This is a genomic window from Janthinobacterium sp. LPB2021202312-11-4, assembly GCF_037049705.1.
In the GTDB taxonomy this organism is placed as follows: domain Bacteria; phylum Pseudomonadota; class Gammaproteobacteria; order Pseudomonadales; family Pseudomonadaceae; genus Aquipseudomonas.
Window position 1 is genome coordinate 1 of the sequence record NZ_JBAGKV010000003.1, and the last position, 111,535, is coordinate 111,535.

Below are 111,535 nucleotides of genomic sequence, written 5' to 3' on the forward strand. Positions count from 1 at the left end.
AGGGGAAGATTTGAAGGCGTTTTTTGTGGTTGTGGTGCCAGGTGAAGAGGCCGATGAGTAGCGTTAAAAAGCCACCTAATAAGCCTACCCCGTAGGCCTCATTGAAAACGCCTGCTATCGCATGAGAAATATCGTCCCAGCCCATCCCGAATAAAAAGAACATGAAGCCGGTAAAGAGAGGTATCAGGAGTACAACCATAAAGGTACCGCTGAAAGACAAGCCTAATATGACCTGCCACGAAAAGATCTGCGGCCATCCAAGCCCGAAGTCCATGAAAACATCATTTAATTCCCCTATGTGAGGACCATGTGCAGGCATGCTCGTCGGCAACGGCAAAGGCGCCAGGTAAGTGATCCTCCCACTAGGGAACGGCTCGACATCGCCTGCCTTTCGGGATTGCTCAGGGTGCGGGCGAGGCACGGGGTTATCAGTCTTGGTGGGCATGATCAGCCAGCTCCAGCAGATGGGTTTCAACCAGCAACATAGGAGGACGCTCGCTGATAGGTTGAGCAGGCAGCGCCGGGAAATGGCCCTCATTTCGGGGGGTGACGTGAAGAACGCGATTGCGAGATATCCACTCGCCGTTGGCGTTTAGGGTCTGTAGGCAAACCGTCAACTCCAGTGTTTCGGATGCGGGGGTAAATTCGGCATCAATATCCACTGGATATTGCAGACAGAGCACCAACCGATCGGGTCCTGTTTCTACTATGCGCAAGCTGTTCGCCACCTCGTCGCTAATGACGTCCTTGCGTTCTCGCGGTGTGCCACGACTGTGAAGCGGAAGAGAAATGCGGTGAGCTCCGATTCCTAAGCGTCGGGTTGGTTGACCGGCTAATGGCGGTTGAAAATCATCGAGTTTAAGCCCAGGTAGCACCAGATGAATGTCCTTGGGTTTGGCCTTTAACAGCAGATTTTTTAGCCACGAATCATGCTCGTTTGGACCCAGTTGGGCATACGGTGCATACAGCAAATACGTCAGATAATTTTTATATTCATCCAGCGTATGGTCGCCACGTTCATCGGCGTCCAAGCTCCATGGTGTGGTTTTAAGCCATTTGTCGTGGGCGTTGATGTTGTAGCGGTTGTAAAGCCAAGCGCCGCCCAGTTCCAGTATGGTGAACAACGCTCCAGCCAAATTGAACCGGAAGAACACCGTCGACAGACGTGTCCCCGCAGCGGCCCACGCAGCTATACGTGTTTCAGTGTTCCGCGCAGTCAAAACTTTGATCCCCGCGTGGACGGTATTGCTTAGGCCATAGGCATTAACGGTTGTCATGCCGCCCGCGCCCAGTCCGGCAAGGGCCGCACTCCTCTGTGACGAGCTATTTCCGCTGCGTGTTGCCTGCTGCCAATTCTGGATGTGGTTATTCGAGCTGAGTAACGATGCAATAAACCCAAAAAAATAGGTAAAACCACCCAGTCCAACATGCATTTTCCCCATCTGCACATGAACACTTTGCAAAGCGTGGCGCTGAAGTCCCGCAACCAGTTCCGTGCTCCGCGCCTTCAAAGCGGTATCAGCCAGGCTCTGTGCTGCTGTAAACCCTGCCGCTCCGGTAGCCACGGCTGCGTTAAAAACAGGAGCCCAAATTCGTTTGTTTTTGGATTGCTTCTTGAGCTCGTTTATAACCCCTACCAAATTCACCCCCTGCACCAAAAACACCAACAACCCCATCCCTTCACTCTTAATCAAACTCCCATTCGGCACTCCCTCCACCCCAAACCGAATATTCTTCAGCAAACTCCGTACCTCCATCTGCTGCGCCGGCGGAAACACCAGCGTCACCCCCGCCCGAGCCGGCGTCGCGCCATACAACCGCATCGACTGATCCGGCAATTCCGCAATCGGGCTCAGCGCCCCGGCCAGTCGGCCCTCCAGTTGCGTCAACTCCGCACGCACCCGCACGATCTCACCCTGCAACTCCACCGCCCGTGGTGTCCTGTGCCCCTGGCGGTTTTTGTTGTGGGTGATCTGGTTGCGCTCCCGGGTCAAGGTCTTGAGGTAGTCGCGCTCGCGGAGTATTTCCTTGAGGTTGGTTTGCAGCGCCGTGTGTTCCGCCGGGGTGGCGACGGTGAAGGTGACGCCGGTGGTTTTCGCCGCATCAAGCAGGCGCATGTGCAGCGCTTTGGGCAGGCGCCGGAACAGTTCGTCGAGGTCGGGGATTTTTTCTGCCGTCAGGTCGAAGCCTTCCAGCGCCCGGCTCAGGCCCAGGTTCAGCGCCGGGCTGAGGCTGTGCTGGGCCGCGTCAGCGACGGCGCGGGTGTGTTCGGGCAAGTCGTCGAGGGCCGGCAGGTGCGGTTGCTCGATTTTCTTCAGTTCGGCCAGCCAGTGCGGCAGGTTGTTGAACACGCCCATGCCGGCGTTGAGCAACGTGGTGTACTGCGCGGCCTGCTCAGGCTGAAGGCGCAGCGGCAAGGTGTAGAACAGTGGCCGGGTCAGTTCCGGGTGTTTTTCCAGGTAGCCGAGCATTTCCTGGCTCGCGTGATCGCTGCGGCAGATGTCTTTGACGCAGGCGTATTCGGCGCTGAAGGCCTGACCCAGTTGCGTCGGTTCGTGCCCGTCGTAGTACCACGCCGAGCGGTGGTAGCGTCCGGCACACAACAGTTGCGTGCGGTCGGCGGTGATGCGTTCGAGCAAGCCGTTCCACCGGCCAAGGTCGGCGCGGTACTGAAGCAGTTCGTTGTCCATGGCCTCACGGTCGATGAAATCGTTGACCCCGCGTTTGCCGCTGAGTACCGGGCCGTCGAGCAGGTCGCGGATGCGTCGATTGTTGTCCTTGCCGAGGCTGACCAGGGTCTGCAAATGACGTTCGACGAAGTCGGCGGGGGCGACCGCGAAATGCTCACGGGTGTAGTAACGAAGGTCCGCTTCATCACTGGCGCGGCGGTAGGCCGTGGCATCCGGCGCGAGGCCGTCGAAGCGGTTCATTTCATAGGCCTTGTCCACGGCCTCCCGACGCATTTGCGTCAGTTCGGGCGACACCGGGGCGTCCGGCGGCACGACGTTGCCGCCCCGGTTCAGGTAGTCGAGCAAGGCTTTTCGGGTCTGTTCCCCGTCCGGTTCGGGCAACTGCTCCAGATCGCTGAATAGGGCCTGGGTCCGAGGGTCGTCGCTGACCTCTGCCAGTTTTTCAACATCCGCCGGGCTGAGCTGGCTCAAGGATTCGATGTAGCACGCCAGCAAGTAATTGCGTTCGTTGTGCTCGGCATTGCTCCAGGCATCGACCCAGCCGACCACGGTGTCTTGATAATCGGCCAGATCACGCAGCACGCCGAGGTCGTCCTGCACCACCAGGAACAACGTGTCGTCCTGATACGCCGCGCGCACCCGCCCGAGAAACTCGCCGATGTGAGCTTCGCGAAAGCGTCGCGGGGTTTCCCACAGATACGGTTCGCGCTCATGTTCGGGAACGTCGCTGACCTGCACCGTGGACAACAAAACGGCGTCCGGCGGCGAGCCCTTTTCATGCTCGGCACGGTCCTTTTCCGCTTGGGCCTGCTGGGCCGGGACCGTCGCAATCTCCGCCAGCCACTGCTTGGTTTGCCCAACCGTCAGTAAATGCTCGCCGCCGGTTTCACAGTTCACCGGGCCGAGGTCAACAGCTTGCATAAAGTGCTCGCGCTCCTCGCGGCTGTCAGTCACTTGCGCGCATTTGGCGGCGGTCCACTGCACTTCGGCGAAGCACACATGCAAGGTGCTGCGCCGTGAAAAGATCAGCGCCGGGCGTTCTTCGATGGCCGTGCGTTGATCACCATCGACCTTGGCGCCCTTGTGCAGCAAGGCGCTGACCACACCGTTGAGCACGCGGTATTCGTGCAAGTGACCGGTGACGCTGTCGATCACATACAGCCAGCCGTCACGCAGCATGCGAATGCCCAGCGGTCGGGTTTGCAGGGCATAGGGCAATTTCAGTTTGGCGCTGGGGTCAACGATCTTCTCCACCAGGCCATAACGCACAGGCAGAAGCTGCACGTGGGTTTGCCGCAAAGGGCAGGCGCCGGGGGAGCCGAAGGCGGTTTTGGAGGCCGCTGCGGCGGCGAGGTTCGCAGGATGGGTCATGGCTGCGACCCTTCGAGCTCAAGCAGATTAACGGCGCTGAACATTCCCTTAGCCCTATGCCTTGATCAAGGCATGGGACTTTGCGTGGATCAAGAGAGGGGCGCAGTCAGGCGATTCGATATTTGATGTAGGACGCGTCCGTTAAGTCGGATCGTTGTCGAAAGCGCTGACCCCGCGAGTAGAACGCTGTAGGAAGCAAAGCGGTGTACGTTTCCTTACCACCGCCAAGTCGCCCGGCGCCTGGCTGTGAATACCCGACCAAAACCATCCGGCTTTCTTGATCGCCATCAAGCGGGTTTCAACCCTTAGCTTCCTATCATGGTCGGGCCAAGCAACGAGGAAGCGACCATGTCAGAGACCTTCACAAAAGGCATGGCCAGGAATATCTATTTCGGGGGAAGCATCTTCTTCTTCCTGATATTCCTGGCCTTGACCTACCACACGGAACAAACCTTTCCCAAGCGCAGCAATGAAGCGCAATTAACTGAATCAGTGATTCGCGGCAAAACGGTCTGGGAGCAAAACAACTGCATCGGCTGCCACACCTTGCTGGGCGAGGGCGCCTACTTTGCGCCTGAGCTGGGCAACGTGTTCCAGCGCCGGGGTGGAGAGGACGGCTTCAAACCCTTCCTGCATGCCTGGATGAAAATGCAGCCGTTGGGCGTACCGGGCCGCCGAGCGATGCCTCAGTTCAAGTTGACGGACCAGGAGGTGGATGACATCGCCGAGTTCCTCAAATGGAGCTCGAAAATCAACACCAATGGCTGGCCGCCAAACAAGGAGGGCTGAGAGATGAGCATGGCTAATCCGCATCTGAAATTCGCCTCGCAAGCCGTGGCCAAACCGTACTTCGTGTTCGCCCTGATGCTGTTTCTCGGTCAGGTGTTGTTCGGTTTGATCATGGGCCTGCAATACGTAATCGGGGATTTTCTGTTCCCGATCATTCCCTTCAACGTGGCGCGAATGGTCCACACCAACCTGCTGATCGTCTGGTTGCTGTTCGGCTTCATGGGCGCTGCCTACTACCTGATCCCGGAAGAGGCCGATCGTGAACTGCACAGTCCCAAACTGGCGATCATCCTGTTCTGGGTCTTCGCCGCTGCGGGTGTGGCGACCATCCTCGGTTACTTGCTGGTGCCGTATGCCGGCCTGGCGAGGCTGACCCACAACGAGTTACTGCCGACCATGGGCCGGGAGTTTCTGGAGCAACCGACCATCACCAAAATGGGCATTGTGCTGGTGTGCCTGGGCTTTCTGTACAACATCGGCATGACCCTGCTCAAAGGTCGCAAGACCACCGTCAGCATGGTCATGATGACCGGGCTGATCGGGTTGGCGGTGTTCTTCCTGTTCTCCTTCTACAACCCCAGCAACCTGGCCCGCGACAAGTTCTATTGGTGGTGGGTGGTGCATCTTTGGGTGGAAGGCGTGTGGGAGCTGATCATGGGGGCAATGCTGGCCTTCGTGCTGATCAAGATCACCGGCGTAGACCGGGAAGTCGTGGAGAAATGGCTCTATGTGATTATCGCCATGGCGCTGATTACCGGGATCATCGGCACGGGTCACCACTTCTTCTGGATTGGCGCACCCGAGGTCTGGTTGTGGGTTGGTTCAATCTTCTCCGCGATGGAGCCGTTGCCCTTCCTGGCGATGGTGATATTCGCCTTCACCACCGTGAAGAACCGGCGTCGACAACACCCGAACCGCGCCGCGACGTTGTGGGCCAAGGGCACCACGGTAACGGCTTTCTTCGGTGCGGGCGTCTGGGGTTTTCTGCACACCCTGGCCCCGGTCAACTTCTACACCCACGGTTCGCAACTGACGGCGGCTCACGGTCACCTGGCCTTCTATGGGGCCTACGCGATGATCGTCATGACGTTGATCAGCTACGCCATGCCGCGCTTGCGCGGGCTGGGTGAAGCCGGCGACGAACGCTCGCAGACCCTGGAGATCTGGGGCTTCTGGATGATGACCTTGTCGATGGTGATGATCACGCTGTTCTTGACCGCTGCCGGTGTCGTGCAGGTCTACCTGCAACGCTGGCAGCCCGACGGAATCGCGTTGCCGTTCATGGCCACGGTCGAACATTTGCAGGTGCTGTTCTGGGCGCGTCTGGCGGCCGGGGTCGGTTTCCTCGCGGGGCTGCTCTGCTATTTGTTCAGCTTCAAGCAGCGGGGGCGCGCAGCCTTGCGTGCTCCGGCGGCGGTGGTGCCTTCATGAGTCGGGATAACCGTTAGAAAAGGTCGGCCCGGCTGATACAGCGGGCCGTTTTTTTGCTTTCCAAGCAGGGCAAACAACATGGCCTTTACCGTCGAACTGGAAGAGTGGGTAGGCAGTGTCTGGCATCGCTTCATCACCCGGCGCGCCAGCCCGGATTTCCCCGAAGCACGGGTTGAACTGATCAGCCAGCAACGCCCGCTGGCGCTGTTGTTCCGCGCCATGGGCGGCGCCAGTGGCATGGGCGTGGAAGCGGCCAGCGACCGCGCGCTGTTGCTGCGGCGCAACGTACTGCAGCAGATCGCCGGCACTTGCAAACAAGTGCCCTTGGCCTGGTGTGACGAGAACACCCTGCGGCTGCCGTCGAGCCTGGCGGTATTCCCTGAAGTTGCGCTGAATGAGGAACTCTATCGCTGGCTCGCGTTGCTGGCGGCGCAAGCCGGTCCGATGCGCCATTGGGGCCGGGACAACCAGCGCTGGACCCAGCGGCTGTTGCGGCGCTATCCAGCGTTGCTTCCACGCTACCAGCGCCTGGTCGACGCCCACCTGCAGTTGCGCCCGGACCCGGCCTCGTTGAGCCGTAGCGAAGCGGCACTGGAGCGCGCCTTATGCCAGGCGTTGCGCGAGCCGGGCAGTGTCGAGGCGTTTCCGCGCAGCGAACGGGCGGCGTGGCCGTTGCCGTTGTGGTTGTACCCGCCGCAACATCTGGCTAGCCCGCTGGCGGCCGATCTGGGGGATGAATCCGAAGAGTCATTGGCGACGCCGCCCGGCGAGCAGAAAGGCGGACGCAAACGTGCCAAACGCATCGATGACAGCCCCCGTGACGGCGGCTTGCTGGTGGTGCGCCTGGAGAACCTGTTCAGTTGGACCGAGCACGTGGACCTGGATCGCTGGTCGGATGACCGCGAAGACCCGGACGCCGCCAGGGTCGCCGACGACCTGGACGAATTGACCCTGTCGCGCACCCGGCTGCGCAAGGGCGGTGGCTTGAAGCTGCACCTGGATTTGCCACCGGCGGATGTCGACGATATTCCCTTGGGCGAGGGCATCAAGTTGCCGGAGTGGGACTATCGCAAACAGCAAATGCAGGACGCCTTCGTCAATCTGCAAATGCTGGTGCCCCGGGACTGTGAAGCGCAGCCGCTGCCGCCACGGCTGAAAGTGTCGGCGCAGCGTCTGCGGCGCCAATTCGAGCACTTGCGCAATGACCGGCAGTGGTTGCGCCAGCAAACCCAGGGCTCGGAACTGGACCTGCAGGCCTGGCTGGATTTTCACGTTGAACGCGAGCATGGCCAGTGTGCCGAGCGCGGTCTGTTCATGGAGCAACGCCAGACTCGCCGCGACCTGGCCTGCCTGTTGCTGGCCGATGTGTCGATGTCCACCGACGCGCACCTGAACGATGAGCATCGAGTGATTGATGTCATCCGCGACACGCTGTTGCTGTTTGGCGAAACCCTGTCGGGGTTGGGGGATGATTTCGCCCTGTACGGGTTTTCCTCGCTGCGCCGCCAGCAAGTGCGGATGCAGGAACTCAAGTCCTTCAGCCAGCGTTATGACGACAACACGCGGGGGCGTATCCAAGGGCTGAAACCGGGGTATTACACGCGCATGGGCGCCGCGATTCGCCAGGCCACGCAACTGCTGAGCCACAGCAAGCGGCGCAGCAAACTGTTGTTGCTGCTGACCGATGGCAAACCGAATGATCTGGATTTATACGAGGGCCGCTACGGTGTTGAAGACACCCGCGAGGCGGTGCTGGAGGCCCGGCGTCAAGGACTGACGCCGTTCTGCATCACCATTGACCGCGAGGCCGGGGATTATCTGCCGTACATGTTCGGCGCCAATGGCTACACCTTGATCCGTCAGCCCGAGCAACTACCGCTGCGTTTGCCGCAGCTGTATCGCCAACTGACTCAGCCTTGAGCCAAGCGGCATCAACTGATGCCGCGCGGCAAACCGAAAAACATCGCGATGCAAAAAATCGTCAGGCCGATGCAGAACCACCGGAACCGGCGCAGCCGGCGTGCCTGGGCCCGTTCCGCCATCGCCGGCAGGGGCATGCCGCATTGCAGGCATTCGGCTTGTTTGGAGGGGTTGGGTTTTTGGCAATACAGGCAGACGGGCAGGGTGTTCACTCGAATTGCTCCAGGCGCAGACGATCCAGAATGGCGATCTGGCGACCGTCCTGCGTGATGATTTTTTCATCGATCAGGCGGCGAATGATCCGTGAAAAGGTTTCCGGCTGGATCGACAGATGCCCGGCGATCAGTTGCTTGGCCATCGGCAGCTCGAATTGGCTGTCGACCGGTTGCAAGCGCACCAGTTGCGTCAGCAGGTAACGCACGACCCGGTGGGTGGCGTTTTTCAGGGACAAGGTTTCGATTTCATTGACCCGTTGGTGCAAGCGCACGCAGAGCTTGCCGAGCAACGCGAAGGTCAGCCGGCTGTTGCTTTGAAGCAAACGCATGTAAGTGCTGTTGGATAAGCGGTAGAGCTGAGTGGGGCAGACCGCCTCGGCCGAGGCCACGTAGTTGGGAGTGTCCATCAACATCATTGCCTCGGCGAAGGTTTGCCGATCGCCGATGACTTCAAACACTTTCTCCTGCCCATCGGGTGTCAGCCGGTAGATTTTCACCGCCCCGGCAATCACGAAATAGAACGAATCGGCCGGCTCGCCCTGACGAAACAGCGGCTCGCCTTTGTCGATGCTCAGCAAGTGGCTGGTGCTCATCAATTCATCCAGCTGTTCTTCGTTTAACGGTTCGAACAAATGATGACTGCGCAAAATCTGGTGGTGGACGCGATGAAGCACCATGGCAATTGATCCTGAAGGTTGAGAAAGGGCTGGCGATTGAGTCAGACCAGGCCCAGGGAAAGGCTGCTGGCCAGGGCCAGGACTGAGGTCAACACCACAAGCCAGGCCAGTGGCTGAATGACTTTTTTCATGACGACTCCAGGTACGCGAACGGGGTTGAGGGTTGCTAAAGCATGGGAAGGCTTGAGCAAGACGCGGGCCATGCCTGGAAGCCCTTGCCGGCGGGGCTGTGTTAGTTGAAAGGGTAAAAAAGACCCTGCTGTTTAGGGTTTTAATGACCCTATAAGGGTCATTTGTACCCTGATCGGATCTGCGTTGTGCTCGCCGGCGCCAGCCCTGGCGCTGATGGGCCCCGGGGCACGGCCCTTGCACTCTTGATCTGCGACAACGGCGTTTGAACGCCAATACCCGATGATCGGCCCCGGATCTACCTCGACGCTTGCGGGTGAGTGTCAGGTCTGCAACACGTTAGAGGAGTCGCGTTATGCAAGTGCTTGAGCGCCGTAAAGCGATGGCGATCCCGCCGCTGTTACGGCTGGCCTTCCGGCCATTTTTCCTCGCGGGCTGCCTGTTGGCGGTGTTGGTCATACCGCTCTGGCTGGCCGCTTTCAGCGGTTTGCTTGGCCACTGGACACCGGCCGGCGGCTGGCTGGGCTGGCATCGGCATGAACTGCTGTTCGGGTTCGGGCTGGCGATCATCGCGGGTTTTCTGCTGACCGCCGTGCAGACCTGGAGCGGTCGCCCCGGCCTTAGCGGCAAGCCGTTGGCCGCCCTGGCGCTGCTGTGGTTGTGCACGCGAGTGGCATGGCTGATCAACGTGCCGTGGCCGCTGCTCGCGGTGCTGGAATTGGCGTTCCCGCTGGCGGTGGCGTTGGTCATGGGCTTCACCTTGTGGAAGGTGCGGCAGAAACGTAACTACCCGATTGTGGCGGTGTTGCTGCTGTTGGCGGTGGCCGACGGGTTGTCCCTTTATGGCGTGGTCGAAGGTCATGAAGGCTGGCAGCGCCAAGGCGTACTGACCGGCATCTGGCTGGTGGCGGCAATGATGGGCTTGATCGGCGGGCGGGTCATTCCGTTCTTTACCCAGCGCGGCCTCGGCCGGGTCGAAGCCGTTGCGCCGTGGCCGTGGCTGGATTGGCTGCTGTTGCTCGGCTCGCCGCTGGTGGCGCTGCTGTATGCCGCAGGCCCGGCGCTTTCCCCGAATATCGGCGTGGGCCTGTTGTTTGCGCTGTTGGCGGCGGGGCATCTGATACGCCTGGTTCGCTGGCATGACCGGGCACTCTGGCATGTGCCGTTACTGTGGTCGTTGCACCTGGCGTATGGCTGGTTGGCGGTGGCGTGCCTGGGCATGGCGCTGTGGCATTTCGGCGTGCCGATCAACCCGAGCCTGGCGGTACATTGCCTGACGATCGGTGCGATGGGCGGCCTGGTGTTGGCGATGATCGCACGGGTCAGCCTGGGTCATACCGGCCGCCCCCTGGAACCGCCGTCGGGCATGACCCTGGCGTTTATTTTGCTCAATCTGGCGTGCCTCAGTCGGGTCGTGTTGATCCTGTTCTTGCCCCTGATGGCGTTGTGGCTGGCCGGTCTGTGCTGGGCGCTGGCATTTGCGTTGTACGCCTGGCGTTACGGGCCGATGCTGCTGCGAACTCGGGTTGACGGTCATCCGGGTTGAGCCGGCGAATGGAAGGAGGTGGTCAGTGCTGTATCCCTTTTTGCTGGTGACACACTTGCTCGCGGCGATCGCCTTCATCGGCACGCTGTTTTTCGAAGTGGTGATCTGGCATCACGCCCGCCAGCAGTTGCTGGATGCGCCCCAGTCGACAGCGGATCAGGCGATTGCCGTGCGTTCGCGCAAGGTGCTGCATGGCGTGGTGTTGCTGTTGTATGGCGCCGGCATCAGCTTGGCGTGGCAATACCGGGGCGCCTTGAGTCAGCCGCTGGCCAGCAGTTTTGGCACCTTGCTGAGCCTGAAGATCCTGTTGGCCCTGAGCATCATTGGCCATTATTTGCTGTTGGCGTATTGGCTGAAAAGCGCACGCCTGACCACCGCCCGGGCGAGCTGGATTCGCCGCAGCATCCTCGGGCACATGGTGTTGATCGTGATCCTCGCCAAGGCCATGTTCTATTGGCATGGCTGAGCAGCAAAAGGCCTACAGACAAAACCCGCGACAACCGGTGGGCTGGCGCGGGTTCGGTGTCAGCGGCAATCGATCAGTGACGAGGGTTCAGGGCATTAACGAACAGCACATTGTTCTCCAGATGAATGTGCTGCATCAGGTCATCGCGAAACTCCAGCAGCCCGCGATACAAGGCGCGCCAGGTGTTACAGGCGTCCGCTGGCGGGGTGATGTTGTTGGTCAGTGCCAGCAGTGCCTCCAACGCTTGGCCATGTTGATCATGTTCGAAACGCAGCACCTGGATCGGCGGCGCAGCCTGGGGGCCGATGCCCTGTTGCAGCATCGGGAAGAGCACTTGTTCTTCCTTGAGCATGTGGCCTTCGAGTTCTTGTTGAATGTCGGTCAGCAGGTCGGCCAAGCCATTGGGGCAACTGTTGCGTGCGCCGTGGACGTGCTCGACCCGGCGGGCCAGGCGAATCAGTTCCGGCAGTTGCTCGCGGTGGCGGGCGTGGTAGCGCGCCAGGAGGTGGGCGATCAACAGTTCCGACGGTTCGCTGCGCCAGTCGTGCTGGGTTTCGCCGGCGTCTTGCAGATTGTGCAGGGCATCGGCAATCAGCATCGGGTCGAGGTCTTTGGCCACGGCCGCTTCGCGCAGGCTTTTGTGCCCGCCGCAACAGAAGTCCAGTTTGAAGGTGTGAAAAATCCGGGTGGCGCCGGGAATGTCGCAGGCCAGTTGGCCGAGACTTTGTTCCACTAGGGTTTGGCTCATCGGGGTTCCTTGTTGGGATTTTCAACGGTTCCCCAGGCCTATTGCATCCGGCATGCCATATTTAACTGACTGATAAATATGGATTAATTTTTAGTTGTGGTGATAGCCACCCTGAGGCTTTAGGGTGAATCGAACCATAAAGGGTGATTACTACCATGCTGCGAGAAAGCCTGGCAGCCGACCTGATTGTCGAGTTGCCCAATGCCGTGCGGTTGCAACGACTGGTGCAGACCCTGCGCGAATATTTCAACAGCGGCGCCGTGGGATTGCTGCGTCTGGATGAAGACAGCCTCAGGCCTGTGGCGACGGTGGGGTTGGTCCATGAAGCGTTGGGCCGCCGGTTTGTCATCGCTCAGCATCCGCGACTGGCCGCGATCATGGCGTCACGGGAGCCGACCTGGTTCGAGCCTGACAGCCGCCTGCCGGACCCCTATGACGGCTTGCTCGACAACCATGTCGGCGAACCGCTGCCAGTGCATGACTGCATGGGTGTGAGCCTGTACGTGGAGGGCCGGATCTGGGGCGCCATCACCCTCGATGCGTTGCATGCCGGCACCTTCGACAGCCGGGCGCGGGAGGAGCTCAAGCGTTGCACCTTGCAGATCGAAGCCGCCGTGCGCGTCACCCGGCTCGAACAGGAAAACCGCAGCCTGCGCTTGTCCCGCAGCGATCTTCAAGACGTGCGCACGCCCGCCGACGAAGGCGAAATCCTCGGCCAGAGCGAGGTGTTGCACCAGTTGCTCAATGAACTGGATGTGCTGGCCGATTCCGATCTGCCGGTGTTGTTGCTGGGCGAGACCGGCGTGGGCAAAGAGTTGTTTGCCCGACGCCTGCATCGTTTGTCGCGGCGCAGCCACAAGCCGCTGATACAGGTCAACTGCGCGGCGCTGCCGGAATCGCTGGCCGAGAGTGAGTTGTTCGGGCATGTCAAAGGTGCGTTTTCCGGCGCCACCAGCGACCGCGCCGGACGTTTCGATGCGGCCAACGGTGGCACACTGTTTCTCGATGAAGTCGGTGAGTTGCCGTTAAGCGTTCAGGCGAAGCTGCTGCGCACCTTGCAGAACGGCGAGATCCAGCGGCTGGGGGCGGACAAACCGTTGCATGTGGACGTGCGGATCATCGCCGCGACCAACCGGCACCTGCCCGACAGCATCCGCGACGGCCTGTTTCGGGCTGACCTGTATCACCGGCTCTCGGTGTACCCGGTGCCGATTCCGCCCCTGCGCGAGCGCGGCAACGATGTGTTGATGCTCGCCGGGCATTTCCTGGAACTCAATCGGGCGCGGCTCGGCCTGCGGGGTTTGCGTTTGTCGCCCGCCGCCGAGCGGGCCTTGCTGGCGTACACCTGGCCGGGCAATGTGCGCGAACTGGAGCATGTGATCAGCCGCGCCGCGTTGAAGCAACTCAGTCGCGGCACCAGTCGCGCGCTGATCATGACGCTGGAGCCGCAAGTCCTCGATCTCGACAGCGCAATGGGTGCGTCGGGCAGTCTCGTCGAGCGGCCGCCAGAGGTGACGTCTGATGCGCCGTTCCAGGCCTTGGGCGACGCGGTTGATGACTGTCAGCGGCAAAAAATTCTCCAGGCCCTGAGGCTTTCCGGGGAGAACTGGGCCAGCGCCGCGCGACTGCTGGAAGTCGATCCCAGCAATCTGCACAAACTGGCCCGGCGTCTTCGTCTCAAGTAGGCCGCAGCGGTGCGGCATGTTGATGGTGATCAAGGTGGCTTGGCTCAGTGGCTCGCACACTGGGCCAAACCCTCCGGAGATCACCGTCATGCCACTTTCCCTGGCCCAGATGCGCCGCAACTACACCCTTAATGGCTTGCAGGATGAAGCGGCGCTGGACGATCCCCTGGCCATGTTCCGCCAGTGGATGCAGCAGGCACGGGACACCGAGTGCGCGCCGGTCGAGGCCAACAGCATGATGCTGTCGACGGTCGACAGTGAAGGGCGCCCCCACTGCCGGGTCCTGCTGCTCAAGGGCTTGAGCGACGAGGGTTTTACCTTTTTCGGCAATTACCAGAGCGACAAGGGCCTGCAACTGGCCGCCAACCCGAATGCCGCCATGACCTTCTTCTGGCCGGGGCTGGAGCGTCAGGTGCGGATTGAAGGCCAGGTGTCCAGGCTCGATCCGCAGCTTTCGGATGAGTACTTCGATTCACGCTCGGTGGCCAGTCGCCTGGGCGCCTGGGCGTCACCGCAGAGCCGGCCGCTGGCCAGTCGGGCGACACTTGATTCGCTGCTGGCCGACACCATCAAACGTTTCGTCGGCCAGACCGTGCCGAGACCGGAACACTGGGGCGGCTACTGCCTGCGGCCCGAGCGTCTGGAGTTCTGGCAGGGGCGCGCCGACCGCCTGCATGACCGCCTCGATTACCGTTTGCAGAACGGCGAATGGTGTCGCTCGCGCCTGGCGCCTTGAGCCTCAAGCCGCCCTGTGGAGGTACCTCGTTGGAGGAATAGGCCAGGCCACGATTCCGGTTCAGGCTTGGCCAAATCCTCATCGACGGGAAGGCTTGGATATGGCCCATTTGGCGCAACGCACCTTTGTTCCCCTGAACATTGCCGTGCTGACCATCAGTGATACACGCACCTTTGACACCGACACCTCGGGGCAGACCCTGACCGATTTGCTGCAAACCGCCGGGCATGTGTTGATCGACCGGGGGCTGGTCAAGGACGACATTTATCAGATCCGCGCCACCGTTTCCCGGTGGATCGCCGACCCCATGGTGCAAGTGGTACTGATGACCGGTGGCACCGGTTTCACCGCCCGGGATAACACGCCGCAAGCGGTCCTGCCGTTACTCGACAAACATGTTGAAGGTTTCGGCGAACTGTTCCGGCAGGTGTCCCTGGCGGAAATCGGCATGTCCAGTTTGCAGTCCCGGGCCCTGGCCGGGATGAGCAACGGCGTGCTGGTGTGTTGCGTCCCGGGTTCGCCGGGTGCCTGCCGAACTGCCTGGAACATGATCCTGCTGGAACAACTGGACAGTCGCACCGGCCCGTGCAATTTCGCCCCGCATTTGAAGCCGCAAGCGCAGCAGGGTATCGACGCCTGCGAGACACGCTCATGACTGCTCGGGTGTGCGACCTTGGCCACCTGATCCCGGTGGACGAGGCCATCCACCGTCTGCTGGATCAGGCACCGTCACCGCCGCTGGCGCAAATGATCGGCCTGGAGCAAGCGTTGGGCCGGGTGCTGGCGACGGACATCCATTCCCTGGTGAATCTGCCGGCCTGGGACAACAGCGCCATGGACGGTTACGCGCTGCGGGCGGCTGACCTGCCATCCCAGGGTGGTTACTTGCCGGTGGGTGGGCGAATAGCGGCGGGGGACCCGGCCGGCTCACCCTTGCTCGCGCAGCACGCAGTACAGATTTTTACCGGTGCGCCGCTGCCGGCGGGTGCCGATACGGTGGTGCCGCAAGAGCGCTGCCGGATCGAAGGCGAGCGAGTCTGGTTGCCGCCGGTCAACACCGGCGATCACGTGCGCCAGGAAGGTGAAGAGGTGCGCCGTGGGGATCTGTTGCTCAAGGCCGGCAAACGCCTGCGCGCCCAGGAACTGGGACTGCTGGCGGGTGCCGGCGTGGCGCGGGTTGCGGTGTATCGACCGTTGCAGGTCTGTTTGCTCAGCAGCGGCAATGAGCTGCGCGAACCGGGCGACGCCTTGGCACGCGGGCAGATTTACAACAGCAATCGCTATTGCCTGGCCGCGTTGTTGCGCGGCTGGGGCGTCGAGGTGCACGACTACGGCGTCATGGCAGATGAGTTGGCCGCCAGCCGCCACGCCTTGAGCCTGGCGTCGTCGGAGTGCGACTTGCTGCTGAGTTCCGGTGGCGTCTCGGTCGGCGAGGAAGACCATCTCAAACAGGCGATCGAGGAACTGGGCAGTCTGGATTTCTGGCGGCTGGCCATTCAACCGGGTAAACCCCTGGCCTTCGGCGACGTCGCCGGCAAACCCTGGATCGGCATGCCGGGCAATCCCTCGGCGGCGCTGATTACCGCGTTGGTGGTCGTGCGGCCGTTCCTGCTCCGGGCGCAGGGCGTCACTGATGTGATGCCGGTGCCATTGGCCGTGCCGGCCGGGTTCGACTGGTTGCAACGCAACAAACGCCGCCAGTACCTGCGGGCCCGATTGACCCCCGGCGCTGACGGCCAGTTGAGCGTGGAGCTGCACCCTCAGCAAAGCTCGGCGATGTTGACGGCCGCGTGCTGGGCCGATGGGCTGGCGGTGATCGAGTGCGAGCAGCAAGTGCTCAAGCACGACAACGTGATGTTCCTGTCCTTTGCCGACTTGATGCATTGAGTGCAATTGATTGCCGTCAAGGTCGTGCCTGCCGGTCTCGCTAGACTGGCAGCGCATTTTTCGATCCTGGCGAGGCGGGGCATCCCTGGCCTGCGAGGAGGGTCGAGACGCGTTTTCTCATGAGGATTACCCATGCAACTGGTCTGTCCGGCAGGGAATCTGCCTGCGCTTAAAGCGGCGGTGCGCCAAGGCGCGGATGCCGTCTATGTCGGTTTTCGCGATGACACCAACGCCCGGCATTTTGCGGGCCTGAACATGGACGACAAGCAGTTTGACGCTGCGGTCGCCCACATCCGCCAGCATCAACGCAAACTCTATGTCGCGGTCAACACCTACCCGCAACCCAAGGGCTGGGAACGCTGGCAACGGGCCGTGGATCGGGCCGCCGATTTCGGCGTGGATGCACTGATCGCCGCCGACCCCGGGGTGCTCAACTATGCCAGTCAACGCCATCCGCAATTGGCTTTGCACCTGTCGGTCCAGGGGTCGGCAACCCATGCTGCGGCGCTGGCGTTTTATGCTCAGCGCTACGGCATTCGCCGCGCCGTGTTGCCACGGGTGTTGTCGCTGGCGCAGGTGCGCCAGGTCGCCGCGAACAGCCCGGTGCCCATCGAAGTGTTTGGTTTTGGCAGCTTGTGCATCATGGCCGAAGGGCGTTGCCACTTGTCTTCCTACATCACCGGCGAGTCGCCGAACCTGTGCGGTGTCTGTTCGCCGGCGAAGGCGGTGCGCTGGAGCGAGGACGCCCAAGGCTTGAGCGCGCGACTCAGCGAAGTGCTGATCGACCGCTACACCCCGGACGAACCGGCCGGTTATCCGACCTTGTGCAAGGGCCGCTTCCTGGTGGACGGCAAACGCTTTCATGCGCTGGAGGAACCCACCAGCCTCGACACCCTCGACTTGCTCCCGGAATTGACCGCCATCGGCGTCGAAGCGGTCAAGATCGAAGGTCGTCAACGCAGCCCGGCCTATGTCGAGCAAGTCACCCGCGTCTGGCGGGCGGCGCTGGATGCCCATCGCGGTTCGCCGGGCAGTTTTCGGGTCAAGGAGGAATGGCGCCAGGTGCTGGCCGGCTTGTCCGAAGGCAGCCAGACCACCCTGGGTGCTTATCATCGATCATGGCAATGAGGGGCAGAACATGAAGCTCAGTCTTGGGCCGGTCCTGTTCTATTGGGACAAAGCGCAACTCAGTCACTTTTACGCCGAGATGTCGGCCTTGCCCCTGGATGTGATTTACCTGGGGGAAACCGTGTGTTCGAAACGCCGGTCTTTTTCACTGGATCAATGGCTGGGGCTGGGGCGCGAGTTGCAGAGCTGCAGCCAGGCCCAGTTGGTGATCTCCAGCCTGACCCTGATCGAAGCCGCGTCCGAACTCTCCAGCCTGCGCCGGCTCTGTGACAACGGCCAATTGCTGGTGGAAGCCAACGACATGGGCGCGGTGCAGTTTCTGGCCGAGCGCAAGTTGCCGTTCGTGGGCGGCCCGGCGCTCAACTTGTACAACGGGCATGCGCTGACGCAATTGCTGGACTGTGGAATGACCCGTTGGGTGCCGCCAGTGGAATGTTCGGCAGCGTTGATTGGCGATGTGATCGAGCAGGTCCGCGAACTCGGCCGCCCAGTACCGGAGGTGGAAATCTTCGCCTACGGGCATTTGCCGTTGGCCTATTCCGCCCGCTGCTTTACCGCCCGTGCGGAAAACCGGCCGAAGGATGACTGCCAGTTCTGCTGCATCAACTACCCGGATGGTCTGGCGCTGACCAGTCAGGAAGGGCAGCCGTTGTTCACCCTTAACGGCATCCAAACGATGTCGGCGGAAGTGACCAATCTGCTGGCCGATTATTCCGGGCTGGTGGCCTGCGGTGCCGATCTGCTGCGCCTGAGTCCGCGTGCGCAAGGTATGGCCGAGGTGATCGAGGCTTATCAACGGGTTCGTCTGGGCGAGACACCGCCGCTGTTTGTCGAAGGCTGCAACGGCTACTGGCATGGCCAGGCCGGCATGCTGCGCGTCGAGGAGGTTGGCCTGTGTTGAACCGGAAAAAGTGGCTGTTGAAAGGGGCCGACCGCTTGCTGCCGCTGGTGCGCCGCGTGCCCTTTGCCGTGCAGCGCCTGGCGCTGCAACAAGCGCTGAATCGCTGCCTCGCCGAGCCGTTGCGCGACGGTGAATTCGAAGTGCTGCGGGGGCGTTGGCTGTGCCTGCGCATTCCGGATCTGGGATTGTCCTGGTACCTGACCCTGGGCCGCGAAGGCTTGCAAATTGCCAGGCAGGCGCGCGCTCATGTGACCATCAGTGGCAATTGGCGAGAGTTTCTGCTGCTGGCCAGCCGTCAGGAAGATCCGGACACGCTGTTTTTTCGCCGGCGCCTGGTCATTGAGGGCGATACCGAACTGGGCCTGGCGCTGAAGAACCTGATCGACAGCCTTGACCCTGACGTCTTGCCAGTCTGGTTGTGGCGCAATCTGGAGCGGGCAGGGAAGGGGTTGGCCGCGCAGTAACCCCCCGTGAACACCCATTAACCTGTGGGAGCGGGCTTGCTCGCGAAGGCGGTGTATCAGTCGACATCAACATTGACTGTCACACCGCCTTCGCGAGCAAGCCCGCTCCCACATCAGGTTTTTTGTTGTGCTTCAGGCTGTCGTTTCTGGCCGGTTTTCGTACTGGCGGGCATCGCTGGCAATCAACTGCTTGATCCCCTCGAACAGCTCATCACTCTGCGCCTGCGTGCAGTCTTCACCGTAGCGTTTACGCAGCCCGTAATGGCTGAGAATCAGGTGCACATCGGCATGCAAGCCATGCTGTTTCAGGCAGTTTTCGACGCATTGCAGCGGGCAGCCGTCCAGCGCGAAGATCCGCCGTCCCGAGCGCGCCTTGTTGACCAGCGCGGTCACATGGCCGCCGACCCCGACAATGCAGGACATTTCCGCCACGCCGCTGCGATCCAGTCGCACGGCCAGGTTATTGGCCAGTTGGGCAACGTTGGAGCAGCCGGAGCAGGAGTAAACCAGAGGCAAGGTTGAAGGGGACATTGACGTTCTCCATGGTTGGGCTCCTCCAGTGTGCAAGGCCGGGGGTATTGCGCATTGATTGCAGTCAATTTTGCCTATTGGAAGTCGGCCAGGTCCTTTTCCGCGAGGATGTTGATATTGCGTCGCTCCATCTCGATCAGGCCGCACTCGACCAGGCGATGCAAAATCCGCGAAAAGGTTTCCGGTTGAATCCCCAGCTTCGACGCCACCAGGCGTTTGGACACCTGCAAGACAATCAGGCCGGTGACCGGGTTGCGTTCCTGGAACAGAAAATTGATCACCCGCCGGCTCGCGCTCGCCATGGTCAGGGTGTCGATATCCCGCAGGCGCAAGTGCAGATGAACGCTCATGCTCGCCAGGATCGCCAGGCAGACTTTCGGCTGGTCCTCCAGAGCGTTGCGGTAATGGTGGCCCTCGATACTGACCAGCACGCTGTCCTTGAGGGCGGTGCCGCTGACCGGGTAAGTCCGGGCCTGACTGAAGAGCAGGGCTTCGGCGAAGGTCTGGCCGGGCTGGATGATTTCCACCAGGTTTTCCTGGCCTTCGCCGGTGAGGCGGTACAGCTTGATCTGGCCGCTGACCAGCAGGAAAAAGCGCTTGGCCGGATCGCCCTGGTGCATCAGCGTGCTGTGGCACGGCAGGCGCTTGAGCATGGCCAGGCCACAGACTTCTTCGAAGACTTTCTCCGGCAATTGGCTGAACAGATGATGACGACGCAGCGTTAAAACGATGGAAGGGTGGGTCAGCATGGCGTACCTCCGCTGACGGTCATAGTAGAGAGCGCGGGGCGGTTGACCTATGCCTCTGCCGGCCTACCTCCAAGGAGGCATATCCCTCAGCCGGCACTGCGCAGATGCTCCATGGCCCACACCGCCGCTTCAACCCGCGAACGCAAACCCAGTTTGTGCAGCAGGTTCTTGACGTGAACCTTGACCGTTCCCTCGGTGATGCCCAGCTTGTGCCCGATAACCTTGTTGCTGAAGCCGCTGGCGATGGTTTTCAACACTTGGCGTTCGCGTTCGGTCAGCTCCACCACCGTTTGGCGCGGCGGTGAGCGCAACGCCTGGGCCATGACTTGCGTCAGGCCCGGGCTGATGACCAGCGCGCCATTCAGGGCATCGCGGATGTACTGGATCAGCAATTCGGGCTCCATGTCCTTGAGCAGATAACCGTCGGCATCCAGGCGCAAGGCATCGCGAATGTCGTCTTCGGCATCCGATACGGTAAACAGCAGCACTTTGCCGGTGTAATGCATGGCCCGTAATCGGCGCAGGGTTTCAATGCCATTCATCTGCGGCATGTTGTTGTCGAGCAAGACCAGGTCCGGCTGCAGCGGTTCGATCAGGCTGAGCGCTTCTTCGCCATGGTTGGCTTCGCCGACAATCAGGAAATCATCTTCGAGTTCGAGCATCTGGCGGATGCCGCGACGCATCATTGGATGATCGTCGACCAGCAGGATTTTATGTCGTGGGGACGGGTTCATGTGACGCTACCTTCTGTTTGCTGACCGAGAAACTCCGGGTGGAATTCCAGTTGGACGAGGGTGCCTTGCGGTTCCCTGGAAAAAATCTGTAGCTGGCCACGCAAGCTGCGAGCCCGCTCATCCATGATGTTCAGGCCGTGGTGTTCACGCTGATCGACGTTGCCGCTGAAGCCGCGCCCGTCGTCTTCGACCGAGAGCCTGACGGTTTCGCCGTCCTGGCGCAGTTCCAGCCAGGCGTTTTGCGCGTGGGCGTGGCGCAGGCAGTTGGAGAGTGCCTCGCGGGTGATCTGCAAAATATGGATTTGCTCGCTCGCCGAAAGCTGAAAGGCCAGGGCGTCGACGTGCAGGTGCACCTGGAATTCGCCGCGTCGGGAGAACTCCTCGGCGGTGTCCTTGAGTTCCTGCACCAGGCCCGCGTCGTGAATCTGCAAGCGGAAGGTCGTCAGCAATTCACGTAGCTGGCGGTAGGCATTGTTCAGCCCCTCGCGCAATTCGGCGGTCACGCCTTCCAGGGTTTCGACCGGCTCGCCACGGCGCATCAGGGTCTGCATGCGGCTGACTTGCAGCTTCATGTAGGACAGGGCCTGGGCCAGTGAATCGTGCAGCTCGCGGGCGATGATCGTGCGCTCTTCAAGTAGCAGCAGGCGATGATCCTGTTCCCGTTGGCGTTTGAGCGACAGCGAGGTGCCGATCAGGTTGGCCAAGGCCTGGATCAGTTGGGTTTCCCAGGCTTGCGCGGGATGCCCGTCGACAAAGTGGGCCTTGAGCTCACCCAGTTCATTGCCCTGGTTGCTGATGCTGAACGTTTGCGGGCTGGCCTTGTGGTGTTTCTGGCAAGTAGCGCAATCGCTGCTGGCGCAGACTTCCCGGCTGTTTGCGCCATGCAAGGCCAGCAACTGTTGGGCCGGTGCCTGCAATTGGCCTTGCAGGCACAGCGACAGGCGCAAGCCGGGCAGGCGTTGCTGGAAGCTCCGGATCAATTCATCCAGCCCCTCGGCATTGGCCAGCCGCGTGGCCAGGCTTCGACTGCTTTGATAGAGCAATTCCAGGGCCGCGTTGGCTTGTTGCAGGTTCAGGGTTTTTTGCTGGACCTGACTTTCAAGCGTGCGATGGGATTGTTCAATCGTCTCGGCCATGGCGTTGAAACTGGTGGCCAACTGGCCCAGTTCGTCCTGGGACTGATGGTTGACCCGCACCTGGAACTCACCGCGTCGAAAGCGCTGGGTGGCGGCGACCAACTCTTGCAGCGGCGTGACCACACCGTACTGCAACTCGTAGAGCCCCAGCAGCAGGACGATCATGGTGGTGAACAGGGCGAGGCCCTGAATCACCTGTTGCCAGCCTTGTTTCTGCTCGCTTTGGCGCTGCAACAGGCTGACGAACTGGTTCATTTGTTCAACGAACGGAAGGGCCATCGTCTGAAAAGTGGCCGCATCGCCACGTTCAAGTGCCGGGTGCAAATCCTCGTTCCAGCGTTGCTGGATTTGCCCATAGCTGATTTGCAGATCGGTGGTCGGGCCGTCTTCCAGCACCGCTTTGAGGGACTGGCTATTGAGACGGGTTTGCAGGCTGTCGGTGATGACGGCGATTTCTTCGGCGGGGGCGCCAGCGGCCAGTTTCCAGCTCAGGTGGTAAGTCTCCATGCGCACCGAACCGGCGGTGTTGATGGCGGCGGCATCGCCCTGGCTGAACCAGGCGATCAAACCGGCGCTCAACGAACTGGAGAGGGCGAGTATGGCGATGAGGATCACCGCCAGCCCGGCGCGAGCGGGCAGGGAGCTGCGCAACCAGCGCATCATCAGCGCTGATCCTGGGGAAAGACACGGAAACTGAGCATGGAGCGCCCCGGAATGCGGTTTTGCATCCAGTCCCGGGTGCGCTACCTCTAAAGAGTTGTCGACCGCTCCCTGTCAGCAATGGTGTCGCTGAAAAACCTTAAGAGGCTGATAAATAAAGGCTTTTCAGGTATCCATGAACTACCTCCTTAGAGGTAGACGGTGCAAGCATAGGCCCAAGCCCGCTTGGGCTTCGTTGACATGGATCAAGTTTTTGCGGGGTTGGCGTCCCTAGTCTGCAGCCATGGCTAACTGACTGGAGAACATTGTGACCCAACCCCGTGTACGACAAGGCTTGGTGCTGGGCATGAGCACGCTGGCCTTCACCGTGTGTTTTATGGTCTGGATGATGTTCGCCGTGCTCGGCGTGCCGATCAAGGAACTGCTCCAGCTCAACGAAACCCAATTTGGCCTGCTGGCCGCCACCCCGGTGCTGACCGGCTCGCTGGCGCGTTTGCCCCTGGGCCTGCTGACCGACCGCTTTGGCGGGCGCAGCGTGTTCTTCGTGCTGATGCTGGCCTGCGTCGCGCCGTTGTACCTGATCAGCCACGCCACTGCTTACTGGCAGTTTTTGGTCCTGGGCTTGTTCGTCGGCCTGGCCGGCGGCTCGTTTTCGGTGGGGATTGCCTACGTCGCCAAATGGTTCGACAAGGAGAACCAGGGTTTCGCGATGGGCATCTTCGGCGCCGGTAACGCGGGGGCGGCGGTGACCAAGTTCCTCGCCCCGGCCCTGATCGCCGCCGGTAGCTGGCAACTGGTGCCGAAAGTCTTTAGCGCCATCCTCTTTATCACCGCGTTGCTGTTCTGGTTTCTCAGTGCCGAAAACAAGGAGCACCGCAGTGCCACCGGCGCCAGTCTGCGCGAGCAATTGAGTTCCCTGAAAGACCCTGCGGTGTGGCGCTACTGCCAGTACTACTCGATCGTCTTCGGCGGCTATGTCGGCCTCGCGTTGTGGATGACCAAGTACTACGTGCAGGAATACGGTTTCAGCCTGCAAAGCGCCGCGTTGCTGGCGGCCTGCTTCTCCCTGCCCGGTGGCGTGCTGCGTGCCGTCGGCGGCTGGATGTCGGATCGCTGGGGCGCGCAAAGCGTGACCTGGTGGGTGTTGTGGGTCAGCTGGATCTGCCTGTTCCTGCTCTCGTACCCACAGACCCAACTGCAAGTGCAGTCCATCAACGGCCCGGTGAGTTTCCACATCGGCCTCAACCCTGCGTTGTTCACCGTGCTGCTGTTCGTCATGGGCATCGCCTTCGCGTTCGGCAAGGCCTCGGTCTTCAAATACATCGCCAATGACTACCCGCAAAACATGGGCGCGGTGTCCGGCATCGTCGGCCTCGCGGGCGGTCTGGGCGGCTTCGTGCTGCCGATCCTGTTCGGCGCCCTGGTGGACCTCACCGGCGTGCGCTCTTCCTGCTTCATGTTGATGTACGGCGTGGTCTGGGTCTCCCTCACCTGGATGTACTTCAGCGAAATACGCAAACGCCCGCTGCTGGGCAAACAGCCGCCAGCGACCTCGTCCCCGTTTTCCAGCATTGCCCAAGGAGAAGAACATGTCCGTTCTGCAAAAGCCTGACAAAGGCCCGGTCATCCACGACTGGCGCCCCGAGGACCCTGCGTTCTGGGGAAGTAGCGGCAAACAGACCGCCACCCGCAACCTGTGGATCTCCATTCCCGCACTGCTGTTGGCCTTTGCGGTGTGGATGGTCTGGAGCACGGTGATCGTGCGGTTGAACGCCATCGGCTTCAGCTTCACCACCGACCAGTTGTTCTGGCTGGCGGCGTTGCCGGGATTGTCCGGGGCGACCCTGCGCGTCTTCTATTCGTTCATGGTGCCGATCTTCGGTGGCCGGCGCTGGACCGCCGTGAGCACCGCGTCATTGTTATTGCCGTCGATCTGGATGGGCTTCGCGGTGCAAGACCCGAGCACCTCCTACAGCGTGTTCGTGCTGATCGCCTTGCTCTGCGGTTTTGGTGGCGGCAACTTCGCCTCGAGCATGTCCAACATCAGTTTCTTCTATCCCAAGTCCCAGCAGGGCACCGCCCTGGGCCTGAATGCCGGGCTGGGTAACCTGGGCGTTTCGGTGATGCAGTTCTGTGTGCCGCTGGTGATTACCTTCGGCGTGTTCGGCTTCATCGGCGGCAAGCCACAAGTGCTGGCCGACGGTGGTCAGTTGTGGCTGCAAAACGCCGGGTTCATCTGGGTGCCGTTCATTGTGCTGGTGACGGTGCTGGCGTGGTTCGGCATGAATGACTTGTCCAGCGCCCGCGCATCGTTCAGCGAGCAGGCGGTGATCTTCAAACGCAAGCACAACTGGCTGATGTGCTGGTTGTACCTGGCGACCTTCGGTTCGTTCATCGGCTTTTCCGCAGCGTTTCCGCTGCTGATCAAGACCTCCTTTCCGGACGTCATCGCCTTGAAATTCGCCTTCCTCGGCCCGTTGGTCGGTGCACTGGTGCGCCCATTGGGCGGCTGGCTGGCGGACAAACTCGGCGGCGCGAAAGTGACCTTATGGAACTTCGTACTGATGATCGTGATGGTCTTCGGTGTGCTGCACTTTTTGCCCCAGAACGGTTCGGGCGGCAACTTCTACGGCTTCCTCGGCATGTTCATGTTGCTGTTCATCACCACCGGCGTGGGCAACGGCTCCACCTTCCGCATGATCCCGGTGATCTTCCGCACCCTGCATGAAAAGGGTGCTGCCGGAAAACCACCCGCCGTGCGCGAACAGGCCCTCAAGGATGCCGGCAAGGAATCGGCCGCCGTCCTGGGCTTCAGTTCGGCCATGGGCGCCTTCGGTGCGTTCTTCATTCCCAAATCCTTCGGCACTTCGATGGCCCAGACCGGCGGCCCGGAGATGGCCTTCTACATGTTCGTCGGCTTTTACCTGAGCTGCATCGTGGTGACCTGGTGGTGGTACGCGCGCAAAGGCGCCGCGACACCCTGCTGAGTCGAGCCCGAATCCAACCATTGCGTGGGCGGGGCACAGAACCCCGCAGCAAGCCTGAGAGGTGTACACCGTGAGTCATTTACTGGACCAATTGCGGTTTTTCAATCGCAAGCAAAACGAGTTTTCCGACGGTCACGGAGAGACCCGCAAAGAGTCTCGCGACTGGGAGAACGTCTACCGTTCCCGCTGGCAGTACGACAAGATCGTGCGCTCCACCCACGGGGTGAACTGCACCGGGTCGTGCTCGTGGAAAATCTACGTCAAGAACGGCTTGATCACCTGGGAAACCCAGCAGACCGACTACCCGCGTACCCGCAACGATCTGCCCAACCATGAGCCTCGTGGCTGCCCGCGTGGCGCCAGTTACAGTTGGTACATCTACAGCGCCAACCGGCTCAAGTACCCGAAAATCCGCAAACCGTTGCTCAAACTGTGGCGCGATGCGCGGCAGACTATGGCGCCGGTCGAAGCCTGGGCGAGCATTGTCGAGGACAAGGCCAAGGCCGACTCCTATAAAAGCAAGCGCGGCATGGGTGGCTTCATTCGTTCCAACTGGGAAGAAGTCAACGAAATCATCGCGGCGGCCAACGTCTACACCATCAAGCAATACGGTCCCGACCGCATCGTCGGCTTCTCGCCGATCCCGGCCATGTCGATGGTCAGCTATGCCGCCGGCTCGCGTTACCTGTCGCTGATCGGTGGCGCGTGCCTGAGTTTCTACGACTGGTACTGCGACTTGCCGCCCGCTTCGCCGATGGTCTGGGGCGAACAGACCGACGTGCCGGAATCGGCCGACTGGTACAACTCCAACTACATCATTGCCTGGGGCTCCAACGTTCCGCAGACCCGGACTCCGGACGCGCACTTCTTCACCGAAGTCCGTTACAAGGGCACCAAAACGGTTGCGATAACCCCGGATTACTCGGAAGTCGCCAAGCTCACCGACCTGTGGCTGAACCCTAAACAAGGCACCGATGCGGCGCTGGCCCAAGCGTTCAATCATGTGATCTTCAAAGAATTCCACCTGGACAAGCCGAGCGCCTATTTCACCGAATACGCCAAGCGCTTCACCGATTTGCCGGTGCTGGTGCTGCTCAAGCAAATGGTCGACAAGGCACCGGGCGCCGGTTATCAGCCGGACCGCTTCCTGCGCGCCAGTGACTTGACCGACAACCTCGGCCAGGAAAACAACCCGGAATGGAAAACCATCGCCCTCGATGTCAACGGCGAACTGGTGTCCCCTCAGGGTTCCATCGGTTATCGCTGGGGCGAGAAGGGCAAGTGGAACATTCTTGCCCGTGAAGGCGGCGAAGGTCGCGAGATCGATCTGAAGCTGAGCCTGATCGGCGATGACGTTGCCGAAGTGGCGTTCCCGTATTTTGCCGGTGAGTCCCACGAGCACTTCCAGCACGTGGCCGGCGACGCGGTGCAATACCGCCGTGTGCCGGTGCATAACGTGGTGCTGGCGGACGGTAGCGTCGCTAAAGTCGCCACCGTGTTCGACCTGTCGGCGGCCAACCTGGCGATTGATCGTGGCCTGGGCGGCGACAACGTGGCCAAGGATTACGACGACGCCTCGGTGCCTGGCACCCCGGCCTGGCAGGAGAAAATCACCGGCGTCAGCCGCGAAAAAGCCATCCAGATTGCCCGTGAATTTGCCGACAACGCCGACAAGACCAAGGGCCGCTCGATGATCATCGTTGGCGCGGCGATGAACCACTGGTACCACATGGACATGAACTACCGCGGGCTGATCAACATGCTCATGCTCTGCGGGTGTGTCGGCCAGACCGGTGGCGGTTGGGCGCACTACGTCGGCCAGGAAAAACTCCGCCCGCAATGCGGCTGGCTGCCCCTGGCGTTTGGCCTGGACTGGAACCGTCCGCCGCGCCAGATGAACGGCACCAGTTTCTTCTACGCCCACAGTTCGCAGTGGCGCCACGAGAAAATGAGCATGCACGACGTGCTCTCGCCGCTGGCCGATAAATCCCAATTCCCCGAGCATGCCCTGGACTACAACATCCGCGCCGAACGGGCCGGCTGGCTGCCCAGCGCACCGCAACTCAACACCAACCCGCTGCACATCTGCCGCGATGCCGCAGCCGCCGGCATGGACCCGAAAGACTACGTGGTCAAGTCGTTGCAGGACGGTTCGCTGCGCTTCTCCTGCGAGCAGCCGGACAGCCCGGTGAACTTCCCGCGCAACATGTTCATCTGGCGTTCCAACCTGCTGGGCTCCTCGGGCAAGGGCCACGAGTACATGCTCAAGTACCTGCTCGGCACCAAGAACGGCGTGATGAACGAAGACATCGGCCAGGTCGGCGACTGCAAACCCGAAGAAGCCGAATGGGTCGACGAGGGCGCCATAGGCAAGCTCGATCTGGTCACCACGCTGGACTTCCGCATGTCGTCGACCTGCGTCTATTCCGACATCGTCTTGCCGACCGCGACCTGGTACGAAAAAGACGACATGAACACCTCGGACATGCACCCGTTCATTCACCCGTTGTCGGCTGCCATCGACCCAGCGTGGGAATCGCGTTCCGACTGGGAAATCTACAAAGGCATCGCCAAGGCGTTTTCCAGCATGTCCGAAGGGCACCTGGGCGTTGAAAAGGACCTAGTGACCATTCCGTTGATGCACGACAGCGTCGGCGAACTGGCCCAGCCGTTTGGCGGCACCGACTGGAAAAGCGAAGGCGTGGCGCCGGTACCGGGCAAGAACGCACCGAACCTGCACGTGGTCGAGCGCGATTATCCGAACATCTACAAGCAGTTCTCGTCGCTTGGGCCATTGCTGGAAAAACACGGCAACGGCGGCAAGGGCATCAACTGGAACACCGAAGACGAAGTGAAATTCCTCGGTGAACTCAATCACAAAGAAGGCGACGCCGGGATCAGCCACGGTCGGCCGAAAATCGACACGGCCATCGACGCCGCTGAAGTGATTCTGTCCCTGGCCCCGGAAACCAACGGCCAGGTTGCCGTGAAGGCCTGGGCCGCGCTGTCGGAATTCACCGGCATCGACCACAGCCACCTGGCGCTGTCCAAGGCCCACGAGGCGATTCGTTTCCGCGACATTCAGGCGCAGCCGCGCAAGATCATTTCCAGCCCGACCTGGTCAGGCCTTGAAGACGATCACGTCAGCTACAACGCCGGCTACACCAACGTTCACGAGGCGATCCCGTGGCGCACCATCACCGGTCGCCAGCAGTTCTACCAGGATCACCCGTGGATGCAGGCGTTCGGCGAACAACTGATGAGTTATCGCCCACCGGTCAACACCCGCACCATTGAAGGAGTGAAAGGCAAGCGCAGCAACGGTGAGATCGAAATCGTCCTGAACTGGATCACCCCGCACCAGAAATGGGGCATCCACAGCACCTACAGCGACAACCTGCTGATGCTGACCCTCAGCCGTGGCGGGCCGATTGTCTGGCTCTCGGAGAACGATGCGAAAAGCGCCGGTATCGAGGACAACGACTGGATCGAGTGCTTCAACGTCAACGGCGCATTGACCGCCCGGGCGGTGGTCAGCCAGCGGGTCAAGGACGGCATGGTGATGATGTATCACGCCCAGGAACGGATCGTGAACGTGCCCGGTTCCGAAACCACCAAGACCCGTGGCGGCCACCACAACTCGGTGACCCGTGTCGTGCTCAAGCCGACCCACATGATCGGTGGCTATGCCCAGCAAGCCTACGGTTTCAACTATTACGGCACCGTCGGTTGCAACCGCGACGAGTTTGTCGTGGTGCGCAAAATGTCCAAAGTCGACTGGCTCGATGGTTCGTCCGGTGATGACCTGCCGCGTCCGCTGCCGACCGATATTGAGGAGAACTGAGATGAAGATTCGCTCACAAATCGGCATGGTGCTGAACCTGGACAAATGCATCGGTTGCCACACTTGTTCGATCACCTGCAAAAACGTCTGGACCAGCCGCGAAGGCATGGAATACGCATGGTTCAACAACGTTGAATCGAAACCGGGCATCGGCTATCCGAAGGAATGGGAAAACCAGGACAAGTGGAAGGGCGGCTGGATTCGCAACGCCAACGGCACGATCAACCCGCGCATCGGCGGTAAATTCCGGGTGTTGGCGAACATCTTCGCCAACCCGGACCTGCCGAGCCTCGACGACTATTACGAGCCGTTCGATTTCGATTACCAGCACCTGCACACCGCACCCCTGGGCGAGCACCAGCCAACGGCGCGTCCGCGTTCGCTGATCTCCGGCAAACGCATGGAGAAAATCGAGTGGGGCCCAAACTGGGAGGAAATTCTCGGCACCGAATTCGCCAAGCGGCGCAAGGACAAGAACTTCGACAAGATCCAGGCAGACATTTACGGCGAGTACGAAAACACCTTCATGATGTACCTGCCGCGCCTGTGTGAGCACTGCCTCAACCCGACCTGTGCGGCCTCGTGCCCGAGCGGGGCGATCTACAAGCGCGAAGAGGACGGCATCGTCCTGATCGACCAGGAAAAATGCCGTGGCTGGCGGATGTGCATCAGCGGCTGTCCGTACAAGAAGATCTATTTCAACTGGAAAAGCGGCAAGTCCGAGAAATGCATCTTCTGCTACCCGCGTATCGAAGCCGGGATGCCGACCGTGTGCGCTGAAACCTGTGTCGGCCGTATCCGCTACCTCGGGGTGCTGCTGTATGACGCCGATCGCATCAGCGAAGTGGCGAGCACCGCCAACGAGCAGGACCTGTACGAAAAACAACTGGAGATCTTCCTCGACCCGAACGACCCGGCAGTGATCCGTCAGGCCTTGGCCGATGGCGTGCCGCAGTCGGTGATCGACTCGGCGCAACGTTCGCCGGTCTACAAAATGGCCGTGGACTGGAAGCTCGCACTGCCGCTGCACCCGGAATACCGCACCTTGCCGATGGTTTGGTATGTACCGCCGCTGTCGCCGATTCAGAACGCCGCGACCGCTGGCACCGTGGGCATGAACGGGGTGATCCCGGATGTCGACAGCCTGCGCATTCCCCTGAAGTACTTGGCCAACCTGCTGACCGCAGGCGATGAAAAACCGGTCAAGCGTGCGCTGAAACGCTTGCTGGCGATGCGCGCCTACAAGCGTTCGGAGCAAGTCGATGGCGTCCAGGACCTGCAAGTGCTGGCGGATGTCGGTTTGAGCGTGGCTCAGGTTGAAGAGATGTATCGCTACCTGGCGATTGCCAACTATGAGGACCGCTTCGTAGTACCGAGTGCTCACCGTGAAGACGCCATGAGCGACGCCTTCGCCGAGCGCTCCGGGTGCGGCTTCAGTTTTGGCAGCGGGTGCAGTGGCAGCTCCGACACCAACATGTTTGGTGCGAAGAAAGCCAACCGCCGCGACATCCTCAAAACCGTGCAGTTGTGGGAGGAATGAGCATGCAAATTCTCAAAGTGATTTCGCTGCTGCTCGACTACCCGACCGAGACCCTGACGGGCGGGCGCGACGAACTGGAGCAAGCGATTATCCAGTCCCGGGAAATCAGCCCGAAGCAGCGCGGCGCATTGTTCGAGTTGCTGGAACTGATCTGCGCCAATGACCTGATGGACGGGCAGGAGCACTACGGTGCGCTGTTCGGCCGGGGGCGCTCGCTGTCGCTGTTGTTGTTCGAGCACGTGCACGGCGAATCCCGCGACCGTGGCCAGGCGATGGTCGACATGATGGCGCAGTACGAAGCCGCCGGTTTTGCCATCGGCGTCAAGGAGCTGCCGGACTATATCCCGCTGTACCTGGAGTTCCTTTCGACCCGCGAAGACATCGAGGCCCGCGAGGGCCTGGCGGATGTGTCGCACCTGCTGGCCTTGCTCGCGGCGCGTCTGGAGGAGCGTGAAAGCGCTTACGCCAGTTGCTTCCGGGCGCTGCTGCAAATTGCCGGGGCCGAGCCTCATCAGGCGGTGGCCGACCTGCGCGCGCAGGTCGCCGCAGAACCCCGGGACGACTCCCTCGAAGCCCTCGACAAGATCTGGGAAGAGGAGGCCGTGGATTTTCTCCAGGCCGAACAGCAGGACCGTTGCAGTGGACTGCCAAGCGCACCGGGCAAGGCTCGGGAAGAAAGCGCGGTGCCGCTGCACTGGGTCGATTTTCAGCATGAAGGGCTGGCCGCCGTGCCAGCCAAGGAGGTGGGCAATGTCTAAATGGAATCTGTTGTTGTTCGGGGTTTACCCCTATGTGGCCCTGGCGATTTGCCTGATTGGCAGTTGGGCCCGCTTCGATCTGTCGCAGTACACCTGGAAGGCGGGCTCCAGCCAGATGCTCAACCAGCGCGGCATGCGCGTGGCGAGCAATTTCTTCCACATCGGTGTGTTGTTCGTGCTAGCCGGGCACTTCGTTGGCCTGCTGACTCCGGCGTCGGTTTACCACCATGTGATCAGCACCGAGAACAAGCAGTTGCTGGCGATGGTTTCCGGCGGGATCTTCGGCCTGCTGTGCCTGGTGGGGCTGCTGATGCTGGTCAAACGGCGGCTGACCGACCCTCGGGTTCGCGCCACCTCCAGCCCTTCGGACATCCTGATTCTGCTGGTGTTGCTCGCGCAGTTGCTGCTCGGTCTGCTGACGATCGTCGCGTCCACCGAACACATGGACGGCTCGGTCATGGTGATGCTTGCCGATTGGGCACAGAACACCGTGCTGCTGCGGCCGATGGACGCGGCGGCATCGATTGCCCCGGTCGGGCTGACCTACAAGCTGCACGTGTTTCTCGGCTTGACCCTGTTCGTGCTGTTCCCCTTCACCCGTCTCGTACACATGATCAGCGCACCGATCTGGTACCTGGGGCGTCGTTATCAAATCGTTCGTCAGAAGTTCTGAGGAGACAATCATGTCAGGTGGATGTGGATGTGGTGGCGGTAACGGGGGCAGCGGTGGCTGCGGTTCTTCCAAACAAGCGCAGCCCGATGTCGTCGACATCGCGCCGACCGCTGTGGGGCAGTTTGAGGCCCTCCCGGTTGAGTCGGCGACCGATGACGCCCCGGCGCAGTTGATTGCCAGCAGCGAGCAGGAGTGGCCGATCATCAGCGTCAACGGGGTGTCGATCACCCCGGAAGCGATGGCGCTGGAGCTGCAATATCACCCGGCGGAAAGTCGCGAGGAGGCGGTCTATCTGGCCGCCCGGGCGCTGGTGATCCGCGAGTTGTTGCAGCAGCGCATTGCCGAACTCGGCGTGGCGCTGGAGATCGGCGCTGGTGAGAACGAAGAAGCGGCCACGCGCTTGTTGCTTGAGCGTGAGGTGCATGTGCCGCAGTGCGATGAGGAAACCAGCCTGCGCTACTACGAAAACAATCGCGGGCGCTTTCACAGCGCGCCGTTGCTGGCGGTGCGGCACATCCTGCTCGAATGCGCGCCGGACGATACCGAAGCCCGCGCACTGGCGCATGCTCAAGCGGAAATCCTGTTGCAGCGGCTGGAAGAATTCCCCGGCAGTTTCGCCGAGCTGGCCGTGAAATATTCGGCCTGCCCGTCGAAGGCGCAAGGCGGTTCTTTGGGGCAGATCAGCAAAGGCCAGACCGTGCCCGAACTGGAACGTCAACTGTTCACCCTGGCGCCGGGCCTGGCCAGCAAACCGTTGGAGAGCCGTTACGGCTGGCATGTGATCAGTGTCGATCAGCGGATCGAAGGCATGCCGTTGCCCTATGACGTGGTGGCGACGGCGATCCGCACGCAGTTGCAGCAAGGCGTCTGGCAAAAAGCCCTGGTGCAGTACCTGCAAACCCTGATCGGCGCGGCGGATATTCGCGGCATCCACTTGCAGGGCGCCGACTCACCGCTGGTGCAGTGAGCCTTGGGGTCAACGGGAGATGTGATGAACGCTGTGATGCAGGATGGCTTTGGACGGCAGATCGACTATCTGCGGATGTCGGTGACGGACCGTTGTGATTTTCGCTGTGTGTATTGCATGGCGAAAAACATGACGTTCCTGCCGCGTCAGCAGGTCCTGACGCTGGAGGAACTGCAACGCCTGGCGACACTGTTCGTCGGCCAGGGTGTGCGCAAAATCCGCCTCACCGGCGGCGAGCCGCTGATCCGTCCCGGCATCGTCGGACTGTGCCGCAACATCGCTGCCTTACCCGGTTTGCGCGAACTGGTCATGACCAGCAACGGCTCGCAACTGGGCCGTTTGGCCCGGCCGTTGGTGGAGGCGGGCGTGAAGCGGATGAACATCAGCCTCGATAGCCTGGACGGGCAGAAGTTTCGCGCAATCACCCGCAACGGCGATCTCGATCAGGTGCTCAACGGCATCGAAGCGGCGCGGGACGCGGGGTTCGAGCGGGTCAAACTCAACTGCGTGGTGATGAAGGGGCGCAACTTCGATGAAGTCCCGGGGTTGGTGCAATACGCCATTGATCAACACATCGACATCAGTTTCATCGAGGAAATGCCCTTGGGCGATGTCGGCCGATCACGGGGTGAATCGTTTTGCTCCAGCGACGACGTGCGGGCGCTGATTGCCAGTCGTCACCGCTTGCTCGACAGCACCGAAAATAGCGGCGGGCCGGCGCGCTACGTGCGGCTGGAGCGCCATCCCGACACCCGCATCGGTTTCATTTCACCCAACAGCCACAACTTCTGTGGCAGTTGCAACCGGGTGCGAATGACCGTCGAGGGCAAGCTGTTGCTGTGTCTGGGGCAAGACGATGCGCTGGATTTGCGTGGCTTGCTGCGCCGCTATCCGCTGGACGATCAACCGCTGATCGACGCCGTGCAAAAAGCCCTGCGCGGCAAGCCATTGCGTCACGACTTCAACCCCGCCGGCGAGGTGCAGATAGTGCGCTTCATGAACATGAGTGGCGGTTGAACGGGATACGCAGATCCACTGTGGGAGCGGGCTTGCTCGCGAAGGCGGCTTATCAGTCAGCCATGATGTTCGCTGACACACCGCTTTCGCGAGCAAGCCCCACACATTAGATGCACGCTGTGTCACGTGGTTTTAATCGTCCGCAAATCTTGATGTCGATCAATTGCAGAACCGCTTATTGCCCGTAGTCTTCACTGCATGTTGTGTTTTTTACTTAGTAAAAATCTATATGTAGTGTTTGGAGGCCTAATGCAGAGCACGCTGATTTCAGTGGGATGTAACCGTTTGCACAAGCGCGACGGCAATCTGGTCGCCTTTGATGCGGACAAAATCCGTCAGGCGTTGATTGCGGCGGGCAAGGCCACCGGAGAGTATGCCGAGGCGGAAGCCGAAGGTTTGCTGCTGGCGGTACTGGCCCGGCTGGAAGGATTGCCCCGGCTGCATGTTGAGCAAATCCAGGACCGCGTTGAAAGGGTGCTGATGGACGCCGGTTATTTCCTCGCCATGCGGGCCTACATCGTCTATCGCGAACAGCACGGGCGTTTGCGCCGTGACCGCCGGACCCTGGTCGAAGTGGCCACGTCGATGAACGAATACCTGGACCGCGAAGACTGGCGGGTCCAGGCCAACGCCAATCAGGGTTATTCCCTCGGTGGGCTGGTGTTGAACGTGTCGGGCAAGGTCACCGCCAACTACTGGCTGGACGAGGTGTACAGCGAGGCCATCGGCCAGGCCCATCGCGAGGCCGATTTGCATGTGCACGACCTGGACATGTTGGCCGGTTACTGCGCCGGCTGGTCGCTGCGGACCTTGTTGCATGAAGGCCTCAATGGTGTGCCGGGGCGTGTCGAAGCGGGGCCGCCGAAGCATTTGAGCAGTGCCCTGGGGCAGATGGTGAATTTCCTCGGCACCCTGCAAAACGAATGGGCCGGCGCCCAGGCGTTCAGCTCGTTCGATACCTACCTGGCGCCGTATGTGCGCAAGGATCAACTGAGTTATCCGGAGGTCCGCCAGGCGCTCCAGGAGTTCATCTACAACCTCAACGTTCCGTCGCGCTGGGGCACCCAGACGCCGTTCACCAACCTGACCTTCGACTGGGTCTGCCCGCAGGATTTACGCGAGCAGATCCCGATCATCGGCGGTGAAGAAATGCCGTTTGCCTACGGCGACCTGCAAGTCGAAATGGATGTGCTCAACCGCGCCTACATCGAGGTGATGCAGGCCGGCGATGCGAAAGGGCGAGTGTTCACCTTTCCGATCCCGACCTACAACATCACCCATGACTTTCCGTGGGACAGCGAGAACGCCGACCGCCTGTTCGAGATGACGGCCCGTTATGGCCTGCCGTACTTCCAGAACTTCCTCAATTCCGATCTGCAACCCAACCAAGTGCGCTCCATGTGCTGCCGGCTGCAACTGGATGTGCGCGAGTTGCTCAAGCGCGGCGGCGGTTTGTTTGGCTCGGCGGAACAGACCGGATCGCTCGGTGTGGTGACCATCAACTGCGCGCGCCTGGGCTATGTGTTCAAGGGCGATACCAGCGGTTTGCTCAAGCGCCTGGACACGCTGATGGAGCTGGCGATGGAAAGCCTGGAGGTCAAGCGCAAGGTCATCCAGCACCATATGGACGCCGGTTTGTACCCTTACACCAAGCGTTACCTGGGCACCTTGCGCAACCATTTCTCCACCATCGGCCTCAATGGCCTGCATGAAATGCTGCGCAATTTCAGTGCCGACAAAGAGGGCACGCACACCGAGAATGGCCGCCAGTTCGCCCTGAAGTTGCTGGACCATGTGCGCGCCACGTTGCTGCGTTTTCAGGAAGAAACCGGGCACCTCTACAACCTGGAAGCGACCCCGGCGGAAGGCACCACCTATCGCTTCGCCAAGGAAGACCTCAAGCGCTACCCCGACATTCTCCAGGCCGGCACGACGCAAGCGCCGTATTACACCAACTCCTCGCAATTGCCGGTGGGCTATACCGATGACCCGTTCGAAGCCCTGGAGCTGCAAGACGAACTGCAATGCAAATACACCGGCGGCACGGTCTTGCATCTGTACATGGCCGAGCGGATTTCCTCGACCCAGGCCTGCAAGCAACTGGTGCGCAAAGCCCTTGGACGTTTCCGCCTGCCGTACCTGACCGTGACCCCGACGTTCTCGATCTGCCCGGTGCACGGCTACCTCGATGGCGAGCATGAGTTCTGCCCCAAATGTGACGAGGTCCTGCTGTTGAAAGAACAGCTACCCGGCACCGTTCACTGATTTCGATCCACTCAATCCCAAGGAGCTTCACCATGACTGCATCGCAAACACTGCCCCAGGCTCAACGTCAACGCTGCGAAGTCTGGACCCGGGTGATGGGCTATCACCGGCCGGTTTCGGCGTTCAACCCAGGCAAACAGTCCGAGCACCGCGAGCGGGTGCACTTCACTGAAAGCGCGGCGCTGGCCGGACGCCAATGAGTCGAACGCTACGGGTTGGGGGCATGGTGCCCCTGACCACTATCGACTATCCGGGGCAGCTCGCCTGCGTGCTGTTTTGCCAGGGTTGCGCCTGGCGTTGTCGTTACTGCCATAACCCGCAGTTGATCCCGCCTCGGGGCACCGATGAAGTGGATTGGCGGCGGGTGTTGGCGTTTCTGCAACGCCGTCAGGACCTGCTCGATGCGGTGGTGTTCAGCGGCGGTGAGCCGACCTTGCAAGACGGTTTGCTTGGCGCGATGGATGAGGTGCGGGCGATGGGTTTTCGCGTCGGCCTGCACAGCGCCGGGATCAAACCGGCGGCGTTTGCCAAGGCCCTGACCGGTGCCGATTGGGTCGGTTTCGATGTCAAGGCATTGCCCGAGGATTGCCAGGCCATCACCCGGGTCGAAGGCAGTGGAGCGGCGAACTGGCGCAGCCTCGAACATCTGTTGGCCAGTGGTGTGGATTACGAATGCCGCACCACCGTGCACTGGCATCTGTTCAAACCGGCAGGGCTGTTGATCCTCGCGCAGCGCTTGAATGAGCTGGGCGTCAAACGCTTCGCCGTGCAACTGGTACGCACCGAGCAGATGTTCGATCCGCAACTGCCAAGTGTGTCGGCACAAGCCTTGCTTCCGGATCTTTGGGAGGCCATGCGCGAGTTGTTTCCAGCGTTCGTGTTGCGGGGGTAACCGAGGCTGCGGCTAAACGATTTAACAGTGACACCCACCATGATTTTCAAATGCGCTGCCTATCGGGCAGGTATCAAACGGGGAGCATTTGATATGGCCACATTAAGTACCGCACAACGCATCGTCATCGGTTTTGCAATTGCACCGCTGGCGCTGATGGGCATGGCGTTTTACGCGTTGCACGACCTGTCGACACTCAAGGACCAGTCGGTGCTTATCGTCCAGCAGGACTGGCCGAAGATCGAACCGATCATGGTCATTGCCACCGGCGTGCGCGATAACGCCAGGAACACCCGGGATTTGCTGATCAATAAAGACAATTCGCAAGTGCAGCAATCCATCGATACCACCAAGAAACGCATCACCCAGGCCCTCGAAACGCTGGAGCCGCTGTTCTATCTGCCCGAAGGCAAAGCCGCTTACGCCGCGCTGAAAAAGAATCGTGAAGCCTACGTGGCCGCGTTCACCCAAGTGCAGGTGTTGATCCGGCAAGGGGCCGTCGATGACGCCATGACCCAGCTCAAACAGAAGGTCGTTCCGGCCGAGGCCGAGGTGTACCGAAGCCTGGATGAATTGATGGCGCTGCAAGGGAAAATCTTCGCCGACCGCGAACAGTCGGCCCAGGCACTGTACAGCGATGCCCGGCGCAACATGTTCGGGTTGTTCCTGCTGTGCCTGGGGCTGGTCGTTACCGCCGCGATCATTGTCACCCGCAGCGTGACCCGGCCACTGGGGGGCGAGCCCGATGAGGCGGCGCGGCTCTTGAGCCAAATCGCCCAGGGCGACCTGACGACGCAGGTGCCGGTGCAGGCCAGTGCCGACGGCAGTGTGATGATGAACATGCACCAGATGCAGCAAAGCTTGAATGCCATGGTCAAGCACATTGCGACCTCGGTGGATCAGGTGGCCAGTTCCTCCGAAGAACTGAGTGCAGTGAGCAGCCAGACCAACAGCAGCCTGCAATTGCAAGGGCTTGAAATCGAGCAGGCGGCCGCTGCGGTGAACCAGATGACGGCGGCGGTCGATGAGGTGGCGCGCAATGCGGTGAGCACTTCCGAGGCTTCGCGACAGTCCGAGAAAACCGCGCAACGTGGCCGTGAACAGGTTCAGGAAACCGTGGTTTCCATCGGCGAACTGGCCGATGGCGTCACCGATACGTCACAGCGTATCGAGCAACTGGCCGGCCGGGTGCAGGACATCAGCAAGGTGCTGGATGTGATTCGCAGCATTGCCGATCAGACCAATTTGCTGGCGCTCAACGCGGCGATTGAAGCGGCGCGGGCCGGTGATGCCGGACGCGGCTTTGCCGTGGTTGCCGACGAAGTGCGCGCCCTGGCCCATCGCACTCAGGAGTCCACCCAGGAAATCGAGCAGATGATCGGCAACATTCGCCAGGACACCGGCCATGCCGTGACCGCCATGCAAAGCAGCAGCACCCTGGTGCGCGCGACCCTGGAAGTGGCGCAACGCTCGGGTGATGCGCTGGATGAAATCACCCGGTCCATCTCGCAGATCAACGAACGCAACATGATGATTGCCAGTGCCACGGAGGAGCAGGCGTTGGTCGCGCGCGAAGTCGATCGCAACCTGATGGGCATTCGTAATTTGTCAGAGCAGGTGTTGCAGGGTGCCCGGCATACGCAGGCCGCCGGCCACGATTTGGCGCAGATGGCCGGTGCGCTGCACCAGACTGTGGCGCGGTTTAAAGTTTAGAAGGGGAGTTTTAAGGTGAAGCTGAGCCATGATGATGTGGCTTGGCGCACGTGCTGATTTTTCATCGGCTTTAAGAGTGGGGCGCGAGCAGACGTGGCGGCTACCAGCAATCAGGACCTGAGGTGTGGTGTAGGAGCGAGGCTTGCCCGCGAACAGCGACGACGCGCTGTGCCAGACACGACGCCTTCGCGAGCAAGCTTGGCCCCTACGATGCCTGGCGACTACCCGGGCTTGTGGTTATCCAGTACGCGATTGACCGCTAACTCACCCATCAAAATGACCCGTTGCAGCACCAGCATCGTATAGCGTCGCGGGCCTTGCGCGAGGTCGACAAGATCGTTGACCATCTCGCGGGCGGATGCCAACGATTCGCTGGCGTCGACGAGCAACGCTTCGTCATCGGCCGCAGGGTTAACGATGAAATGGGTGCTGGGGCTGCGGGGCGGTATCGGCTCTTTCTGGGCCCCGGGGTTGAGGTAGAAGTCGAGCGCGCGGTCTGCCGCCAATTTCAGTTTCCTGGGGTCAAGGGCGGCGTCGAACGGTACTGGATCGAAATGCGGGGGGTTGGGTGTGACTTTGAACATAGATAAAACTCCTGATACGAATTTTAAGGAGCCATCACTCTTGCTACCAAACAAAGGGTGGCGGCCATACGTGGGTTGGTAGACCGGTCGTATCAGGAAACCCGGCGCTCACAGAGGAGCCCCACGCATGACCACCATATAAAGAGGCGTTGTCATGCGGCTGATAACGATGCGGGCTACCAAACCCGATCACTGTTTTGCAGTGACCAGCAAACGATATAGCCCGCCCCACAGCCGCACAAGCCGGCGAATTCTGGCGTACCCGTAGGCAACGACGCAAGGTGTTGTAGCCGTTTATGACGTAACACTGGGTGTCACTAAACGCGTTCTTCAAAACGTGTTTATGGACATCAAACGCCCAGCGTTTCTTCCCCTGTTGTTGGTGGGTTTTGAGCAAACATGGCGTTTAGCGGGACGTTACGGAGCGGTCGCACCTGCGCTCAACCCCAGAACTGCAACCACCAGCCAACCCCGACCAAGCCGTTAGCCACTAACAGACAAACGCCAGCCGCCAAGCGCCGCCCCAAGGCCAGATCTTCGCGCCCCAACCGTTCCCAGCCCAGCAACAGACTCCAACCGATCGCAGCCAGCAACAGGCAGGCCCGGGCCGGTTGAACCCACGCCAGCAACAGCCCTTCGTAGCGCAGCAATTTCACCGTCGTTGCCGACAAGCCGAGGAACAATCCCGCACCACCCAGGGGCGTGAGGGTCAGCGCCAGGGGCCAATACAGGGCGCGATCTTGCGCCAGTCGAGCGCTCAGGCGCAGCAGGATCAGCAGCGCGGTGCCGAGCAGTATCGAACTCAGACTCAGGTAAACCACAATGCTGAAACCGTCGAGCCAGGTGAAGCTGTCGTTGAGTTGCGGGTAGTGAGTGAGCAACCACCACGGGGCGTTGTCCTGCAGGGCCCAGAGCATGTCGTGTTCGATCAGCCATTCGGCCAGGGCTTGTTTGAGGGCGACGAACCAGGGGCTGACGGTCCACTGAAACGCGCCCATGGCCAGGCCGATCACGCCAAACAGCAGCAACCGGGCATCCCAGCGGGAAAGCGTCTGCGCGGTGGCCTGAAGGATTTCCTGGTTGCTGGAGCGGGCGATGAGTTGAACCGCGCCGCGTTGGCCGCTGCAACGTCCACAGGCGTGGCAGTCACTGGCGCCTTGCAGGCGACGGATGTCGAGCAGCGGCGCGCAGTTGGGCGGTGGCAGGCGTGGCGCGGTGTTGGCGATCCAGCGTTGTTCATCCACCCGAAAGTGCACCGGGGCCAGCCGGGCGAGCAGGGCGAAAACGCCGCTGACCGGGCATAGATAACGGCACCAGACCCGTTTGCCCCGGGCAAACAACAAGCCGACGCCGACCGCCGCCACGGTCGAGCCGCCGAGAATCAATAACGCCGCTTGGGCGTAGTCGTAAACGCTGATCAGTTGCCCGTAGAGGGTGGTCAGGCAAAACGCCAGGGTGGGCCAGCCGCCCCAGCGCAACCAGCGCGGCACCCCCAAGCCTTTACCGTAGTGGCTGGCCCATTCGCTGAGTGAACCTTCCGGGCATAAAACTCCACACCACAGCCGTCCGAACAACACCATCGACAGCAGCACGAATGGCCACCAGATTCCCCAGAACAAAAACTGTGCGAGCAAGGTCAGGTTGTCGACGATCCGCGCCTGGCTGTCCGGCAGCGGCAACATCGCCGGGGTCACCAACAGCAACGCGTAGAACAGCACCACGACCCACTGCACGGCACGGATGACCGGCGCATGACGACGCATCCCGTCACCCAGGCGCTGGAGCCATCGATTGCGCCGGCTCAGGTCGGGCATGGCAGGTTGTCCGCAGTCCGTGGCCGCAGCCAGACACCGACCACCAGCCAGTAACCGAGCCATACCAACAAGGTCAGGCCACTGGGGGTTGCCCGATAACCGGCGAAACCGGCCAGAAAACTGCCCAGTCCATGGCTGTCGCTCAGCACCGCGCTGCTGTCCCACAGCGCCTCGCCAACGAGGCTGTAGACCTGCTCCGGCACATCGAGGGCGAGCAGTTGGCCGCCGATTCGCTCGGTGCCGCTGACCAATAGCGCTGCGCCCAGCATGAGCAGGACCACTTCGCTGAGCGCAAAAAATCGCCGCCATGAAATGAACCGGCGACTGCTGTGCAGCAGGGCAAGAGTGAGGGCCGACAGCACCAGGCCCATGACGCCGCCGACTGCAAACAGACCGAGCTGCGGGCCACGCAAGCGAGCGCCGGCGCCGTAGAGAAACACCACGGTTTCGCTGCCTTCGCGGCTGACCGCGAGCATCGCCAGCAGCAACAGCCCCAAACCGCCGCGCCGGGCCAGATGGCGGTCGGCATGTTGGCGCAAATCAAAGGTCAGCGTGCGCCCGTGGCGATGCATCCAGCCGACCATTTGCACCATCAGCAGGCTCGCCACCAGCGCCAGCGCTGCCTGGAACCATTCACTGGCCGAGCCGCTCATGGCCTCGCCGGCAAACAGAATCAGCACCGCGAGCAGGCCTGAGAGCATCAAGCCCAGCAGCACCCCGGCCCAGAGGAATTTGACCAGGCGATTGCCCTGGCCTTGCTGGCTGGCCCAGGCCTGGAGGATGCCGATCACCAGCAGCGCCTCGACGCTTTCGCGCCAGACGATGAACATTGATTGATTCATGGGAACTCCGTGCATGCGCGGTTTACTTCGCGAGGATGCCGCCCTCGGGCAGTTGCGGATTGAACTCGTCGAAAAAGGGATAGTGGCCGGGGCTGAGCGGGTGAATCACGACGAAGGTGGTCACGCCCGGCGACAGCACTTTTTCAACCCGCAACGGTGTGCTCTCGAACTCGGCCGGTCCCTGGCCGTTGTTCTTCAGGACGATCTTGAAGCGCTGTCCGGCCGGCACCTCAAGCACGGCCGGGGTGAAGTGGCCATCGCGCAGGATCAGTTCGTAGGTCGGCAACTCTGCTCGGGCCGTTATCGGCGCAACTGCTCCGGCCAGCATCAGGCAGGCGAGAGGCAGGCGTTTCATTCAATAGCCACCTTTTTTGCCGATGCCGGCGTAGACGAACTCGTAGTGCAGTTCGCAGCGTTCGAACCAGGGCGCTACACCGGTTTCCTTGTCGGTATGGCGCCCGAGGGAGGCGTGACCGCTGGGTGGCAGAACGGTGAAGGTCAGCCGATATTTGCCTGGCCCCAGCAGCTTCACATTGTCGCCATAGTGCGGGCCGTCATTGGCGACCATGGCATGGAAATCACCCTTGATTTCCTCCGGGTTACCCGCTCTGCTCAAACTGAACGAGACATTGAGGTAAGGCACGAAACTGCCTTCCTGAAAGCCTTGGCGGTTGTCAGCGGTGGCCCGGATATCGGCTTCCAGGTGAACATCGGAATCGGCCGTCGCGCGCATCATGCCCGCCGGTGCCATCTCGATCGGTTGCAAATACACCGCCCCGACTTCAAGTCCAGGACACAGCTGGGGTTCGCCGATCGGGTATTCCTTGGCTTGAGCCAGCGGTACGAGCAAGAGCAGGGCGAGTGAGAGGTGGGTACGCATAAGGTCTTCCTGGGCGCTGTCGAGTAGGAACCCGAGTCTAGGAAGCTTTGCCGCGAACAATAATGATTGTTATCAAGTTTTGAGTCATTAAATCGCTGGTTTGTCACGCTGGCGAAATTGCTCGATGTCGGTTCTTGATATCCATCAAGGATGGCGCTGCTCATTGGCGGTAGGTTGGAAAAACGCCTCTCAATGATCGGAGACCGGCATGGCCAAAAACTTCCCCGTCAACCCCAGGCACCCTGAGCGGATCTGTTGGGGCTGCGACCGCTATTGCCCGGCCAAGTCCCTGGCGTGCGGCAACGGCTCCGACCGCACGATGCATCCTGCTGAGCTGTTCGGCGAGGATTGGTGCGTGCCGGGCGAGTGGGGCCTGGAGAAATTGATCACGACCGACAAGATGCCGGATGAAAGCGTCTGACCCTGATCAGTTGGCATTCAGCCTTCAGACGCGCCGGGCGTTGCTTGCGCCAGGAAGGTGTAGATCCGCTCATCCATCGAATGGGCCGCGTTGACGTGTAGCCAAACCGGGTGCTGCTGAACAATTTTGATGTAGTCGACATTTTCATCTCCAGAACGAATGGGTAAGGCATCAATTACCAAGGGATACACAGGTCGCAGGCACCTTCGGTGTTTTCGGCGAGCGCGATTCCTGGGACACGATGAACAGCAGGCCGAGCACCGGGATGATGGCGGCGGCAAAGGGGATGGCGGAGGCGCCTAGGTGGCTGTCGATCACGGCGCCGCCGATGAGGCCGCCCAGGGCGTTGGCGATGTTGAAGGCCGAGATGTTCGCCGTAGCCGCCAGTTCAGGGGCCTTCGAGCCGTACTTCATCACGCGCATTTGCATCGGCGGCAGGTTGGCAAACGTCGTCACGCCGTAGATGAATGCCGCCACCAGGAACAACCATTTGTAAGGGGCCACGAAGCCGACCAGCACCAGGGCTGCGATCATTGCGATAGGCCAGACGATCAGCGAGCGGTGCAGATTGGCGTCGGCGGTACGGCCACCGATGCTGTTACCGACGACCAGGCCGGCACCGACCACCACCAGCACCCAGGTGATTGCACTGCGGTCGAACCCGGCGATCTGTTCTGCCACCGGCGCGATGTAGCCGTACAGCGTCATGAAACCGACCCAGCCGAGCATGGTGAACGTCAGGCTGGCGAGCAGATTGCGGTCACGGAAAACCGAGAGTTGGGTCAGTACCGAGGCCGGTTTCTCTTCAGGGCTGCGCTGGATCGTGGCGGCGATCAACAGCATCGCGATAACACCCATGACCGAGACGACGAGGAACGTGGTGTGCCAGTCGAAGGCATTGCCGATCCAGGCACCCGCCGGGACGCCCAGCACGTTGGCCAGGGTCAGGCCACCGAACATCTGGCCAACCGCTCGGCCGGCCATGCTATCGGCCACCATGCGTGTGGCGACGACGGCGCCGATCCCGTAGAACGGCCCTTGCGTCAGGCCCGCCACAACGCGGCTGATAATCAGTGTCGTGTAGTCGGTGCTGAAGGCCGCCATCAGGTTGCCGGCGACAAACAGCCCCATCAGCGCAATCAGCACGGTTTTCTTTTCGAAGCGTGCCAGCCACAGCGTCAGGAGCGGGCCGCCGATCACAATGGCGAGCGCATAAGCGGTGATCAGGTTGCCTGCTTGCCCGGTGCTGATTTTCAAGCTGTCAGCCACTTGGGGCAGGATGCCCGCGATGAGAAATTCGGCGGTGCCGATCGCGAAGGCGGAAAGGGTCAGTATCCAGATTTGAATCGGCATTCTTGAAGTCAGTGACATGGTCGTTCTCCTTCTCAAAAGTCAGTTGATCAGTGCGCGGCGATCGACGACGGCACGGGTTCGGAAAAAACAGCTTCAAGCAGCGGACCGCCGGGAGCGCGGAAGAACAGGCGACGTTCCTGCAGCTCTTCGAGGTCCATGGTTGAGTAGAGAATGCCCAGGCGTTCGAGCTTCTGGCGGAACGCGCTGTACCCTTCGATGCGGAAACCCACGTGGTCAATTGCCTCGGCGGCATGGTCGATGCCATAGCCCTGGGTGCCGATGATGTGCACCAGCGGCTGGCCATCGGTATAGAGCCAGTGACCGGGAATGCGCTTGATGGCTTGTGGACGTTCGCCGTCCTGCAGATCGAATACGGTACGAAAGAAATCGCGGGTGCCAGCGATGTCGCGAGTGCGGATGGTGACGTGGTCCAGGTGCATGGCTATCTCCTGCCGGTTGATGTGGCGAAGATAGACATTGCGAAGTAATTTGATAATTGCTTAGGATTCGAAATTATATTTCGGAGAGTCCGAAAGATGACCCTGGATAACCTGGCGCTGTTTCTGATGATCGTCGAGAAGGGTGGCCTGTCTGCCGCCGGTCGCGAGCTGGGGCTGTCGCCGGCTTCGGTGTCCGAGCGCCTGGCGATGCTTGAGGGCTACTACGGCGCGAGCCTGCTGACCCGCACCACCCGCTCGATCAGCCTGACCGATGAAGGACGACTGCTGGCCGATGGCGCCCGCCGCCTGCTGGCCGAAGCCGATGAGCTGGAAAGCAGCATCCGCTTGGGCGCGCAAAAAATCTCCGGGCTCATTCGTCTCAGTGCCCCGGTCGATCTTGGGCACGCGCGGATCGTGCCGATTCTTGACCGCTTTCTGGCCGAGCATCCGTCGGTGACGATCGACCTCAACCTCACCGATGGTTTTGTCGACCTGGTCAGTCAAGGGATCGACTTCGCCGTGCGTTACGGGCTGTTGGCCGACAGCACGCTGCGGTCCAAGCCGATTGGCGAGAACCGGCGCGTGGTGTGTGCCGCGCCGCGATACCTTGAGCTCAATGGCATGCCTCGACACCCGGACGACCTGGCGCAGCATGACTGCATCGTCATGCGCTTTGGCGCCAACATCGATCGGGTCTGGACGTTCCGGGTCGCGAGCGAGGCCTACCGCGTTGTGGTGCGGGGGAGGAGGGTGGCGAATAACGGCGGGCTGGTCAGGCAGTGGTGCCTGGACGGGCACGGCATCTGCAACAAGTCCGTCTGGGATGTTCAGGCCGATCTTGCCGCTGGCCGACTGGTGGAAGTGCTTCCTGATTTTTCGCCCGGCCAAACGGCGTTGCAGATTGTGTATCCGCCGGTTCGGGTCCTGCCGCGCCGTGTCCGGGCGTTGATTGACACCATCAGCTCGGAACTGGCGCTGGACGCTGACGGCTGATCGGCAACGCCTAGGGCGCCTGTTCTGAGGGCGGTAAAACGCTCTGCCGGGTATCGTTCTCGGCATCGAGCACCAGCGTCGCTGCCGTGATATCGCCGGCAATGCCCGCCCGAAGTTCCTTGGTTTTCAGGTGGGTAACGAGAGGGCGGTTCAGCGAGAGCGGCCGGCGCCGCTGCGCAAGGCGATCAGCAAGCCGAACATACAGATGAGCGGGCCGCACCACTGGCCGGGATGCCGAGCAAAATCGCGACGGCGGGTGCCAGTGCCGGAAACAGCACGGCTCTGTTTATTGCTCCTGAACACCCTCGAGACACCACCATTATTTGGTAAGGGGGCACTTCATGGTAGGAGCGGCTTGCAAGGCGGATAACCCCTCTGGATGGCCATGCCCTTTGAAGAAAAACTTCATAAACGAAAGGGCAATCGATAAGGGCGTTGGCTCGGTCTTGTTCTATAAGTGAGGGGATCGTTTGTGCATCACGCCTTGGCATCTTCATTATCGGCGACATCTAGTGGTGCATTTTTTTGCGCGTTAATAGTGCGTCTACGCTAAAGGGTGCGCTGTGCTGGACACTTTGTATGACGAGGGCAATAAAAACGGTGAGTGGAAATTTCCCACTTATAGGGCAGAAAACGCACTTGAGTTTCAAATTGCACCATTTCAGTCCGCGCCACAGTTGTGCAAACAACTCGGGGGAAAAACGTTTCAGCGGCTTTACTGATAAAAGTCTCAATAATGAAACAAAATGTCCCAAATGCATCTTTTTTAAAAGGATTTCCGTTTTTATCCCTTCGGGCAACACTTGGGCATAGCCCTTGCAAAAGTACTTTCAAACCACCGCAAGTGTGGTTTTTTAACGGAAAAGAGAGTGGAGAGTTTTATAAATTGGGCGCCAGACATAAAACCGCAAAGGCCAAGTCTCTGGCGCCGGAACGCGTCAAGAGATTGCCGGCGTCATGAGGAATTTATATCCGCATGAAACAGGAAGTTAACGACGCACACTGAGGTGCTATCCAGAAACAGTACTCACTCAACAACGTAAGGCCTCATCTAGTGAAATAGCGAAGTTATAAGAAAATGCCGTTTGTATCGCGGCAAGGAGTGGGGTATGTCCCGAGCTTTTTTTAACGAAATGTATGACGCGAGTGGTGGTTGCCGCCCACATTACCAGGAGTTCGCACGTTGGTTGGCGGACACTCCTCTGGAGTTGCTGGATCAACGTCGTCGCGAAGCCGACCTGTTGTTCCATCGAGCCGGCATCACCTTCACTTTGTACGGGGACGAGCAAGGCACTGAACGGTTGATCCCGTTCGACATCATTCCACGCAGCATCAAGGCCAGCGAATGGCAAATGGTCGAGCGTGGCTGCATTCAGCGGGTCCAGGCCCTGAACATGTTCCTGGCCGACATCTACCACGGCCAACGGATTCTCAAGGAAGGCATCATCCCGGCCGAGCAGGTCCTGGCGAACGAGGGCTACCAGATCGCCATGCAGGGCCTGAACCTGCATCGCGGTATCTACGCCCATATCGCCGGCGTCGATCTGGTGCGTGACGGCGATGGCAGTTACTACGTGCTGGAAGACAACCTGCGCACTCCCAGCGGCGTGAGCTACATGCTCGAAGACCGCAAGATGATGATGCGCTTGTTCCCCGAACTCTTCGCCGCGCAACGGGTGGCGCCGATCGATCACTACCCGAACCTGCTGCTGGACACCCTCAAGAGCTCCAGCCCGCTGGACAACCCGACCACGGTGGTGCTGACCCCCGGTCGCTTCAACAGCGCCTACTTCGAACACGCCTTTCTGGCCCGTGAAATGGGTGTGGAACTGGTGGAAGGCGCCGACCTGTTTGTCCGCGACGATCATGTCTTTATGCGCACCACGTCCGGCCCGAAACAGGTGGACGTGATTTATCGGCGCCTCGATGACGCCTTCCTCGATCCGCTGTCGTTCAACCCCGATTCCATGCTCGGTGTCCCCGGCCTGATTGCCGCCTACCGCTCGGGCAACGTGGTGCTGGCGAACGCTGTCGGTACGGGTGTGGCCGACGACAAGTCGATCTACCCCTACGTTGACGAGATGATCCGCTTCTACCTCAGCGAAGAACCGATCCTCAAGAACGTGCCGACCTGGCAATGCCGCAAACCGGCCGACCTGTCCCACGTACTGGCCCACTTGCCCGAACTGGTGGTCAAGGAAACCCAAGGCTCCGGCGGCTACGGCATGCTGGTCGGACCGGCGGCCACAGCGGCGGAAATCGAAGACTTCCGCGCCCGGCTCAAGGCCCGTCCCGAGGCGTATATCGCGCAACCCACGCTGTGCCTGTCGACGTGCCCGACCTTCGTCGAAAGCGGCATCGCCCCGCGTCACATCGACCTGCGCCCGTTTGTACTGTCGGGCAGTGAAACCCGCCTGGTGCCCGGTGGCCTGACCCGCGTGGCATTGCGCGAAGGCTCGCTGGTGGTGAACTCGTCCCAGGGCGGCGGCACCAAAGACACTTGGGTTGTGGAGGACTAAGACATGCTTTCAAGAACCGCTTCGGACCTCTACTGGATGTCCCGTTACCTGGAGCGCGCCGAAAACCTGGCGCGCATGCTCGAAGTCAGTTATTCGCTGTCGCTGATGCCCCAGGCCGGGCGCACCGATGGCCGCGCCGAGCTGGCGATGTCGCTGCTGGCCGCCGGCACGCTGGACGATTACAACGAACGGTACGGCGAGCTCAACACCGAGCGCATGCTGCACTTCTTCGCGCTGGACGAAACCAACCCCGGCAGCATTTATTGCTGTTTGCAGGCCGCGCGGGCCAATGCGCACGCCGTGCGCGGGCGGATCACCGCCGACATGTGGGAGAACATCAACGCCACGTGGCTGGAGATGCGCAACATCGCCAGCAATGGCCTGGCGCGTTACGGCATCAGCCATTTCTGCGAATGGGTCAAGGAGCGTTCGCACCTGTTTCGCGGCGCGACTTCGGGCACGATCATGCGCAACGATGCCTACTGCTTCATTCGCTTGGGGACGTTCCTCGAGCGCGCTGACAACACCCTGCGCCTGCTGGATGCGCGCTACGAAATGTTCGGCGAAGAGTCGGAGGAGGTGAGCGACAACTCCGCTCGCGGCTACTACCAGTGGAGCGCCTTGCTCCGCGCCTTGTCGTCCTTCGAGGCGTTCAACGAGATCTACCGCAACGCGCCCGGCGCCGAGCAAGTCTCGGAAATGCTGCTGTTGCGCGCCGACGTGCCACGTTCGTTGCACGCCTGTGTCGAAGAGCTGGACCAGATTCTCGCCAGCCTGCCGGGCAACAACGGTCGGCCGGCCCAGCGCCTGGCCGCCGAATTGAATGCGCGGCTGCGCTACACCGGCATCGATGAAATTCTCGATTCCGGCCTGCACCTGTGGCTGACCGATTTCATCGGGCGGATTCGCCACTTGGGCCAGACCGTTCACGAATCCTATCTGGAGGTCGTATGAAACTGTCCATACGCCACGACACCACCTACAGCTACGCCGACGAAGTCTGCACCAGCATCCAGTTCCTGCGCCTGACGCCGAAGAACACCGAGCGCCAGCACATTCTGCAATGGCACCTGGAACTGCCGCGCCTGGTGCGCAGCCAGCTCGATCCTTACGGCAACATCCTGCACGTCCTGACGATGGACGAGCCCCACGGCGCCCTGATCCTGACCGCCTACGGCCAGGTCGACATTGATCAGACCCTGGAAGTGGAGCACGACGATCAGTCGCCGTTGCCGTTCTTGCGCACCAGCCACCTGACGACAGCCGATGCCGCCCTGATCGACTTCGCGGCCAAGCACTGCGGCAGCCGCCGCGACCGCACGGCGTTGATCGACTTGATGAACGGATTGGCCGACTACATGCCGTACAGTCCCGGCGCGACGGCGGTGGACAGCACGGCCGCCGAGTCATTCGCGCGCCAGGCCGGTGTCTGCCAGGACCACACCCACGCGTTCGTCGCGTGTGCCCGCAGCCTGGGCATTCCCGCCCGTTACGTCTCCGGTTACCTGTGCACCGAAGATGAAAGTCACCTCGCCAGTCACGCCTGGGCCGAGGCCTGGCTCGACGACGGTTGGTACAGCTTCGATGTGACCAACCGCTTGTCTCGCCCCGACCGTCATCTGAAGCTCGCGGTGGGCCTGGACTACCTCGACGCCTGCCCGGTGCGCGGCATGCGGCGTGGCGGTGGGGCCGAGTCGATGCTGGCGCGGGTTCAGGTGAACTCGATGGTCCAGGTCCAGCACGCATAACCCTGGTTCGCAGCAGTAACCGTTACCGGCCGTACCGTCATGAGACGGTGCGGCCGTTCATCCTCTATTCACGAGTAACACGAATGACTTATTGCGTCGCTATGCACCTGGCCGACGGGCTGGTGTTCATCTCCGACTCACGGACCAATGCCGGTATCGACCAGATTTCAACGTTCCGGAAGTTGTTTACGTTCAGCACGCCGGGCGAGCGGCTGATTGTTCTGCAAACGGCGGGCAACCTGGCCACGTCGCAATCGGTGGTCAACTTGCTCAAGCAGCGCTCAACCGGGCAGGGGCCGCACTTGTTGAATGTCCGCACGCTGTATGACGCCACCGTGCTGGTGGCTGAAACCATCCGCGAGGTCGTCGCCCGGGACCGCACCAAACTGGCGGGCAAGACCGACTTGAGTTGCTCGTTTCTGGTCGGTGGGCAAATCGCCGACGGGCCGACGGATGTCTACAGCATTTACCCCCAAGGCAACTTCATTCAGGCCACCGAGGACACGCCGTTCTTGCAGTTGGGTGAAGCCAAATACGGCCGGCCGATACTCGATCGCAACCTGACGTACAACGCCTCCATCGAGGAAGGCTTGCGCTGCGGGTTGATCTCGTTCGATTCGACCATGCGCAGCAACCTGTCGGTGGGCATGCCCCTGGACTTGTTGGTGTACCGCAAAAACAGCCTTACCGAGGCCCAGCCGTTTCGCATCACCCACGATGACCCGTACTTCAAGCAAATCCGCAAGCAATGGTCCGCAGGCCTGCAAGACATGCTCGCGGCTCTGCCGGAACCGCCTGACGCCTACCGGATGGTGACGGCCCATCAACGCTAGGCCTTTCACTTGCAAAAAAGCCACCGGCCGGTTTCCCGGGCGGTGGCCTGTTACTGCGGCGTAAACGTTTTTAGCGAACCGTCGGCTTGAGCAAATCCTCCAGGCCGATGCGACGGAACATCTCGGCGCGGACCCGATCGGCCATGGCGTTGACGATTTCGGCACCGTCCTCGGACGGGTCGATATGGCAACGGAACGGACGGCTACCGAACGGCATACCGACGATCTCGACGATGGCACTGGCCACCTCACCGACATCCGCATCAGCCGGTTCCAGGGCTGCCAGGCCTTTGAGTGCCTTCTCCGGCACCCCGGCATAAGGCCCCTCGTTGTATTCGGCGGCACGGGCCTGATCGGCCGGTGAACCGGAATGCACGAAGTGATTGGTGCCCTTGGTGAATGCGCCCGGCACGATGATCGAAGTTTCCACGCCCCAGCGTGCCAGCTCACTGGCGTAGGACACGGCCAGGGAATCCATCGCAGCCTTGGCCGCAAAGTACGGCGCCAGGTACGGCGGGGTGCCGCCGCGTGCGCTGCTGGACGACACCCACAACACCAGGCCCCGACCCTGTTTGCGCAACTGCGGCAGCGCGGCGCGGTTGACCCGCTGGGTGCTCAACACGTTGATGTCGTAGAGCTGGGCGAACTGCTCCGGGGTAAAGGATTCGGCAGGCCCGAAGGACATGTGCCCGGCGTTGTGAACGATCACGTCCAGCCGACCGCAATCCTCGATGATTTTCGCGACACCGGCCTCAACCGACTCACTCGACGCAACATCCAGCTCGACGCTGCGCAGGTCCACCTGATGCTGCTCGGCGTAGCGCTGCACTTCTGCGACCTGCGGCGCGTTGCGCCCCAGGGTTTCACGCATGCTGGCGTAAACGGTGTGACCGGCGTCGGCCAGGGCGCGGGCGGTGAGGGCACCAAAACCGCTGGATGCACCGGTAATCAGGATGATCGATTTCATGTTCGTGACCTCCACAAAAAAGGCTTGGTTTCAGACCAGGCCGCCGTTGACCCGCAGGATTTGCCCGTTGACCCAGGCCGAATCCGGGCCGACCAGGAAGCTCACGACGCGGGCAATGTCTTCCGGCTGAGCCAGACGCTCCAGCGGGGCCATCTTGGCGAAGGTCTGGATTTGCTCTTCGCTCTTGCCATGCAGGAACAGATCAGTGGCGACCGGGCCAGGGGCCACGGCGTTGACGGTGATGTTGCGACCGCGCATTTCTTTGGCAAACACCTGGGTCAGGGATTCCACCGCCGCTTTACTGGCGATGTACACCGCGTAGCCCGGCAGGTTCATGCCGACGGTGCTGCTGGAGAAGTTGATGATCCGCCCGCCAGCGTTCAGTCGGGTGGCGGCTTCGCGCAGGGCGTTGAAGGTGCCACGGGTGTGGATATTGAAATTCTGGTCGAACAGTTCGTCGCTGTGTTGCGCCAGCGGCATGACCTTGAGGATGCCGGCGTTGTTCACCAGTACGTCGACTTTGCCCAGTTGTGCTTCGGTTTCATCGAACAGGCGACGCACGTCGTCGGCGCTGGCTACGTCAGCCTTGACCGCAATGGCCTGGTGGCCGGCCTGACGCAATTCGACCACCAGTTTCGAGGCTTCGGTGGCGCTGTTGGCGTAGTTGACGGCGACAGCGAAACCTTCGCTGGCCAGTTGTTTGGCGATCACCGCACCGATGCCGCGGGAGGCGCCGGTGATGATGGCAACTTTCGAGGTTTGAGCAGTCATGTTTGTGATTCCTTGGAAGGTGTTTGCTTGGGTGAAGCTAGATTCACATGTTTACTCAGGACGATAAATGCACCAGAGTTGCCTTGACTGTTCAACAATCGCCAACAATAGAGCGCCGGGGAGTGCAACGTGGATCAAGTCAAAGCGATGAAGGTGTTTGTGCGGATCTACGAGCGCAGCAGCTTTACCCTGGCGGCGGATGACCTGAACCTGCCACGGGCGACGCTGACCCACACGCTGAATCAGTTCGAGGCCTGGCTCGGCACGCGGTTGCTGGAGCGCAGCACCCGCAAGGTGCGCCCGACCCTGGACGGCGAGGCCTATTACCAGCGTTGCGTGCAACTACTGGCGGAGCTGGAAGAGGCCGAACTGGCGTTTCGCGGCGTGGCCCCGAAAGGGCGGTTGCGCGTGGACATGCATGGCACCTTGGCCAAACACTTTGTGATTCCGGCGTTGCCGCAATTCATGGCCCGTTACCCGGACATCGAGTTATCCATCAGCGAGGCCGACCGCTTTGTCGACCTGATCGCCGAAGGCGTCGATTGCGTGCTGCGCGCCGGCACCCTGGGGGACTCGGCGCTGATCGGCAAACGCGTGGCCAACCTGCGGCAGATCACCTGCGCCAGCCCGGCATACCTGCGTCAGCACGGCGAACCGGAAAGCCTCGCCGACCTGAGCCAGCATCGCGCGGTGAACTACGTCTCGCGCACCACCGCCAAGCTGTTTCCGTTTGAATTCATGGTGGAAGGCGAATTGAAAGAAGTGGCCATTGAAGGGTCGCTGTCGGTGTTCGGTGCGGAAATCTACGCGGCCTCGGCGATTGCCGGAATCGGCATCATCCAGTGCCCGCACTACCGCATGGAAACGCAAATTGCCCAAGGCCTGGTGAAAGAGATTCTGACCGACCTGCCACCGCCGCCGATGCCGGTTTCCGTGCTGTACCCGCACAACCGCCACATGTCGCCACGGGTGCGGGTATTTGTCGACTGGTTGGGCGAGGTGTTTGCCAAAGCGGTGTGAGCGTGGGCTGAAGGTCGTTTTGAACCTTCTGATTTTCGGGCAGATCCAACGTTTACAGCGTCAGGCATTGCCTGCCCGGAGATGATCAAATGAAACGCACGACCCCTTTACTGTTGGTGATTGCAGTAACCCTGCTGCTCGGCGGCTGCTGGCCGTATTGGCATGACGGGCATGGGCATGGACGTGATCACGGTCGCTATTACGGAGGCCAGGAATACCACCGCTACTAGTGCTTGGGCCCAACCTGAAAAGGTTGGGCTTTTTCATATGCCCTCAGTTGAGTCAATCACCGGTCAATTGATGTCTGAATCACACCCGTCTGCATCGGCTTCAAGTGCCTTGGCCGCACGCTGTAACCGGGCGGCGATCAGGGTGTTTTTCAGCAGGTAGGCAATGGTCATCGGCCCGACGCCGCCGGGCACCGGCGTGATTGCGCTGGCGACGGTGCGGGCGCTGGCGTAATCGACATCCCCCACCAGATGGCTGCCGGTTTCGTCAGTCACACGATTGATCCCGACATCGATCACCACTGCCCCGGGCTTGAGCCACGTGGCGTCGATCAGTTTCGGCCGACCCACCGCCGCCACAACGATATCCGCCAATCGGCACAGCGCCGGCGCATCGACGCTGCGCGAATGCACCACGCTGACCGAGCAATGGGCCTGCAACAGCAAGGTCGCCATGGGTTTGCCGACAATGTTCGAACGGCCGATGACCACGGCGTGCAAGCCGCTGATGTCACCACAGGTCTCGTGCAACAAGCGCATGCAGCCGCTGGGCGTGCATGGCGTCAGCACGTCCATGCCTTGCACCAGTCCGCCCACGTTTTCGCGGTGAAAACCGTCGACGTCCTTGATCGGGTCGATGGCGTGGATCACCGCCGCTTCGTCGATGTGACCGGGCAAGGGCAACTGCACCAGGACGCCGTTCACCGTGACATCGGCGTTCAATTGGGCAATCAGCTCCAGCACTTGCGCCTGGCTGGCGGTGTCCGGCAAGCGGTGTTCGAGGGAGCGAATCCCGACTTCCTGGGCCCGCAGCAGTTTATTGCGCACATACACATGGCTGGCCGGGTCGTCACCGACCAGCACGACCGCCAAGGCGGGATAAATCTGTTGCTCGGCCAGGGCCAGAAGCTCTACGCGGACTTCTTCCAGGACCTGGGCGGCGATGGCTTTGCCATCGATGTCCCGGGCCAGTGTTGAGGTACTGCTGATCAAATGCGTCACCGTCATTGAAAGAGCTTCGAGGTATTCATCAAGACGCCGTGGGGCCTTGATGGTCCATTAGCGTCATGAAACCAGGGGCTCAGGTTAGCAGTTTCACGTTTCAATGGGCGACACGACGCCGGGCATTGCACCCGGCGTTGTGGTTTTCAGCGGTTGCTCAGGACAGCTCGCCAATGCCTTGGGTGCGCTTGCCCAGTTTCATCAGCCAGTAATAGCTCAGCGCAGGCACTAGCAAGCCGACGATCCAGGCCAGGTCAACGCCGTCCAGCGCCGTGGCCACCGGACCGACGTAAAGCGTGGTGTTCATGAACGGGATTTCCAGGGCAATCGCCAACACAAAACTGCCGCAGGCGATCCAGTTGATGCGTCCGTAGAGGCCATTCAGGTCGAAGATTGCGTCGATCTGGTATTTGCCTTTGCGCAGGCAGTAGTAGTCCACCAGATTGATCGCCGTCCATGGGATCAGGAAATAGCTCATGAAAAAGATGAAATTGAGGAAGAAGTTGATGAAATCGTCCTGATTGATGGTGCACAACGCTGTCGCGACCAGGCTGATCACCAACATGAACACACCACGTACCCGAGGCGTTACCTTGAGGCGGGCAAAGGGCTCGATGACGGTAATGGTCGACATGAACGCCCCATAGAGGTTGAAAACGTTGATCGACACCTGGCCATAGAGAATAAAGAGGAATAGCAGGACCGCACCGCCGCCGAACAGTCCGGCGACATGGCCACCGACATTGCTGGAAAAATCGCCGATGCCGACGCTGAGGATCGCGCCGAGAATCATCATCCACGCACCGCCGCTGACCGTCCCGGCGTAGCTGTACCAGAACACCTTGGCGCTTGACGTGTTGCTCGGCAGATAGCGTGAATAGTCGGCCACATACGGGGCGTAGGACAGTTGCCAGGTAACGGCAATGCTCACCGCCGCCAGAAATTTCGACAACGAGAAACCGGTCGCCAGCCATTGCTCAACCGGGATCGGCAACCGCAACGCGAGCAGGGTGGCGACGCAGAACACCACCAGCGAGAGCAGCGACAGCAGCTTTTGCAGGCGATGGATCAGGCGATACCCATAGAGCGCGACGACAAAGCACAACGCGCCGATCAGGTAGATATTACCGGTCGCCGGCAAGGGGCTGACCGACTCCAGCGCCTGGGCGGCGAGCAAGGTGTTGCTGACGAAGAACCCGAGGTAAATCAGCATCACGAACAGCAACGGCAACACCGCGCCCAGCACGCCGAATTGGGCTCGGCTCTGGATCATCTGCGGGATGCCCAGCTTCGGCCCTTGAACGGAATGGGAGGCCATGAAAATCGCCCCCAGCAGCGAGCCGACGATGATCGCCAGCGCGCTCCAGAACAGGTTGAGCCCCATCACCACCGGCAATACGCCGGAGGCAATGGTGGTGATGTTCATGTTGGCGCCGAACCAGATGAAAAACAGCGAGCCAGGCTGGCCGTGGCGTTCGGATTCAGGGATGAAATCGATGCTTCTTTTTTCGACGTGCATGGCGATTACTCCTGAGTCCGGGCGAGGTGGGTTTGCAAACGGGCGATGGTGTTTTCGAACTCATGGGGCTGATGGGCGAACCGGTCCGGGCATTCGGGGATCAGGCTCAGGTAATCGCGGTTCTCCAGCGCTCGCCGGCAGTGCTCGCTGGTCAGGATTTCCAGCGAATAGATCCAGTTGGCCATGATCAACAGCGCCGAATAGTGCCCCGCCAGGGTGGTTGTGGTGCAAGCGTCGCCGACCAGGCGAATGTGGTAGCCCAGCGCAAAGGCATCGAACACGCTGCTGAGGACGCAGACATCGGTCAATACGCCACTGATGATCAATGTGTCGACGCCCAATGCCTTGAGTCGGGCATCCAGAGGTGTGCGGTGGAAGGCACTGTAACGGCCCTTGTCGAGCACCCACTCATCCGGCAGCGGCGCCAGTTGTTCGAGTATTTCCACTTGCCGGGAACCGGCGCGGTAGCTGCTGGGGCCACCATCGGCCGCTCGCGGTTCGCCGCGCGGCATGTCGCGGCCGTCGGCCTGATTGATATGGCGGGTGAAAATGACCGGGACCCGCTGGCGGCGGGCGGTTTGGAGCAATGCGGCGGTGTTGGCCACCACTGTGTCGAATTGTTCCAGGACGAATCCGTCCTCTTGCTGCATGTCGATGATCAACAGCGCGTTTTTATTGTTCATTGAGCAAACCTGATCACGAGTCGAAGCACAATGCGCCTCACCACGTCGCGCAATGGCGCGACATGAGGTGCGTGGATTTCTGTTCGGAGGGGCTCAGTGAATTATTTGCCAGAAGCCGTTTTGTTTGGCGCAGACGCTGGCGCGCAGGCGCTTGAGCTGGATGTGCGAAGCGGTCCATGCACCGCGCAGGTAAGCCTGCTCGGCGCCACAGGGCAGGGCGAGTGATGGGAGGCGACCGTTTGGCATTGGAATCGACCCTACACGTCAGTCAGCCCCAGGCTTCGCGCCCCGGGGCAGGTCAGCGGGCTCAGCGAAACGCCGGGACCACTTGCTTGATAAACAGCTCCAGCGATTTTTTCTTCTCGGCATGGGGCAAGCTGTTATCGCACCAGAAGCTGAACTCGTCGACCCCCAGTTCCTGGTAGTACTTGATGCGCGGAATGATTTCTTCGGCGGTGCCGATCATTGCCGTTTTGTGCAGGCTCTCCAGTTCGAACTCTGGGCGCGCGGCAAATTTCTCTTCCGGACTCGGTGCCAGGAAACCGTTGACCGGCACTTCCTTGTTGCCGAACCACGCGTCGAAGGTGCGGTAGAACTTCGAAATCGCCTTGGCCCCGACTTTCCAGCCTTCCGGGTCATCGACTGCGTGCACGTGGGTGTGACGCAGCACCATCAGTTGTGGGCGCGGTACGTCGGGATTGTTGTCCAGCGCAGCCTGGAATTTGTTCTTCAGGTCGAGGACTTCTTCGTCGCCCTTCATCAGTGGCGTGACCATGACGTTGCAGCCGTTGGCCACCGCGAAGTTGTGCGAGTCCGGGTCGCGGGCGGCGATCCACATCGGCGGGTTGGGCTTCTGGATCGGCTTGGGCACGCTGGTAGAGGTGGGGAATTTCCAGATCTCGCCGTCGTGGGCGTAGTCGCCTTGCCACAGTGCGCGCACCACCGGAACCATCTCCCGCAGCGCCTGGCCACCGGACGAGGCGGGCATGCCGCCGGCCATGCGATCAAATTCAACCTGGTAAGCGCCGCGAGCCAGCCCGACTTCCATCCGACCGTTGCTGATGACGTCCAGCAACGCACATTCGCCAGCCACCCGTATCGGGTGCCAGAACGGCGCGATGATGGTGCCGGCGCCCAGGTGAATGGTGGTGGTCTTGGCCGCCAGGTAGGCCAGCAGCGGCATCGGGCTCGGTGAAATGGTGTATTCCATGGCGTGGTGTTCGCCGATCCAGACCGTGCTGAAGCCACCGGCCTCGGCCATCAATGTCAGTTCGGTCAAGTCTTCGAACAACTGACGATGGCTGATGCTGTCGTCCCACCGCTCCATGTGCACGAACAGGGAAAATTTCATGACGCTTACCTCGGGTTTTTATTTTTGAAGGTCGGTTCAGGCCAGGACGGGCAGGGCGCCCATTTTGCCGTGGCAGTACACCAGTGGACCGGTGGTGCGTTGCGGCACGATCAGGTTCTTTACCGCGCCCACCATGATTGCGTGATCGCCACCTTCATACTCACGCCATAACTCGCATTCGATGATCGCCGTGGCATTGCTCAGCAGCGGGTTGCCCAGCTCGCTCAAGGTCCACTCGATGCCTTGGGCCTTATCCTTGCCTTTACGGGCGAAGGCATAGGCTTCGTTCTGCTGGCCGCCGGAAAGTACGTGGATGGCGAAGCGTTTGTTCTTGATCAGGATCGGGTAGGAATCGGAGCTGTAATTGGGGCAGAACAGCACCAGGGCCGGGTCCATGGACAGCGAACTGAACGCGCTGGCGGTAAGGCCGACGATTTGCCCGTCGTCATCCAGGGTGGTGATCACGGTCACGCCAGACGGGAACGAACCCATGACTTGTTTGTAGATGGCGGCATCGATCATTGGACGGTCCTCGGGCGGTGTACGGCGGGTTTTTATGTTTGTTGGTATGATGGTATACCGTAATACATCGTTTGCAAGTGCTTTTTGACGTGAGGCGATCGGCGTAATGTCAGTCAGATAAGCGATAGAAACAGCGATGAATAACCTGTGGCGAGGGAACAAGCTTCCTCGCCACAGGTTCCAGCCCTCACTTCAGGTTAATGCGCGCCGGCCGCCTTATTCAGATCGCTTTCAGCCCATTGGGTGTAGACGCACGCATCAGCGGTGGCCCAACGCACTTGCACCGGGTCGCCAGCCTTGAGCGGCATGCCTGCCGCAGACAGCGCCTTGACGGTCATTGAGGTTCCGCCCGATGTCACCACGCTGCACGTCTGGCTTTCACCGAGGAACAGCACTTCCACAACTTTGGCCGACACCTCGTTCCAGCCTGCCGCCAGCGGTTGCTGAACGGCTTGTGGAACACTCAACGCCTGGGCTTTTTCCGGACGCACCATCAACAGCACATCCTGGTCGGTGTGCAGGCCGGCGGTCAGGCGGATCGACAACGACTGACCTTCAAACGACGCCACCGCATTGCCCTGGGCCTTGAGTTTGAGGAAGTTCGAATTGCCGAGGAACGAAGCGACAAACGCATTCGGCGGGTTCTGGTAGAGGTCATAGCCGCTGCCCAGACCAACGATTTTGCCGTGACTGAAAATCGCGATGCGCTGGGACAGGCGCATGGCTTCTTCCTGGTCGTGGGTTACGTAGACGATGGTGATGCCGAGGCGCCGATGCAGTTGGCGCAGCTCATCTTGAAGATCCTCACGCAGCTTTTTATCCAAAGCGCCAAGCGGTTCGTCCATCAGCAGAATGCGCGGTTCGTACACCAGCGCCCGGGCAATCGCCACGCGCTGTTGCTGGCCGCCGGAGAGTTGCGAAGGGCGGCGATGCGCAAATTGCTCAAGCTGCACCAGTTTGAGCATCGCATCGACCCGGCGCTCGCGCTCGGCAGTGGCCAGTTTGCGAATCGCCAGGGGGAACGCAATGTTGTCGCGAACCGACAGGTGCGGGAACAGCGAATAGCGCTGGAACACCATGCCGATGTCACGCTTGTGCGGCGGCACGTTGACCAGCGATTGGCCTTCGACCAGGATCTCGCCGCTGCTCGGCGTTTCGAAGCCGGCGAGCATCGACAGCGTGGTGCTTTTGCCCGAGCCGCTGGAGCCGAGGAAGGTCAGGAATTCACCGTCCTGAATGTCCAGCGAGATGTTGTCCACGGCGGCAAAGTCACCGTAGTGCTTGTTCAGGTTGCGCAGGCTGACCAGGGTCTTGCTGTTCTGCTGCGCGGGGTCTTTGATCACGGCACTCATTACTTACTCCTGGGCGCTCAAGCGCTGACTTCGTTGCGCCGGCGCAGGGCGGCGGCGATCACCATGACCAGTACCGACAGGCCGATCAGCAGCGTCGAGGCGACGGCGATCACGGGTGTCAGGTCCTGACGCAGGGTGGTCCACATTTTTACCGGAAGGGTTTGCAGGGTCGGGCTGGCCATCATCACGCTCAGCACCACCTCGTCCCACGACACCAGGAACGCGAACAGTGCGCCGGCGACCATGCCCGGACGAATCGCCGGAAAGGTCACCTTGAACACCGCTTGCAGGCGCGATGCGCCGCAGATCACCGCGGCATCCTCAATCGACTGATCGAACAGCTTCAGCGAGTTGATGATCGAGATGATGGTGAAGGGCAGCGCGACAATCACGTGGCTGACGACGAAGGCAAACATCGTCCCGGTGTAACCGAGTTTGAGAAACAGCGCGTACACCGCCACGGCGATGATCACCAGCGGCACGATCATCGGCAGGGTGAACAAGCCGTAGAGCATTTCCCGGCCGGGAAAGCGCCCGCGCACCAGGGCGAAAGCGGTAGGCAGGCCCAGAGCCACGGCGAAAATCGTGGTCAGTACCGCGACCTTGAGGCTGGCCAGTGCGGCGTTCATCCAGTCGGCGTTGGAGAAAAACTGGCCGTACCATTTCAGCGTCCAGCCCGGCGGCGGAAACACCAGCCACTGGGAGGAGCCGAACGACAGCAGCACGATGAACACGATCGGCAACAGCAGGAATAGACCGATCAACCCGGTGGTGGCGTACAAACCGAAGCGCATGCGCCGGCTCATGGCATTGGGGGACAGGAGCATGACGGCTTACCTCGCGTTGCTGGCGCCAACCGGGGATTCCGGCTGAAGCTTCAGGTAGAAGTAGAACAACACCAGCGTAATCACGATCAACAACGCCGCACCGGCACTGGCCAGGCCCCAGTTAAGGAACGACTGCACCTGCTGGATGATGAACTCGGGCAACATCATGTTCTGCGCGCCGCCGAGCAGCGCCGGGGTGACGTAGTACCCGAGCGACATCACGAACACCATCAAGCCACCGGAGAACAAACCCGGCCGGCACAGCGGCAGGAACACCCGGAAGAAGTTGGTCCACGGACTGGCGCCGCAGATGGAGCCGGCTTGCAGGATCATCGGGTCGATGGCCTGCATGGTTGCCTGCAACGGCAGCACGATGAACGGGATCATGATGTAACTCATGCCGATCACCACGCCGGTCAGGTTGTGCACCATTTCCAGCGGCTGATCGATGATGCCCATCGCCATCAGTGCCTTGTTGATCACCCCGGAGGCCTGTAGCAGCACCAGCCAGGAATAGGTCCGCGCCAGGAGGCTGGTCCACATCGAGAGCAGCACGATGCTCAGGACCCAGCGGCCCCAACCGCGCGGCACCAGGGTAATCGCCCAGGCCAGCGGAAAGCCCAGCAGCAGACTGAACAACGTCACCAGCCCGGCCACGGAAAAGGTGTTGAGCAGGACCCGCGCATAAGCCGAGTTGGCGAACAGTTGCTGGTAGTTGCCCAGGCCTGGCTCCGGTTCAAGCACACCGCGCAGCAACAAACCAATCAGCGGCGCCAGAAAGAACAGGCCGAGGAACAGCAGCGCGGGGACCAGGTTACCGGCCCCGCGCCAACGCTGGGCCCGCGAAGGAGATTGCGTCATCACTGCCGCCTTGCCGGGAGCGCCAGCGGCGCTCCCGATCGGAGTGGATGGACGGGACGCGGCCGTCATTTTCATTTGACCAGCCATTCGTTCCACCGTGTCGCGATGGCCGAACCGTTTTTGGCCCAGTACGCGAAATCAAGAGTGATCTGATCCTTAGCGTAGGCAGTCGGCAGGTTCGGAGCCAGTACCGAGTCCAGGCGCGCCACGCTGTCGACGTTGACCGGGGCATAGGCTGTCAGGTTGGAAAAATCTGCCTGGCCTTTTGCGCTGCTGGCGCTGGCGAGAAATTTCATGGCCGCCGCTTTGTTTTTCGTGCCTTTCGGGACGACCAGAATGTCGGCCATGACCAGGTTCTGTTTCCAGCTCACGCCGACCGGTGCGCCGTCTTCTTGCAGGGCGTGAATCCGACCGTTCCAGAACTGACCCATGCTGACTTCACCGGACGCGAGCAACTGCTGCGACTGCGCACCACCGCCCCACCAGACGATGTCTTTCTTGATGGTGTCGAGTTTCTTGAAGGCGCGATCCAGATCCAGCGGATAGAGTTTGTCGGCGGGCACACCATCGGCGAGCAGGGCCAGTTCAAGCACGCCGGGGCTTGGCCATTTGTAGAGGGCGCGTTTGCCGGGGTAGGTTTTTGTGTCGAACAGCGCGGACCAGTCTTGAGGTTTGCCAGCGCCGAGCTTGCCTTCGTTGTAACCGAGCACGAAGGAGAAGAAGAACGAACCGACGCCGTAATCGGACACGAAGCGCGGGTCGATCTTGTCGCGCTGGATCTGGGTGAAATCGAGGGGTTCGAGCAAGCCCTCGGCGGCGGCGCGCAGGGCGAAGTCGGCTTCGACGTCAACCACGTCCCATTGCACGTTGCCGCTTTCGACCATGGCTTTGAGTTTGCCGTAGTCGGTCGGGCCGTCCTGGACTACGGTGATGCCGCTGGCCTTGCTGAACGGGTCGGCCCAGGCCTGCTTCTGCGCATCCTGGGTGCTGCCGCCCCAGCTGACGAAGTTGACGCTTTCAGCCGCCATCGCAACGTGGCTCGCTGTGGCTAGCAAACCGGCAAACAGGATTGCGGTTGCACCTTTGTTCAACACCATTTTCACGCCCTCATTGTTGTGTTTATGAGTGGGGCTTTTGAATGCCCCTATCGGGAGCAGTAGGTCCATCGGGTCGGTTACGACTGTCCGGTCTATGGAATATCATATTATGGTATTCCAAACTTTGTGCAAGCACTTTGCCTTACCGGCTATCTGCCAAGTGTGGGTTTTTCACAACGTTGAACCGCTTTTTTTTGTAGGAGCAAGGCTTGCCCGCGATGGCGATCTCATCGATGCCATCGCGGGCAAGCCTTGCTCCTACAGGTACGGGGGACGACTCCCGGTCACTGGGTAAACGGAATGCTCTCAACCACTTCCAGGTCGTAACCGGTCAAACCGGCGTACTTCAATGGCGGGCCGAGATGCCGCAGTTTGCCCACGCCAAGGTCCTGCAGGATTTGCGCACCGGTGCCCACTTCAGAATAGATGCGCGACTGTGAACGGCTGAACTGCCGAGGTGGCTGGGTCAGTTGCGGCACCCGTTCCAGCAGCGCTTGCGACGACTCGTGATTGGCCAGCACCACCACCACGCCGCAACCTTCCTCGGCCACACGCTGCAATGCCGCCCACAACGTCCAGTTCGACGGCCCGCTGTATTGCGCGCCGACCAGATCGCGCAGCGGATCGATCACGTGCACGCGCACCAGCGTCGGTTCGTCCCGGCGCACATCGCCCATGACCATCGCCATGTGCACGCCGCCCTCGATACGGTCTTCGAAGGTGATTAGCCGGAAGACGCCATGCACCGTAGGCAGTTCCCGTTCGCCGATGCGCAGCACGGTGTGTTCGGTGCTGAGGCGATAGTGGATCAGGTCGGCGATGGTGCCGATCTTGATCCCGTGCTTGTGCGCGAACACTTCGAGATCCGGGCGGCGGGCCATGGTGCCGTCATCGTTCATGACCTCGACAATCACCGAAGCCGGGGTGAAACCGGCCAGGCGTGCCAGGTCGCAACCGGCCTCGGTGTGTCCGGCGCGGGTCAACACGCCGCCTTCCTTGGCGCGCAACGGGAAGATATGGCCCGGCTGCACAATGTCGGCCGGGCCGGCATTGGCGGCGACGGCTGCCGCGACAGTTCGTGCCCGGTCGGCGGCGGAGATGCCGGTGGTCACACCGGTGGCGGCTTCGATAGACACGGTGAATGCGGTGCTGAACACGCTGGCGTTGGTGGGCACCATTTGCTCAAGGCCCAGACGCTGACAGTGTTCATCCGTCAACGTCAGGCAGATCAAACCCCGGGCCTCGCGGGCCATGAAGCTGATGGCTTGAGCGGTACAGCAGTCGGCAGCGAGCAGCAGGTCGCCTTCGTTTTCCCGGTCTTCATCATCGACCAGGATCACCATTTTGCCTTGGCGATAATCTTCGATAATTTCTTCGATGCTGTTGAAGGCCATGCTGGGATTCTCGATGATGGATGAATAGGTAATGTGGTATACCATAATACAAAACAAACCGAGAGGTCACTATGAAGGCGTACTGGATTGCTCACGTGAATGTCACCGACCCCGATCAATACACGCACTACACTCAGCGCGCACCGGCGGCGTTTGCGTTGTACGGCGGGCGATTCCTGGCGAGGGGCGGGCGCAGCGAAGCGATGGAAGGTCGGCCGACGCCACAGCGCAGCGTGGTGATTGAGTTCGACTCTTACGAGCAGGCTCTGGCCTGTTATCACTCGGAGCAATATCAAGAGGCGAAGCGGCACCGCGCGGGCGTGGCGCTGGCCGACATCATCATTGTGGAAGGCGTGGCGCCGGCCTGACAAACGCCGCATCACCCGTAGGAGCAAGGCTTGCCCGCGAAGGCGATTTCGAGAACGCCTTCGCGGGCAAGCCTTGCTCCTACTGTGAATTGGGGCGAGACACAAAATGTGTGGACGACGCGAAGCTCCTGTAGGAGCAAAGCTTGCTCGCGAAGGCGATTTCGAGAACGCCTTCGCGGGCAAGCCTCGCGCCTACAAAAGCGGCAGCGCCGCTAGCGGATGAAGTGAATCTTGCCGCTGTCGTCGTTGCCGATGTAGATGCCGTAGACGCCGGCCTGGCGTTCCTCGATGTAGCGTTCGAGGATCTGCCGGATGGCCGGGTAGTAGATGCTGTCCCAAGGGATGTCCTCGGGCGCGAAGAATTGGTAGTCGAGGGTTTCCGGCCCGTACTGGCCAGTGATCTCCAGCGCGATGGCGCGGAAGATGATGTACACCTCGCTGATCTTCGGCACGCTGAAAATCGAGTAGGGCGAGAGAATTTCGGCGCGTACGCCGCTCTCTTCCCAGACTTCGCGCAGTGCCGCTTGCTCGGTGGTCTCGCCACCTTCCATGAAGCCCGCCGGCAAGGTCCAGGTGCCAGGACGCGGCGGTATCGCCCGCTGGCACAACAAGTACTTGCCGTCCTGCTCGATGATGCAGCCAGCGATGATTTTCGGATTGATGTAATGGATGTAGCCGCAGCCGTTGCACATCAGGCGCTCGTGCGTATCGCCCGGCGGGAGCTGAGACTTGAGGTCACTGCCGCCGCACTTTGGGCAAAAGCTCGGGCTGAACATGTTCAGCGACCTATGCGCGGTTCTTTGAGCGCGATCGGCAAGGTGATCTCCGGGATTTCACCCGTCTCTTCCTGCTTGCTCTTGAGGTAATCCATGGCGACCTTGGCGGCGGAGCGCACATGGTCGACGCAGGCCTGGTGGGCGAGCAATGGATCGCCACTTTTGATCGCCTCGACCATGCGTTCCATTTCCTGGTTACTGGCGCCCCGACGGTTTTCCTGGGACACCGAGGTCGCCCGCAGGTAGCTGATGCGGGCCTGCAACTGGCGCAACTGGGTGGCTGCGACATGGTTGCCCGAGCCTTCGAGCAAGACATCGTAGAAGCCCTGGACTGAATCGATCACCTGCTGCAACTCGCCGTCCTTGAGGGCTTCGCGGTTGACTTCAAGGGCTTTTTCCAGGGCCTTGATGTCCTTGGCCTTGGCGCGCAGGGTGAACAGCTGGACGATCAGGCCTTCGAGCACGCAACGCAGCTCATAGATGTCGCCGGCATCGGACAGGGTAATGATCGCGACCCGTGGGCCCTTGGCATCGGCGAACTCCACCAGGCCTTCGGATTCCAAGTGACGCAAGGCTTCACGCACCGACGTGCGGCTGACGCCCAGGCGATCACACAGATCGCGTTCGACCAGACGGTCTCCCGGCAGGAGCTGGAAGTTCATGATGGCGCTTCGCAGCTTATCCAGCACGATTTCGCGCAGGGTAATGGGGTTGCGATTGACCTTGAAGCTGTCGTCGAGTGGCAGGCGTTTCATGGGGTCCGCTCTGAGTGTGGCTGTCCATGCAAAAAAGAGCACTTTGATCCAGGATCATCCGTGCTCGGTCAGATCAAACAGCCAAGGGTTAACTTGAGGCCTCGGCATCGGCTTCGGCGAAGGCTTCACGGGCAAGCCGGAAACTGTCCACGGCTGCGGGCACTCCGCAATATATGCCGACCTGAAGCAGAATTTCGCGTATTTGCTCACGACTCAGGCCGTTACGCAAGGCGCCGCGCACATGCAGCTTGAGTTCGTGCGGCCGGTTGAGGGCCGAGATCATGGCCAGATTTATCAGGCTGCGTTCTTTGAGCGACAAACCCTCCCGGCCCCAGACATGGCCCCAGCAGTATTCGGTGACCATCTCCTGCAACGGCCGGGTGAAGTCATCGGCGTTGTCGATGGAACGCTGAACATAAGCTTCACCCAGCACTTGAGTGCGGATCTTCAGGCCTTTTTCGTACTTTTCGTTGCTCATGAATCCTCCTCTTACACATTTTTTTGTAGGCGCTGTCGAGTGCAACGAGGCTGCGATCTTTCAAAAACCAACATCAAAAGATCGCAGCCTGCGGCAGCTCCTACGGGAAATCGTGTAAACCGTCAGGCCAGCGTCGGCAATGGGCCCAGCTTGCCTTTGTGGTAGATCATCGGCGTCACCGGTTGCTCGGGCAGGATCAGGTTCTTCACCAGGCCGACGATAATCGCGTGGTCACCGCCATCGTATTCGCGCCACAACTCACACTCGATAATCGCCGTGGCCTTGCCCAGCAGCGGGTTGCCCAGTTCGCTCAAATGCCAGTCGATGCCATTGGCCTTGTCCTTGCCTTTACCGGCAAACGCGTAGGCCTCGGCGGTCTGGTCGGCGGACAGCAAATGAATCGCAAATTGCTTGCTGTCGCGCAGGATCGGGTACGTATCTGAAGCATAGTTGGGGCAGAACAACACCAGCGCCGGGTCGATCGACAGCGCACTGAACGCGCTGGCGGTAATGCCGACGATGCCGCCGTCCGGGTCCAGGGTGGTCACCACCGTGACCCCGGACGGGAAGGAGCTCATGACTTCTTTATAAATGCCGGGTTCGATCATTTCGCAGACTCCTAACGCATCACAAACGGGTCAGGCATCGGCGCCTGGGAGAGGTTGATCCACACCGTTTTCAGCTCGGTGTAGGCCAGCACCGAATCGATGCCGCTTTCGCGTCCATAGCCGCTGTTCTTGAACCCGCCAATCGGCGCCATGGCCGAGACGGCGCGGTAGGTGTTGACCCAGATGATCCCCGAACGCACGTCCCGGGCCAGGCGATGGGCGCGACCCAGATCGCGGGTCCAGATGCCGGCGGCGAGGCCGAATTGCGAGTCGTTGGCAATCGCCAGCGCTTCGGCTTCGTCCTTGAACCGGATTACCGACGCCACCGGGCCGAAGACTTCCTCCTGCATGATCTTCATCGAGTTGCTGTCGCATTCGAACAGCGTCGGCTCGTAGAACCAGCCGTCGCCCAGGTTCTGCGGCCGCTTGCCGCCGAGCTTCAGGCGCGCGCCCTCGGCAATCGCGCCGGCCACCAAACCTTCAACCACCGCCAGTTGCTGCGCGGTAGCCATCGGGCCCATTTCGCTGGTGTCATCCTGCGGATTACCGATGCGGATGCGTTTGGCGCGTTCGACCAGGCGTTCGACGAACTCGTCATAGATCTCGTCCTGCACCAACAGCCGCGAACCGGACACGCAGCTTTGCCCCGACGCCGCATAAATCCCGGCGATAGCGCCGTTGATCGCGCTGTCGAGGTCGGCGTCGGCGAAGATAATGTTCGGCGACTTGCCGCCCAGTTCCAGGGACAGCTTGGCGAAGTTCTCGGCGCTGCTGCGCACCACATGCCGCGCCGTGGCTGCACCGCCGGTGAAGGCGATTTTGCGAATCAGCGGATGGCGGGTCAGGGCCGCACCGGTGCTTGGGCCGTAACCGGTGACCACGTTGACCACGCCCGGCGGGATGCCGGCCTCGAGGGCCAGTCGCGCCAGTTCGAGGATGGTTGCCGAAGCGTGTTCGGACGGTTTGATTACGATGGTGTTGCCCGCCGCCAGGGCCGGTGCGAGTTTGATCGCGGTCAGGTACAGCGGGCTGTTCCAGGGAATGATCGCCGCCACCACGCCCATGGCTTCGTGCACGGTGTAGGCAAACAGGTCGGGCTTATCGAGGGGCAGGGTGCCGCCTTCGAGCTTGTCGGCAAGGCCCGCGGTGTAATGGAAAAACTCCGGCAGGTAGCTGACCTGGCCACGGGTTTCGCGAATCAACTTACCGTTGTCACGGCTTTCCAGTTGCGCCAGGTGCTCTTTGTTTTCGGCGATCAGGTCGCCCAAGCGGCGCAACAGTTTGCCGCGAGCGGTGGCGGTCAAGCCACGCCATGCCGGGCTATCGAAGGCCGTTTGCGCGGCTTGAACGGCGCGCTCGACGTCGGCCTCATCCGCATCGGGCAGTACTGCCCAAGGCTGGGCAAGTGCCGGGTTCAGGCTTTCAAAAGTTTTGCCGGACAGGGCATCGACCCATTCACCGCCGATGCACATCTGGAAGCGTGCGAGTGTCATGCAACGATCCCCTTTACAGGTTTTTGTTGGGCGTGCGCAGTATCGAGAAACTCGAGCAACAACTGGTTGACCAGGCGCGGCGATTCTACCGGCATCATATGCCGTTGCTCGGCGAGTACGGCAACGCGCGCGCCGGGAATGCGTTCGGCCAGTTGCTCGGCCATTTGCGGGGTCGAGCCGGGATCGAGTTCACCGGTGGCAACCAGCGTCGGCACTTGAATGCTGCCGAGGTCGTCGGCGCGGTACATGTCCTGGGTGGCGAACAGTTCGTAAGTGGTCAAGTAACCCTGCGGATCGTTGCCGGCCAGGGTCTGGCGCAGGGCGGCGATCTGCGCCGGGTTGGCCGCTTGGTATTCGCGGCTGAACCAGCGCGACAGCGCCGCCTCGGCGTTGGCATCCGGCCCGTGTTCGGCGGCCTGAGCGGTGCGGGCGATCACCCCGGCGCGTTGTTCTTCGCTGCGATTGAATACGCTGTTGAGCACCACCAACCCTTGCAAGCGTTGCGGGTAGTGCAAGGCAAACGCCCGCGCCACCAGCCCGCCCATGGAGAAACCGATCACGGTGGCTTGGGGCAATTGCAGATGATCAAGCAGCTCCAGCAACTGATCGGCATAACCGATCAGGCCCGTGCCGCTTTTTGGGCGTGGGCTGGCGCCGTGGCCGAGCATGTCGTAGGCGATCACGCGGTAGTTCGTTGCCAGGCCGACGACCTGGCCGCCCCACATTTCTTTGTTCAGGCCCACGCCGTGGATCAAGACCACGGGCTGGCCTTGGCCGGTCGCCAGGTAACTGGTGCCAGCCGGGGTGAGTTCAGCGGTGAGCCGAATCATGGAGCGCTCCTGCATGCTTTTTTTATTGGCGTTGCACCGGCGGAATTACTGGGCTTTTTCGGCGGCCAGCTCTTCCAGATCGATGTAACGGTTGCCGATGCGAGGATGCAGGCGGCCGCCATCGGCGCAGCCCAGCACCACGACGATTTCGTCGGCACGCGGCGCGTCTTCAATCTTCATTTCCAGAGTGATGTAGTGCGAACGCAGGCCTTCATCGTCCTTGTGCATCATTGGAATCTGGATCGACGTGCCCGGGCCACCGCGCTTGTTGGTGAAGCTCAGGTAGCTCTTGGCCTTGACCGCTTCGCGGTAGTGATTGCCGAAGCGCAGGGTGTGGATCACCGCCGAAGCGTGTTCGATCTCGCCGTCGGCACCGACCACTGCGGCTTTGCCATAGGCTTCAATTTTGTCGGCGCCGCCGATCGTCGCCACCAGACGTTCGACCATCAGTGCGCCGAGGTCGGAGCAGTTGGCGCGGATTTGCGGCTTCAAATCGTCGACAAAACCACTGCCCAGCCACGGGTTTTTCATCACCACCGCCAGGCCTACCATGGTCACCGGCTTGTCAGTGGCCTTGCCGCCTTCGATAAAGGTTTCTTCAACGTAGCTGACGATCTTGCGGATTTCGAAACTCATGGATGGCTCCCGATCAGGTTAAAAGTGTCTGTGCGTATGATGGTATACCATAATACTGGTTGTGCAAGACCCTGATGGGAGATTGTGGTGGTGGGAGGCGACCAGCGGCGGGGCGGTAGTTGCGAATACGCGGATCTGAGAGCGAAGTACAAACCCTGTGGGAGCGGGCTTGCTCGTGAAAGCGGTGGGTCAGTCAATGCAAATGGCGACTGACACGGCCTCTTCGCGAGCAAGCCCGCTCCCACAGGATTCTGTTGTGGCTTCCACTCAAGACGCCTGCCGATAGCGCCCCGGTGTCATCCCGAACCAGCGAATACAGGCTTTGTGAAAGCTGCTCTGATCGCGAAACCCCAACAATGCTCCGATGTACTTCACGCTGCGCGCCGAGTTGCGCAGGAAGTTGTGCGCGAGCATCAATCGCGCTTCATCCTGCAGTGCCGAGAAGTGAATGTCTTCATTGCTCAAGCGCCGTTGCAGGCTGCGCGCGCTGACCCCGACCACTTGGGCGATTTTGTCGAGGTCACTGGGCACGCCTTGGGCCAGGCGCTCGGACAATACCCGCCGAACCCGCGCGGTCATCGAGCCATTGAGCAGCACGTTCAAACGTGCGCGAGCGTATTCGACATGCAGCACATCCAGCGCCGGGTCGGCGGTGGGCAAGGCTATCGAGCAGTCGTCGAGGCTGAAGGTCAGGCTGTTGTACGCCGCGCCAAACAGCAGATTGCTTCCCAGCAGGCGCTCAAGCTGAGAGGTGTCAGCCGGTTTGGGGTAGGTGAACGTTGCGGCCAGTGGCAGGGGTTTGTGCTTGGGCAATAGCCAGTGGACCAACCCCAGGGTTTGCGCGGCACCGGCGTCGAGAAAGGGCCGGGGCGTCAGCGACGGCTCGATGCTGATGTCGAACCCGATCAGCTTCAAGGCTCCGGGCTTGTGGTCCAGGCACATATAAAAGCCGTTGCTGATCAGCGAGTGATAGTCCACCAGACGTTGCAGCGCCGTGCCGAGGGTGGTGCACGACATCACCGCGTAACCTAGCACCTCCAGATTGGCCGGGTGAGCGCGGGTGTAGGCCAGCAAGCCAATGTCCGGGTTGCCGGTGCGCTTCACCGCTTCTGCCATCACCTTGTAGACCAGATCCAGCCTGACACCCTTGGGGTTCGCCCAGACCTCCTCGCCACTGTCGAACTGCCTGAGCAAGGCGTCGACGTCCGCCCCACCGTCGGTCAGGACATCGGCAAGCACCCGAAAACTGGCGCTGGTCATTCTATGCATAGTCTTTCCTGGGCTGATGGCTAAGTGATGTCGCGCAAGCCGGCGCATGATCGCAATAAACAATTGATCGCAGTCGATAAACGGTACAAGTGCGTTTCCAAGGACAAGCGAAAGGTATCCGGGAACACTTCCTGAGGGCTGGGTGAGGCCTGATTATGGCCGGCAGTCAACGCTCAATCGCGGCTGGCCGCCGCTTTGTCTACGGATATGACATGCACAGAGTCAGAAATTTTTATCGGGAGTTGGCACAGGGCCGGTTGGTGTTGGCGTTTCAGCCGGTGGTCTGGTTGCCCGGCAGCAGTCGGGTGTCGTACCAGGAAGGTTTGTTGCGCCACGTCGATGCGCTGGGCGAGGGCGTCTATCCCTTCGCCATGCTGGAGCAACATCAACTGATGCGCGAGCTCGATCGCAGCGTAGTACACAGTGTGATCGACCGCTTGCTGCAAAACGAACACCTTCGCCTGGGGTGCAACATCTCCGCCCAGAGCGCCATCGTCGATGGCTACTGGCAGCAGATCCTCGCGCAACTGCGCGACGCGCCCTCGGTCGCCGCACGGCTGGTGCTTGAAATCACCGAAAGCGCCACGCCGCCGAGCACCTCGGCGGCCATCGAGTTTGTCTTGTGCTTGCGCGAGCTGGGCTGCCGGGTGGCTATCGACGATTTCGGCGCCGGCCTCGGCACCCTGGAATTCATCCGCCAGACCCGCCCGGACATCGTCAAGATCGACCAAGGCTATTTACAGCGCGCCCGCCTGGAAACCAACAACGCCCAGACCTTGGGGCACCTGGTGCAACTGTGCAAAACCCTGGCGCCCTGCGTGATCATCGAAGGCATCGAATCCGAAGCCGACCTAGCCCTGGCCACCGCGTGTGGTGGGGAATGGGGGCAGGGCTATTTGTTTGGCCGGCCCCGCATGGATGCGTTGGGGGAACGCTGCATCTTGCAAGCGATCGGCTAAGCACTGGCGGCCTGAGGCGTACGCCAGTGCTCAGCGGCTTTCAGTAACGAATCATCACTGACTTGAGTTCGGTGTAGTCCTCAATAAACGCGCTGCCAAACTCGCGTCCCACCCCCGAAGACTTGTTGCCGCCAAAAGGCACCGCCGGATCGAGCATCGTGTGCATGTTCACCCACACCGTCCCGGCGTTGATGGCCGGCACCATGCGCAGGGCTTTGCTCAAGTCGTTGGTCCAGAGGCTGGCGCTCAGGCCGTAAGGTGTGTTGTTCATCAATTCCAGCAGTTCTTCCTCGGTGTCGTAGGGAAAGAACGTGGCGATCGGGCCGAAGGTTTCCTCGTTGAGCAGGGTGTCGTTGACGGTGTTGGCGAGGATCACGGTCGGCTCGACATAACAGCCGGGGCGATCGATCAGGTGACCACCGTGGATGATGGTGTTGTTTTCGGCGCGGGCCGTGGCGAAGAATCCTTCGAGTTTCAACTGGTGCTGGCGGTTGGTCACCGGGCCGAACTCAGTGCGCTCATCCAACGGTGAGCCGATGTTCAGCCGGCTCAAGCGTTGGGCGAGTTTTTCCATGATCGGTTCGATCTGCGAACGATGGACGAAGAAGCGCTCGGCGGCGGCGCAGATTTGTCCGGAATGCAGGAAACCGGCCTCGATGATGCCGTTGACGGCTTTGTCCAGATCTACGTCGCGCAGGAATCCCGCCGAGTTTTTGCCCCCAAGCTCCAGGGTTGCGCGGGTCAGCCCGGCGCCCATGGCGCTGCGCCCGACCGCGATGCCGGTAGGCACTGAACCGGTGAACGAAACCTTGTCGGTGCCGGGGTGTTCGATCAAGCCTTTGCCCACGTGACCGCCGCCGGTCAATACGTTCAGCGCGCCAGCCGGAAGGCCGGCTTCAATCGCCAGTTCGGCGATGCGCAGGATGGTCAGCGGTGTGAACTCGCTCGGTTTGATGATGATGCTGCAACCCGTGACCAGCGCCGAAGCGAGTTTCCAGATCGCGATCATGGTCGAGAAATTCCACGGCACGATGCCCACCACCACGCCGACCGGCTCTCGCAGGGTGAACGCGGTATAGCGTTCGCCGGCGAAGGAGGGCAGTGACGGGGTAATGGTCTGGCCGCTGATCTTGGTGGCCCAGCCCGCGTAGTAACGCAGGAAGTGCGCCGCTTGATCGACTTCGAAGGCCCGGGAAATCTGGATGATTTTGCCCGACTGGCAGGTTTCGATTTGCGCCAGTTCCTCGCGGTTTTGCTCCAGCAGGTCGGCCAGTTTCAGCAGCACGTTGCCACGGGTGGCCGGGGCGACCTGGGACCAATGCCTGAAGCCACGGTTGGCCGATTCCACCGCCGCATCGATATCGGCAAGGTCCGCGTCGGCCACTTGGGCAATGACCTTGCCGGTGGCGGGATTGATCACGTCCAGTGTCTGGCCGGAATGGCTCTGGACGTAGTCACCGTCGATAAACAAGGCATGGCTTCGACGAAGAAAGGCTTCAACGTGTGGCAGCAGCGCGATATCGCTCATGGGGTTTTCCTGGTCGTGAACAAGAGAAAAGCCCGAGCTTAATCAACGGTCGCGGCGTCGGCTTGACTGTGGCTGCCGGTGGTCATGTCTGTGGCTGCCAGCACGATTTCAAGCACGGTTGTGCGCTTGGAGCATTGCCTGTGAAAAGTACAATATTGGCTGTGGAAGGTGCATTTTCCAGTGCGACGGCTCGCCGCATACTGGCCCTGCATCCGGCGCCGTTCCTCGATTCGGGGAGGCGAGCGGACATCCAATAATAAGCAGGGCCGTCCATGAAAAAGCCAAACCCGCTCCTCGAAGACCTTAAGTCCATTCTGCCGACCATTGCTGCCAATGCCTTCCAGGCCGAGCAGGACCGCAAGGTCCCTGACGAGAATATCGCGCTGCTTAAAGGGATCGGCATGCACCGGGCCTTTCAGCCGAAGAAGTTCGGTGGCATGGAAATCTCGTTGCCACAATTTGCCGACTGCATTGCTTTGCTCGCCGGTTCCTGCGCCAGCACCGCTTGGGCGATGAGCCTGCTGTGCACCCACAGCCATCAACTGGCACTGTTCTCGGCCAAATTGCAGCAGGAAGTCTGGGGTGATAACCCGGATGCCACGGCCAGCAGCAGCATCGCGCCGTTTGGCCGTACCGAAGAGACCGACGGTGGTGTGCTGTTCAGCGGTGAAATGGGCTGGAGCAGCGGCTGTGATCACGCGGAATGGGCGATTGTCGGCTTCCGCCGCAAAAACGCCGAGGGCACTCAGGATTATTGCTTCGCGGTCCTGCCGCGCAGCGACTATCAGATTCGTGACGACTGGTTTGCCGCCGGCATGAAGGGCAGCGGCACCAAGACCTTGATCATCGACAACGTCCTGGTCCCGGAACACCGCATTCAGAAAGCCAAAGACATGATGGAAGGCAAGTCTGCCGGCTTCGGTCTGTACCCGGACAGCAAGATTTTCTACTCGCCGTATCGTCCTTATTTCGCCAGCGGTTTCTCGACGGTGAGCCTGGGGGTGGCCGAGCGAATGCTTGAGGTGTTCCGCGAAAAAACCAAGACCCGTGTGCGGGCTTACACCGGCGCAGCGGTCGGTGCCGCGACCCCGGCGTTGATGCGTCTGGCCGAATCGACTCATCAGGTGGCGGCCGCCCGAGCCTTTCTGGAAAAGACCTGGCAGGACCACGCCGAACATAGCGAACAGCAGCGCTACCCAAGCCGCGAAACCCTGGCGTTCTGGCGCACCAACCAGGCTTACGCCACCAAAATGTGCATTCAGGCCGTGGACCGTTTGTTCGAGGCCGCCGGTGGCAACGCCTGGTTCGAGCACAACGAGATGCAGCGTCTGTTCCGCGATTCGCACATGACCGGCGCCCACGCCTACACCGACTACGACGTCTGCGCGCAGATTCTGGGGCGCGAGCTGATGGGCCTGGAACCCGACCCGAGCATGATCTGAGCCGAACGCTGAAAAAGTACCCATAACAACAATCAGGACTGCTCCCGACAGCAGTCCGGGAGTCTTGCATGTCTGAGAACAGCGCTTGCGCCGCCATTGAAACGACGTTCGACCCACGGGCCTTTCGCCGAGCCCTGGGCAATTTCGCCACCGGGGTGACCGTGGTCACCGCCGCCACCGCTTCCGGTCGCAAGGTCGGCGTCACGGCCAACAGCTTCAACTCGGTGTCCCTCGATCCGCCGTTGGTGCTGTGGAGCATCGACAAACGCTCCAACAGCCACGAGGTGTTCGAGCAGGCCAGCCATTTTGCGGTCAACGTGCTGGCGGCGGACCAGATCGACCTGTCGAACAATTTCGCCCGGCCCAAGGACGATCGCTTCGCCGAGATCGAGTTCGAACCGGGCGAGGGCGGCGCACCGGTATTCGCCGATTGCTCGGCACGTTTTCACTGCGAAAAATACCAGCAGGTGGATGGCGGCGATCACTGGATCATGATCGGTAAGGTCGTGGCGTTCGATGATTTCGGGCGTTCGCCGCTGCTCTATCATCAGGGCGCCTATTCCATGGTCCTGCCCCATACCCGCATGACCAAGCGTGACGAAAACCAGGCGCCGAGCAGCCATTTCCAGGGACGCCTGAGCCACAACCTGTATTACCTGATGACTCAGGCCGTGCGGGCCTATCAGGCCAGCTATCAGCCTCGGCAATTGTCCACCGGCCTGCGCACCAGCGAGGCGCGGATGCTGATGGTGCTGGAGAGTGACGCCGGCCTGAGCGTGAACGAGTTGCTGCGGGAGGTGGCGATGCCGGTCCGGGAAATCGACGAAGCCGTGGCCAATCTCAAGCGCAAGGGCTTGGTCAATGACGTGGACAGTCGGGTGCGCCTGACCGCGGCGGGGATCGAACAGACCGAAGCGCTGTGGGCGATTGCCCGGGAGCAGCAGGACAAAGTGTTCGCCGATTTCAGCGAAGAGCAGATCGGTACCTTCAAAGCAGTGTTGAAGCAACTGATCAGCCAGTGCTGATCAGCCACCGATTTTTTACGGCGCCCCGGGGCGCCGTTTTTATTGGTGGCAGGCAGGAGCAAGCGGCGGTGCAGCCTCGTGCAAGCAATCGCTGTCGGTTTGCGATCAGATCCAGTGTTTCGACTCGATGAACAAAGGACAGGCTGATGTTCTTCAAGAAACATAAACAGCAGCAGGCGCTCACTGAAGCCTTGCAACTGGAACAGTTCACGCAAGAAAAAAACCAATGGGCAGAGCAGCAACGCTTGGCCGCAGAAATGGTGCTAGACCAGCGCGCTAGGCTGGAGCGCAGCGAACACACCCTCGAAACCCTTCGCCAGCAACTGGAACTGTCCCGGCACCGCGAGCAAACGCTTGAAATCGAGTTGAACCAGCAGGTGCAACGGTCCCGCCAACACCAGCAGGAAGCGCAGATCTGGGAGTTGTTGCAGTCAACGCTGACCGAAGGTTGCTGGGACATCACCGTGGTCAACGGCAATGTTCAAGACCCGGCCAGCTGCATGCGGTTTTCCAGTCAGTTCCGCCTGCTGATGGGCTACGCCTCCCATGAACTGCCGGACGGCTGGGATGCTCAAGTCAGCATCACGCACCCGGAGGATTTGCCGAAAATCATGGCGATCTTCGACCGGGAGATTCTCGCCACCCACGGCAGTGGTGAATACGTCTTTGAATACCGGATGCGCCACAAGACCCGCGACTACATCTGGTGTCGCGAGCGCGGGCGTGCGGTGCGTGACGAGTCGGGAGATTTGAGCCGCGTGATCGGTGCGGTGCGCGATATCAGCGATGAGCGTTCAGCCAAGGCGAGCCATCAACAGATGCTTGAGCAGAATCAGGCGACCTACGGCCAGATTGCAACGGTGGTGGGCGTGATCAAAGGCATCGCCGACCAGACCAATCTGTTGGCGCTGAACGCGGCGATTGAAGCGGCACGGGCGGGGGACATCGGGCGCGGGTTTTCAGTGGTGGCCGATGAAGTGCGCAAACTGGCGGAAAACACCCGCCAGGCCACTCATCAGATTCAGACAATGTTGCATCAGCACAAACAGTAAGCCGGGTCAGGAGCTGCCGATGCAGCTCCTGAAACGCCTCAGAACGGCACGGCCACGGTCAGTTGGCTGTAGACGTTGGTGCCATTGCCGCCCACTTGGTTGCCACCGTCGCTGGCGTCTTTATCTGGCTTGTACAGGCCCACCAGCGGCGTGACGATCAGGTGTTCACTGACTGCCCATTCGGCATACAGATCCAGTTCCCGGCCATCGAGGTTCAGCGTGTCGTTCTTGTGCAGGGTCTTGTAATCGAAGAACAGCACACCGACGGTCACCGGCTCCAGCGGTTTGACCTTGAGCGCCACATGCTGGATCGCCGTGTTGCTGTTGAGTGGTCCTGAGTAGTTGCCGGCCACTTCGCCCTGGAACCAGGTGCCATAGCCACGGCTGACGCCGTTGAACATCGAATCCCAGTCTTTGGAATAGCGGCTGTAGCGATAGGTCAGGTCCGGCGCCCTGGGCAGGTCGGCGAAGGTGTAGCCGGCTTCGGTGTACCAGGCCTTTTCCGGGCCGGCGTCTTTGTCTTGCCAGGCGTATTCGAAGGAAAAGTGTGCGTGCTCGATCCCGGCATTGCCGGCGCCCCGCAGGCTGTAGATGTTCATGCCCTCGCGTTGTTTCTGGAAGTCGCTGGCATAACGCTCGTCGACGTTAATGCCGTGGATGTAAGTCAGCCCCAGGGTGCCCGGCGCGGCGGTGTACTCCAGGGTGCTGGCGGCCATTTCGGTATTGGCCTGGGCGCGGTTGTCGGATTTGACCCACATCAGGCTGCCGTGCACGCCGTCTTTGCCGCCCAGGCGCAGGACGGCTGTCTCGTCGAAGGCGTGACGCGCCGCGAGGTAGTAAGCCCCGCCGCGATTGAACTCGCCGTCGGCCACCCCTTTGCCCAGGTTCAGGCCGTCATCGTTGATGATGAAACCGTCACCGAGGGTGATGATCTGGCGCCCGAACGAGACATCCACGCCATCCTTGCCCAACACCGGGAACAGGTCCCCCGACCGCCAACCGGCGAAAGCCTCGTCGAACTTGGTGGTGCGTTCGGTGCCATCGCTCAAGCCTGCGGCATCGCCGTCGCCCCACGTGCCGGAGCTGACCAGATTGGCCGTGCCATAGGCGCTGCCCAGGCCGCCCAGCGTCTGCTCGACACTCAAGCCATACTTGATAAAGCCTTCGCGCCAGCTCGAACCGCCGGTGGTGCCATCGTAGTTCTTGCGACTGTTGAACATCCCGTAGACGGCCAGGAAGTTGCCGGTGACCTTGGTGTCGTTATCGGCATACAGCTCGTAAGCCTGGGCCGATGAATCGGCGATCAAGAGTGCGATACCCAGTCCTACGGCTTTGGACAGTGATCGTGTTTTCAGCGTTTGCTCCATGGTTATTTTCCCCAGCATGGTTGGACAGCCCTATAGGTCGAGTGCGCATTAGGGCCACCGGGGACGGGGAAGTCTTTCACTTGTCTGCCAGATAATTGATCCTGTCCGCCACGCGCCGTACCTTGGCAGGGAGCAACAAAACCGGCGGCAGACATGGGCAAGACGATCAGGGCGGGAGGGGCGCAAAGTGGTTCTGCACAGGGCGCCGTTTCGATCAGGGACTGGCTGGGGAAGGCGTTATTGCCGGCTCCTTGAACGGCTCGCTACATTCACTATAAAAATCCGCTTTCGAGGATCTGCACCATGTCGATCAATGACAGACTCACCGAGCATTTGAAACGGGGCACGGTCGGCTTTCCCACCGCGCTCGCCAGCACCATCGGCCTGATCATGGCCAGCCCGGTGATTCTCACCGCGACCATGGGGTTTGGCATTGGCGGCAGCGCTTTTGCAGTGGCCATGTTGATCGCTGTGGTGATGATGCTGGCCCAGGCGACCACGTTCGCCGAAGCGGCGTCGATCCTGCCGACCACCGGCTCGGTCTACGACTACATCAATTGCGGTATGGGCCGGTTCTTTGCGATCACCGGCACCTTGTCGGCCTACCTGATCGTCCACGTGTTTGCCGGCACCGCCGAGACCATCCTGTCCGGGGTCATGGCCCTGGTGAACTTCGAGCACCTCAACACGCTGGCCGAGTCGGCCGGCGGTTCCTGGTTGCTGGGGGTGGGGTTTGTCATTGTCTTCGGGATTCTCAATGCCTTTGGCGTCAGCGCCTTCGGCCGCGCCGAGATCATCCTGACATTTGGCATGTGGACCACTTTGATGGTGTTTGGTGTGCTGGGGTTGATCGCGGCACCGGCGGTGCAACTGGACGGCTGGTTCGGTGAGTCGCTGGTGGGTACCGACCTGATTACGATTCTGTCGCTGGTGGGCATGGCCATGTTCATGTTCGTCGGGTGCGAGTTCGTCACGCCGCTGGCGCCGGACCTGCGCAACTCGGCCAAGGTCATGCCCAAGGCGATGATTCTGGGGTTGCTCAGTGTGGCGACGTGCATGTTCATCTACGGCGCGGCGATGAAGCGTCAGGTGGAAAACGTTCTGCTCGATGCTGCCGGCGGCGTGCACTTGCTGGATACGCCGATGGCGATTCCGAAATTCGCCGAGCAGGTGATGGGCCATGTCGGGCCGATGTGGCTGGGGATCGGCTTCCTGTTCGCCGGGGCGGCGACCATCAATACGCTGATGGCCGGGGTGCCGCGCATTCTCTATGGCATGGCGGTCGATGGCGCGTTGCCCAAGGTGTTCACCTACCTGCACCCGCGCTTCAAGACCCCACTGCTGTGCATTTTGGTGGCGATGCTGATTCCTTGCTTGCACGCGCTGTATCTGGGCGGCAACACCGACAACATCATGCACCTGGTGCTGGCCGCCGTGTGTGCCTGGAGTTTTGCCTATCTGCTGGTGACTGTGTCGGTGGTGATCCTGCGCATACGCCGCCCCGACCTGCCTCGGGCCTACCGCTCGCCGTTCTTCCCGCTGCCGCAGATTGTCTCCAGTATCGGCATTCTGCTGGGCATGTGGTTTATCACGCCGCCCGGCATGAATCCGGCAGACATCTATATCCCGTTTGGCGTGATGCTCGGTTGCACGGCGGTGTATGCACTGTTCTGGACGTTGGTCGTGCAGAAGGTCAATCCATTCAAGCCGGCTTCAGTAGAAGAAGTGCTGGCCAAGGAGTTTTCCCATGAGCCGGGGCACCCTCACAACGGGTATATCGACCATGCTGCAAAAACTGTCTGAGCTGTTCAGTGCTAAGCGCGCCCCGGCCGGTTATCGACCGGGGGTGACCCTGGAACATGTGCGGCGCAACCTGGGGCTTGCGCGTTTCGAGCAGACCGGGTCGACGGAGGCCCGGGTTGCCCTGGACGATGACAGCCTGCACCTGGAGATCGTCGAGCGCACCGAATCGCAGCTATTGATGCACCTGGTCATGACCGAATTCGTGCTGCGGGTGCCCGCGTCGCGAGAGGGCATGGCGAGCTTTGAGTTGCACCATACCGGGGCCGTTCGACGCACTGGAATCCGCTGTCGGCAACGTGTCGCAGACACGCCGCTGCTGGCCGATCTGCAAGCCCGGTTGCAGGCCGACGGCGCGCTGCATCAGGCGTTGATGCCATTGGACTTCAAACGCTTGCGCATCGATCTGCAAGGGCGCCAGTGGTGTGTACGGCTGGAGCATATGGGCGGCAGCGAGGTGGTCAACCGGATGCCGGCCTTTCGTCGCTACATCGCGCTCAGCGCGGATCAACGGGTTTGGCTGCTGGAGGCGTTGAGCGGTTTGCAACGGGTGTTGCGCACGCTCTGATCGATGATTTTGGCATCATTAGTGCTACCCACTTAGGCAGACACGTACTTGTTGCGCGCATATAGATAACATGTTAACTATTGCGCAACAAAAACAACAAAGCCTAGGTGGAGACAACCATGAGCATGCAACAGATTGTGCAAGACGGGCTGGAGACCTGGACCCGGGATCTGCGAGCGGTTTGCGGTCACTTCGACACGGAACTGGCCTTCAATCGCTCGTTGTTCATCGGCAACGTTTCCAAGTTCTCCCGAGGCGGTTTGCCGCTGGCCAACCTGCGCACTAACGCGGGCCTGATCAAGCGCCCAAAAGCCAACGCCGACCATGATAACGATCAGCATTGTTTCCTGGTCAGTCAGCGCAGTGGCTACTGCCAGATCTCGCAGAACGGCCAGAGCATTCAGCTGGCGCCAGGCGAATTGCTGCTGATGGATTCGACGGGCTCGATTGAAATCACACCGTTCGGGCTCATCGAACATGCGTCCCTGTCCTTGTCGCGCAGTGAAGTCTGCAAGCAGCTCGGCAGCCAGCCCAAGACCTTCGGCAAAATTTCCTCAAGCAAGGCCTGTGGGCGGATGTTGCATGTGTTGATGGATCAACTGTGCAAAGACGCGCTGGACGGCGAGGGCGCCGTGGGCGAGGGCCTGGCGCTGCAATGCGCGTTTGTCTCGCTGCTGGGCTCGGCCTTTGAGCAGGACGACGATGCACGGGACGACAGCGCGCAGTTACAGGGCAGCAACCTGCGCAGTTACGTGCAGAAAGTCATTGATGAATCCCTGACCCAGCCCGGCCTGAGCCCGGTGGGGTTGGCCAATCGACTGAACATCTCGGTGCGGCATTTGTACCGGTTGTTCGAAGAGCAGGACGACAGTGTGTGTCGCTACATTCAACGGGCGCGGCTCAAACGCAGTGCCGATGACCTGACCAATCCGTTCCTGCGCAGCGAATCCATCACCTCGATTGCCTACAAATGGGGCTTTACCGATTCGGCGCACTTCAGCCGCTCGTTCAAGAAGCAATTCGAACTGTCACCCAAGGATTTTCGCTCCAGTCATTTGCAGCAGGCAGTGGGCGCGGCGTGAACCGTGGACGCGGCCAAAAGATCGCAGCCTGCGGCAGCTCCTACTGAATTTACGGATGTATTCGGTCCGCGTAGGAGCTGCCGCAGGCTGCGATCTTTTGGGGGGCACCCTGTGTTTTAAACCTCCGGCAAGGTTGACCCGCCATCAACCACCAGCGTCTGCCCGGTCATGTAGCTCGCCAGATCCGACGCCAGAAACAGCATCGCCCCGGCAATATCGGCCGGCGTGCCCAGCCGCCCCAAAGGCACTCGGCTGGCGATGTTCTCGTTCAACTGATCATCCCCCAGGTTGCCCATGGCCGGCGTTGCGATCATGCCGGGCTCGACGCCGTTGACCCGCACATTGAGCGGCGCCAGTTCCAGGGCGGCGTTGCGGATGAAACCGTTGACCCCGGCCTTCGACGCTGCATAGTGACTCAGCCCCGGGTAGGCCACGCGCGGCCCGGTGACCGAGGACGTCACCAGCACGCAGCCCCGGCCCTGACGGCGGAACATCGGCAGTGCCGCCTGGGTCAGCCAGAACAACGCGGAGAGGTTGACGGCCAGGGTGCGGTCGAGAAGGGCCGGGGTGATCTCGGCGAAGGGTGTCAGCGGAAAATACCCGGCGTTATGCACCAGAATGTCCAGCCGACCTATCCGTTGCTCAAGGTCCAGGACCAGTTGGAACACGGCGCCAGACTCCGCCAGATCGACGCACACCGCTTCAACCCGACAAGCGCGCCCGCACAACTCGACGGCCAGCGCTTGAGCCTGAGGCCATTGCAGGTCGGCAATCACCACGTGAGCCCCGCGCAAGGCGAAAGCTTCGACGATGGCGCGGCCAATGCCTTGAGCGCCGCCGGTCACCAGTACGGTGCGACCGCTGAAATCGAGGTTTTCAGACATGGGCCGGCTCCATATGGGTAAAGGCCAGGGTCGGCACATCGACGATGCTCGAACCACCGTCCGCCACCAGCGTCGCACCGGTAATGATCGACGCCTCACTGGACGCCAGAAAGCGACAGACCCTGGCGATTTCCTCGGCGCTGGCCGGGCGGCGCAACGGCACATCGGCGCACACCCGGTCATAGGCTTGCTGCAGTGTCTCGCAGTAAAAATCCATCAGCGGCTGCATCTCCTGATCGGCCATCGGCGTGCGCACCCAGCCCGGACACACGGCATTCACCCGCACCCCGCGTGGGCCGTAATCCCTGGCCAGTGAACGGTTGAGGCCGAGCAGGGCATGTTTGGCCGTGGTGTAGCCGCAGACTTCGGGCCCCGCTGCCAGCGAAGCAATCGAGCCGATCAGCACGATGTTGCCGGCGTTTTCCAGCAGCAGCGGCAAACACGCCCGGGCACTGTAGAAAGCGCTGTCGAGGTTACTGCGCAACGCCGCCTCCCAGGTTGACGGACTGGTTTGGGTGGCGCTACCCAGGCCATGGCCACCGGCACAGGCCAACAGCACGTCAAGCCGACCGTAGCGCTGACGGATCTGCGCCACAAACCCTTCCCACGTGTCTGGACACGCCGCGTCGCCGACCAACACCAGGCTGCCGGTTTGTCGGGCAACCTGCTCCAGCGGTTCGCGACGGCGGCCGATCAACACCAGGTTCGCGCCTTCGGCGGCATACAACCGGGCGCAGGCAGCACCGATGCCCGTGCCGGCACCGGTGATCACCACGGTACGTGACTCAAGCATCGGGATACTCCGTGCGGTTGAGCACCTGGCAGTAAGAGCTGATCGGAAAGTTCGACAGCTCATCGAAGGACGCCCCGGCATACCCGAAAATCTTGCCGTCGCTGCGGTGTTGTTGCAGGTCGATCAGCACCAGGCCAAGGGTTGGAATGATCTTTTCGCGCCAGACGAACAAGTACAACTGATCGGCGATCTTGTAGTAGTGGCAGCGATCGGTGTCGCACAGGCCTTGCTCGACGCCTTTGAGGCACTGCCAGGCATAGAACTGATCGTTGAGGTAGATGTGCTCGTACACCTCGCTCGGGCTGTAGCGATACAGGTTGCGCAGGCCGGTCAATTCCGTGGTCGGGGCATGCGGGCATTGGCCTTCCTGCCACGGACGATCAAGGCTGCCCTGGAGGAAATCCACCTCGACCGAGGTCAACGGCTTGCCGGCCAGGGCCCGACTGTAGAGGCCTTCAGCGGTTTGTTGTTGGGTGGGCATGCGGCCGAGGACGGCGGTGAACGACCCGCTGATGGTGTCGAGCACCAGGCTCACCGACCAGGCTTGTGCGCCTTCGCGCTTGATGAAGTCCACCAGGTACAGGTCTGGACGCACCGACGTCGCGCGGTAGTTGGCGGTGCCGCTGGAGTGGCCATCGGCAGCGGTCCAGGACAGGGTCTGGTGATCGAACCGATGCTCAATCTGCCAGCCATTGGCGAAGTACAGGGTGAAGGTCTTGCCGTTCAAGTCGGCGAGGTTGGGCAGGATGAACGCTTCTGGGGAGAAGCCGTCGGCCAGCGCGCCTACGGTGATCCAGTCGGAAGATGAGGTCATTGCAATGCTCCGGTTGTGTGAAATGACACGCAGGAGCATGGGGTTTGCAGCAGCGCTCGCCTATCAACCGGATGGTTGAGGCGAGCTACAGAAACAGCCTCGCGACCAACTCGGTGCGGCTGCTCACGCCGGTCTTGCGGAACAGGTTGATCAGGTGGGTCTTGATGGTGGGCAGGCCGACGTCCAGTTCCTGGGCCAGTTGCTTATTGCTGGCGCCCTGGCGCAACAGCAAAGCGATCTGCCGCTCCTTGGGCGTCAGGCCGGCCAGCAGGTCTTCGTCGGGTTGCATGTTCGCGACGGCCAGTTGCAATAAGGATTGCAAGGCGTTGAGCCGGGCCAGTTGGTCACTGGTGAAGGCGCCTTGTTCGGCGGTGCGTAACAGCGAGATCGCGGCCAGCGGCTGGCCGGCGCGATGGGCGAGGATCTCGACGACATCGACCACGCCATAGCGCCGCAGGAAATCCTGATAGCGATGAGTGTCTCGCCGAGGTTGCCGGGCCATGGCAAAACCCAGTGGCACCACGGCCAACCCGCTGGACAGGCAATTGCGTGGTTGCAGAGGGTCGAACTGTCGATAGTTGTCCAGGTAGTCGCGGTGCATCTCGGCGCTCATGCCGTGCAAGCGGAAATCACAGGCTTGCAGGTGCCGGTCGACGCAGTAAAACGCCGCCTGACTGACAGGGACAAGCTGAGTGAAAGCCTGCAGGCAATGACCGGCGACTTCCTGGGTGGGGATGGCGTGCATGATCGGTCACCTTCGCCAAAGGGCTGCCGGTGAGTCCGGCAGCCGGGTCGGTCAAGCGACAGCGAAATAGTGTTTGACGAAGCTTTCGCTGACGATTTCCCAGAGCACCGGAGTGCCCTTGGTCACAAACCAGCTGTCACCCGCCTTGTAGCGCGTGCTTTGGCCGGTGGATTCGTCGGTCAGGACCACTTCGCCAGTGACCACGGTGGCTTGTTCGGCGAACGGGTAGACCATCCGGAATTTGCCCTGGGTGGTGCCGAAGTAGGCGCTGCTGACCGGGTCGGTCGGCGCACCGAAGGTCATTTTGCCGAAGGCTTTGACTTCGCCTTCGAGGATTTCCGAGCCGAGATCGGCAACGGTGCCCCAGGCGTCCAGTTCCGACAGTTGGATATCTTTCTTGAGGGTAACGAGGGTCATGGCAGTTGCTCCTGATGATTAAAAAATGAGGAAAGCAGGTCGGGCGTTAACGGCGCCCGTTCCAGTAACCGGAGAGCTGGTGCCAGGACTTGCCGGCAGTCAGCAGCAAGGGCCGGATCGCGTCTTTACCGATGATGGTCGGGCGATGGATCGAACTGACCAGGTCATAGCGTGCGGAACCTTCGCTCATGCCTTCGGCCAGCACTTTGCAAATGATGTGGCTTGGGGTCACGCCAAAACCCGAGTAGCCCTGAACGTAGAAGGCGTTGCTGCGACCGGGGAGGGTGCCGATCTGCGGGAACAGGTTCGGGCTGCACGCCATCGGGCCGCCCCAGGCCAGGTCGATTTTCACGTCTTTGAGGTAGGGGAAAATCTTCAGCATCAGGTTGCGGTTCCAGGCTTTGAGGTCCTGGGGGATGTGCTCGACCAACGGTGTGGCGGCACCGAACAACAGACGGTTTTCGTTGGTCACGCGGTAGTAGTCGATCACCGGGCGAATATCGCTGTAGGCGCCGCGAATCGGGCTGATGCGCTGGATCAATTCCTCCGAAAGAGGCTCGGTCATCATTTGGAACGCATAGGTATTGATGGTCGAGCGATGCAGTTCGGGTTCCAGCTTGTTGAGGAAGCTGTCGCAGGCCCATAACAATTTGCTGGCCTTGACCGAGCCGCGCCCGGTGCGCACGGTGATGCGCTCGCCGTAACTGACTTCCAGCGCCGGGCTGTTCTCGAAAATCTGCACCCCATGGCCCACCAGCGCCTTGGCTTCACCCAGCAGCAGGTTCAAGGAGTGAACATGCCCGCCACCCATGTGCAGCAAGGCACTGCTGTAGGCGTCGGAACCGATGATCTGCTTGACGTCCGAGCCGCCGAGAAAACGGATCTCGTGCTTGGTGTTGATCGATTTGAAGTCTTTTTCCCAGGCCCGCAGGGTCTTTTCCTGGCGGGCGTTGAAGCCCATGTAGCCGTAGCCGTGGCAGAAGTCGGCATCGATGTCGTACTTGGCGATGCGGTCCTTGATGATGTCGGCGCCCAAGTCGCTGATCTCGAAGATCTGGCGCAGGCCGTCTTCACCGACGTCCTTCTTGATCTTTTCCAGGTCGTGACCGATGCCGGCCATGATCTGCCCGCCATTGCGCCCGGTGCCGCCGAACCCCAGGTAACGCGCCTCCAGCACGACGATGTTGGTGATGCCTTTTTCGGCGAGTTCAAGGGCCGTATTGATGCCGGAGAAACCGCCGCCAATGATTACAACGTCCGCTTCCACATCCTGTTCCAGAGTGGGGAAGCTGAGGTTGTATTTCTTGGTGGCCGTGTAATAGGTGGGCGTTTCGATATTGATCATGGCGCAGCCTGACAAAGTGGAGGAAAACTCAAGCGCCCGGGACGTCGATAAGCGGTGTACCGGTTGAGGTTCATTAAGAGCCTTGGCGCCGACGATGTCTTGATTCTCTGTGCCGGGGTTTTTGATTCAGCGCGCCAGAGCCTTCGCCGTCCTCACAAGTTATAGCGTGTGGCGGGTGGGACAGTGGTAGAGTTTCGTTAAATTATTAACTAAATCAATCGTGATTCCGACGCCCATGCTCAAACCTCGACAATCCCTGACATTGACCCTGTTGCAGGCCCGTGAAGCGGCCATGAGTTTTTTTCGGCCTTCGCTCAACCAGCACGGTTTGACTGAACAGCAATGGCGGGTCATCCGCATCCTCAGTCAACACGATGAGCTGGAAATCTACCAATTGGCGGAGCTGGCCTGCATTCTCAAACCGAGCATGACCGGCGTGCTGGTGCGCATGGAGGCAGCGGGGCTGGTGCATCGGCGCAAGGCCGAGCAGGATCAGCGGCGGGTGCTGGTGACCCTGGCCGAAAAGGGCAAGGCCAGCTTCGAGTCCATGAGCCAGTGCATGGAAGAGAACTACCAGCGATTGCAGGCGCAGCTAGGCGTGGAGAAATTGCAGACGTTGCTCGGGTTGCTCGATGAGTTGAAGACCATCAAGTGCCTGTAGGCGCCGAATCCATCTCGGCGCCTGCAAGACTGTTCAGTACACGCCGCCGGAGCGGGTGGGGGGTGGCGTGCCCTTGAAGATCGCGGCGAGGGTTTGCAGGCCGCGCATTAACACGGTGGTGTCGACCCCTACCGCAACGAACGCGGCGCCCAATTCGATGTAACGCCGGGCTAGTTTTTCGTCGGCGCTGAGAATGCCGGCGGCTTTGCCGGCCTGCTGAATACGCACGATGGCGTCCTCGATGGCGGCTTGCACCTGCGGGTGTCCGGGGTTGCCCCGATGGCCCATGGACGCGCTCAAATCCGCCGGGCCGATAAACACCCCATCGACACCCTCGACCGCCGCAATGGCCTCCAGGTTGGCCAGGCCTTCGCGGTTTTCGATCTGCACCAGCAGGCACATTTGCGCATCGGCCTGATCCAGGTAACCGGGAATGCTGTTCCAGCGCGACGCCCGCGCCAGAGCGCTGCCAACACCGCGCAGGCCTTGTGGCGGGTAGTGAATCGCACGTACCAGTTGCCGCGCCTGCTCAGCACTTTCGACCATCGGCACCAGCAACGTCTGAACGCCGATATCCAGCATTTGTTTGATCAGTGCGGTATCGCCGATAACCGGGCGAATGATCGCTTCGCTGGCGTAGGGCGCGATGGCTTGCAATTGGCTGAGCATGCCGCGCACGTCATTGGGCGCGTGCTCGCCGTCGATCAGCAACCAGTCGAATCCGGCATTGGCCGCCAGTTCGGCACAGTAGGCGTCGGCCAGGCCGAGCCAGAGGCCGATCTGCGTTTCGCCGCTGTTCAGGCGTTGCTTGAAACGGTTGATGGGCATGTCCATGAAGCGGTCCTCCGGGGTCAGACAAAACGGCAGGAAATGGAGCCCAGCATGTCGTAGTCGACATGGAAGGTATCGCCAGGGTTGGCCGCCACGGGACGGGTAAACGAGCCGCCGAGGATGATTTGCCCTGGTAGCAAGGTGACGTCGTAGGGCGCCAGTTTGTTCGCCAGCCAGGCAACGCCTTTGGCCGGGTGGTTGAGCACGGCGGCCGAAACCCCCGACTCTTCGATCACTCCGTTGCGGTACAGCACGGCGGGCACCTTGCGCAGATCGATCTCGGTCGGGCGCACGGCCCGCCCGCCCATGACCACGCCCGCGTTGGCGGCGTTATCGGAAATGGTGTCGAACACTTTGCGGGTCGCGTGGGTCTGCGGGTCGATTTGCTGAATGCGTGCGTCGATGATTTCCAGCGCCGGGATCACCCATTCGGTGGCGTCGAGCACGTCGAAAATCGTGCAGTTCGGACCCTTGAGCGGCTTGCCGAGAATGAACGCGAGCTCCACTTCCACCCTTGGCACGATGAAACGCTCGAACGGAATGTCGGTGCCTTCGTCAAAGAACATGTCATCGAGCAGGGCGCCGTAATCCGGCTCGGTGATGTTCGACGACACCTGCATGGCCCGGGACGTCAGACCGATCTTGTGCCCGACCAGCTTGCGCCCGTCCTTGATTTTCTGTGCGACCCAGGCGCGCTGGATGGCATACGCGTCGTCGAGGGTGATCGCCGGGTGGTCGAGGGAAAATTGCCGGACCTGCTCCCTGGAACGTTCGGCCCGGTCCAGTTGTGCGGCGGCTTGCAGGATTTGCAGTTGATCGAGCATGACGAAGATCTCTTACTGTGGATTGACGATGGCCGCTTGGGTGCGCAGGACCAGGAAACCGCCCAGGGCGATAAACAGCGCCAGGACATACAGGGCCAGGCTGGCGCTCTGTGTGGTGTCGCGCATCCAGCCGATCAGGTAGGGCGCGAGGAATGAAGCGATGCTGCCGAACGAGCTGATCATGGCGATGCCGGCGGCCTGGGTGCAGTTGGAGAGAAAGGCCGGTGGCAATTGCCAGAACATCGGCAACGCGGCACTGGCGCCCATGCCGGCCACGGTCAGACCGCCCATCACCAACAATGGATTGCCCGGTGCCAGGCCCGCGACGGCGATCCCGGCGGCCGCCATCAGCAGGGGCACACACAGGTGCCAGCGGCGCTCACGGTGGCGGTCCGACGAGCGTCCGCAACCGATCATGAAGAAGCAGCCGGCCAGATACGGCACCGCACTGAGCAACCCGACCTGACTGTCGCGGCCGATGCCGGCGCCGTGAATCAGGGTCGGCATCCAGAACGCCAGGGTGTTGACCGCCAGCATGACCGCGAAGTAAATCGCCACCAGCAGCCAGACCTGCGGATCACGCATGATGCCGCCGAAAGAAGTGATGGATTTTCGCTGTTCTTCACTGCTCAGTTGCGTGCGCAATTGTTGTTTCTGAAGCGGGTTGAGCCACTTCACCGTTTCGAAGCTGTCCGGCAGGCACTTGAGCACGACCAGGCCCAGCAGGATCACGGGTGCCCCTTCGATCAGGAACATCCACTGCCAGCCGCGCAGCCCGCCGAAATCATGGAAGTTCTCCAGAATGGCGCCGGACAACGGGCCGCCGATAACACCGGCCATGGGCACGGCAATCGCGAACAGCGCCGTGACTTGCGCCCGGCGCCGGGCCGGGTACCAGCGATTGAGAAACACCAGTATCCCGGGGAAGAAACCGGCTTCGGCCACCCCGAGCAGAAAGCGCAGGACATAGAAGCCGCTAGAGCTTTCGATCCACAACATGCTGGTGGACAGCAGGCCCCAGACCACCATCAGGCTGGCGATCCAGCGCCGTGGCCCGACCCGGTCAAGGGCCATGTTGCTCGGTACGCCGAACAGCGCGTAGGCGATGAAAAACAACCCGGCACCGAGGCCGTAGACGGTGTCGCTGAAGTGCAGGTCGGTACTCATTTGCATCTTGGCGAAGCCGATGTTGATCCGGTCCAGGTGAGCGAACAGGTAACAAATCAGCAGCAAGGGCATCAGTCGCCAGGTCACGAGGCTGTGGGTGCGATCGTGTTCGATCAAGGTGGTGCTGTCGGCGGTATTGGCTGTGCTCATGATGTTGTACTTTTTGTTTGAGTGGCCGTTGGCGGAAGGAGGGCGTGAATCAGCCCGCCTGGTTCTTTAAGAAGGCATGCACGTTGTTCTGCTTGAAATTCAGTTCGGGGTGCAACTCGATCATCTCGAACGACAGCGCCAGCAAACGCTGGGACTGCAGCTCGGCGAAGTGCTCGGTGATAACACTGAACAGGGCTTCGGCGACGGTCTTGCGTGTGGCCAGGTCTCGGCCGTGACCGACTTTGAGGGTCATGTGGACGAAGGCGTAATCGTGCTTGCCATCGGCCATGCGCCAGGTGTCCAGGCGCACCCCGCGACTGCGAATGCCGCCCAGGGGAAACACGCCGCTGTCTCCCAGGACGGTGTGAACCTTTTCGAACAGCGCGGGCAGGTTCGCCTGCCGTTCGATGTTGTCGGTGTACTCGGCGATGAAATGCGGCATGTGCGTCTCCCGGGCCGCGAGCAATCCGTGGGTTGCTCGCGAGCGCGTGTCAGAGGGGGAAAATGGCGTTGATCTGGCCCGTGCCGGAACTGCCGAACGGCTGAGTGATGATCTCGGCAGGTTTGTTGTATTCAGGTCCGCCGAGCAGGCCCAGGAGCATCGCGGTGTCGTGCATCTTGCCTTCGCCGAAGCAGTGCTCGGCGTAGTCCGGGAGCATCGCGCAGAACTCCTTGAAGCGACCTTGCTTCCACATGTCGACCACGTGCAGGTCCATCTGCTTGTCGAATTCGCGGGTCCAATTGTGGATGTTGGCTTCGGCTTCACGGTCATCCGAGAACCGGTGTGACAGCGAACCCGAGGCCAGGACCAGGACTTTGCGATCACTCTTCTCGATGGCCCGGCGCACCGCTGCGCCAAAGGCAAAGCTGTCTTCCAGGCGGTGCCAGGCGCACCACGCGGCGATGGACACCACGTTGAACTTCTGGTCATCGGGAACGCCCATGTGCATGTAGCGCATCGGCACCAGCGTGCCGTATTCGAGCTCCAGGCTCGGGATGTTGTGCGCCATGGTGCGCACGCCGGCGAGGTTGGCTTCAGCCGCGATCAACTCGCCGAGTTCCGGGCAGCCTGGGTAGTCGTATTCCATGTTTTTGATGAAGTGCGGCAGTTCGTTACTGGTGTAGATGCCCTTGAACTGCTCGCCGCAGTTGACGTGATAACCGCTGTTGACCAGCCAGTGCACGTCGAACACCACGGCGGTGTCGGCCCCCAGTTCGCGGGCGCGACGGCCGATTTCCTTGTGCCCGGCAATCGCCGCTTCGCGACAACCGTGATGCTTGCCGGGCAGTTCCGACAGGTACATCGAGGGTACGTGGCAGATCTTCGCGGCCAGGACGACTTCGCCCATGATGATTCTCCTGAAATTGTTGTTATTCGATTCAATCTGGCGGCCGGTGAAGGCTGCGTGAGCCGATGCGCGACCCTGCGCAACCTTCGACGCGGGCTATCGGCGGTTCACAGACCCCAACGCGGGATGTGATGGCTGCCCATGGAAATGCAGATGTTCTTGATTTCGGCGAACACCTCGAAGCTGTACTGGCCGCCTTCGCGCCCGGTACCGGAACCTTTCACCCCGCCGAACGGCTGGCGCAAGTCCCGCACGTTCTGGCTGTTGATAAACACCATGCCGGCTTCGATGCCATAGGCCAGGCGATGGGCCTTGCCGATGTCCTGGGTCCAGATGTAGGACGCCAGGCCATACTCGGTATCGTTGGCCAGTTGCAGGGCCTCGGCTTCGTCCTTGAACGGAATCAGGCACACTACGGGGCCGAAAATTTCTTCTTGGGCGATGCGCATTTTGTTATTCACATCGGCGAACACCGTCGGCTGGATGAACTGCCCGCGACTCAAATGGGCCGGCAGGTTGGCCGGACGTTCCAGGCCACCGGCCAGCAGCGTGGCGCCTTCTTCGATACCGATCTTGATGTAGCCGGTGACCTTGTCATAGTGGGCCTGGGTGATCATCGAGCCGACCTGGGTTTTCGGGTCCTGCGGGTCGCCGACGATCAGGCGTTTGGCGCGAGCGGCAAACTCGGCGACAAACTGCGGGTAGACGCTTTCCTGAATGAAGATCCGGCTACCGGCGGTGCAGCGTTCGCCGTTGAGCGAGAAGATAGTGAACAGCGCCGCGTCGAGGGCTCGCTCCAGATCAGCGTCTTCAAAAATCAGCACCGGCGACTTGCCGCCCAGTTCCATCGAGTACTTTTTCAGGCCGGCGGTCTGCATGATTTTCTTGCCGGTGGCGGTGCCGCCGGTGAAGGAAATCGCTCGCACGTCCGGGTGACGAACCAGCGCGTCGCCGGCCGTGGCGCCGTAGCCCTGGATGACGTTGAGCACACCTTTTGGAATACCGGCTTCAACGGCCAGGCGTCCCAGTTCGTTGGCCGTCAGCGGCGACAGCTCGGACATTTTCAGTACGGCGGTGTTGCCCAGCGCCAGGCACGGCGCGGTCTTCCAGGTCGCCGTCATGAACGGCACGTTCCAGGGGGACACCAGCGCGCAAACCCCCACCGGTTGGTACAGGGTGTAGTTGAGCATCTGGTCGTCGACCGGATAACTGTGACCGTCCATACGGGTGCAGACTTCGGCGAAGAAATCGAAGTTGTGCGAGGCCCGTGGAATCAACACGTTTTTGGTCTGGTGGATCGGCAGGCCGGTGTCCAGGGTTTCCAGCTCCGCCAGGCGCGGCACATTCTGTTCGATCAGCTCGCCGAGCTTGCGCATCAGCTTCGCGCGCTCCTTGGCCGGGGTCGCCGCCCATTTCGGAAAGGCTTCCTTGGCGGCGGCCACGGCCTGGGCGACTTCCTCGACGCCGCCGCTGGCGACTTCACCAATGGCTTCACCGGTGGCCGGGTTGTAATTGACGAAGGTGTCTTTGCTTTCGACCTCGCGGCCGTTGATCCAGTGTTTGATCATGTTGCTCAAGCCTCTTTACGGGCGGAAAAAAACTCCGCTTCGCTGACAATTCGATTAACCAGGCGACCCACGCCTTCCACTTCCACGATCACTTCATCGCCCGGCACCACATCGGCCAGGCCTTCCGGGGTGCCCGTGGCGATCATGTCGCCGGGTTGCAGGGTCATGAAGCTGGACAGGTATTCGATCAGGTAAGGGATGTCGAAAATCATGTCCTTGGTGCTGCCTTCCTGGCGCAGCTCACCGTTGATCCAGGTGCGTAGTGTCAGGTTGCTCGGGTCCGGCACGTCGGCGACATCGACGATCCACGGACCGACGGGGGTCGTGGCGTCGCGGTTCTTCACCCGCAGGTTGGGCCGGTAGTAGTTTTCCAGGTAATCGCGGATCGCGTAGTCGTTGCACACCGTGTAGCCGGCCAGGTATTCCAGGGCGTTCTCGCGCTTGACGTTGCGCGCCGGCTTGCCGATGACGGCCACCAATTCACATTCATAGTGCATGTAGGCGACGTTATCCGGACGCCAGGTGGTCTGGTTGTGGCCAGTGTAGGTGCCGGGGGACTTGATGAAGGCCAGCGGTTCGGTCGGTGGCGTGAAGGCCAGTTCGGCGGCATGGTCGGCGTAGTTCAGGCCCAGGGCGAACATGCTGCCGGTGGCCGGTGGCAACCACTCGACCTGGTTTTCGTTCAGCAAGCGACCGTCGGCCAGCCGTACGGCGTTTTGGGCTTCGACCTGGACCTGGTGCTCAGCGCCTTCAAAGCGAATACGGGCGTGTTTCATGACAGCTCCTCTGCCTTGATGTGGTTGATCAGGCGGCCCAGGCCGCTGATTTCGACTTCAACGGTATCGCCCGGTTGCACATCGACACGACCTTCGGGGGTGCCGGTGATCAGCACATCGCCTTCGTGCAGGGTCATGAATTCGCTGATTTCGGCGATCAGTTGGGGAATGCTGCGGACAAAGTTGGCGGTAGAGTTTTGCTGGCGCAGTTCACCGTTGACGAACAGTTTCAGGCTGAGCTGATGCGGGTTGGCGACCTGATCGCGGGCCACCAGTTCCGGGCCCAGCGAGCAGAAGCCGTCCCGGCACTTGGCCTTCACCGCCGGGCGGTAATAACTGTCTTCCGGCAGGCTGAACTCATTGACGATGGTGTAGCCGGCCACATGCTCCAGCGCATTTTCGACGCTGACCCGGCTGGCGCTTTTGCCGATCACCACGCCCAATGCCGGGCCCGGTTGCAGGCGCTCACCGTGGGGCTGAACCACCACGCCGTCATGACCATTGCGGGTGTTGGGCGTCTTGATGAACAGCACGGGTTTGAGCGGTGGTTTCTGGTAAGGCGCTTGCTCGAATTCGGCGATACGTTGGTTCAGCAACCCCTGATAGTTCAGCGCAACGCCGAACAGGGTGCCGTTCGCAACATCATGCAGGGCACGGCTCATGCTTTTCTCCTGGCAGTGGCGGGGCAGTGAATGACTGCTCCGTGGAATATTCGTTAACCTGTTAACGTTATAATTAATATGTTAACTATCGTCAAGCGTGGCAAAATCTTCCGGCAGTGGTGAGTCGTCGAAAACCGGTGCAGGATGAAAATCCTTGCACGGCCAACACCCCAATAAGAAAGAGAATCCAGCGATGATCGATCGTCAGCCGATCCCCAACATCAACATCGGTCAGGTCTACGACCAGCGCTACAGCGATGCCGAAGTGCACTACGACAAACTCGGCAACCTGGCGGGGTTCTTCGGCCGCAACATGCCTGTGCATCGGCACGACCGGTTCTTCCAGGTGCACTACGTGAAGAGCGGCGCGGTGCGGGTCTATCTGGATGACCAGCAGTACCTCGAGTCCGGGCCGATGTTTTTCCTTACGCCACCGACGGTGGCCCACTCGTTCGTCACCGAAGCGGATGCCGACGGGCATGTGCTGACGGTGCGCCAGCAACTGGTCTGGCAATTGATCGATGCCGATCCGAGCCTGGCACCGGGCCCGCAGTTGCCGGCGGCGTGTGTTGCGCTGGCGCGACTTGCGCCGCAATTCCACCCAGAGGTCCGCCGGCTGGAGTTTCTGTTCGAAGAGCTGTGCAGCGAGATCAACGCTCAGAGCCCCGGACGAAGCTCGGCGCTGGGCAGCCTGACGCGCTTGATCATGATCAGCCTGCTCAGGCTGTGCGCCAATTCCCTGGAAGCCCGCCCGGCCCGCCATGAAGACTTGCGAATTTTCCATCGTTTCAACGAGTTGATCGAAGACCACTACCTGCAACACTGGCCGCTGTCGCACTACGCCGACGGTATTGGCGTCACCGAGGCGCGTCTCAACGACGTTTGTCGGCGGATTGCCGATCTGCCGTCCAAACGCCTGATCCTTGAAAGGGTCATGCAAGAGGCGAAGCGGCTGTTGCTGTTCACCGGCAGTTCGGCCAATGAAATCTGCTATCAGCTGGGTTTCAAGGATCCGGCCTATTTCAGTCGGTTCTTCCAGCGTTACGCGCAGATGACGCCAGGGGAGTATCGCCAGCGACAATCGGGTTTGCGTTGAGCCTGGCATGTTCACTTCTCGAGGGGCGCCGACGGTCTGTAGAGCAGCATGGCCGCAGCCGGCACCCTGAAAAAATGGCTTTTACAGGGAACCGATTGCACTTTTCACCGGTGTGGATCACCACAAGGCGAGGCTGTAGCCAATGATGATCCGGCTCTCGTCGATGTCGCTGGTCAGGCCGTTGCTCGATCGCAGGGTGGCGTTGCGCAGTCGCACATTGACGTTCTTCAGCGGGCCGCTTTGCACGGTGTAGGCCAGGTCGGTGTCGCGTTCCCATTCCCGACCGTTGCGCACCGTGGCCGTCTGCGCATATGTACCGTCGACGTAGCGGGTCATGAAGGTCAGCCCGGGCAGGCCGAGGGCCGCGAAGTTGTAGTCGTAGCGCGCCTGCCAGGCGTCGGTTTCGGCCTTGGTGAAGACGTTGATGGTCACCAGGTTGACCGAATACGGATCTTGGCCGGGAAAGGCAAAGTCGCCATCACCGGAAAGGTTCTGATAGCCCAGGCCGAATTTATGGGCACCCACCGACAGGCTCACCATGCCGTTGAAAAAACGGTTGTCGAGCCTGCCGCCATCGACCCGGGAGGCACTGCGCAATTTGTCGCTGCCTTGCTCGCGAGTATCGAAATAGCGCAGGTCGCTGCGCAGGTTCACGCCTTCTGCCAGGGGCAGGTCGTGCACCAGGCCGATGAATTGCTGGCGGTAGATATCCTGCATCTGGGCGTAGTAATAGGACGCCGCCAGATGTGGATTGATTGCGTAGGTACCGCCGGCCAGATCGAGGTGGCTGCTCGGGACGCCGGCGTAACTCATGTCGTCATTACTGGAAGAGTCGCGCAGGTTCTGTTTTTCCAGACGACCCACATTCAGGGTCAGGCCATCGATTTCCTGGGAGGTGACCAACTCACCGTTGTAGGTCGAAGGCAGCAGCCGGGTGTCGTTATAGGCGGCCACCGGTAACTGCGGTTGCAGGGTGCCGAGCTTGAGCACGGTCTTCGATGCGCGCAGTTTGGCCGTCAGGCCCAGTTCACTGTAGCTGTCCTCCGGTTGCTGACTGGCGCCAAACGGCAGCAACCCGGTGCCCCGGCGATCACGGCTGGAATCGAGTTTTACCCCGAGTTCGCCCAAGGCATCGACACCGAAACCGACCCTGCCTTCGGTGTACCCCGACTCCAGGCGTAATACAAAACCCTGCGCCCACTCCTCGGCCTTGTTCTGAGGGGCGTTGCTTTGGCGAAAGTCCCGGTTCATGTAGAAGTTGCGCATATCCAGGCTGGCTTTACTGTCCTGGATAAAATCGGCGTGGGCGCCCAAGGGGGTAAACGCGGCGCACAGGCCAGCGCTTGCCGCCGTGCGAAAGAGGCACGAATGCATGAGGGAGGTTCCTTTTGTTGTTTTTGTAGGTATCGCCCAATGGTAGGTCAGGGGTGGAATATTGTTAACATGTTATCTTTAGCTTGTGTAGCGGGTTTTGCTTATAAATATTGGGTTTGTTTGGGTAGGTGGTTTTGTATTTGATTAATTTGTTTACAGATTAACGATTTGTCGTGCGGTGTCGTGTTGCATGCATACGGTGCCGACTCTAAGCTTCGACGCTTCGACCTCTTTTGTGCGTGAACCATGCCGACCCCCAGACCGTCCCTTACGCTCACCTTGCTGCAGGCCCGCGAAGCGGCCATGGCATTTTTCCGGCCGTTGCTCAACGAACATGATCTGACTGAGCAGCAATGGCGGGTGATTCGTATCCTGCGCCAGCAAGGCGAACTGGAAAGCCATCAGTTAGCTCACCTGGCGTGCATCCTCAAGCCAAGCATGACCGGCGTCCTGACTCGGCTGGAGCGTGACGGTATCGTTCGGCGCAGAAAGTCTGCCGAAGATCAGCGTCGGGTCTTCGTCGCCCTGACCGAGCAGGGACAGCAGCGTTTTGTCGACATGAGTGCGGGGATGGAAAGCAACTACCTGAAGATTCAGGAGCAGTTCGGCGAGGAGTCGCTTGCGCAGTTGCTGGAGCTGCTGAACAAGCTGAAAAACATCAAGCCCTGAGGGCGGCGCGGAGCCTACTGCCCCAGCCGTCCCAGCGTATGCAGCATCGGCTCCAGCGACACCGTGATCAAGCCGTCCAGCGGTCGATTCAGCTCTTCCACCAACAGGATGGTCGCCGCCGTCGACAGCGCGCACATCATCAGCACCACCACAATCGTGCCGTTGCGCGGGGCGAACAAACCGAACGAGCCGAAGATGATCGACAGCCAGGTGATGAGAATCACCAGCATGACCGGCGGGATCGACTGGTTGGCCTGCAACAGCGTCAACCAGCGCGCGGCGAACACCGCGTCCATCATCTGCAACGCCGAGGCCTTGAGGGTGCGTTGGTTGTCGGTGGCAGGGGAGAGGTCGGCGACTTGCTGTTGCAGCGCTTCCGAGCGATTGATCGCTTCGGGGCTGTCGAGCAGGGCCAACCGGGCGCGATCCCGCGAGGCCAGGACTTGCAGTATTTCGGCGTAATTGTGTTTGAGTTGCGTGCGGATCGGTTGAGTCTGCGGGCCGTAGCGCGCCAGCACGCGGTCGAATTCGACCACTTTGGCCGCCGCGCCTTCCAGTTCGGCCCGGGTGGTGTCGAACGTGCCTTTGGCTGAAGAAACCAGCAAGCCCAGCACCAGCGCCGACATGGTCGCGATCAGGCCGGTGGCGAGTTTCAGGACCGCGACAGACTCGTCACTCAGGTGATGGGACGGCAATCGCTGTCGCACGTATGAGCCGGCCATTGCGCTGCCGAACAGGCAGATGAATACGATCAGGGCGATCAGCAGGTGATTCATTGAACCTCCGTGACGCTGCTCGGGGCAGCGTGTTGAAGGTAGCAGACCGCCACGCAGTTACCAGGCAGCCCAACCTTTCGAGGCTGGGCTTTACACCTTGGGGCATCCGGTTTCAGCGATTTACTGATCTTTCTCGCAATTGACCATCCACGCCACGCCAAAGCGGTCCACCAGCATCCCGAAGCGGGCTGCCCAGAAGGTGGCCTCCAGCGGCATTTGCACCGTGCCGCCATCGGCCAAGGCGGTGAACACCCGTTCGGCTTCGGCGATGCTGTCGACATTCAACGAAATCGAGCAGCCGCTCATGTCATCGGTGGGACGGTCGGGGGTGGTGTCCGAGCCCATGATCGCCTGGTCGCCCACCGACAGGCGGGTATGGATGATCAGGTTGTGATAATCCGCCGGGACGTGCTCCTTGGCCGGGGTTTCGCCGAACGTCATCATGGCGTCGATGTGGCCGGGCAGGGCCTGGGCGTAATAGGTGAAGGCGGCTTTGCAGTCACCGTTGAAGATCAGGTAGGGATTGATTTTCATGCTGTGCTCCCGGTAACCAAGTAAGGTTTCGACCTCAAGTAGCAAAGCGTTAGATGCAGCGTTTTGCCGGGATTGTTCAGACGTTTTTTCTATAGGCGCGGCGCGGCTTATTGCCGGTTTAATCGACGATCACCCGTTCGCTCTCATCGTTGCCCAGGCAGACAGTCAATTGCTGACCGTCCTTGTTGAAGGCGCAGCGGGGCATCGTCTGCTGCTTGTAAATGGCCAGGGGCACGCCAATGTAGAAGGCGGCCAGCATCAGGGCGACGATGATTTGCACCGGCATCTGGTCCCGGTCGGGTACGCGTTTTTTGAGTTTTGCGCGAGCGTAGAGACCGCTGGCCAGCAAAATCACGCCGATGATCATAAAGCTGCCAATTTCATGCTGGCTGATGCTGTAGATCACGTCCTCGGCGTTGTCCGGGTAGTTGAATTGCCACCAGATGCCGATGCCCAGCGGTACAAGACCGATGCCGATCCAGCCGAAAATTGCGCCAGGCAGGCGTAACAAAACAGCGACGATCAGGCCCAGCGTGGCGACGGTCCAGCCCATCAAATAGAGCTGCACGGCCATGCCGCCGCCCATAAACGTGCCGCCGACATCGATAGGCTCCATTAACAACCAGTCGTAGAAGGCGTGGTGCAGAATCAGAGCGAGTACAACGAGCCAGCTCACAGCGTAATAGAGCCATGACTGAAGGGTATTGAGGCGCGATAACACACGAAATCCTTTTGGTGTTTTGAGGGCGCGCCAGTATGCCGTGTGCTTAAGTGCGTTGCATCATCGAGATCAGGCCACCGCGCGCGGGGCCGAGGGGCGAAGCAAGCGTTCGACGGCGCCGCTCACCAGGTTTTCCAGCAGCTCATCACGCTCCGCGTCACTCAGAGGATGCTGCGCCAGCCAACCAGGCGCGGCATTGAGCAATTGGGCAATCCCGTGCCCGGCGGCCCGTTGGCCCTGCTCACTGAACCGGGATTTTGCCCCCAACATCTGCAACAGCGTGCGTTCATATTGCTCGCGCAAATGCCGAACCCGCGCCTGCTGATCGTCATTCAGGCAGCCGCTGTCGCGTTCCGCCAGACGAAAATGCCAGGGCATTTCCCGATGCAGGTTCAAGTGCGCCTGAATCAGACTGGGCAACAGGTTGCGTTTGCTCTTTTTCTCGATGCGCCCGAGGGTGGCCAGCAACTCCTCGTAGAGCTCTTCGATCAAGTCCGACAGCAAGTGCTGTTTGCTCGGGTAATGGTGATACAACGAGCCCGGGGCGAGCCCCAGGCACGTGGCGAGCTCACGCATGCCGACCTGACCGAAACCCTTGCTGGCAAACAGCTCCAGCACTTTGTCCCGGTACTCGGCAAAGCGTTCACAACGCTCAGGCATAGGCATGGAAGCCACGCCCCGTTTTGCGTCCGAGGTAGCCGGCGGCGACCATTTCCTTGAGCAGCGGCGCCGGGCGGTATTTGCTGTCGTTGAAGCCCTCGTAGAACGCTTCGAGAATCGCCAGCACCGTGTCCAGGCCGATCAAGTCCGCCAACGCCAACGGGCCAATCGGCTGGTTGCAACCCAGGCGCATGCCGGCGTCGATGTCTTCAGCACTGGCCAGGCCTTCCTGAAATACCAGGATCGCTTCGTTGATCATCGGCACCAGAATCCGGTTTACCACGAACCCCGGACGGTTGCCGGCGGTGATCGCGGTTTTGCCCAGCGTTGTCGCCATGTCCAGCGCCAGGGCGTGGGTCGCGTCGCTGGTTTGCAGGCCGCGAATCACTTCGATCAACCCCATCACCGGCACCGGGTTGAAGAAATGCAGGCCGATGAAACGCTCGGGCTGGCTGACGCTGGCAGCGAGTTGAGTGATCGACAGCGATGACGTATTGGAGGCAATCACGCACTCGGCGCCGACCTGCGCGGCAATCTGTTGCAGCACCCGCAGTTTCAGGTCGAGGTTTTCAGTGGCGGCTTCGATCACCAGTTGCACGCTTTGCAGGCTGGCGTAGTCGGTGCTGGTTTGGATCTTGTCGAGGGCGGCAAATTTCTGTTCCTGGCTCAATGTCGATTTGGCGACTTGTCGATCCAGGTTTTTGCTGACGGTTGCCACAGCCTTTTGCAGCGCGCTCTCGCTGATGTCGATCAACGTCACGTTGAAGCCGGCCACTGCGCAGACTTGCGCAATCCCGTTGCCCATGGTGCCCGCGCCAATCACGCCGATGTGTTGCAGATTCATGCTTGAAGTCCTTGGGATCAAACCTTCGATACCTTGGCCGCCGCAACGGCCGAAGGCGTACTATGGCCGCGAGTCTAAAACCGGCGGGGCGGTTGTCCTATGCCGCAACTGTTCAACGGCACTGGTGTTTTTTGCCAGTCGGGCGATGGGGAGAAGAACGTTCACATGCGGGAAAAGGATTCAGTGGCGGCCTACTTCATGCAGGCGATGATCCATCGGCTGGCGGACAATCCCCAGCGCCAGCGGTCAGTGCTGGAGGAGGCATCTATCGACCCGGCGCTGCTCGACCAGCCGACGGCTCGTGTACCGGCCAGTGCGTTTGCCACGCTGTGGCTGATCCAGATTCGCGAGCTCAACGACGAATTCTTTGGCCTCGACAGCCACGGCATGCCGCCCGGCAGTTTCGCCCTGATCTGCCGGGCGCTGATTCAGGAACCCGACCTGCACAAAGCCATGCGCCAATGCCTGGCCAACTTCGCACTGTTCCTCCACGACTTTCGCGGCAGCCTGACCGTGCGCGGCAAACGCGCGGTCATCAGCCTGCAAACCCGCTCGACCGACAGCGACCTCGGCCGCCTGGGCGAAGAAACCTTCCTGGTTCTGATGATCAGCCTGCTGTGCTGGCTCGGCGGGCGGCGCATTCCCATCGACCGCGCGGATTTTCGCCATCAGCGCGTCTCCCTCTGCGACGACCGTTTGCTCTGGGGCCCCAACCTGACGTTCGGCGCCGAACGCACCGAAATCGAATTCGCCAGCCACTACCTGCGCCTGCCGGTCGTTCAAGACCTGGCGTCGTTGAAAGTATTTTTACGCACCGCCCCGCAATGGCTGGTCATCCGCTTCCGCAACCAGCACGGCCTCGCCTCCCAGGTTCACCAACGCCTGCGCAACAGCCACTACAGCCAATGGCCAACCCTGCAAGCCTTCGCCCTGGAACAACACCTGAGCCCCAGCACTTTCCGCCGCAAACTGGAACGCGAAGGCTGTTCGTATCAGGAGATCAAGGACGAGGTTCGGCGCGGCGTGGCGTTTGAGCAGTTGCGTCAGAGCAAGGCGAGCATTGGCGAGATCGCCGAGCAGTTGGGGTTTCAGGAAGCGAGCGCGTTTCATCGGGCGTTCAAGAAGTGGACGGGGGAGAGTCCGGGGCGGTATCGGGCGCGGTTTCAAGAAACAGCCCCTCCAAGGAAATAGCAGGGGGGCGTTTTGCAAGCGATTTACTCAAACCTCTGAATCATTCAGCCCACGGGAACTGCTGCAAAATATAACGAGGTTTGCTGGAGCCAATTCGTTTGGCGCTCAATACGACGTCGTAGTTTTTATAGAGGTGGAGGTTTACCGCATTTGGGTCAAGGATTTCTCTCGCAATCCTTCCATAAATCACTAACCCATCGGTGGTTTTAAATTCAAACGATCTTTTATCCGGGAGCACACCAACAAACTCACCCGTGAATGTCTCCATCGTTTCCTGGATGTTATCCAGATTCAGTCGAGCCTTGCTTCGGCGAACCTGTTCGCTATCAGTGAATTGAAATTGCTTGTAGCGAGTGGTCAGCGAGCAGGAAGCATCGTAACTGGATAGCTTTCCCAAAAAGTCCGAAACACTGGAAATTGCTCTATCGGCAAGGCGCGAAACAGGTTCTGAGAGTTCCTCGTCACTTTTAGTCGTAGCCTCCAGCAACTCCGCCATCAGATCGATTGCCAATGACACTGATGTAGTGCCCTCAATCTCAAGTTGTGTTTGCGCGGGCACTTCTTCCAGCTCGAACCCAAATGACCCCAGCGCAGTTCCCGTAATAAGTAATTGATTACTCGATCGGTTTGGAATGGGACCTTTGTCGGCAAGCGAGCCGGAGATCGACGCGGCGATGGTGGCAATGGCTTCGCTGAAAGCCTGGGTCGCGGCAGCGCCAAATTCGGCCAGAACGCCATGCGTTCCCGAAACAGGTGTGCCACGGTAGGTAAGGATGACCTTTGCCGGCTGATAGGTGTCCTGACTATTTGCTTCCAGAAACGATTTTGCTTCATCTATCCGAGAGCGAATGGACATCGCAGAAAGCTTGCTGATTCCTGGCTTGGTCAGCTGCTTCTCCAGGAATAAAAGCTCTGCTGATTTGTGCAGATACTCGTTCCTACTCATGAGTGAGCTCCTGTTTTCGAGCCTTCAGCATGGCGAGTGCTGCTTGATCTTGCCGAGGGGCAAGGTCAACCCGAAGGAATCCCTTCCACTGCTTTGTTCTTCGATGGGACCACATGCTGTACCAGTACGATGTCATTTCTACCAAGCGCTCTGGCGCATCACTGAGGGATTGAACATAAAAATCAACTTTGAACTGATTTTTTATGAAGGACTGATCCTCCCGTGTTGCGCCCAACAGTCTTAGTTGATCAGGCCGCAGGCCATCATAGAACTCATCTCCTTCAGAAGTGAAGGTAACAACATCGATGTCTCTTGGAGATCGTTGATCAGAGAGCTCTACGTTCTCCGTGAAACTGCCGTCCAGCCACTGGAAACCTTCGGCCATGCCCATTCTATGGAGCTCGGAACGGTGTGAAAGGTAGCCTTGCAAAACATCACACCGGGCCAGGCTGATCGCGAATCGATCCACGAAAGCCAAGAGATCAACCTCGTAGGGCGATCTGTCCATCCCTACTGGGTTTTGTTCATTTATTGGAGGAATAAGTCCCTCTGGATTCCACTCAGGGATCAAGCCCGGGCTCCTTGCGTAGTGGTCTGAAAGTCGGTCGATCCTCGTCTTGGTGCGTGCACGCGTCAAGCGAACAAACGTTACAGTTCTTTCGCATCTCCCCTTATCGGTGGCTGAAGTACCATGGCCCCAGTCCTGACAGCCTCCAGTTCTTTAGCGAGTTCTTCATCCTGTGCCAACCCTAGTTCGTTTCACCGCTCTGCTCGACCAGGCAAGACGCGCCCTGCTTCTGGTCTGGGGCACCTCCCGAGGATTATTCCTCGGCCTGGTCCTGGCCACCCTGATCGCCGGTGTTCTCCCGGCCCTGGCTGCCTGGCTCGGCCAGCGCATCGTCGATGCCGTCGTTACCGCCATGCAATTGCACGCGCAACAGGGCAATGCGCCGTTGTGGCCGGTGGTGCGTTATGTGTTGTTTGAGGCAGGGGTGTTGGCGTTGTTGTCCGGGACGCAACGGGCGCTGTCGGTGCAGCAGTCGCTGTTGCGGGTGCAGTTGGGGCAGAAGGTCAACACGATGATCCTGGAGAAGGCCCAGACGTTGTCGCTGGTGCAGTTCGAGAACTCGGAGTTCTACGACAAGTTGGTGCGGGTGCGGCGCGAAGCTTCGACCCGGCCGTTGGCCTTGGTGATGAAGTCGCTGGGGTTGATCCAGAACTTGATCGTATTGATCAGTTTCGGCGTGCTGCTGGTGCATTTTTCACCGTGGGCGCTGGTGTTGCTGGTGGTCGGGGCGTTGCCGGTGTTTTTTGCCGAGGCGCATTTTTCCGGGGATACGTTTCGGCTGTTCACGCGTCGGGCGCCGGAGAGTCGGCAGCAGAGTTACATCGAGACGCTGCTGTCCCACGAGGGCTACATCAAGGAGGTCAAGCTGTTCGGCTTTGCGCCGTTGCTGTTGAAGCGTTATCGCGAGACGTTTGCCCGGCTCTACGCCGAGGACCGGCGCCTGACCCTGCGCCGCGATGGCTGGGGGTTTGCCCTCGGTTTGCTCGGCACCGGGGCGTTTTATCTGGCGTATGCCTGGGTGGTGGTCGACACCGTGCACGGCCAGATCAGCCTCGGGCAGATGACCATGTACCTGGTGCTGTTCAAGCAGGGGCAAACCGCCGTCAGCAGCAGCCTCAGTGCGATCAGCGGTTTGTACGAGGATGGTCTGTATCTGTCGGCCCTTTACGAATACCTGGCCGAACCGGTGGTGAGCGATACCGGCAGCCTGACCGTCGGCGCACTGCCCGGCGACGGCTTGCGTTTCGAGAATGTTGGGTTCCGTTATCCGGGAGCCAGCCGAGCCGCGCTGGAGGGTATCGACCTGCATCTGGTGCCGGGGCGCAGCGTGGCGTTGGTGGGGGAGAACGGTTCGGGCAAGACCACGTTGATCAAATTGCTGACTCGCCTGTATCGCCCCGATCATGGCCGCATTCTGCTGGACGGCAGCGACCTGCAAACCTGGGAAGAAGATGCCCTGCGCCGACGTATCGGAGTGATTTTCCAGGACTACATTCGCTATCAGTTTTCCGTGGGCGAGAACATCGGCGTCGGCGATACCTTGGCCTTCGATGATGAAAAACGCTGGAAAGCAGCCGCCGCCGAAGGCATGGCCGCGCCGTTTATCGAAGGTCTGGATCGCGGCTATGCCACGCAACTGGGGCGCTGGTTTGCCGGGGGCCAGGAACTGTCCGGCGGGCAATGGCAGAAGATCGCGTTGTCCCGCGCCTATATGCGCCGCGACGCCGACATACTGATTCTCGACGAACCGACCTCAGCCCTGGACCCGGCGGCGGAAGCGGCGGTGTTCGAGCATTTCAGTGAGCACACCGAGGGTCGCATGACCTTGCTGATCTCCCACCGATTCTCCAGTGTGCGCAACGCCGACCACATCATCGTGCTGGACCAAGGGACGATTATGGAGCGCGGCGATCATGACAGCCTGGTGGCGGCGGGCGGGCGTTATGCGCAGTTGTTCGATTTGCAGGCCCGGGGTTACCGCTAGACGTTAGGTTTCCGGTGAACTGCGATTCATCGCAGCAACCTGCGCCGGTTTGCTTTTCATCAGGTTTTCGATGGCCTGACGATACTGGCCGCCGCCCAGGCTCATGCTGTTGTTGTGTGTGCCACCGGGCACCAGCAGCAGGCGCTTGGGTTCGTTGGCGGCGTTGAACAACTGCTGGCTGAAGCGCGACGGCATGAACGCATCAGCCAGACCGTGAACCACCAGCAGCGGCATGTCGATGTCGGTGATCTTGTCGATGGAGTCGAATTTCTGTGACAGCAACCAGCGCACCGGCAGGGATTTCACCGGCAGGTTGCTGTCCGCCACTTGCGCGACGGCATCCCCCAGCGTGGTGAAGGTGGACTCGATCACCAACCCGCGCACCGGCACCGCGACGTGGTCCTTTTTCGCCTGAGTGGCCAGGTCGGCTGCCAGGTCGATGGCCACCGCGCCACCCAGTGAGTGTCCGTAGATCAGGCGTTTGTTCGGGTCTGGCTGCATCGTTTTGAAGCGATCCCAGGCCACGCGGGCGTCTTCATAAACGCTGGCTTCCGACGGCAGATCGCCCTTGCTCTGGCCAAACCCCCGGTAGTCGATGGCCAGCACCGAATAGCCCATGGCCCGTAACTGCTCGATGCGGAACGCCTGGCCCGTCAGGTTCCAGCGCACGCCGTGCAGGTACAGGATCGACGGCGCATCCCGGCGGGCGGCGGGCCACCACCAGGCATGCAGGTTTTGATCGCCCTTGAAGCTGGCCGGTTTGATGTCGAACTCCTGAACGTCCTGCGGCAAACCGTGATACCACCCGGCGGTGCCCGGCTCGATCCGAAACAACAACTCGCGCTCTTTGTACTTGAGCACCCCGCAACCCACCGGCAGACCGACAATCAGCAGCGCCATACACAGCAACGGTAACCAGCGCCGGCCCAAGCGGCTCATCAGGGTAGAAAACATGCAGCGGTCCAGTCGATCAGGGGAAAGCACGGGTTTTAACAGATGCGTGCTGGGGCCGGGAATTATTTCGACAGTCGTGTGTGTTGCAAGATCGTTCTCACGCTCGCACCGGATCAGCGCAAAGCCGCTCGTCTTTGCCTGCCGGCCATTTCAACAAAAAGATTGAATAATCACACAAAATGTTATTTAAATAACAAAACAACAACGCCGGCCTCAGCCTGGCAAGCCGTCACAAGGTGGGATAGCAATGAGCAAGATCGCAGTCATCGGCAGCAATATGGTGGATCTGATCACCTACATCGACCGCATGCCGGCCCAGGGCGAGACGCTGGAAGCCCCGGGATTTGCCCTCGGTTGCGGCGGCAAGGGTGCCAATCAGGCGGTGGCTGCGGCCAAGCTCGGGGCAGATGTGCTGATGCTGACCAAGGTCGGCGATGACATGTTTGCCGACAACACCCTGGCTAACTTCCAGCGCTTTGGCATCGACACCCGTTACGTGCAACGTGTGCCGGGCGTGTCCAGCGGGGTGGCGCCGATCTTCGTCCAGGCCGATTCCCACAACAGCATCCTCATCGTCAAAGGCGCCAACGCCCATCTCGTCCCGGCGGATATCGACACCGCCGCGCCAGCCCTGCGCGAGTGTTCGCTGATCGTGCTGCAACTCGAAATCAATGTGGAAACCGTCTACCACGCCATCGCCTTCGGCCGCGAACACAACATTCCGGTACTGCTCAACCCGGCGCCAGCCTTGGCCGGCCTGAGCCGCGAACACCTGGCGCAGCTGGATTTCCTGGTGCCCAACGAGTCCGAACTGGCGCTGATCAGCGGCCAGACCGTGGACTCGCCCGAGTCCGCGCTGAACGCCGCGAAAACCCTGGTCGCCAGCGGCATCCGCCATGTGATCGTGACCCTCGGCGAGCACGGCGCGCTGTACGTCGGCGAAGAGGGTGAGTTTCAGATTCCCGGCCTGCGGGTTGCCGCCCGCGACACCACCGGGGCCGGCGATGCGTTCATCGGGTGCTTCATCCAGCGCTGGAGCCGCGATCGCGATATCCGTGCCGCCATGCTCGAAGCGGTCGCCTATTCCGCCTGCTCGGTCACCGGCCTCGGCACCCAGACTTCCTACCCGGACGCGCTCGCATTCGCTGAATTCCAGCGTCAATTCGACGACTGATACCGAATTGATTCACCCCTCAAAACCCACCCGGAGAACAACAATGACAAAGCCTCCGCTCCAACAGACGCCCGATGGCTTCTACCTGAACCGCACGCCCTGGTTCGCCTTCATTTTGCTGTGCAGCATCTTTGCGCTGTGGGCGGCAGCCGCGAGCATGAACGACGTGCTTATCGCGCATTTCAAGAAGGCCTTCCTGCTCAGCGACTTCCAGACCGCGTTCGTGCAGTCGGCGTTTTACCTTGGCTACTTTTTCGTGGCGATTCCGGCAGCGTTGGTGGTCCGGCGATTCAGCTACAAGACCACCATCCTCATTGGCCTGATGCTCTACATGCTCGGCTGCCTGCTGTTCTTCCCGGCGGCGTCCACCGCCAAGTACGGCATGTTCCTGCTGGCGCTGTTCGTGATCGCGGCGGGTCTGTCGTTTCTCGAAACCGCGTGCAACACCTATTCGACGCTAATGGGTCCACGGGAAACCGGCACCCGTCGCCTGAACATTTCCCAGACCTTCCACCCGTTCGGCGCGATGGCCGGGGTGTACGTCGGCAGTTTCGTGATGTTCAAGGACACTGATGCCTCCCGCGAACAACTCACGCAAATGAGCGCTTCCGACGCGGCGGTTCAGCAACTGCAAATGATCCAGTCCACCTTGCTGCCGTACAAATGGATGATCGCGGTGTTGGTGCTGATGTTTATCCTGATCGCCATCACCCGGTTCCCGGCGTGCAAAGGCGTGCAAACCGCTACCAGGAAAACCGCCAGCCTCGGTCAGAGCCTGTCGCGGCTGTGGGGCAACAAACGCTTCACCTTCGGCGTGCTGGCACAGTTTCTGTACGTTGGCGCGCAGGTCGGCGTGTGGAGTTTCACCATTCGCCTGGCCATGCAATTGGGTGGGATGAACGAGCGCAGCGCGTCGTGGTTTTTGCTGACCACCTTCGCCGCGTACTTCGTCGGCAAACTGATCGCCAACGTGCTGATGCGTAAACTGCACCCGGCCAAGGTACTGGCGGTGTATGGCTTGCTGTGCATCGTGTTGCTGGCCTACACCATTCTGGTGCCGAACATCACCGCGGTGTATGCGGCAGTGGGCGTGAGTGTGTTCCTCGGCCCTTGCTGGCCGACCATTTATGGCCTGACCATCGATGGCCTGGGTGAAGACACTGGCGTCGGCGGTTCGCTGCTGGTGATGAGCATCGTTGGCGGCGGGGTGATTCCGATCTTCCAGGGGCTGCTGTCGGATTACAGCGGCGGCAACATGCAACTGGCCTACACCGTGCCGTTGCTGTGCTTCATCGTGATCGTCGCTTATGCGGTGCGGTGCCTGCGTCATTCCACCCGCGAACGGTCATCGGTGGGCGTGGCGGTGACCTCATGAGTACGCGTATCAATCTCTACCCGGCGCTGTTTGGCGAAGCGCCGAAGACGCTGTTGGAATCCGAACAATTTAAGGTCAGCGCCAGCGTTTATCCCAGCGGCGTGCTGGCGCTGGAAATGAGCAACAGCCGTGGAAAACTGGTGGTGCTGCCGTACCAGGGCCAGATGATCTGGGACGCGGTGTTCGACGGCTGCGACCTGACCATGAGCAACCTGTTCAGCCAGCCCCGGCCGAGCCCCACGGTGATCGGCACCTACGGCTGTTTCATGTTCCACAGTGGCTTGCTGCGCAACGGTTGCCCGACGCCCGAGGACGACCATCCATTGCACGGTGAAATGCCCTGCGCGGCGATGGACCGAGCCTGGCTGGACGTCGGTG

111 protein-coding genes (1 of these 111 cut by a window edge) are annotated in these 111,535 nt (G+C 60.7%); 48 read left to right on the top strand and 63 right to left on the bottom strand.

Annotated elements, in window-relative coordinates; genetic code table 11:
* Together V5E99_RS03975 and V5E99_RS03980 are read right to left on the bottom strand one after the other, a co-directional pair.
* Nucleotides 1–445: hypothetical protein (locus V5E99_RS03975; RefSeq protein WP_499801106.1), on the bottom strand; the 445-nt coding region annotated here is incomplete at its 3' end.
* Nucleotides 429–4,061 carry a toxin VasX gene (locus V5E99_RS03980; RefSeq protein WP_499801108.1) on the bottom strand — a complete coding sequence of 1,211 codons (3,633 nt, stop codon included), beginning with the start codon at nt 4,059–4,061 and terminating at the stop codon, nt 429–431. The genes V5E99_RS03975 and V5E99_RS03980, both read right to left, overlap by 17 nt.
* Before the next feature lie 348 nt (nt 4,062–4,409).
* Here V5E99_RS03980 and V5E99_RS03985 point away from each other — a divergent pair, with 348 nt between their 5' ends.
* The 3 genes from V5E99_RS03985 to V5E99_RS03995 all read left to right on the top strand — a co-directional run bounded on the left by V5E99_RS03985 (nt 4,410) and on the right by V5E99_RS03995 (nt 8,201).
* A complete protein-coding gene (locus V5E99_RS03985) occupies nt 4,410–4,850 on the top strand; it encodes a c-type cytochrome (protein ID WP_499801110.1) in 441 nt (146 codons plus the stop codon).
* A 3-nt stretch (nt 4,851–4,853) separates the two neighbouring features.
* Nucleotides 4,854–6,281: a cbb3-type cytochrome c oxidase subunit I gene (locus V5E99_RS03990; RefSeq protein ID WP_499801112.1), complete on the top strand. Its 1,428-nt coding sequence runs from the start codon at nt 4,854–4,856 to the stop codon at nt 6,279–6,281.
* A 78-nt stretch (nt 6,282–6,359) separates the two neighbouring features.
* Complete coding sequence (locus V5E99_RS03995) at nt 6,360–8,201, top strand: nitric oxide reductase activation protein NorD (protein ID WP_499801114.1); 1,842 nt, start codon at nt 6,360–6,362, stop codon at nt 8,199–8,201.
* Between the two features lie 11 nt (nt 8,202–8,212).
* On the opposite strand, the gene V5E99_RS04000 is transcribed toward V5E99_RS03995, so the two are convergent.
* Both V5E99_RS04000 and V5E99_RS04005 read right to left on the bottom strand, forming a co-directional pair.
* Nucleotides 8,213–8,413, bottom strand: coding sequence for a hypothetical protein (locus V5E99_RS04000; RefSeq protein ID WP_499801116.1), 201 nt, complete (start codon nt 8,411–8,413; stop codon nt 8,213–8,215).
* On the bottom strand, nt 8,410–9,093 hold the full coding sequence (locus V5E99_RS04005) for a Crp/Fnr family transcriptional regulator (protein ID WP_499801117.1): 684 nt from the start codon (nt 9,091–9,093) through the stop codon (nt 8,410–8,412). Before V5E99_RS04005 ends, V5E99_RS04000 begins: the two co-directional genes overlap by 4 nt.
* A gap of 484 nt (nt 9,094–9,577) precedes the next feature.
* On the opposite strand from V5E99_RS04005, the gene V5E99_RS04010 reads away from it, so the two are divergent.
* On the top strand, nt 9,578–10,768 hold the full coding sequence (locus tag V5E99_RS04010; protein WP_499801119.1) for an NnrS family protein: 1,191 nt from the start codon (nt 9,578–9,580) through the stop codon (nt 10,766–10,768).
* A 25-nt stretch (nt 10,769–10,793) separates the two neighbouring features.
* Nucleotides 10,794–11,234 carry a hypothetical protein gene (locus V5E99_RS04015; protein ID WP_499801121.1) on the top strand — a complete coding sequence of 147 codons (441 nt, stop codon included), beginning with the start codon at nt 10,794–10,796 and terminating at the stop codon, nt 11,232–11,234.
* A 73-nt stretch (nt 11,235–11,307) separates the two neighbouring features.
* Here the strand turns inward: V5E99_RS04015 and ytfE are convergent, their stop codons facing one another.
* On the bottom strand, nt 11,308–11,982 hold the full coding sequence (gene ytfE / locus V5E99_RS04020) for an iron-sulfur cluster repair protein YtfE (protein ID WP_499801122.1): 675 nt from the start codon (nt 11,980–11,982) through the stop codon (nt 11,308–11,310).
* 155 nt (nt 11,983–12,137) lie between these two features.
* Between ytfE and norR the strand changes: the two genes are divergently transcribed.
* From norR to ubiT, 7 genes are all read left to right on the top strand, one after another.
* Entirely contained in the window at nt 12,138–13,667 is a 1,530-nt protein-coding gene (norR, locus tag V5E99_RS04025) for a nitric oxide reductase transcriptional regulator NorR (protein ID WP_499801124.1), read from the top strand.
* Between the two features lie 88 nt (nt 13,668–13,755).
* Nucleotides 13,756–14,403 (top strand): pyridoxamine 5'-phosphate oxidase, encoded by a 648-nt coding sequence (gene pdxH / locus V5E99_RS04030; RefSeq protein WP_499801126.1) that lies wholly within the window; start codon nt 13,756–13,758, stop codon nt 14,401–14,403.
* A gap of 100 nt (nt 14,404–14,503) precedes the next feature.
* A complete protein-coding gene (moaB, locus tag V5E99_RS04035) occupies nt 14,504–15,058 on the top strand; it encodes a molybdenum cofactor biosynthesis protein B (protein ID WP_499801128.1) in 555 nt (184 codons plus the stop codon).
* Nucleotides 15,055–16,290 carry a molybdopterin molybdotransferase MoeA gene (locus V5E99_RS04040; RefSeq protein ID WP_499801130.1) on the top strand — a complete coding sequence of 412 codons (1,236 nt, stop codon included), beginning with the start codon at nt 15,055–15,057 and terminating at the stop codon, nt 16,288–16,290. The genes moaB and V5E99_RS04040 overlap by 4 nt, the downstream gene beginning before the upstream one ends.
* 132 nt (nt 16,291–16,422) lie before the next feature.
* Nucleotides 16,423–17,418, top strand: coding sequence for a ubiquinone anaerobic biosynthesis protein UbiU (gene ubiU / locus V5E99_RS04045; RefSeq protein ID WP_499801131.1), 996 nt, complete (start codon nt 16,423–16,425; stop codon nt 17,416–17,418).
* Between the two features lie 10 nt (nt 17,419–17,428).
* Nucleotides 17,429–18,319, top strand: coding sequence for a U32 family peptidase (locus tag V5E99_RS04050; RefSeq protein WP_499801133.1), 891 nt, complete (start codon nt 17,429–17,431; stop codon nt 18,317–18,319).
* Nucleotides 18,313–18,783, top strand: coding sequence for a ubiquinone anaerobic biosynthesis accessory factor UbiT (gene ubiT, locus V5E99_RS04055; protein ID WP_499801135.1), 471 nt, complete (start codon nt 18,313–18,315; stop codon nt 18,781–18,783). The genes V5E99_RS04050 and ubiT overlap by 7 nt, the downstream gene beginning before the upstream one ends.
* A 132-nt stretch (nt 18,784–18,915) precedes the next feature.
* On the opposite strand, the gene V5E99_RS04060 is transcribed toward ubiT, so the two are convergent.
* From V5E99_RS04060 to V5E99_RS04075, 4 genes are all read right to left on the bottom strand, one after another.
* Nucleotides 18,916–19,314, bottom strand: coding sequence for a putative zinc-binding protein (locus tag V5E99_RS04060; protein ID WP_499801136.1), 399 nt, complete (start codon nt 19,312–19,314; stop codon nt 18,916–18,918).
* A gap of 74 nt (nt 19,315–19,388) precedes the next feature.
* On the bottom strand, nt 19,389–20,063 hold the full coding sequence (locus V5E99_RS04065) for a Crp/Fnr family transcriptional regulator (protein ID WP_499801137.1): 675 nt from the start codon (nt 20,061–20,063) through the stop codon (nt 19,389–19,391).
* Nucleotides 20,064–20,149: 86 nt separating this feature from the next.
* A complete protein-coding gene (narL, locus tag V5E99_RS04070; RefSeq protein WP_499801138.1) occupies nt 20,150–20,797 on the bottom strand; it encodes a two-component system response regulator NarL in 648 nt (215 codons plus the stop codon).
* Entirely contained in the window at nt 20,794–22,596 is a 1,803-nt protein-coding gene (locus tag V5E99_RS04075; RefSeq protein WP_499801139.1) for a HAMP domain-containing protein, read from the bottom strand. Before V5E99_RS04075 ends, narL begins: the two co-directional genes overlap by 4 nt.
* 343 nt (nt 22,597–22,939) lie before the next feature.
* Between V5E99_RS04075 and V5E99_RS04080 the strand changes: the two genes are divergently transcribed.
* The 12 genes from V5E99_RS04080 (at nt 22,940) to V5E99_RS04135 (ending at nt 39,249) form a co-directional block, all read left to right on the top strand.
* The gene (locus tag V5E99_RS04080) at nt 22,940–24,205 is read left to right on the top strand and encodes an MFS transporter (protein ID WP_499801502.1); all 1,266 of its coding nucleotides are present in this window, start codon (nt 22,940–22,942) and stop codon (nt 24,203–24,205) included.
* Nucleotides 24,183–25,580: a NarK family nitrate/nitrite MFS transporter gene (locus V5E99_RS04085; protein ID WP_499801140.1), complete on the top strand. Its 1,398-nt coding sequence runs from the start codon at nt 24,183–24,185 to the stop codon at nt 25,578–25,580. Before V5E99_RS04080 ends, V5E99_RS04085 begins: the two co-directional genes overlap by 23 nt.
* A 70-nt stretch (nt 25,581–25,650) precedes the next feature.
* The gene (locus tag V5E99_RS04090) at nt 25,651–29,424 is read left to right on the top strand and encodes a nitrate reductase subunit alpha (RefSeq protein WP_499801141.1); all 3,774 of its coding nucleotides are present in this window, start codon (nt 25,651–25,653) and stop codon (nt 29,422–29,424) included.
* A gap of 1 nt (nt 29,425) precedes the next feature.
* Entirely contained in the window at nt 29,426–30,964 is a 1,539-nt protein-coding gene (gene narH / locus V5E99_RS04095; RefSeq protein ID WP_010460230.1) for a nitrate reductase subunit beta, read from the top strand.
* 2 nt (nt 30,965–30,966) lie between these two features.
* A complete protein-coding gene (narJ, locus tag V5E99_RS04100; RefSeq protein WP_499801143.1) occupies nt 30,967–31,722 on the top strand; it encodes a nitrate reductase molybdenum cofactor assembly chaperone in 756 nt (251 codons plus the stop codon).
* Nucleotides 31,715–32,395: a respiratory nitrate reductase subunit gamma gene (gene narI / locus V5E99_RS04105; RefSeq protein WP_499801144.1), complete on the top strand. Its 681-nt coding sequence runs from the start codon at nt 31,715–31,717 to the stop codon at nt 32,393–32,395. The genes narJ and narI overlap by 8 nt, the downstream gene beginning before the upstream one ends.
* 10 nt (nt 32,396–32,405) lie before the next feature.
* Complete coding sequence (locus tag V5E99_RS04110) at nt 32,406–33,362, top strand: peptidylprolyl isomerase (protein ID WP_499801145.1); 957 nt, start codon at nt 32,406–32,408, stop codon at nt 33,360–33,362.
* A gap of 24 nt (nt 33,363–33,386) precedes the next feature.
* Nucleotides 33,387–34,379, top strand: coding sequence for a GTP 3',8-cyclase MoaA (moaA, locus tag V5E99_RS04115; RefSeq protein ID WP_499801146.1), 993 nt, complete (start codon nt 33,387–33,389; stop codon nt 34,377–34,379).
* Between the two features lie 249 nt (nt 34,380–34,628).
* Nucleotides 34,629–36,644 (top strand): ribonucleoside triphosphate reductase, encoded by a 2,016-nt coding sequence (locus V5E99_RS04120; protein ID WP_499801147.1) that lies wholly within the window; start codon nt 34,629–34,631, stop codon nt 36,642–36,644.
* A 32-nt stretch (nt 36,645–36,676) separates the two neighbouring features.
* A complete protein-coding gene (gene nrdD / locus V5E99_RS04125) occupies nt 36,677–36,844 on the top strand; it encodes an anaerobic ribonucleoside-triphosphate reductase (RefSeq protein ID WP_017338867.1) in 168 nt (55 codons plus the stop codon).
* Nucleotides 36,841–37,536 carry an anaerobic ribonucleoside-triphosphate reductase activating protein gene (locus V5E99_RS04130; protein ID WP_499801148.1) on the top strand — a complete coding sequence of 232 codons (696 nt, stop codon included), beginning with the start codon at nt 36,841–36,843 and terminating at the stop codon, nt 37,534–37,536. Before nrdD ends, V5E99_RS04130 begins: the two co-directional genes overlap by 4 nt.
* 93 nt (nt 37,537–37,629) lie before the next feature.
* Nucleotides 37,630–39,249: a methyl-accepting chemotaxis protein gene (locus V5E99_RS04135; RefSeq protein WP_499801149.1), complete on the top strand. Its 1,620-nt coding sequence runs from the start codon at nt 37,630–37,632 to the stop codon at nt 39,247–39,249.
* A gap of 221 nt (nt 39,250–39,470) precedes the next feature.
* Here V5E99_RS04135 and V5E99_RS04140 read toward each other — a convergent pair whose 3' ends face one another.
* The 5 genes from V5E99_RS04140 to V5E99_RS04160 form a co-directional block, all read right to left on the bottom strand.
* Nucleotides 39,471–39,833 carry a DUF6124 family protein gene (locus tag V5E99_RS04140; protein WP_499801150.1) on the bottom strand — a complete coding sequence of 121 codons (363 nt, stop codon included), beginning with the start codon at nt 39,831–39,833 and terminating at the stop codon, nt 39,471–39,473.
* A gap of 440 nt (nt 39,834–40,273) precedes the next feature.
* Nucleotides 40,274–41,647, bottom strand: a complete 1,374-nt coding sequence (locus V5E99_RS04145) for a 4Fe-4S binding protein (protein WP_499801151.1) — start codon at nt 41,645–41,647, stop codon at nt 40,274–40,276.
* Nucleotides 41,635–42,489: an FTR1 family iron permease gene (locus V5E99_RS04150; RefSeq protein WP_499801153.1), complete on the bottom strand. Its 855-nt coding sequence runs from the start codon at nt 42,487–42,489 to the stop codon at nt 41,635–41,637. The genes V5E99_RS04145 and V5E99_RS04150 overlap by 13 nt, the downstream gene beginning before the upstream one ends.
* A gap of 22 nt (nt 42,490–42,511) precedes the next feature.
* Nucleotides 42,512–42,844: a cupredoxin domain-containing protein gene (locus V5E99_RS04155; RefSeq protein ID WP_499801155.1), complete on the bottom strand. Its 333-nt coding sequence runs from the start codon at nt 42,842–42,844 to the stop codon at nt 42,512–42,514.
* Complete coding sequence (locus V5E99_RS04160; protein ID WP_499801157.1) at nt 42,845–43,369, bottom strand: iron transporter; 525 nt, start codon at nt 43,367–43,369, stop codon at nt 42,845–42,847.
* A 208-nt stretch (nt 43,370–43,577) separates the two neighbouring features.
* Here V5E99_RS04160 and V5E99_RS04165 point away from each other — a divergent pair, with 208 nt between their 5' ends.
* Nucleotides 43,578–43,790 (top strand): DUF3079 domain-containing protein, encoded by a 213-nt coding sequence (locus tag V5E99_RS04165; RefSeq protein WP_499801159.1) that lies wholly within the window; start codon nt 43,578–43,580, stop codon nt 43,788–43,790.
* Nucleotides 43,791–43,807: 17 nt separating this feature from the next.
* On the opposite strand, the gene V5E99_RS04170 is transcribed toward V5E99_RS04165, so the two are convergent.
* From V5E99_RS04170 to V5E99_RS04180, 3 genes are read right to left on the bottom strand one after another with little or no spacing between them, the layout of a single operon-like run.
* Nucleotides 43,808–43,972 (bottom strand): hypothetical protein, encoded by a 165-nt coding sequence (locus tag V5E99_RS04170; RefSeq protein WP_499801161.1) that lies wholly within the window; start codon nt 43,970–43,972, stop codon nt 43,808–43,810.
* Entirely contained in the window at nt 43,962–45,161 is a 1,200-nt protein-coding gene (locus V5E99_RS04175; protein ID WP_499801163.1) for an MFS transporter, read from the bottom strand. The genes V5E99_RS04170 and V5E99_RS04175 overlap by 11 nt, the downstream gene beginning before the upstream one ends.
* Before the next feature lie 29 nt (nt 45,162–45,190).
* Nucleotides 45,191–45,583 (bottom strand): VOC family protein, encoded by a 393-nt coding sequence (locus V5E99_RS04180; RefSeq protein ID WP_499801165.1) that lies wholly within the window; start codon nt 45,581–45,583, stop codon nt 45,191–45,193.
* A gap of 96 nt (nt 45,584–45,679) precedes the next feature.
* On the opposite strand from V5E99_RS04180, the gene V5E99_RS04185 reads away from it, so the two are divergent.
* From V5E99_RS04185 to V5E99_RS04205, 5 genes are all read left to right on the top strand, one after another.
* Nucleotides 45,680–46,576, top strand: coding sequence for a LysR family transcriptional regulator (locus tag V5E99_RS04185; RefSeq protein WP_499801167.1), 897 nt, complete (start codon nt 45,680–45,682; stop codon nt 46,574–46,576).
* A 1,109-nt stretch (nt 46,577–47,685) separates the two neighbouring features.
* Nucleotides 47,686–49,095: a circularly permuted type 2 ATP-grasp protein gene (locus V5E99_RS04190; RefSeq protein WP_499801169.1), complete on the top strand. Its 1,410-nt coding sequence runs from the start codon at nt 47,686–47,688 to the stop codon at nt 49,093–49,095.
* Between the two features lie 3 nt (nt 49,096–49,098).
* Entirely contained in the window at nt 49,099–50,049 is a 951-nt protein-coding gene (locus tag V5E99_RS04195; protein ID WP_499801170.1) for an alpha-E domain-containing protein, read from the top strand.
* Nucleotides 50,046–50,843, top strand: a complete 798-nt coding sequence (locus V5E99_RS04200) for a transglutaminase family protein (RefSeq protein WP_499801172.1) — start codon at nt 50,046–50,048, stop codon at nt 50,841–50,843. Before V5E99_RS04195 ends, V5E99_RS04200 begins: the two co-directional genes overlap by 4 nt.
* An 83-nt stretch (nt 50,844–50,926) precedes the next feature.
* Nucleotides 50,927–51,676 carry a proteasome-type protease gene (locus tag V5E99_RS04205; RefSeq protein WP_499801174.1) on the top strand — a complete coding sequence of 250 codons (750 nt, stop codon included), beginning with the start codon at nt 50,927–50,929 and terminating at the stop codon, nt 51,674–51,676.
* A 70-nt stretch (nt 51,677–51,746) separates the two neighbouring features.
* Here V5E99_RS04205 and V5E99_RS04210 read toward each other — a convergent pair whose 3' ends face one another.
* Nucleotides 51,747–52,643, bottom strand: a complete 897-nt coding sequence (locus V5E99_RS04210) for an SDR family oxidoreductase (protein WP_499801176.1) — start codon at nt 52,641–52,643, stop codon at nt 51,747–51,749.
* Between the two features lie 30 nt (nt 52,644–52,673).
* Nucleotides 52,674–53,414, bottom strand: a complete 741-nt coding sequence (locus V5E99_RS04215; protein ID WP_499801178.1) for an SDR family oxidoreductase — start codon at nt 53,412–53,414, stop codon at nt 52,674–52,676.
* Nucleotides 53,415–53,543: 129 nt separating this feature from the next.
* On the opposite strand from V5E99_RS04215, the gene V5E99_RS04220 reads away from it, so the two are divergent.
* Together V5E99_RS04220 and V5E99_RS04225 are read left to right on the top strand one after the other, a co-directional pair.
* Nucleotides 53,544–54,434, top strand: a complete 891-nt coding sequence (locus V5E99_RS04220; RefSeq protein ID WP_499801180.1) for a LysR family transcriptional regulator — start codon at nt 53,544–53,546, stop codon at nt 54,432–54,434.
* An 89-nt stretch (nt 54,435–54,523) separates the two neighbouring features.
* On the top strand, nt 54,524–54,664 hold the full coding sequence (locus V5E99_RS04225) for a hypothetical protein (protein WP_185058184.1): 141 nt from the start codon (nt 54,524–54,526) through the stop codon (nt 54,662–54,664).
* A gap of 63 nt (nt 54,665–54,727) precedes the next feature.
* On the opposite strand, the gene V5E99_RS04230 is transcribed toward V5E99_RS04225, so the two are convergent.
* From V5E99_RS04230 to ribBA, 11 genes are all read right to left on the bottom strand, one after another.
* The gene (locus V5E99_RS04230) at nt 54,728–55,669 is read right to left on the bottom strand and encodes a bifunctional 5,10-methylenetetrahydrofolate dehydrogenase/5,10-methenyltetrahydrofolate cyclohydrolase (protein ID WP_499801182.1); all 942 of its coding nucleotides are present in this window, start codon (nt 55,667–55,669) and stop codon (nt 54,728–54,730) included.
* A gap of 151 nt (nt 55,670–55,820) precedes the next feature.
* The gene (locus tag V5E99_RS04235; RefSeq protein ID WP_499801184.1) at nt 55,821–57,182 is read right to left on the bottom strand and encodes a purine-cytosine permease family protein; all 1,362 of its coding nucleotides are present in this window, start codon (nt 57,180–57,182) and stop codon (nt 55,821–55,823) included.
* A 5-nt stretch (nt 57,183–57,187) separates the two neighbouring features.
* Nucleotides 57,188–57,865, bottom strand: coding sequence for a cysteine hydrolase family protein (locus V5E99_RS04240; protein WP_499801185.1), 678 nt, complete (start codon nt 57,863–57,865; stop codon nt 57,188–57,190).
* A gap of 93 nt (nt 57,866–57,958) precedes the next feature.
* Nucleotides 57,959–58,111, bottom strand: coding sequence for a hypothetical protein (locus tag V5E99_RS04245; RefSeq protein WP_499801186.1), 153 nt, complete (start codon nt 58,109–58,111; stop codon nt 57,959–57,961).
* A gap of 61 nt (nt 58,112–58,172) precedes the next feature.
* Nucleotides 58,173–59,216: an LLM class flavin-dependent oxidoreductase gene (locus V5E99_RS04250; RefSeq protein ID WP_499801188.1), complete on the bottom strand. Its 1,044-nt coding sequence runs from the start codon at nt 59,214–59,216 to the stop codon at nt 58,173–58,175.
* Between the two features lie 36 nt (nt 59,217–59,252).
* A complete protein-coding gene (locus V5E99_RS04255; RefSeq protein WP_123512877.1) occupies nt 59,253–59,738 on the bottom strand; it encodes a flavin reductase family protein in 486 nt (161 codons plus the stop codon).
* Between the two features lie 197 nt (nt 59,739–59,935).
* Entirely contained in the window at nt 59,936–61,090 is a 1,155-nt protein-coding gene (locus V5E99_RS04260) for an ABC transporter ATP-binding protein (RefSeq protein ID WP_499801190.1), read from the bottom strand.
* Nucleotides 61,091–61,107: 17 nt separating this feature from the next.
* Nucleotides 61,108–61,917 carry an ABC transporter permease gene (locus V5E99_RS04265; protein ID WP_499801192.1) on the bottom strand — a complete coding sequence of 270 codons (810 nt, stop codon included), beginning with the start codon at nt 61,915–61,917 and terminating at the stop codon, nt 61,108–61,110.
* Between the two features lie 6 nt (nt 61,918–61,923).
* Entirely contained in the window at nt 61,924–62,778 is an 855-nt protein-coding gene (locus tag V5E99_RS04270) for an ABC transporter permease (RefSeq protein ID WP_499801194.1), read from the bottom strand.
* 71 nt (nt 62,779–62,849) lie between these two features.
* Entirely contained in the window at nt 62,850–63,875 is a 1,026-nt protein-coding gene (locus tag V5E99_RS04275) for an ABC transporter substrate-binding protein (RefSeq protein WP_499801196.1), read from the bottom strand.
* Between the two features lie 284 nt (nt 63,876–64,159).
* Nucleotides 64,160–65,269: a bifunctional 3,4-dihydroxy-2-butanone-4-phosphate synthase/GTP cyclohydrolase II gene (gene ribBA / locus V5E99_RS04280; protein WP_499801198.1), complete on the bottom strand. Its 1,110-nt coding sequence runs from the start codon at nt 65,267–65,269 to the stop codon at nt 64,160–64,162.
* 71 nt (nt 65,270–65,340) lie between these two features.
* Here ribBA and V5E99_RS04285 point away from each other — a divergent pair, with 71 nt between their 5' ends.
* Entirely contained in the window at nt 65,341–65,637 is a 297-nt protein-coding gene (locus tag V5E99_RS04285; RefSeq protein WP_499801199.1) for a DUF1330 domain-containing protein, read from the top strand.
* Between the two features lie 212 nt (nt 65,638–65,849).
* Here the strand turns inward: V5E99_RS04285 and V5E99_RS04290 are convergent, their stop codons facing one another.
* From V5E99_RS04290 to V5E99_RS04325, 8 genes are all read right to left on the bottom strand, one after another.
* Nucleotides 65,850–66,413, bottom strand: a complete 564-nt coding sequence (locus V5E99_RS04290) for an NUDIX hydrolase (RefSeq protein ID WP_499801201.1) — start codon at nt 66,411–66,413, stop codon at nt 65,850–65,852.
* Nucleotides 66,414–66,415: 2 nt separating this feature from the next.
* Complete coding sequence (locus V5E99_RS04295) at nt 66,416–67,168, bottom strand: GntR family transcriptional regulator (protein ID WP_499801203.1); 753 nt, start codon at nt 67,166–67,168, stop codon at nt 66,416–66,418.
* Nucleotides 67,169–67,256: 88 nt separating this feature from the next.
* Entirely contained in the window at nt 67,257–67,646 is a 390-nt protein-coding gene (locus V5E99_RS04300) for a carboxymuconolactone decarboxylase family protein (RefSeq protein WP_499801205.1), read from the bottom strand.
* Nucleotides 67,647–67,768: 122 nt separating this feature from the next.
* Nucleotides 67,769–68,254, bottom strand: coding sequence for a flavin reductase family protein (locus V5E99_RS04305; RefSeq protein WP_499801207.1), 486 nt, complete (start codon nt 68,252–68,254; stop codon nt 67,769–67,771).
* A gap of 11 nt (nt 68,255–68,265) precedes the next feature.
* Nucleotides 68,266–69,747, bottom strand: a complete 1,482-nt coding sequence (locus V5E99_RS04310; RefSeq protein ID WP_499801208.1) for an aldehyde dehydrogenase — start codon at nt 69,745–69,747, stop codon at nt 68,266–68,268.
* The gene (locus V5E99_RS04315; RefSeq protein WP_499801210.1) at nt 69,744–70,577 is read right to left on the bottom strand and encodes an alpha/beta fold hydrolase; all 834 of its coding nucleotides are present in this window, start codon (nt 70,575–70,577) and stop codon (nt 69,744–69,746) included. The genes V5E99_RS04310 and V5E99_RS04315 overlap by 4 nt, the downstream gene beginning before the upstream one ends.
* A gap of 45 nt (nt 70,578–70,622) precedes the next feature.
* A complete protein-coding gene (locus V5E99_RS04320) occupies nt 70,623–71,213 on the bottom strand; it encodes an amino acid synthesis family protein (protein WP_499801211.1) in 591 nt (196 codons plus the stop codon).
* 267 nt (nt 71,214–71,480) lie between these two features.
* On the bottom strand, nt 71,481–72,482 hold the full coding sequence (locus V5E99_RS04325; protein WP_499801212.1) for an AraC family transcriptional regulator: 1,002 nt from the start codon (nt 72,480–72,482) through the stop codon (nt 71,481–71,483).
* 212 nt (nt 72,483–72,694) lie between these two features.
* Between V5E99_RS04325 and V5E99_RS04330 the strand changes: the two genes are divergently transcribed.
* Nucleotides 72,695–73,441 carry an EAL domain-containing protein gene (locus tag V5E99_RS04330; protein WP_499801214.1) on the top strand — a complete coding sequence of 249 codons (747 nt, stop codon included), beginning with the start codon at nt 72,695–72,697 and terminating at the stop codon, nt 73,439–73,441.
* A 40-nt stretch (nt 73,442–73,481) separates the two neighbouring features.
* Here the strand turns inward: V5E99_RS04330 and V5E99_RS04335 are convergent, their stop codons facing one another.
* Nucleotides 73,482–74,969 carry an aldehyde dehydrogenase family protein gene (locus V5E99_RS04335; RefSeq protein WP_499801215.1) on the bottom strand — a complete coding sequence of 496 codons (1,488 nt, stop codon included), beginning with the start codon at nt 74,967–74,969 and terminating at the stop codon, nt 73,482–73,484.
* A 272-nt stretch (nt 74,970–75,241) separates the two neighbouring features.
* Between V5E99_RS04335 and V5E99_RS04340 the strand changes: the two genes are divergently transcribed.
* From V5E99_RS04340 to V5E99_RS04350, 3 genes are all read left to right on the top strand, one after another.
* Nucleotides 75,242–76,411 carry a p-hydroxyphenylacetate 3-hydroxylase oxygenase component gene (locus V5E99_RS04340; RefSeq protein WP_499801216.1) on the top strand — a complete coding sequence of 390 codons (1,170 nt, stop codon included), beginning with the start codon at nt 75,242–75,244 and terminating at the stop codon, nt 76,409–76,411.
* A 68-nt stretch (nt 76,412–76,479) separates the two neighbouring features.
* A complete protein-coding gene (locus V5E99_RS04345; RefSeq protein ID WP_499801218.1) occupies nt 76,480–77,436 on the top strand; it encodes a p-hydroxyphenylacetate 3-hydroxylase reductase component in 957 nt (318 codons plus the stop codon).
* A 146-nt stretch (nt 77,437–77,582) separates the two neighbouring features.
* The gene (locus V5E99_RS04350) at nt 77,583–78,488 is read left to right on the top strand and encodes a methyl-accepting chemotaxis protein (RefSeq protein WP_499801219.1); all 906 of its coding nucleotides are present in this window, start codon (nt 77,583–77,585) and stop codon (nt 78,486–78,488) included.
* Nucleotides 78,489–78,526: 38 nt separating this feature from the next.
* Here the strand turns inward: V5E99_RS04350 and V5E99_RS04355 are convergent, their stop codons facing one another.
* On the bottom strand, nt 78,527–79,855 hold the full coding sequence (locus V5E99_RS04355) for an alginate export family protein (RefSeq protein WP_499801221.1): 1,329 nt from the start codon (nt 79,853–79,855) through the stop codon (nt 78,527–78,529).
* 303 nt (nt 79,856–80,158) lie between these two features.
* On the opposite strand from V5E99_RS04355, the gene V5E99_RS04360 reads away from it, so the two are divergent.
* The 3 genes from V5E99_RS04360 (at nt 80,159) to feaR (ending at nt 83,305) form a co-directional block, all read left to right on the top strand.
* Nucleotides 80,159–81,658 carry an APC family permease gene (locus V5E99_RS04360; protein ID WP_499801223.1) on the top strand — a complete coding sequence of 500 codons (1,500 nt, stop codon included), beginning with the start codon at nt 80,159–80,161 and terminating at the stop codon, nt 81,656–81,658.
* The gene (locus V5E99_RS04365) at nt 81,603–82,223 is read left to right on the top strand and encodes a DUF3156 family protein (protein ID WP_499801224.1); all 621 of its coding nucleotides are present in this window, start codon (nt 81,603–81,605) and stop codon (nt 82,221–82,223) included. Before V5E99_RS04360 ends, V5E99_RS04365 begins: the two co-directional genes overlap by 56 nt.
* Nucleotides 82,224–82,342: 119 nt before the next feature.
* A complete protein-coding gene (gene feaR, locus V5E99_RS04370) occupies nt 82,343–83,305 on the top strand; it encodes a transcriptional regulator FeaR (RefSeq protein WP_499801226.1) in 963 nt (320 codons plus the stop codon).
* 116 nt (nt 83,306–83,421) lie between these two features.
* Here feaR and V5E99_RS04375 read toward each other — a convergent pair whose 3' ends face one another.
* The 6 genes from V5E99_RS04375 to V5E99_RS04400 form a co-directional block, all read right to left on the bottom strand.
* On the bottom strand, nt 83,422–84,189 hold the full coding sequence (locus tag V5E99_RS04375) for an SDR family oxidoreductase (protein ID WP_499801227.1): 768 nt from the start codon (nt 84,187–84,189) through the stop codon (nt 83,422–83,424).
* Entirely contained in the window at nt 84,182–84,982 is an 801-nt protein-coding gene (locus V5E99_RS04380) for an SDR family NAD(P)-dependent oxidoreductase (RefSeq protein ID WP_499801228.1), read from the bottom strand. Before V5E99_RS04380 ends, V5E99_RS04375 begins: the two co-directional genes overlap by 8 nt.
* Complete coding sequence (locus V5E99_RS04385; RefSeq protein ID WP_499801229.1) at nt 84,975–85,796, bottom strand: molybdenum cofactor biosynthesis F family protein; 822 nt, start codon at nt 85,794–85,796, stop codon at nt 84,975–84,977. The genes V5E99_RS04380 and V5E99_RS04385 overlap by 8 nt, the downstream gene beginning before the upstream one ends.
* Before the next feature lie 85 nt (nt 85,797–85,881).
* Entirely contained in the window at nt 85,882–86,541 is a 660-nt protein-coding gene (locus tag V5E99_RS04390; protein ID WP_499801230.1) for a helix-turn-helix transcriptional regulator, read from the bottom strand.
* Nucleotides 86,542–86,592: 51 nt separating this feature from the next.
* Nucleotides 86,593–86,958 (bottom strand): cupin domain-containing protein, encoded by a 366-nt coding sequence (locus V5E99_RS04395; protein ID WP_499801232.1) that lies wholly within the window; start codon nt 86,956–86,958, stop codon nt 86,593–86,595.
* A gap of 46 nt (nt 86,959–87,004) precedes the next feature.
* Nucleotides 87,005–88,303 (bottom strand): NAD(P)/FAD-dependent oxidoreductase, encoded by a 1,299-nt coding sequence (locus V5E99_RS04400; RefSeq protein WP_499801233.1) that lies wholly within the window; start codon nt 88,301–88,303, stop codon nt 87,005–87,007.
* A gap of 235 nt (nt 88,304–88,538) precedes the next feature.
* On the opposite strand from V5E99_RS04400, the gene hpaR (V5E99_RS04405) reads away from it, so the two are divergent.
* On the top strand, nt 88,539–88,964 hold the full coding sequence (gene hpaR / locus V5E99_RS04405) for a homoprotocatechuate degradation operon regulator HpaR (protein WP_499801234.1): 426 nt from the start codon (nt 88,539–88,541) through the stop codon (nt 88,962–88,964).
* 33 nt (nt 88,965–88,997) lie between these two features.
* Here hpaR (V5E99_RS04405) and hpaI read toward each other — a convergent pair whose 3' ends face one another.
* The 8 genes from hpaI to V5E99_RS04445 form a co-directional block, all read right to left on the bottom strand.
* Nucleotides 88,998–89,798 (bottom strand): 4-hydroxy-2-oxoheptanedioate aldolase, encoded by an 801-nt coding sequence (gene hpaI, locus V5E99_RS04410; RefSeq protein ID WP_499801236.1) that lies wholly within the window; start codon nt 89,796–89,798, stop codon nt 88,998–89,000.
* A gap of 17 nt (nt 89,799–89,815) precedes the next feature.
* Nucleotides 89,816–90,619 (bottom strand): 2-oxo-hept-4-ene-1,7-dioate hydratase, encoded by an 804-nt coding sequence (hpaH, locus tag V5E99_RS04415; protein ID WP_499801238.1) that lies wholly within the window; start codon nt 90,617–90,619, stop codon nt 89,816–89,818.
* A gap of 12 nt (nt 90,620–90,631) precedes the next feature.
* Nucleotides 90,632–91,936, bottom strand: a complete 1,305-nt coding sequence (locus V5E99_RS04420) for an MFS transporter (RefSeq protein ID WP_499801239.1) — start codon at nt 91,934–91,936, stop codon at nt 90,632–90,634.
* Nucleotides 91,937–91,985: 49 nt separating this feature from the next.
* Nucleotides 91,986–92,378 (bottom strand): tautomerase family protein, encoded by a 393-nt coding sequence (locus V5E99_RS04425; RefSeq protein WP_499801241.1) that lies wholly within the window; start codon nt 92,376–92,378, stop codon nt 91,986–91,988.
* Nucleotides 92,379–92,427: 49 nt separating this feature from the next.
* Nucleotides 92,428–93,285 carry a 3,4-dihydroxyphenylacetate 2,3-dioxygenase gene (gene hpaD / locus V5E99_RS04430; protein WP_499801243.1) on the bottom strand — a complete coding sequence of 286 codons (858 nt, stop codon included), beginning with the start codon at nt 93,283–93,285 and terminating at the stop codon, nt 92,428–92,430.
* Between the two features lie 107 nt (nt 93,286–93,392).
* A complete protein-coding gene (gene hpaE / locus V5E99_RS04435; RefSeq protein ID WP_499801245.1) occupies nt 93,393–94,853 on the bottom strand; it encodes a 5-carboxymethyl-2-hydroxymuconate semialdehyde dehydrogenase in 1,461 nt (486 codons plus the stop codon).
* Nucleotides 94,854–94,858: 5 nt separating this feature from the next.
* Nucleotides 94,859–95,629 (bottom strand): fumarylacetoacetate hydrolase family protein, encoded by a 771-nt coding sequence (locus tag V5E99_RS04440; RefSeq protein WP_499801246.1) that lies wholly within the window; start codon nt 95,627–95,629, stop codon nt 94,859–94,861.
* Nucleotides 95,626–96,291, bottom strand: a complete 666-nt coding sequence (locus V5E99_RS04445; RefSeq protein WP_499801248.1) for a fumarylacetoacetate hydrolase family protein — start codon at nt 96,289–96,291, stop codon at nt 95,626–95,628. The genes V5E99_RS04440 and V5E99_RS04445 overlap by 4 nt, the downstream gene beginning before the upstream one ends.
* 193 nt (nt 96,292–96,484) lie before the next feature.
* Between V5E99_RS04445 and hpaA the strand changes: the two genes are divergently transcribed.
* Nucleotides 96,485–97,387: a 4-hydroxyphenylacetate catabolism regulatory protein HpaA gene (hpaA, locus tag V5E99_RS04450; RefSeq protein WP_499801249.1), complete on the top strand. Its 903-nt coding sequence runs from the start codon at nt 96,485–96,487 to the stop codon at nt 97,385–97,387.
* Nucleotides 97,388–97,504: 117 nt separating this feature from the next.
* Here hpaA and V5E99_RS04455 read toward each other — a convergent pair whose 3' ends face one another.
* Nucleotides 97,505–98,761, bottom strand: coding sequence for an OprD family porin (locus V5E99_RS04455; protein ID WP_499801250.1), 1,257 nt, complete (start codon nt 98,759–98,761; stop codon nt 97,505–97,507).
* Between the two features lie 246 nt (nt 98,762–99,007).
* Between V5E99_RS04455 and hpaR (V5E99_RS04460) the strand changes: the two genes are divergently transcribed.
* On the top strand, nt 99,008–99,430 hold the full coding sequence (hpaR, locus tag V5E99_RS04460) for a homoprotocatechuate degradation operon regulator HpaR (RefSeq protein WP_499801251.1): 423 nt from the start codon (nt 99,008–99,010) through the stop codon (nt 99,428–99,430).
* A 14-nt stretch (nt 99,431–99,444) separates the two neighbouring features.
* On the opposite strand, the gene V5E99_RS04465 is transcribed toward hpaR (V5E99_RS04460), so the two are convergent.
* From V5E99_RS04465 to V5E99_RS04485, 5 genes are all read right to left on the bottom strand, one after another.
* Nucleotides 99,445–100,206, bottom strand: coding sequence for a bestrophin-like domain (locus tag V5E99_RS04465; RefSeq protein ID WP_499801252.1), 762 nt, complete (start codon nt 100,204–100,206; stop codon nt 99,445–99,447).
* Nucleotides 100,207–100,326: 120 nt separating this feature from the next.
* Nucleotides 100,327–100,740: a VOC family protein gene (locus V5E99_RS04470; protein ID WP_499801253.1), complete on the bottom strand. Its 414-nt coding sequence runs from the start codon at nt 100,738–100,740 to the stop codon at nt 100,327–100,329.
* Nucleotides 100,741–100,858: 118 nt separating this feature from the next.
* A complete protein-coding gene (locus V5E99_RS04475) occupies nt 100,859–101,416 on the bottom strand; it encodes a hypothetical protein (protein ID WP_499801254.1) in 558 nt (185 codons plus the stop codon).
* Between the two features lie 114 nt (nt 101,417–101,530).
* Nucleotides 101,531–102,127, bottom strand: a complete 597-nt coding sequence (locus tag V5E99_RS04480) for a TetR/AcrR family transcriptional regulator (RefSeq protein ID WP_499801255.1) — start codon at nt 102,125–102,127, stop codon at nt 101,531–101,533.
* Nucleotides 102,114–102,965: a 3-hydroxybutyryl-CoA dehydrogenase gene (locus V5E99_RS04485; protein ID WP_499801257.1), complete on the bottom strand. Its 852-nt coding sequence runs from the start codon at nt 102,963–102,965 to the stop codon at nt 102,114–102,116. The genes V5E99_RS04480 and V5E99_RS04485 overlap by 14 nt, the downstream gene beginning before the upstream one ends.
* Before the next feature lie 99 nt (nt 102,966–103,064).
* Here V5E99_RS04485 and V5E99_RS04490 point away from each other — a divergent pair, with 99 nt between their 5' ends.
* Nucleotides 103,065–104,156: an AraC family transcriptional regulator gene (locus V5E99_RS04490; protein ID WP_499801259.1), complete on the top strand. Its 1,092-nt coding sequence runs from the start codon at nt 103,065–103,067 to the stop codon at nt 104,154–104,156.
* Nucleotides 104,157–104,196: 40 nt separating this feature from the next.
* Here the strand turns inward: V5E99_RS04490 and V5E99_RS04495 are convergent, their stop codons facing one another.
* Together V5E99_RS04495 and V5E99_RS04500 are read right to left on the bottom strand one after the other, a co-directional pair.
* Nucleotides 104,197–105,102 (bottom strand): hypothetical protein, encoded by a 906-nt coding sequence (locus tag V5E99_RS04495; protein ID WP_499801261.1) that lies wholly within the window; start codon nt 105,100–105,102, stop codon nt 104,197–104,199.
* Nucleotides 105,095–105,673, bottom strand: coding sequence for a DUF6932 family protein (locus tag V5E99_RS04500; RefSeq protein ID WP_499801262.1), 579 nt, complete (start codon nt 105,671–105,673; stop codon nt 105,095–105,097). Before V5E99_RS04500 ends, V5E99_RS04495 begins: the two co-directional genes overlap by 8 nt.
* A 169-nt stretch (nt 105,674–105,842) precedes the next feature.
* Here V5E99_RS04500 and V5E99_RS04505 point away from each other — a divergent pair, with 169 nt between their 5' ends.
* Nucleotides 105,843–107,654, top strand: coding sequence for an ABC transporter ATP-binding protein (locus V5E99_RS04505; RefSeq protein WP_499801264.1), 1,812 nt, complete (start codon nt 105,843–105,845; stop codon nt 107,652–107,654).
* 3 nt (nt 107,655–107,657) lie between these two features.
* Here the strand turns inward: V5E99_RS04505 and V5E99_RS04510 are convergent, their stop codons facing one another.
* Nucleotides 107,658–108,608 (bottom strand): alpha/beta hydrolase, encoded by a 951-nt coding sequence (locus V5E99_RS04510; RefSeq protein ID WP_499801265.1) that lies wholly within the window; start codon nt 108,606–108,608, stop codon nt 107,658–107,660.
* 247 nt (nt 108,609–108,855) lie between these two features.
* Between V5E99_RS04510 and rbsK the strand changes: the two genes are divergently transcribed.
* The 3 genes in view from rbsK to V5E99_RS04525 are tightly spaced (at most 43 nt apart) and all read left to right on the top strand, a layout consistent with a single transcriptional unit that may run on beyond the window.
* A complete protein-coding gene (rbsK, locus tag V5E99_RS04515) occupies nt 108,856–109,782 on the top strand; it encodes a ribokinase (RefSeq protein WP_499801267.1) in 927 nt (308 codons plus the stop codon).
* A gap of 43 nt (nt 109,783–109,825) precedes the next feature.
* A complete protein-coding gene (gene fucP / locus V5E99_RS04520; RefSeq protein WP_499801269.1) occupies nt 109,826–111,157 on the top strand; it encodes an L-fucose:H+ symporter permease in 1,332 nt (443 codons plus the stop codon).
* Nucleotides 111,154–111,535 carry the beginning of an aldose 1-epimerase family protein gene (locus V5E99_RS04525; protein WP_499801270.1) on the top strand. 677 nt of this gene lie beyond the right edge of the window, so the window shows 382 of its 1,059 coding nt (coding positions 1–382); its start codon is at nt 111,154–111,156; its stop codon lies off the right edge, out of view. Before fucP ends, V5E99_RS04525 begins: the two co-directional genes overlap by 4 nt.

What these genes read in the sequence shown, in the direction of transcription:
- V5E99_RS03980 (WP_499801108.1), bottom strand. Translation starts at nt 4,061, where the DNA reads ATGACCCATCCTGCGAACCTCGCCGCCGCAGCGGCCTCCAAAACCGCC.
- V5E99_RS03985 (WP_499801110.1), top strand. Translation starts at nt 4,410, where the DNA reads ATGTCAGAGACCTTCACAAAAGGCATGGCCAGGAATATCTATTTCGGG.
- V5E99_RS03990 (WP_499801112.1), top strand. Translation starts at nt 4,854, where the DNA reads ATGAGCATGGCTAATCCGCATCTGAAATTCGCCTCGCAAGCCGTGGCC.
- V5E99_RS03995 (WP_499801114.1), top strand. Translation starts at nt 6,360, where the DNA reads ATGGCCTTTACCGTCGAACTGGAAGAGTGGGTAGGCAGTGTCTGGCAT.
- V5E99_RS04005 (WP_499801117.1), bottom strand. Translation starts at nt 9,093, where the DNA reads ATGGTGCTTCATCGCGTCCACCACCAGATTTTGCGCAGTCATCATTTG.
- V5E99_RS04010 (WP_499801119.1), top strand. Translation starts at nt 9,578, where the DNA reads ATGCAAGTGCTTGAGCGCCGTAAAGCGATGGCGATCCCGCCGCTGTTA.
- ytfE (WP_499801122.1), bottom strand. Translation starts at nt 11,982, where the DNA reads ATGAGCCAAACCCTAGTGGAACAAAGTCTCGGCCAACTGGCCTGCGAC.
- norR (WP_499801124.1), top strand. Translation starts at nt 12,138, where the DNA reads ATGCTGCGAGAAAGCCTGGCAGCCGACCTGATTGTCGAGTTGCCCAAT.
- pdxH (WP_499801126.1), top strand. Translation starts at nt 13,756, where the DNA reads ATGCCACTTTCCCTGGCCCAGATGCGCCGCAACTACACCCTTAATGGC.
- moaB (WP_499801128.1), top strand. Translation starts at nt 14,504, where the DNA reads ATGGCCCATTTGGCGCAACGCACCTTTGTTCCCCTGAACATTGCCGTG.
- V5E99_RS04040 (WP_499801130.1), top strand. Translation starts at nt 15,055, where the DNA reads ATGACTGCTCGGGTGTGCGACCTTGGCCACCTGATCCCGGTGGACGAG.
- ubiU (WP_499801131.1), top strand. Translation starts at nt 16,423, where the DNA reads ATGCAACTGGTCTGTCCGGCAGGGAATCTGCCTGCGCTTAAAGCGGCG.
- V5E99_RS04050 (WP_499801133.1), top strand. Translation starts at nt 17,429, where the DNA reads ATGAAGCTCAGTCTTGGGCCGGTCCTGTTCTATTGGGACAAAGCGCAA.
- V5E99_RS04060 (WP_499801136.1), bottom strand. Translation starts at nt 19,314, where the DNA reads ATGTCCCCTTCAACCTTGCCTCTGGTTTACTCCTGCTCCGGCTGCTCC.
- V5E99_RS04065 (WP_499801137.1), bottom strand. Translation starts at nt 20,063, where the DNA reads ATGCTGACCCACCCTTCCATCGTTTTAACGCTGCGTCGTCATCATCTG.
- narL (WP_499801138.1), bottom strand. Translation starts at nt 20,797, where the DNA reads ATGAACCCGTCCCCACGACATAAAATCCTGCTGGTCGACGATCATCCA.
- V5E99_RS04075 (WP_499801139.1), bottom strand. Translation starts at nt 22,596, where the DNA reads ATGATGCGCTGGTTGCGCAGCTCCCTGCCCGCTCGCGCCGGGCTGGCG.
- V5E99_RS04080 (WP_499801502.1), top strand. Translation starts at nt 22,940, where the DNA reads ATGAGCACGCTGGCCTTCACCGTGTGTTTTATGGTCTGGATGATGTTC.
- V5E99_RS04085 (WP_499801140.1), top strand. Translation starts at nt 24,183, where the DNA reads ATGTCCGTTCTGCAAAAGCCTGACAAAGGCCCGGTCATCCACGACTGG.
- narH (WP_010460230.1), top strand. Translation starts at nt 29,426, where the DNA reads ATGAAGATTCGCTCACAAATCGGCATGGTGCTGAACCTGGACAAATGC.
- narJ (WP_499801143.1), top strand. Translation starts at nt 30,967, where the DNA reads ATGCAAATTCTCAAAGTGATTTCGCTGCTGCTCGACTACCCGACCGAG.
- narI (WP_499801144.1), top strand. Translation starts at nt 31,715, where the DNA reads ATGTCTAAATGGAATCTGTTGTTGTTCGGGGTTTACCCCTATGTGGCC.
- V5E99_RS04110 (WP_499801145.1), top strand. Translation starts at nt 32,406, where the DNA reads ATGTCAGGTGGATGTGGATGTGGTGGCGGTAACGGGGGCAGCGGTGGC.
- moaA (WP_499801146.1), top strand. Translation starts at nt 33,387, where the DNA reads ATGAACGCTGTGATGCAGGATGGCTTTGGACGGCAGATCGACTATCTG.
- V5E99_RS04120 (WP_499801147.1), top strand. Translation starts at nt 34,629, where the DNA reads ATGCAGAGCACGCTGATTTCAGTGGGATGTAACCGTTTGCACAAGCGC.
- nrdD (WP_017338867.1), top strand. Translation starts at nt 36,677, where the DNA reads ATGACTGCATCGCAAACACTGCCCCAGGCTCAACGTCAACGCTGCGAA.
- V5E99_RS04130 (WP_499801148.1), top strand. Translation starts at nt 36,841, where the DNA reads ATGAGTCGAACGCTACGGGTTGGGGGCATGGTGCCCCTGACCACTATC.
- V5E99_RS04135 (WP_499801149.1), top strand. Translation starts at nt 37,630, where the DNA reads ATGGCCACATTAAGTACCGCACAACGCATCGTCATCGGTTTTGCAATT.
- V5E99_RS04140 (WP_499801150.1), bottom strand. Translation starts at nt 39,833, where the DNA reads ATGTTCAAAGTCACACCCAACCCCCCGCATTTCGATCCAGTACCGTTC.
- V5E99_RS04145 (WP_499801151.1), bottom strand. Translation starts at nt 41,647, where the DNA reads ATGCCCGACCTGAGCCGGCGCAATCGATGGCTCCAGCGCCTGGGTGAC.
- V5E99_RS04150 (WP_499801153.1), bottom strand. Translation starts at nt 42,489, where the DNA reads ATGAATCAATCAATGTTCATCGTCTGGCGCGAAAGCGTCGAGGCGCTG.
- V5E99_RS04155 (WP_499801155.1), bottom strand. Translation starts at nt 42,844, where the DNA reads ATGAAACGCCTGCCTCTCGCCTGCCTGATGCTGGCCGGAGCAGTTGCG.
- V5E99_RS04160 (WP_499801157.1), bottom strand. Translation starts at nt 43,369, where the DNA reads ATGCGTACCCACCTCTCACTCGCCCTGCTCTTGCTCGTACCGCTGGCT.
- V5E99_RS04165 (WP_499801159.1), top strand. Translation starts at nt 43,578, where the DNA reads ATGGCCAAAAACTTCCCCGTCAACCCCAGGCACCCTGAGCGGATCTGT.
- V5E99_RS04175 (WP_499801163.1), bottom strand. Translation starts at nt 45,161, where the DNA reads ATGTCACTGACTTCAAGAATGCCGATTCAAATCTGGATACTGACCCTT.
- V5E99_RS04180 (WP_499801165.1), bottom strand. Translation starts at nt 45,583, where the DNA reads ATGCACCTGGACCACGTCACCATCCGCACTCGCGACATCGCTGGCACC.
- V5E99_RS04185 (WP_499801167.1), top strand. Translation starts at nt 45,680, where the DNA reads ATGACCCTGGATAACCTGGCGCTGTTTCTGATGATCGTCGAGAAGGGT.
- V5E99_RS04190 (WP_499801169.1), top strand. Translation starts at nt 47,686, where the DNA reads ATGTCCCGAGCTTTTTTTAACGAAATGTATGACGCGAGTGGTGGTTGC.
- V5E99_RS04195 (WP_499801170.1), top strand. Translation starts at nt 49,099, where the DNA reads ATGCTTTCAAGAACCGCTTCGGACCTCTACTGGATGTCCCGTTACCTG.
- V5E99_RS04200 (WP_499801172.1), top strand. Translation starts at nt 50,046, where the DNA reads ATGAAACTGTCCATACGCCACGACACCACCTACAGCTACGCCGACGAA.
- V5E99_RS04205 (WP_499801174.1), top strand. Translation starts at nt 50,927, where the DNA reads ATGACTTATTGCGTCGCTATGCACCTGGCCGACGGGCTGGTGTTCATC.
- V5E99_RS04210 (WP_499801176.1), bottom strand. Translation starts at nt 52,643, where the DNA reads ATGAAATCGATCATCCTGATTACCGGTGCATCCAGCGGTTTTGGTGCC.
- V5E99_RS04215 (WP_499801178.1), bottom strand. Translation starts at nt 53,414, where the DNA reads ATGACTGCTCAAACCTCGAAAGTTGCCATCATCACCGGCGCCTCCCGC.
- V5E99_RS04225 (WP_185058184.1), top strand. Translation starts at nt 54,524, where the DNA reads ATGAAACGCACGACCCCTTTACTGTTGGTGATTGCAGTAACCCTGCTG.
- V5E99_RS04230 (WP_499801182.1), bottom strand. Translation starts at nt 55,669, where the DNA reads ATGACGGTGACGCATTTGATCAGCAGTACCTCAACACTGGCCCGGGAC.
- V5E99_RS04235 (WP_499801184.1), bottom strand. Translation starts at nt 57,182, where the DNA reads ATGCACGTCGAAAAAAGAAGCATCGATTTCATCCCTGAATCCGAACGC.
- V5E99_RS04240 (WP_499801185.1), bottom strand. Translation starts at nt 57,865, where the DNA reads ATGAACAATAAAAACGCGCTGTTGATCATCGACATGCAGCAAGAGGAC.
- V5E99_RS04245 (WP_499801186.1), bottom strand. Translation starts at nt 58,111, where the DNA reads ATGCCAAACGGTCGCCTCCCATCACTCGCCCTGCCCTGTGGCGCCGAG.
- V5E99_RS04250 (WP_499801188.1), bottom strand. Translation starts at nt 59,216, where the DNA reads ATGAAATTTTCCCTGTTCGTGCACATGGAGCGGTGGGACGACAGCATC.
- V5E99_RS04255 (WP_123512877.1), bottom strand. Translation starts at nt 59,738, where the DNA reads ATGATCGATGCCGCCATCTACAAACAAGTCATGGGTTCGTTCCCGTCT.
- V5E99_RS04260 (WP_499801190.1), bottom strand. Translation starts at nt 61,090, where the DNA reads ATGAGTGCCGTGATCAAAGACCCCGCGCAGCAGAACAGCAAGACCCTG.
- V5E99_RS04265 (WP_499801192.1), bottom strand. Translation starts at nt 61,917, where the DNA reads ATGCTCCTGTCCCCCAATGCCATGAGCCGGCGCATGCGCTTCGGTTTG.
- V5E99_RS04270 (WP_499801194.1), bottom strand. Translation starts at nt 62,778, where the DNA reads ATGACGCAATCTCCTTCGCGGGCCCAGCGTTGGCGCGGGGCCGGTAAC.
- V5E99_RS04275 (WP_499801196.1), bottom strand. Translation starts at nt 63,875, where the DNA reads ATGGTGTTGAACAAAGGTGCAACCGCAATCCTGTTTGCCGGTTTGCTA.
- ribBA (WP_499801198.1), bottom strand. Translation starts at nt 65,269, where the DNA reads ATGGCCTTCAACAGCATCGAAGAAATTATCGAAGATTATCGCCAAGGC.
- V5E99_RS04285 (WP_499801199.1), top strand. Translation starts at nt 65,341, where the DNA reads ATGAAGGCGTACTGGATTGCTCACGTGAATGTCACCGACCCCGATCAA.
- V5E99_RS04290 (WP_499801201.1), bottom strand. Translation starts at nt 66,413, where the DNA reads ATGTTCAGCCCGAGCTTTTGCCCAAAGTGCGGCGGCAGTGACCTCAAG.
- V5E99_RS04295 (WP_499801203.1), bottom strand. Translation starts at nt 67,168, where the DNA reads ATGAAACGCCTGCCACTCGACGACAGCTTCAAGGTCAATCGCAACCCC.
- V5E99_RS04300 (WP_499801205.1), bottom strand. Translation starts at nt 67,646, where the DNA reads ATGAGCAACGAAAAGTACGAAAAAGGCCTGAAGATCCGCACTCAAGTG.
- V5E99_RS04305 (WP_499801207.1), bottom strand. Translation starts at nt 68,254, where the DNA reads ATGATCGAACCCGGCATTTATAAAGAAGTCATGAGCTCCTTCCCGTCC.
- V5E99_RS04310 (WP_499801208.1), bottom strand. Translation starts at nt 69,747, where the DNA reads ATGACACTCGCACGCTTCCAGATGTGCATCGGCGGTGAATGGGTCGAT.
- V5E99_RS04315 (WP_499801210.1), bottom strand. Translation starts at nt 70,577, where the DNA reads ATGATTCGGCTCACCGCTGAACTCACCCCGGCTGGCACCAGTTACCTG.
- V5E99_RS04320 (WP_499801211.1), bottom strand. Translation starts at nt 71,213, where the DNA reads ATGAGTTTCGAAATCCGCAAGATCGTCAGCTACGTTGAAGAAACCTTT.
- V5E99_RS04325 (WP_499801212.1), bottom strand. Translation starts at nt 72,482, where the DNA reads ATGCATAGAATGACCAGCGCCAGTTTTCGGGTGCTTGCCGATGTCCTG.
- V5E99_RS04330 (WP_499801214.1), top strand. Translation starts at nt 72,695, where the DNA reads ATGCACAGAGTCAGAAATTTTTATCGGGAGTTGGCACAGGGCCGGTTG.
- V5E99_RS04335 (WP_499801215.1), bottom strand. Translation starts at nt 74,969, where the DNA reads ATGAGCGATATCGCGCTGCTGCCACACGTTGAAGCCTTTCTTCGTCGA.
- V5E99_RS04340 (WP_499801216.1), top strand. Translation starts at nt 75,242, where the DNA reads ATGAAAAAGCCAAACCCGCTCCTCGAAGACCTTAAGTCCATTCTGCCG.
- V5E99_RS04345 (WP_499801218.1), top strand. Translation starts at nt 76,480, where the DNA reads ATGTCTGAGAACAGCGCTTGCGCCGCCATTGAAACGACGTTCGACCCA.
- V5E99_RS04350 (WP_499801219.1), top strand. Translation starts at nt 77,583, where the DNA reads ATGTTCTTCAAGAAACATAAACAGCAGCAGGCGCTCACTGAAGCCTTG.
- V5E99_RS04355 (WP_499801221.1), bottom strand. Translation starts at nt 79,855, where the DNA reads ATGGAGCAAACGCTGAAAACACGATCACTGTCCAAAGCCGTAGGACTG.
- V5E99_RS04360 (WP_499801223.1), top strand. Translation starts at nt 80,159, where the DNA reads ATGTCGATCAATGACAGACTCACCGAGCATTTGAAACGGGGCACGGTC.
- V5E99_RS04365 (WP_499801224.1), top strand. Translation starts at nt 81,603, where the DNA reads ATGAGCCGGGGCACCCTCACAACGGGTATATCGACCATGCTGCAAAAA.
- feaR (WP_499801226.1), top strand. Translation starts at nt 82,343, where the DNA reads ATGAGCATGCAACAGATTGTGCAAGACGGGCTGGAGACCTGGACCCGG.
- V5E99_RS04375 (WP_499801227.1), bottom strand. Translation starts at nt 84,189, where the DNA reads ATGTCTGAAAACCTCGATTTCAGCGGTCGCACCGTACTGGTGACCGGC.
- V5E99_RS04380 (WP_499801228.1), bottom strand. Translation starts at nt 84,982, where the DNA reads ATGCTTGAGTCACGTACCGTGGTGATCACCGGTGCCGGCACGGGCATC.
- V5E99_RS04385 (WP_499801229.1), bottom strand. Translation starts at nt 85,796, where the DNA reads ATGACCTCATCTTCCGACTGGATCACCGTAGGCGCGCTGGCCGACGGC.
- V5E99_RS04390 (WP_499801230.1), bottom strand. Translation starts at nt 86,541, where the DNA reads ATGCACGCCATCCCCACCCAGGAAGTCGCCGGTCATTGCCTGCAGGCT.
- V5E99_RS04395 (WP_499801232.1), bottom strand. Translation starts at nt 86,958, where the DNA reads ATGACCCTCGTTACCCTCAAGAAAGATATCCAACTGTCGGAACTGGAC.
- V5E99_RS04400 (WP_499801233.1), bottom strand. Translation starts at nt 88,303, where the DNA reads ATGATCAATATCGAAACGCCCACCTATTACACGGCCACCAAGAAATAC.
- hpaR (WP_499801234.1), top strand. Translation starts at nt 88,539, where the DNA reads ATGCTCAAACCTCGACAATCCCTGACATTGACCCTGTTGCAGGCCCGT.
- hpaI (WP_499801236.1), bottom strand. Translation starts at nt 89,798, where the DNA reads ATGGACATGCCCATCAACCGTTTCAAGCAACGCCTGAACAGCGGCGAA.
- hpaH (WP_499801238.1), bottom strand. Translation starts at nt 90,619, where the DNA reads ATGCTCGATCAACTGCAAATCCTGCAAGCCGCCGCACAACTGGACCGG.
- V5E99_RS04420 (WP_499801239.1), bottom strand. Translation starts at nt 91,936, where the DNA reads ATGAGCACAGCCAATACCGCCGACAGCACCACCTTGATCGAACACGAT.
- V5E99_RS04425 (WP_499801241.1), bottom strand. Translation starts at nt 92,378, where the DNA reads ATGCCGCATTTCATCGCCGAGTACACCGACAACATCGAACGGCAGGCG.
- hpaD (WP_499801243.1), bottom strand. Translation starts at nt 93,285, where the DNA reads ATGGGCGAAGTCGTCCTGGCCGCGAAGATCTGCCACGTACCCTCGATG.
- hpaE (WP_499801245.1), bottom strand. Translation starts at nt 94,853, where the DNA reads ATGATCAAACACTGGATCAACGGCCGCGAGGTCGAAAGCAAAGACACC.
- V5E99_RS04440 (WP_499801246.1), bottom strand. Translation starts at nt 95,629, where the DNA reads ATGAAACACGCCCGTATTCGCTTTGAAGGCGCTGAGCACCAGGTCCAG.
- V5E99_RS04445 (WP_499801248.1), bottom strand. Translation starts at nt 96,291, where the DNA reads ATGAGCCGTGCCCTGCATGATGTTGCGAACGGCACCCTGTTCGGCGTT.
- hpaA (WP_499801249.1), top strand. Translation starts at nt 96,485, where the DNA reads ATGATCGATCGTCAGCCGATCCCCAACATCAACATCGGTCAGGTCTAC.
- V5E99_RS04455 (WP_499801250.1), bottom strand. Translation starts at nt 98,761, where the DNA reads ATGCATTCGTGCCTCTTTCGCACGGCGGCAAGCGCTGGCCTGTGCGCC.
- hpaR (WP_499801251.1), top strand. Translation starts at nt 99,008, where the DNA reads ATGCCGACCCCCAGACCGTCCCTTACGCTCACCTTGCTGCAGGCCCGC.
- V5E99_RS04465 (WP_499801252.1), bottom strand. Translation starts at nt 100,206, where the DNA reads ATGAATCACCTGCTGATCGCCCTGATCGTATTCATCTGCCTGTTCGGC.
- V5E99_RS04470 (WP_499801253.1), bottom strand. Translation starts at nt 100,740, where the DNA reads ATGAAAATCAATCCCTACCTGATCTTCAACGGTGACTGCAAAGCCGCC.
- V5E99_RS04480 (WP_499801255.1), bottom strand. Translation starts at nt 102,127, where the DNA reads ATGCCTATGCCTGAGCGTTGTGAACGCTTTGCCGAGTACCGGGACAAA.
- V5E99_RS04485 (WP_499801257.1), bottom strand. Translation starts at nt 102,965, where the DNA reads ATGAATCTGCAACACATCGGCGTGATTGGCGCGGGCACCATGGGCAAC.
- V5E99_RS04490 (WP_499801259.1), top strand. Translation starts at nt 103,065, where the DNA reads ATGCCGCAACTGTTCAACGGCACTGGTGTTTTTTGCCAGTCGGGCGAT.
- V5E99_RS04495 (WP_499801261.1), bottom strand. Translation starts at nt 105,102, where the DNA reads ATGAGTAGGAACGAGTATCTGCACAAATCAGCAGAGCTTTTATTCCTG.
- V5E99_RS04510 (WP_499801265.1), bottom strand. Translation starts at nt 108,608, where the DNA reads ATGTTTTCTACCCTGATGAGCCGCTTGGGCCGGCGCTGGTTACCGTTG.
- rbsK (WP_499801267.1), top strand. Translation starts at nt 108,856, where the DNA reads ATGAGCAAGATCGCAGTCATCGGCAGCAATATGGTGGATCTGATCACC.
- fucP (WP_499801269.1), top strand. Translation starts at nt 109,826, where the DNA reads ATGACAAAGCCTCCGCTCCAACAGACGCCCGATGGCTTCTACCTGAAC.